This is a genomic window from Hymenobacter terrestris, assembly GCF_013377905.1.
GTDB classification, from domain to species: Bacteria; Bacteroidota; Bacteroidia; order Cytophagales; family Hymenobacteraceae; genus Hymenobacter; species Hymenobacter terrestris.
On sequence record NZ_JABKAV010000012.1, the window covers coordinates 1 to 92,946 of the forward strand.

The 92,946-nt window shown below is 59.8% G+C and carries 83 protein-coding genes and 1 tRNA gene; 42 read left to right on the forward strand and 42 right to left on the reverse strand.

From position 1 onward, the window contains the following. Window positions 1–230: 230 nt before the first annotated feature. Window positions 231–635, reverse strand: coding sequence for an SLOG family protein (locus tag HW556_RS06225; protein ID WP_176899020.1), 405 nt, complete (start codon window positions 633–635; stop codon window positions 231–233). Between the two features lie 180 nt (window positions 636–815). Between HW556_RS06225 and HW556_RS06230 the strand changes: the two genes are divergently transcribed. The 9 genes from HW556_RS06230 to HW556_RS06270 all read left to right on the forward strand — a co-directional run bounded on the left by HW556_RS06230 (window position 816) and on the right by HW556_RS06270 (window position 5,850). After that, window positions 816–1,169, forward strand: a complete 354-nt coding sequence (locus HW556_RS06230; protein WP_176899022.1) for a hypothetical protein — start codon at window positions 816–818, stop codon at window positions 1,167–1,169. Further along, a complete protein-coding gene (locus tag HW556_RS06235) occupies window positions 1,162–1,383 on the forward strand; it encodes a hypothetical protein (protein ID WP_176899024.1) in 222 nt (73 codons plus the stop codon). The genes HW556_RS06230 and HW556_RS06235 overlap by 8 nt, the downstream gene beginning before the upstream one ends. A 4-nt stretch (window positions 1,384–1,387) precedes the next feature. Next, window positions 1,388–1,567, forward strand: a complete 180-nt coding sequence (locus HW556_RS06240; RefSeq protein ID WP_176899026.1) for a SymE family type I addiction module toxin — start codon at window positions 1,388–1,390, stop codon at window positions 1,565–1,567. Between the two features lie 51 nt (window positions 1,568–1,618). After that, window positions 1,619–1,933 (forward strand): DUF3846 domain-containing protein, encoded by a 315-nt coding sequence (locus HW556_RS06245; RefSeq protein WP_176899027.1) that lies wholly within the window; start codon window positions 1,619–1,621, stop codon window positions 1,931–1,933. Between the two features lie 74 nt (window positions 1,934–2,007). Beyond that, window positions 2,008–2,712, forward strand: a complete 705-nt coding sequence (locus tag HW556_RS06250) for a hypothetical protein (protein WP_176899028.1) — start codon at window positions 2,008–2,010, stop codon at window positions 2,710–2,712. Window positions 2,713–2,810: 98 nt separating this feature from the next. Further along, window positions 2,811–3,086, forward strand: a complete 276-nt coding sequence (locus HW556_RS06255) for a hypothetical protein (RefSeq protein WP_246289543.1) — start codon at window positions 2,811–2,813, stop codon at window positions 3,084–3,086. A 19-nt stretch (window positions 3,087–3,105) separates the two neighbouring features. Further along, a complete protein-coding gene (locus HW556_RS06260; protein ID WP_176899029.1) occupies window positions 3,106–3,783 on the forward strand; it encodes a PD-(D/E)XK nuclease-like domain-containing protein in 678 nt (225 codons plus the stop codon). A gap of 32 nt (window positions 3,784–3,815) precedes the next feature. Further along, the gene (locus tag HW556_RS06265; protein WP_176899030.1) at window positions 3,816–4,136 is read left to right on the forward strand and encodes a YegP family protein; all 321 of its coding nucleotides are present in this window, start codon (window positions 3,816–3,818) and stop codon (window positions 4,134–4,136) included. A gap of 454 nt (window positions 4,137–4,590) precedes the next feature. Continuing rightward, on the forward strand, window positions 4,591–5,850 hold the full coding sequence (locus HW556_RS06270) for an amidohydrolase family protein (protein ID WP_176899031.1): 1,260 nt from the start codon (window positions 4,591–4,593) through the stop codon (window positions 5,848–5,850). A 197-nt stretch (window positions 5,851–6,047) separates the two neighbouring features. Here HW556_RS06270 and HW556_RS06275 read toward each other — a convergent pair whose 3' ends face one another. Beyond that, window positions 6,048–6,392 (reverse strand): hypothetical protein, encoded by a 345-nt coding sequence (locus HW556_RS06275; RefSeq protein ID WP_176899033.1) that lies wholly within the window; start codon window positions 6,390–6,392, stop codon window positions 6,048–6,050. Between the two features lie 157 nt (window positions 6,393–6,549). Here HW556_RS06275 and HW556_RS06280 point away from each other — a divergent pair, with 157 nt between their 5' ends. The 3 genes from HW556_RS06280 to HW556_RS06290 are packed head-to-tail and all read left to right on the forward strand — an operon-like array spanning window position 6,550 to window position 8,651. Beyond that, a complete protein-coding gene (locus HW556_RS06280; RefSeq protein WP_176899035.1) occupies window positions 6,550–7,089 on the forward strand; it encodes an SH3 domain-containing protein in 540 nt (179 codons plus the stop codon). Between the two features lie 45 nt (window positions 7,090–7,134). Further along, window positions 7,135–8,157, forward strand: a complete 1,023-nt coding sequence (locus HW556_RS06285; protein ID WP_176899037.1) for a DUF6731 family protein — start codon at window positions 7,135–7,137, stop codon at window positions 8,155–8,157. Continuing rightward, a complete protein-coding gene (locus HW556_RS06290) occupies window positions 8,154–8,651 on the forward strand; it encodes a hypothetical protein (protein WP_176899039.1) in 498 nt (165 codons plus the stop codon). Before HW556_RS06285 ends, HW556_RS06290 begins: the two co-directional genes overlap by 4 nt. A gap of 211 nt (window positions 8,652–8,862) precedes the next feature. Here HW556_RS06290 and HW556_RS06295 read toward each other — a convergent pair whose 3' ends face one another. The 3 genes from HW556_RS06295 to HW556_RS06305 all read right to left on the reverse strand — a co-directional run bounded on the left by HW556_RS06295 (window position 8,863) and on the right by HW556_RS06305 (window position 10,772). After that, on the reverse strand, window positions 8,863–9,309 hold the full coding sequence (locus tag HW556_RS06295) for a hypothetical protein (protein WP_246289544.1): 447 nt from the start codon (window positions 9,307–9,309) through the stop codon (window positions 8,863–8,865). Between the two features lie 124 nt (window positions 9,310–9,433). Then, window positions 9,434–10,174, reverse strand: coding sequence for a hypothetical protein (locus HW556_RS06300; protein WP_176899041.1), 741 nt, complete (start codon window positions 10,172–10,174; stop codon window positions 9,434–9,436). Window positions 10,175–10,232: 58 nt separating this feature from the next. Continuing rightward, entirely contained in the window at window positions 10,233–10,772 is a 540-nt protein-coding gene (locus HW556_RS06305) for a thermonuclease family protein (protein ID WP_176899043.1), read from the reverse strand. Between the two features lie 70 nt (window positions 10,773–10,842). Here HW556_RS06305 and HW556_RS06310 point away from each other — a divergent pair, with 70 nt between their 5' ends. The 6 genes from HW556_RS06310 (at window position 10,843) to HW556_RS06335 (ending at window position 16,961) form a co-directional block, all read left to right on the forward strand. Continuing rightward, window positions 10,843–11,055 (forward strand): hypothetical protein, encoded by a 213-nt coding sequence (locus HW556_RS06310; protein ID WP_176899045.1) that lies wholly within the window; start codon window positions 10,843–10,845, stop codon window positions 11,053–11,055. A 397-nt stretch (window positions 11,056–11,452) separates the two neighbouring features. Further along, window positions 11,453–12,421 carry a helix-turn-helix transcriptional regulator gene (locus HW556_RS06315; protein ID WP_176899047.1) on the forward strand — a complete coding sequence of 323 codons (969 nt, stop codon included), beginning with the start codon at window positions 11,453–11,455 and terminating at the stop codon, window positions 12,419–12,421. Window positions 12,422–12,741: 320 nt separating this feature from the next. Continuing rightward, on the forward strand, window positions 12,742–13,215 hold the full coding sequence (locus HW556_RS06320) for a hypothetical protein (protein WP_176899048.1): 474 nt from the start codon (window positions 12,742–12,744) through the stop codon (window positions 13,213–13,215). A 158-nt stretch (window positions 13,216–13,373) separates the two neighbouring features. Further along, complete coding sequence (locus HW556_RS06325) at window positions 13,374–15,149, forward strand: tetratricopeptide repeat protein (RefSeq protein ID WP_176899049.1); 1,776 nt, start codon at window positions 13,374–13,376, stop codon at window positions 15,147–15,149. 83 nt (window positions 15,150–15,232) lie between these two features. Continuing rightward, a complete protein-coding gene (locus HW556_RS06330) occupies window positions 15,233–15,859 on the forward strand; it encodes a hypothetical protein (protein WP_176899050.1) in 627 nt (208 codons plus the stop codon). A gap of 139 nt (window positions 15,860–15,998) precedes the next feature. Continuing rightward, window positions 15,999–16,961 (forward strand): HNH endonuclease signature motif containing protein, encoded by a 963-nt coding sequence (locus HW556_RS06335; RefSeq protein WP_176899051.1) that lies wholly within the window; start codon window positions 15,999–16,001, stop codon window positions 16,959–16,961. 448 nt (window positions 16,962–17,409) lie between these two features. Here HW556_RS06335 and HW556_RS06340 read toward each other — a convergent pair whose 3' ends face one another. The 4 genes from HW556_RS06340 to HW556_RS06355 form a co-directional block, all read right to left on the reverse strand. Continuing rightward, a complete protein-coding gene (locus HW556_RS06340; protein ID WP_176899052.1) occupies window positions 17,410–18,705 on the reverse strand; it encodes a tyrosine-type recombinase/integrase in 1,296 nt (431 codons plus the stop codon). A 148-nt stretch (window positions 18,706–18,853) separates the two neighbouring features. Further along, window positions 18,854–18,926, reverse strand: a tRNA-Thr gene (locus HW556_RS06345). Window positions 18,927–19,084: 158 nt separating this feature from the next. Then, window positions 19,085–21,409, reverse strand: coding sequence for a DUF349 domain-containing protein (locus HW556_RS06350; RefSeq protein ID WP_176899053.1), 2,325 nt, complete (start codon window positions 21,407–21,409; stop codon window positions 19,085–19,087). A gap of 193 nt (window positions 21,410–21,602) precedes the next feature. Further along, the gene (locus HW556_RS06355) at window positions 21,603–22,169 is read right to left on the reverse strand and encodes a YqgE/AlgH family protein (RefSeq protein ID WP_176899055.1); all 567 of its coding nucleotides are present in this window, start codon (window positions 22,167–22,169) and stop codon (window positions 21,603–21,605) included. Between the two features lie 258 nt (window positions 22,170–22,427). On the opposite strand from HW556_RS06355, the gene pdxH reads away from it, so the two are divergent. The 3 genes from pdxH to HW556_RS06370 all read left to right on the forward strand — a co-directional run bounded on the left by pdxH (window position 22,428) and on the right by HW556_RS06370 (window position 25,193). Then, a complete protein-coding gene (gene pdxH, locus HW556_RS06360; RefSeq protein ID WP_176899057.1) occupies window positions 22,428–23,081 on the forward strand; it encodes a pyridoxamine 5'-phosphate oxidase in 654 nt (217 codons plus the stop codon). A 185-nt stretch (window positions 23,082–23,266) separates the two neighbouring features. Further along, complete coding sequence (locus HW556_RS06365) at window positions 23,267–24,589, forward strand: DUF1015 domain-containing protein (RefSeq protein ID WP_176899059.1); 1,323 nt, start codon at window positions 23,267–23,269, stop codon at window positions 24,587–24,589. Beyond that, the gene (locus HW556_RS06370) at window positions 24,582–25,193 is read left to right on the forward strand and encodes a Maf family nucleotide pyrophosphatase (protein ID WP_317170480.1); all 612 of its coding nucleotides are present in this window, start codon (window positions 24,582–24,584) and stop codon (window positions 25,191–25,193) included. Before HW556_RS06365 ends, HW556_RS06370 begins: the two co-directional genes overlap by 8 nt. A 122-nt stretch (window positions 25,194–25,315) precedes the next feature. On the opposite strand, the gene HW556_RS06375 is transcribed toward HW556_RS06370, so the two are convergent. From HW556_RS06375 to parS, 4 genes are all read right to left on the reverse strand, one after another. Next, window positions 25,316–25,960, reverse strand: a complete 645-nt coding sequence (locus HW556_RS06375) for a flavin reductase family protein (RefSeq protein ID WP_176899063.1) — start codon at window positions 25,958–25,960, stop codon at window positions 25,316–25,318. A gap of 195 nt (window positions 25,961–26,155) precedes the next feature. Continuing rightward, the gene (locus HW556_RS06380; RefSeq protein WP_176899064.1) at window positions 26,156–26,728 is read right to left on the reverse strand and encodes a fasciclin domain-containing protein; all 573 of its coding nucleotides are present in this window, start codon (window positions 26,726–26,728) and stop codon (window positions 26,156–26,158) included. Window positions 26,729–27,126: 398 nt separating this feature from the next. Continuing rightward, a complete protein-coding gene (locus HW556_RS06385; protein ID WP_176899067.1) occupies window positions 27,127–27,579 on the reverse strand; it encodes an RES family NAD+ phosphorylase in 453 nt (150 codons plus the stop codon). A 110-nt stretch (window positions 27,580–27,689) separates the two neighbouring features. Then, window positions 27,690–28,136, reverse strand: a complete 447-nt coding sequence (gene parS, locus HW556_RS06390; protein WP_246289545.1) for a type II RES/Xre toxin-antitoxin system antitoxin — start codon at window positions 28,134–28,136, stop codon at window positions 27,690–27,692. Window positions 28,137–28,278: 142 nt separating this feature from the next. On the opposite strand from parS, the gene HW556_RS06395 reads away from it, so the two are divergent. The 6 genes from HW556_RS06395 (at window position 28,279) to HW556_RS06420 (ending at window position 36,234) form a co-directional block, all read left to right on the forward strand. Further along, the gene (locus HW556_RS06395; protein WP_176899070.1) at window positions 28,279–28,956 is read left to right on the forward strand and encodes an HD domain-containing protein; all 678 of its coding nucleotides are present in this window, start codon (window positions 28,279–28,281) and stop codon (window positions 28,954–28,956) included. An 81-nt stretch (window positions 28,957–29,037) separates the two neighbouring features. Further along, a complete protein-coding gene (locus tag HW556_RS06400; RefSeq protein WP_176899073.1) occupies window positions 29,038–29,757 on the forward strand; it encodes an HAD family hydrolase in 720 nt (239 codons plus the stop codon). A 50-nt stretch (window positions 29,758–29,807) separates the two neighbouring features. Next, window positions 29,808–30,059: a hypothetical protein gene (locus HW556_RS06405; protein ID WP_176899075.1), complete on the forward strand. Its 252-nt coding sequence runs from the start codon at window positions 29,808–29,810 to the stop codon at window positions 30,057–30,059. A 215-nt stretch (window positions 30,060–30,274) separates the two neighbouring features. After that, window positions 30,275–32,872, forward strand: coding sequence for a DNA gyrase subunit A (gyrA, locus tag HW556_RS06410; RefSeq protein ID WP_176899077.1), 2,598 nt, complete (start codon window positions 30,275–30,277; stop codon window positions 32,870–32,872). A 96-nt stretch (window positions 32,873–32,968) separates the two neighbouring features. Further along, entirely contained in the window at window positions 32,969–34,108 is a 1,140-nt protein-coding gene (locus HW556_RS06415) for a tetratricopeptide repeat protein (protein WP_176899079.1), read from the forward strand. Window positions 34,109–35,205: 1,097 nt separating this feature from the next. Next, window positions 35,206–36,234 carry a hypothetical protein gene (locus tag HW556_RS06420; RefSeq protein ID WP_176899081.1) on the forward strand — a complete coding sequence of 343 codons (1,029 nt, stop codon included), beginning with the start codon at window positions 35,206–35,208 and terminating at the stop codon, window positions 36,232–36,234. Between the two features lie 297 nt (window positions 36,235–36,531). Here HW556_RS06420 and HW556_RS06425 read toward each other — a convergent pair whose 3' ends face one another. Continuing rightward, window positions 36,532–38,271, reverse strand: coding sequence for an ArnT family glycosyltransferase (locus HW556_RS06425; protein ID WP_176899083.1), 1,740 nt, complete (start codon window positions 38,269–38,271; stop codon window positions 36,532–36,534). Window positions 38,272–38,504: 233 nt separating this feature from the next. Between HW556_RS06425 and HW556_RS06430 the strand changes: the two genes are divergently transcribed. Beyond that, complete coding sequence (locus tag HW556_RS06430) at window positions 38,505–39,482, forward strand: GDP-mannose 4,6-dehydratase (RefSeq protein WP_176899085.1); 978 nt, start codon at window positions 38,505–38,507, stop codon at window positions 39,480–39,482. A gap of 48 nt (window positions 39,483–39,530) precedes the next feature. Here the strand turns inward: HW556_RS06430 and HW556_RS06435 are convergent, their stop codons facing one another. From HW556_RS06435 to hisG, 10 genes are all read right to left on the reverse strand, one after another. After that, window positions 39,531–40,223: a lipid-A-disaccharide synthase N-terminal domain-containing protein gene (locus HW556_RS06435; protein ID WP_176899087.1), complete on the reverse strand. Its 693-nt coding sequence runs from the start codon at window positions 40,221–40,223 to the stop codon at window positions 39,531–39,533. Window positions 40,224–40,240: 17 nt separating this feature from the next. Then, the gene (locus HW556_RS06440; RefSeq protein ID WP_176899089.1) at window positions 40,241–41,032 is read right to left on the reverse strand and encodes a glycosyltransferase; all 792 of its coding nucleotides are present in this window, start codon (window positions 41,030–41,032) and stop codon (window positions 40,241–40,243) included. Window positions 41,033–41,138: 106 nt separating this feature from the next. Further along, window positions 41,139–41,777: a bifunctional phosphoribosyl-AMP cyclohydrolase/phosphoribosyl-ATP diphosphatase HisIE gene (hisIE, locus tag HW556_RS06445; RefSeq protein WP_176899091.1), complete on the reverse strand. Its 639-nt coding sequence runs from the start codon at window positions 41,775–41,777 to the stop codon at window positions 41,139–41,141. Between the two features lie 340 nt (window positions 41,778–42,117). After that, complete coding sequence (gene hisF, locus HW556_RS06450) at window positions 42,118–42,876, reverse strand: imidazole glycerol phosphate synthase subunit HisF (RefSeq protein WP_176899093.1); 759 nt, start codon at window positions 42,874–42,876, stop codon at window positions 42,118–42,120. 67 nt (window positions 42,877–42,943) lie between these two features. Further along, the gene (gene hisA / locus HW556_RS06455; protein ID WP_176899096.1) at window positions 42,944–43,660 is read right to left on the reverse strand and encodes a 1-(5-phosphoribosyl)-5-[(5-phosphoribosylamino)methylideneamino]imidazole-4-carboxamide isomerase; all 717 of its coding nucleotides are present in this window, start codon (window positions 43,658–43,660) and stop codon (window positions 42,944–42,946) included. A gap of 69 nt (window positions 43,661–43,729) precedes the next feature. After that, complete coding sequence (gene hisH / locus HW556_RS06460) at window positions 43,730–44,323, reverse strand: imidazole glycerol phosphate synthase subunit HisH (protein ID WP_176899098.1); 594 nt, start codon at window positions 44,321–44,323, stop codon at window positions 43,730–43,732. 222 nt (window positions 44,324–44,545) lie between these two features. After that, window positions 44,546–45,664, reverse strand: coding sequence for a bifunctional histidinol-phosphatase/imidazoleglycerol-phosphate dehydratase HisB (gene hisB / locus HW556_RS06465; RefSeq protein ID WP_176899100.1), 1,119 nt, complete (start codon window positions 45,662–45,664; stop codon window positions 44,546–44,548). A gap of 145 nt (window positions 45,665–45,809) precedes the next feature. Further along, window positions 45,810–46,862 carry a histidinol-phosphate transaminase gene (hisC, locus tag HW556_RS06470; protein WP_176899102.1) on the reverse strand — a complete coding sequence of 351 codons (1,053 nt, stop codon included), beginning with the start codon at window positions 46,860–46,862 and terminating at the stop codon, window positions 45,810–45,812. Window positions 46,863–46,967: 105 nt separating this feature from the next. Then, on the reverse strand, window positions 46,968–48,278 hold the full coding sequence (hisD, locus tag HW556_RS06475; protein WP_176899104.1) for a histidinol dehydrogenase: 1,311 nt from the start codon (window positions 48,276–48,278) through the stop codon (window positions 46,968–46,970). Between the two features lie 89 nt (window positions 48,279–48,367). Beyond that, the gene (hisG, locus tag HW556_RS06480) at window positions 48,368–49,219 is read right to left on the reverse strand and encodes an ATP phosphoribosyltransferase (RefSeq protein ID WP_176899106.1); all 852 of its coding nucleotides are present in this window, start codon (window positions 49,217–49,219) and stop codon (window positions 48,368–48,370) included. A gap of 567 nt (window positions 49,220–49,786) precedes the next feature. Here hisG and HW556_RS06485 point away from each other — a divergent pair. From HW556_RS06485 to HW556_RS06500, 4 genes are all read left to right on the forward strand, one after another. Then, the gene (locus tag HW556_RS06485) at window positions 49,787–50,776 is read left to right on the forward strand and encodes a DUF2911 domain-containing protein (protein ID WP_176899108.1); all 990 of its coding nucleotides are present in this window, start codon (window positions 49,787–49,789) and stop codon (window positions 50,774–50,776) included. A gap of 130 nt (window positions 50,777–50,906) precedes the next feature. Further along, entirely contained in the window at window positions 50,907–52,136 is a 1,230-nt protein-coding gene (locus tag HW556_RS06490) for a PQQ-dependent sugar dehydrogenase (protein WP_176899110.1), read from the forward strand. Between the two features lie 130 nt (window positions 52,137–52,266). Then, window positions 52,267–52,836, forward strand: a complete 570-nt coding sequence (locus HW556_RS06495) for a Crp/Fnr family transcriptional regulator (RefSeq protein ID WP_176899112.1) — start codon at window positions 52,267–52,269, stop codon at window positions 52,834–52,836. 83 nt (window positions 52,837–52,919) lie between these two features. After that, window positions 52,920–53,735 (forward strand): sterol desaturase family protein, encoded by an 816-nt coding sequence (locus HW556_RS06500; protein WP_246289546.1) that lies wholly within the window; start codon window positions 52,920–52,922, stop codon window positions 53,733–53,735. Window positions 53,736–53,882: 147 nt separating this feature from the next. Here HW556_RS06500 and HW556_RS06505 read toward each other — a convergent pair whose 3' ends face one another. The 3 genes from HW556_RS06505 to HW556_RS06515 all read right to left on the reverse strand — a co-directional run bounded on the left by HW556_RS06505 (window position 53,883) and on the right by HW556_RS06515 (window position 57,550). Further along, on the reverse strand, window positions 53,883–56,456 hold the full coding sequence (locus tag HW556_RS06505) for a TonB-dependent receptor (protein WP_176899114.1): 2,574 nt from the start codon (window positions 56,454–56,456) through the stop codon (window positions 53,883–53,885). 9 nt (window positions 56,457–56,465) lie between these two features. Further along, on the reverse strand, window positions 56,466–57,164 hold the full coding sequence (gene rpe, locus HW556_RS06510; protein ID WP_176899116.1) for a ribulose-phosphate 3-epimerase: 699 nt from the start codon (window positions 57,162–57,164) through the stop codon (window positions 56,466–56,468). A 74-nt stretch (window positions 57,165–57,238) separates the two neighbouring features. Next, complete coding sequence (locus tag HW556_RS06515; protein ID WP_176899118.1) at window positions 57,239–57,550, reverse strand: hypothetical protein; 312 nt, start codon at window positions 57,548–57,550, stop codon at window positions 57,239–57,241. Between the two features lie 580 nt (window positions 57,551–58,130). Here HW556_RS06515 and HW556_RS06520 point away from each other — a divergent pair. From HW556_RS06520 to HW556_RS06535, 4 genes are all read left to right on the forward strand, one after another. Next, entirely contained in the window at window positions 58,131–62,066 is a 3,936-nt protein-coding gene (locus tag HW556_RS06520) for a T9SS type B sorting domain-containing protein (protein WP_176899120.1), read from the forward strand. A gap of 81 nt (window positions 62,067–62,147) precedes the next feature. After that, entirely contained in the window at window positions 62,148–63,128 is a 981-nt protein-coding gene (locus HW556_RS06525) for a PorP/SprF family type IX secretion system membrane protein (protein ID WP_176899121.1), read from the forward strand. A gap of 446 nt (window positions 63,129–63,574) precedes the next feature. Beyond that, window positions 63,575–64,372, forward strand: a complete 798-nt coding sequence (locus tag HW556_RS06530) for a PIG-L deacetylase family protein (protein WP_246289547.1) — start codon at window positions 63,575–63,577, stop codon at window positions 64,370–64,372. Then, complete coding sequence (locus HW556_RS06535) at window positions 64,369–64,971, forward strand: class I SAM-dependent DNA methyltransferase (protein ID WP_176899123.1); 603 nt, start codon at window positions 64,369–64,371, stop codon at window positions 64,969–64,971. Before HW556_RS06530 ends, HW556_RS06535 begins: the two co-directional genes overlap by 4 nt. 53 nt (window positions 64,972–65,024) lie before the next feature. Here HW556_RS06535 and HW556_RS06540 read toward each other — a convergent pair whose 3' ends face one another. The 8 genes from HW556_RS06540 to HW556_RS06575 form a co-directional block, all read right to left on the reverse strand. Further along, on the reverse strand, window positions 65,025–66,224 hold the full coding sequence (locus HW556_RS06540) for a glycosyltransferase (protein ID WP_176899125.1): 1,200 nt from the start codon (window positions 66,222–66,224) through the stop codon (window positions 65,025–65,027). A 157-nt stretch (window positions 66,225–66,381) separates the two neighbouring features. Beyond that, window positions 66,382–67,656 (reverse strand): BamA/TamA family outer membrane protein, encoded by a 1,275-nt coding sequence (locus tag HW556_RS06545; RefSeq protein ID WP_176899127.1) that lies wholly within the window; start codon window positions 67,654–67,656, stop codon window positions 66,382–66,384. 134 nt (window positions 67,657–67,790) lie between these two features. Continuing rightward, entirely contained in the window at window positions 67,791–68,723 is a 933-nt protein-coding gene (locus tag HW556_RS06550) for a geranylgeranylglycerol-phosphate geranylgeranyltransferase (protein WP_176899129.1), read from the reverse strand. 114 nt (window positions 68,724–68,837) lie between these two features. Further along, window positions 68,838–69,032, reverse strand: coding sequence for a cold-shock protein (locus tag HW556_RS06555; protein WP_176899131.1), 195 nt, complete (start codon window positions 69,030–69,032; stop codon window positions 68,838–68,840). A gap of 272 nt (window positions 69,033–69,304) precedes the next feature. Continuing rightward, window positions 69,305–69,808 carry a KdsC family phosphatase gene (locus HW556_RS06560; protein WP_317170482.1) on the reverse strand — a complete coding sequence of 168 codons (504 nt, stop codon included), beginning with the start codon at window positions 69,806–69,808 and terminating at the stop codon, window positions 69,305–69,307. A gap of 79 nt (window positions 69,809–69,887) precedes the next feature. Continuing rightward, a complete protein-coding gene (iscX, locus tag HW556_RS06565; protein ID WP_176899134.1) occupies window positions 69,888–70,124 on the reverse strand; it encodes a Fe-S cluster assembly protein IscX in 237 nt (78 codons plus the stop codon). Window positions 70,125–70,224: 100 nt separating this feature from the next. Beyond that, window positions 70,225–70,554 (reverse strand): 2Fe-2S iron-sulfur cluster-binding protein, encoded by a 330-nt coding sequence (locus tag HW556_RS06570; protein ID WP_176899136.1) that lies wholly within the window; start codon window positions 70,552–70,554, stop codon window positions 70,225–70,227. Window positions 70,555–70,617: 63 nt separating this feature from the next. Continuing rightward, complete coding sequence (locus HW556_RS06575; RefSeq protein WP_176899138.1) at window positions 70,618–71,460, reverse strand: Rossmann-like and DUF2520 domain-containing protein; 843 nt, start codon at window positions 71,458–71,460, stop codon at window positions 70,618–70,620. Window positions 71,461–71,640: 180 nt separating this feature from the next. Between HW556_RS06575 and HW556_RS06580 the strand changes: the two genes are divergently transcribed. After that, entirely contained in the window at window positions 71,641–74,355 is a 2,715-nt protein-coding gene (locus tag HW556_RS06580) for a T9SS type A sorting domain-containing protein (RefSeq protein ID WP_176899140.1), read from the forward strand. Window positions 74,356–74,723: 368 nt separating this feature from the next. Here the strand turns inward: HW556_RS06580 and ccsA (HW556_RS06585) are convergent, their stop codons facing one another. The 7 genes from ccsA (HW556_RS06585) to HW556_RS06615 all read right to left on the reverse strand — a co-directional run bounded on the left by ccsA (HW556_RS06585) (window position 74,724) and on the right by HW556_RS06615 (window position 84,416). Further along, window positions 74,724–77,330, reverse strand: coding sequence for a cytochrome c biogenesis protein CcsA (gene ccsA, locus HW556_RS06585; RefSeq protein ID WP_176899144.1), 2,607 nt, complete (start codon window positions 77,328–77,330; stop codon window positions 74,724–74,726). Between the two features lie 120 nt (window positions 77,331–77,450). Further along, complete coding sequence (locus tag HW556_RS06590; RefSeq protein ID WP_176899146.1) at window positions 77,451–77,879, reverse strand: cytochrome c maturation protein CcmE domain-containing protein; 429 nt, start codon at window positions 77,877–77,879, stop codon at window positions 77,451–77,453. Window positions 77,880–78,014: 135 nt separating this feature from the next. Continuing rightward, on the reverse strand, window positions 78,015–78,281 hold the full coding sequence (locus HW556_RS06595; protein WP_246289548.1) for a CcmD family protein: 267 nt from the start codon (window positions 78,279–78,281) through the stop codon (window positions 78,015–78,017). After that, a complete protein-coding gene (gene ccsA, locus HW556_RS06600; RefSeq protein ID WP_176899153.1) occupies window positions 78,262–78,933 on the reverse strand; it encodes a cytochrome c biogenesis protein CcsA in 672 nt (223 codons plus the stop codon). Before ccsA (HW556_RS06600) ends, HW556_RS06595 begins: the two co-directional genes overlap by 20 nt. Window positions 78,934–79,047: 114 nt before the next feature. After that, a complete protein-coding gene (locus tag HW556_RS06605) occupies window positions 79,048–79,689 on the reverse strand; it encodes a heme exporter protein CcmB (RefSeq protein ID WP_176899172.1) in 642 nt (213 codons plus the stop codon). Between the two features lie 190 nt (window positions 79,690–79,879). After that, complete coding sequence (locus HW556_RS06610; protein ID WP_176899155.1) at window positions 79,880–83,194, reverse strand: PD40 domain-containing protein; 3,315 nt, start codon at window positions 83,192–83,194, stop codon at window positions 79,880–79,882. Between the two features lie 133 nt (window positions 83,195–83,327). Continuing rightward, complete coding sequence (locus HW556_RS06615) at window positions 83,328–84,416, reverse strand: NAD(P)/FAD-dependent oxidoreductase (protein ID WP_176899156.1); 1,089 nt, start codon at window positions 84,414–84,416, stop codon at window positions 83,328–83,330. A 228-nt stretch (window positions 84,417–84,644) separates the two neighbouring features. Here HW556_RS06615 and HW556_RS06620 point away from each other — a divergent pair, with 228 nt between their 5' ends. The 5 genes from HW556_RS06620 (at window position 84,645) to HW556_RS06640 (ending at window position 92,924) form a co-directional block, all read left to right on the forward strand. Next, on the forward strand, window positions 84,645–85,280 hold the full coding sequence (locus tag HW556_RS06620; RefSeq protein ID WP_176899157.1) for an MBL fold metallo-hydrolase: 636 nt from the start codon (window positions 84,645–84,647) through the stop codon (window positions 85,278–85,280). Between the two features lie 156 nt (window positions 85,281–85,436). Continuing rightward, window positions 85,437–86,141 carry a CDP-diacylglycerol--serine O-phosphatidyltransferase gene (pssA, locus tag HW556_RS06625; protein WP_176899158.1) on the forward strand — a complete coding sequence of 235 codons (705 nt, stop codon included), beginning with the start codon at window positions 85,437–85,439 and terminating at the stop codon, window positions 86,139–86,141. 183 nt (window positions 86,142–86,324) lie between these two features. Next, window positions 86,325–90,251, forward strand: coding sequence for a type IX secretion system sortase PorU (gene porU / locus HW556_RS06630; RefSeq protein WP_176899159.1), 3,927 nt, complete (start codon window positions 86,325–86,327; stop codon window positions 90,249–90,251). A gap of 53 nt (window positions 90,252–90,304) precedes the next feature. After that, complete coding sequence (porV, locus tag HW556_RS06635) at window positions 90,305–91,498, forward strand: type IX secretion system outer membrane channel protein PorV (protein WP_176899160.1); 1,194 nt, start codon at window positions 90,305–90,307, stop codon at window positions 91,496–91,498. Window positions 91,499–91,643: 145 nt separating this feature from the next. Beyond that, the gene (locus tag HW556_RS06640; RefSeq protein WP_176899162.1) at window positions 91,644–92,924 is read left to right on the forward strand and encodes a M16 family metallopeptidase; all 1,281 of its coding nucleotides are present in this window, start codon (window positions 91,644–91,646) and stop codon (window positions 92,922–92,924) included. Window positions 92,925–92,946 lie beyond the last annotated feature (22 nt).

Here is a 92,946-nt window from a genome sequence, read left to right on the forward strand (position 1 = left end):
GTGCCTTCGGCGAGTATCTAAGCGGGGGAGTCCCCCCACACCCCCCGCAGCATGCTCCGCTTCGCTCTGCATCACCTCGGCCTGCGCAGCCCCCAAAAAGCTGCGCCACCCTCATAAGGTGCCCTTCGGGCGTGTTTCATTGGGGGCCTCACGGCCAGCCCCCAAACCCCTGGCCAAGGGTATTCAAGGTTTTGTAGGGTCAGCCCCCAGTAGCCCGTGCCCCTGGCCTGCTACAAGCCCAGCCCGCCGGGTACCGGGGCGGCCGTGGGGGCGGGGCGGGCCAGCCACTCGCAGCGGCGGCCCAGGCGGGCAGCCGCCCGGGCCGCGCCCAGCGTGCCCCGGCTATGGCCGTCCCAGCACACTAGCACCAGGCTTGCCCGGCGCACTATTTCCGCGTTGCGCACGTGGGGCGCGGCCGGGCCGTGGGTGGCGTAGTCGGGGCGCAGCTCCGTGCAGGCTACTCCGTGGGCTTGGCACCAGGTTGCCGCCAGCCGGTCCACCCCGGCCGCGCCCCCGCTCACTACCTCGGCCAGTTGCCCAGCTACCCGCAGGGCGTCCAGGCGGGCCAGCAGGGGGGCGCAGTTTGTTAGGCTCCGGCTACCTACCACGGCCACCGTTATTTGCACATTATCCATACCTAAATATACGCATTATTGTCCTGTTTAAATGTATGTTTTTATCATTTATTTTCCTGTTTCATAGTATCCATTTCAATGTATTTTCGTATATTTAGGTAGTAGTTCGGGAAAGGCCCGGACGCCACGCGCACCCCGGCGGGCCCCCGGCCGCGCACCCCACGGCTTACCCCTACAGCCATGTTCACCGCCCAGCAGTTTTCGCAGTTAGCCGCCGCCGCCTGGTCAGGCCCCGCCGCCGCCCACATTGCCAGTAGCTCCTTCCACCAGCAGCCGTGCGGCTACTCGGTCAGCTCGTTCACCGTCTCCTACCATGTAGGGCCGGCCATGTACTACGCCGCCGCCGTCTGCCCTTTCGAGGCCATAGCCACCGCCATTGCGGCCGCCGCGGCCGCCGGCGTGCCGGTTTCCCGCTACAAGGCCCAGCGCGTCATTGCCCGCACCGCGGCCGCCCTTTGCGGGCTTGCTTCCATCCGCGTCAGCTTCGCCGGCCGGGCCCGCCGCCACCGGGTTGCCCGCCTCTTCCATGGTTAGCCAGTCCACCCGCGTAGCGCCGGCTCCGGTAGGGGCCGGCACCTGGGCGGCCAGCCTGCAGGGCCTAAGCTCCCAGCAGCGCCTCGCCGCCTGCGCTGCCCGCCTCGAAGAGCTAGCCGCCAAGCCCCTGCTGCCGCCCGACCTCATGGAGAAGTTCGGGCCCCTGCTCGCCGCTTGCACCGCCCTGGCCACTCCCCGCACTTTACAGCCCTAGCCCCATGCAGCGCAAAATCAAAGTCGAGTGCCGCCACCGCCGCCGGGTATTCGGCTACGCCGCCACCGCCAAGCTGCTGCTTTCCGGCCACTGGCTGCAGGCCGCCGGCTTCGCCCCCGGCACCGTGGCCGCCATCGAAGTGCAGGCCGGCCGCCTCATCATCACGCCCGCCCCCATCCAGTAATCATCCGGCCCGCGCCCCAGTCCGGCGGCGCGGGCCCAAAGCCCCCGCATTATGCCCGCCACCGCTACCGCTTACCAGCCCCAACTACTCGACCCGCACAGCGCCGAGCCCCAACCCGTCTGCCCAGCCAACGGCCGCAGCTTCCGGCTGGCCGAACTCTACCAGCTGCTCGACTGCCAAACCGTCGAAGTCGTGCGCCTCACGGCGGAACTCATCCTCATTATCGACGAGGAGGGCAAGTTCCGCAGCCCTTGCTACCTGAACCTGCTGGCCACCTACCTCTGGTACCAGCACCAGCCCGCCGCCCGCGGCCAGGACTCCATCGTCGGCCGCGCCCTGCTCTGCCACGACCGCCAATTCCGCTAACCCTAGCTCCTAAATACGGCGACGGGGCCGGCCGCTGACGGGCCCCGCTTTTTCACTCCCTTACCCTTTTCGTTATGGCAACTGCCACCAAAACCCTCAAAGCCCAAGCCGCTACAATCACCGCCGTAGCCGCCCTCACCACCACTACGCCGGCCCCGAGCCGCGCCTACCTCACGGCTTCCGTGGACGAGGAAACCGGCGAGGTAACCGAAACCAGCCGCTTCCGCTACCTGCCCGGCCACCCCCGTCAGATTCGCTTTGATGCGAAGGCCGGCCAGTTCAACAGCAACGGCCTTACCCAATTGGGCGGCTCCATCAGCTTTATTCCGCTGGCCTGGCGCATCTTCTCCGACGACATTCTCAACATGGGCCGCAAGCTCTGGGCCGAACTGTTCTACGCCGACGAGCGGGGCGCCATTTGCGCCGTGCTCTTCCACGGCTACAGTGTCGAGAACCTCTACCGCCTCATCGAGCCGCTGTTTTACGACGAGCTCATGCTGGCCGATGTCGTGGTAACGGTGCAGGCCAGCAAGAAGGAAACGACCAAGGAAGGCAAGAAGGCCACCTACTACATCGCCGAGTTCAGCTACGAGCCCGCCGAGCTGGCCGAGATACAGGCCCGCCGCGACTTTGCCCAGGACTTTCCCATCTGGCGCGAGGAAACCCACACCGGCGCGGCCGATATGCGCACCAGCCATGCCTACAGCCCCCCGCCGGCCACCGCCCCGGCCCGCCTCGAAGCAGCCCTGACCGCTGCCCTTGTCCAAACCGCCGCGTGAGCCCGTCCGGCCCTCTTTCCACCGCCGCCGGCAGGGGAGAGGGCCACCTGGCAGCTCTTTCCACCAGACCAGAAACTCCAGCCCCAAGCCCTACCACTATGCCCCTGACTTCCCGCGCCCCCGACCCTGAACTCTACCCGCCTCAACTCCCGGAGCTGGTTTGCCGCCAGGCCCCCGCTGACGAACCCGAGGCTGCCCGCCTTACCCAGCTGGCCCAACTCGTGGCCACCAGCCCGCCACTGTCCGACGTGCGCGACCTGGCCCCGGCCGTGCGGGCTCTGTTTCCGCCCCCGGCCTACGAAGTGGGTTGCGGCGGGGCCCACATCTGGCTCCACCGCACCGACGAGAAAAGCCAACTAGCCGTCATTTCCTAACAGCTAAAAACCCAACGCTATGTTCACCTACCTCACTGCTCATCCCGCCCTGACCCAGCCCAGCCACCGCGCCCTGCCGCACGTCAGCAACACCGACCTCTCCAACCTTAAAGCCGAACTGCTCGGCCAGCCCCGTCGCCATAACTCCCCGGCCCTGACCTTCGGCACGGCCTTCCACGAAGCCGTATTAGAGCCGGCCCGCTACTGCCCGCCGCCCACGCTGGCCCCGGCCCAGCGGCGCCTGCTCGACACGCTGGCCACCGCCGTGCGCCGCAACCGCTACTGCCGCGACCTGCTCTACCGCGGCACGCCCGAGCTGACGCACACCGCCACCCACGCCGAAACCGGCCTGCCAGTCAAAATCCGCCCCGACCTGCTGCTCACCACCCCGCGCCTTGGCCGCCGGGTGCTGGTCGATTTCAAAACCACCAGCTGCCGCGACTACGCCCAGTTCGCCGCCACCGTCGAGCAGTACGATTACGACCGCCAGGCCGCCTTCTACCTCGATGTGATGCAGGCCGACCGCTTCCTGATAGTAGGCGTGCAGAAGCGGGCGCCCAACGACATCTGGCTCCTGGAGGTATCGGCCGACGCCCACGCCATGGCCCAGGGCCGCAAGAAGTACCAGCGCCTGCTGCGCACCTACACCGAGCATCTGGCTAACCAACAAGCAGTTGAACTACGCTTAGTTGCCTAACTTACTTACTTTCACTTTTCTCCTTATTCTCTATGGCGACTTTCCAAATCTTCCAGAGCAGCGGCCAGTATTGGTATCACCTGCGCGCCGGCAACGGCGAAATCGTCCAGTCGGGCGAAGGCTACACCACCAAGGCCAGCTGCCAGAACGGTATCCGCTCGGTGCAGGCCAACTGCCAGCCTCACCGCTTCGAATCCTATTTCGCCAGCGGCCTGTACGGCTTCAACCACGTGGCTGCCAACGGCGAAATCATCGGCCGCAGCGAGAAATACACCACCGCCCAGTCCCGCGACCATGGCATCCAGGTCGTACTGCAGCAGGCCCCCACCGCTGCCGTCGAAGACCAGAGCTAGTGGCTGTGTGTTTAGCAAGCAAACGCCCCGTCAGCGTCATGCTGACGGGGCGTTTGCTTGCCAGGAGCCATTGACAAGCAGCGCCTTGAATTATGCAACAGCCTGTTGCACAATTTGACCCATCCCTAGTTAAGGGCAATTTTGCAGCAGACTGCTGCAAAAATTACGACTGCCACTTCATTCGGTGCCAGCTCAAAAACTCCTGATCGAGTAGCAAGCAATGGAAGACGTGGCGTAAACACAAGCGCCGACGCCGTTGCACAGGCAGCAGCCGAATAACTTAATATCTTGCCACTGCGAGTCAGGGAGGGGGAATTAGCCGTCAACCATACTGCGGCCTAGAAACTCCGTCTGCAACTCACAAACGCATTTTCAATTAGTCTCAATTCTACTTCCCAAATACGTTCTGATAATGAAGTATTGCTACTTGCTACTACTCTGCCTTTTTCCCCTCGTGGGCAACAGCCAAGCTCTGAAAAAGACGGACAGAAGCTATGTCTTCCGGGGAGTGAACGTGGTGGATGTAGAGTCGGGATCAATCGTATCCAACACCAATGTCCTGGTCAGCAATGGGAAGATCGTGGAAGTTGGGCGCAACCAGAAAACCCCCCCCAAGGGCACGGTGGTGCTTAATGCAAAAGGCAAATTCGTCATGCCCGGCATGTACGACATGCATGCCCATTTTCCCAACGTCGATGGCGAACCCTTTCCCGTTGACGACTACCTGTTGCTCAACCTGTCGCGGGGCATCACCTCCCTGCGGATCATGCGGGGCGCGCCGGTCGTGTTGGATTGGAAACAAAAGATCCGCAACGAAGAAGTAATCGGCCCTTCTCTTTTTGTCGGTTCTCCTGCCCTGGTGGTAGACGAAAAACTGCAGAAGCAAAATCTACGCCCGCTCCTGGCAGGCTACCAGCGAGATGGCTATGATTTCATCAAATACCTCGGCGGCAATAACCAAGGGGTGTATGACTCCATCAACAGCATCGCGAAAGAAATCGGCCTGAAGGTCGCCGGTCATGGGCCACCCATGGGCCTGGAGGCCGCCGTAAACGCCGGTCAGTCGTCGGTGGAGCACATCGAACCCTTCATCGGCCTCTATTTGTACGACAGCACGCGCTATGCAGGCGTGATGACCAAGTTCGTGGAGAAAAAACTATGGTCGTGCCCCGACCTGTACTGGTACCTGATATACGGGTATCAGATTCCGAAGCCGAAGCTGCTGGCCTCCCCCGGTATCGAGTATGTTTCGAAAGAGATGGTAGCCCGCTGGGAAAAAGAGCTGTACGGCATCGATAGCGCCACCTTCAAACGCAAGTACGATGGCTATTCCCTGCGGATAAACACGTACAAAAAGCTGTTACCGCGCAAGGACAAACAAGGCGTCAATCTACTGGTAAGTCCCGGCGACGGTTTATTTATTATCCCTGGGTACAGCTACTTTGAAGAAATGAAACTGTTCGCCCAGTGCGGTATCAGTAACGCCAATATACTGAGGGCATGTACGTATAACGCTGCCCGATATTTTGGTGATGACAACCTGGGCAAGATTGAAGCGAATCAAAATGCCGATATCGTGTTACTTGATGCGAATCCACTGCTGGATATTGCAAATACTACCAAGATCAGTGGGGTAATGGTCCGCGGCCGGTGGTTCTCCAAAAAGGAGCTAGACGAGAAATTGGCGGCTATAAAAAAGAAGTACACTAATTGACCGCGCATCCGAAATCACCCGCACGATTCATTTGCTGAGCGTATTTGTGAATGAAGACCCGGTTGAGCAACATGGTGATGTTGGCCAGTATATAGCCAAGCAACATGGCTGACAGGGGCTTGAATTGTGCAGCAAACTGCTGCACAATTCAAGCCCCTGCCGTTGCAAGCTAAATTTTGCAACAGCCTGTTGCAAAATCATCTATGCCATTTAATGCGGTGCCAGTCCAGAAACTCCGGGTCCGGCAGAAACAGCCGCTGCTCACTCTCCAGCACCCGCCCGGCCCAGTCGGCATAGAACTCTGCCCACACTTGCCGGTCCAGCTTGCTGGCATTGCTCATGCCCGTCCGGTCCAGGCTCGGGTCCAAACTGGCGAAGTTCACCAGCTTGAGGGCAATGGAGCTGGCCGTGCGCCCCAGCAACCCAGCCAGCCGTATAATTTCCGGGTTGCCCTTGTGCAGCTGCCCGAACGGCAGCTTACAGTACAGGTTGATGGCCAGCAGCAGCTCATCCCGGTTCCAGAGGCGTTGCCCTTCTTTCATACCGACGAATATACGGGCACCTGTTTGGCCTTAGTAGTCAGCTTTATTGTGCCGGCAGAAAGAATATCCATGCACGGATAGGACAGAAGCGCTAGAATCAGCAGATTTACGCATTACCCGGTATAAATTGCCGGCTGCTACTTTTTCTCTATCCCCGATGAAATCATTACTACTGCTGGCTCTGGGAGCCAGTTTGTTCACCGCCGGGCCCAAAGATGGCCCCACTACCCGTAAACCCACTACCCGTCCTGCCAAGGCCTTAGCCGCTGCCCTGGGCCGCTGTTCCGGCAATGAGTACTGCCGCTCGTGTCGCAACTGCAGCGCCTGTGGCCACTGCGCCGGTGGGGGCGGCACCTGCGGGGTGTGCGCCAGCTACTCGGTGCCCGTGCGCACGTACCGGCCCCCGGCCCGCACCCGCTCCACCAGCAAGCGCAGCAGCTCCGGTAGTTCCACCACCACGACCCGGCCCAGAACAGTGCTGGTTGAGAACATGCGTTACGTGGTAGCTGCTACCACGCTCAACCTGCGGGAGGAGCCCAGTGCTGAGGCAGCGGTATTAAGAGTGTTGGATGCCGGCGACAGTGTGACTGTACTAGAATTGGTGGACAGCAAGTGGGCGCGGGTATCAGCCGAAAGCGCCACGCTAGGTGACCAAGAGGGCTACGTGGCCCGGGCATACTTGAGCAGTCAGCGGTAAATTTGTATTTCTGATTTAATTAGTCAAGTTTATTCAAAGAACTTTATGGCAACCAAACCAACCAATAGTACTGTTACATCCAAGCCACAGCGTGCTTCTAAGCGCACAATTGCGACGAAAGAAGGCTCTTCACCTATTCCTCCACGAATTGCTCATTCCGACCGCACAATTCACTATTACGATATCACCTTTAGCTTTAAGGATGATTCTCTTCCCTACGAACACTTTGTTGAACTGTTCAAACAAGTAGTTAAAATGTCTGAAGACAGGGCTGATGATCGATATGTAAAAAGCATAGATAAGCGCTTATTCATTCAAGGAATACGCTTTGTAGGCAAAGACAAGCAAATACATGGACAATTAAGGGCTGTCCGTCTAGATATCTCTCCTGAGATATTAAACATGAAGACTGATCAAGCCAGAGACATTGAAATGGCTGAGGAAGAAGGGATAGTAGAAACTACTCACTTTGTACTTGATTACAGAAAAAAGCGGCATAGAATAGGAATTGAGTATAATGTAGCTGGTGCTAAAGCACATGAGCTAGCTCTGTATTTAGAAAAAGTCGGGGCTAAAGCAGGATTATTAAAAGTTCATCTTTCACCAATTTTATCAGATGATTCTCTAAGAGATTTTCAACGCCGTGTGGGAGCTTTGAAAGCATTAGAAATTAGCGTTCCTGCAGATAGCATTGGACGAATTAAAAAATACAGCCCTGGCTTAGCATCCTCGATTCAAGCTTCAAAGGATTTTTTCAATTGTGAAACAGTTATCTTAAAACCTACTTTTGATATATCAAGCCAGTCTCAAACAAACTCGGCATTTGGTGTCGTCATAGATGTAATTAAAGAGTGGACACGCAATCCATTGCGACGTAAAGATTTTGAAAAATTCAGTGTAAAAGGCAAAGATTCGGATAACAGGGACACTTTACAGATTTTTGATTTGTTAAAAGACGATGTAAAAGACCGCATCAATGTTGAGCGAAGAGCGAAGTCACGTGTTCTTAACTCAATCGATATGTTCGGGAAAATGGTCGATTCAATGAAGAAGCGTCGTTTGATATGAATCGTCTATTAGATGGATACTTAAATCATCCTGGTATTTGGGATGTCGTCATTTGTGTCGCCGCTTGCATTGGACTACATTATGGAGCCGATATAATTGCAATTTCATCTAGCGAAGTATCGTCAATTCAGACAAGCTTAGCCAGCACGGCTGTCTCTCTCGCTGGTTTTATTATCGCTGCATTAACGATTATCGTAACATTTAAGGCAAATATCACGGCTAAAAGAATCGATGATTCCGCTAATGGAATGGAGTTATTATTTAATAGTGATAATTACGGAAGAATAGTGAGCGTCTTTCAATTCGCTATATTAGAACTTGTAGCTTGTTTCGGTGTAATGCATGGAGCAATGTTTATTACTAACATGCTGACACCAAGACATAATCTTTTGCTGGCAATTATTGTATTAATAATTATTTTGCTTTCATTAGCTCGATGTCTGTTTGTTTTATTTAATGTTCTTTCTGTTGAATCACAGACAAAACCCGAGTAATAAAAGAAGCCTCTCCATATGTTGGAGAGGCTTCTTTTTCACAGCAGCCCATATATGAGCTAGTTAATTTTGAGGGGCGACCTAACTATCGAGATAACCAGTGCTTCTGCTCCTCAAGCTCACTTGGCTCAATAAGCCCTGATCACGCAAATAGTTGAGCTTTTGCAATTCACTGGTTATGTATGTGGAGGAAGGTGCTTGCTCGGCGGTCTTAAGCATCCACCTCCACTGTCTCCGGAATCTGAGGAGGCGACATACTTTCGTCTCGTAGCACCGGCGGCGGACTCACCACCGGAGGCCCGCTCACGACCTCCCCGAACAGCACGTCCGGCGGCAGCGGCTGCCCGCCGTTACCATCAGGAATGGGGTTGAAGAGCTGCAGCTCCTCGCCCGGCGTGCTCTGCCCGAGTACCGTCGTAAGCTGGTCGGGTTGCACTATATCGAGCAGGTCGTGCACCAGAATGGTCTGGGTGCTCACGTCCACGTTATAGAGCTGGTTGAGGGCGTTCAGCTGCGCGGCCGCGTCCTGGCTGAGCCGTAGCGCGTCGGCCAGCTTTTGGGCGTAGCGCCGGGCCTTGGAATCAGACGAAGCGCGCAGCCGCAGCGCCCGCTTCATGCGGGTGCGGAACTGCCGTTGGTAGGGAGTGGTAGTAGCCATGGTAGTAGAAGTGAGATTGTGATAGAGGAGAAGGGAGACAAAAACGGTGAGTTGTGAGCGGGAGAAAGTCGTCCGGGCTTACACCAGAACGAGGGTTTCACCTCTCACCGTCTCAGGTCTAGCATTAGCCCACCGCCACCACGCTCAGGGCGTTGTAGGCGTTGGAGTTGAGCGGGTAGAACTTGCCGTTCAGTTGCTGGAAGAAGTCCACGCCCACGGCCACAATCAGCGACTCTTCAGCCGTGGCGGCGCGGGCCAGCTGCAGACTTTCGGCCGGGCGCAGGGCATTGTCCAGCGGCAGCTCCGGGGTGCTGGCCTCGGTGCTGTCGTAGGTACCCGTCTCGAAGTTGACGCTGGCCACGGCCGCATTGATGCGGTAGTGGGTCGCGCCCTGGGGGGCGGCTACGTCGCGCGAGGGGTTGAGCTCGCCCAGGTTCACCACGTGGTTGCCCGTGGCCCGGTCGGGAGCCGCTTCCACGCGCCCGAAGTAGGTGCTCGACAAGGCCGAGCCGGCATTGAAGTCGAAGCCCACCAGCGCCGGCAGGTTCTCGGGCAGAATCTGCCGGCCGCCGCGGTCGGAGTCCTCGTCCAGATTCAGAATCTGCTTCATCTTCTGCTGCAGGCGCGAAACCACCAGCCGGTCGGAGGCCAGGGCCACCACGCGGCGCAGCGCATCGCGCACGAGCTTGCCGGCCGAAGCCGCCGTGCCGAACTCGCTGGCATTTTCGCGCACTCGCTGCATGGAGGCGGACGAATTGAACTGGCTCTTATTCGAGCCCTGCTTTTGGCGCACCGTGCCGTCTTTGGCGAAAACCACGCCGCCCACGGTGCCACTGATTTGAATTACGCCGGTCTGACGTGCCATAGTGGTAGGGAAAAAAAGGTGAGAAGAAGTTGACTGCCCGTCTTTATGCGTCTTTGCCCTACCGGGGGCAGTCAATCCGGTAGTGCCGCTTTATTTCCTTGTTGAAGCCCCGCCACAGCCAGGGCGGCACGGCCGCGTCGAGTCCGCATTGCCACAGCCCGAGGCCGCCGGCCTGTGCCCGCTGCTGCTCGGCCACCCAGCGCACCCGCTGTCGGCCCGGCGCGTAGGTCCAGGCCCAGCCGCGCACCACCAGCACCGAATCCAGCGCGAGCAATCGGCCGGTAGGAGTGAGGCCCACCCGTACCGTGCCCAGCGTCCGTCCGTACAGGTCGTGCCCGTAAAGGGTCAGCTCCACCAGCCCGCCGGCGCGCCCCAGCAGCGCCCGCACCGAGTCGCTGGCCACCGCCCCGAAAGGCTGGCTTTGTTCGGGCGCATCCACGCCCAGCAGGCGCACCCGCTCGCGGCGGCTCTGGCTGATTACCTCGTAGGTATCGGCATCCACTACCCGGCTCACCCGCACCAGCTCCTGCGCGGCGACGCCTGGCCCAACTGCCAGCAGCGCACCCAGCAGCAATCCTACAGTTCGGAACAGTATCATGCCCTGAACCTACGCACCTATCTATTTCGTTGTATATTTATCTACTCCAATAGACCCCAAACTACCCCACATGACCCAGGTATGCATCTACCCCAAAGACGCGGCCCGGCTCACCGGCACCCAGTATACGGCCGGTAAGCGCCTGCTCCAGCGCATCCGCCTGGCCCTTGGTAAGCCCACCGGCTCCTATATCTCTGTAGGGGAGTTCTGCGCCTACACCCGCCTGCCCGAGCCCGAGGTCACCGCGGCTATCAATGCTACGGCCGTGCCCACCCGCCGGTAGCTTCGGCCGTAGCTCACCCGCCCCTTAAGCATGGCTTAAGTATGGCTTCCGTATGACCTAGTGCCGGGGTCGGACCAACCTTCCCTATCACGCCGCCGGCTCCACCGAGGATATTACCTCCGCACTGCCGGTTGTCTGTCCCACCTGCCCGATACTTTCCTATAACCGTCGCATAGTCAGGTGCTGGGATTCCTCCACGATTTTGGCGTAAACCAGCGTCGCCTTGATGTTAGCTTGCCCCAGCACCCACACCTACAACGGGGCCAAGCAGCGGCAGCAGGAGGGGGCGTTGGCACTTTGAAGGCCACACGCAGATAGAGGTTGGTTTGGCCGAAAACTTTAGCCTATTTGAGGGGCTGATTACCACCTACACTATACGTCGCCTGTCAGCCACCAGATGCCCGCGCCAATCCAACCATTTCCAGAATCGACATCTGACAACAATGCTATTCCGCAGCAAAAGCTGCTGGCGCTGCTCCGGCTCGTTCGCCTGCTCAAAGAGCCTGGCGGGCGCACAATGGCGCAGCTGCTAAGCGAGCTTGATAAAAAACAGCGGACTATGCAGCGCTACCTCCGGCTGCTGGAAGAAGTGGGCTACCCCGTAGATAAAACAACGACCCAACCCGCCCGCTACTTTCTGTTCGAGCCCGCACCCGAGGGGCGCGGTATCCGCCACGAGCCGCTAAACGACCAGGAAACGGAATTGCTCAGCCTGCGGCTGGCCGACCTGGGCACCCCCAACCCCGTGCTGGCCGGCCTGCGCCAGAAGCTGCAGCTGCCGGCGCTGCTGCTGCCCCAGCCCCACGAGCTGCGCAGCCTGCGCCAGGCCCGTATTCTTGAAACGCTGGCCCTAGGCATCGAGCTGCGCCGCCAAGTGCGGCTACTGGCCTACGAGTCGGGCAACACGGGCACCGTGCGCGACCGGGATGTGGAGCCGCTGGCCCTGGCCAACAATCACACCCAGCTCGCCTCTAACGATGTAGCTACCGGCCAATACCGCACCTACAACCTCAACCGAATGGGCGGGGCCGAGCTGCTGGATGCTACCTGTACGCTTCCTGACTCCGACCGCCGTCCCGACGTATTCGGCATGGCCGAAACCGACGAATGGACCACCGTCGAGTTGCTGCTGACTTCCCGCAGCTATCAGCAACTGCTGCGCGAGTCAGCTACTGCCGCGGCCGAGTGCCAGCCGGCCACGGCCACTGAGCAGGCCGAAGGCTGGGCCCACCGATACCGGGACCGCGTGCACGGCTTTCACGGGGTGGGCCGCTTTGTGCTGGGCCTGCCGCTGGAAGTGCGAGTAGCAGCCCCCGAAAGCCTGCGCCAGTTCGTGCTGGACAAGGTGGCTGGGGCTAAATGGTAGTGCCCGGCTAGGTTGACTGAGGTAGTTTACGCTACTCGAAAACAAGGAAGTTCTCCGGGACCATCAGGACCTCCGATGCGCTCGACAACAGCGCGTCACTTATTGTCGCACGGGTGCCGATACTTTTGTCCAACTCTTCCGACCGGGAAAAGTGCGGTGCCAGTGGGCATCCGTCCTCGTTCTTTGAATAGCAGGCAGTGTCTAACGCTAAAAAGCGCTGCTAACTGATTGCGAAAAGGCCTTTTACGGGCCAGGGCTAGCTTCAATTCTAGCCCGTTTCTTTTTGCTTGCAAAAGCTTCAACCCCGAATCTTTCCTTGTATGGATACACGCATCCCTCCTGTGACGTTGGCCAAATGGTACTGCCTGACCGACGACTCCCATATTCAACTCCTAATCAACCCCACACTACCGCAATGGCGCGTGGTAGGCGCCCCCGAGTATGTAAGCGTCGCCACGCGCTTTGTCGTGACTTCGAGCGACACTACATGGCCTACCCCTCTCGAAGAACCTACTTGCTGCGGGCTATGCTTAGCTCGTCAGGGTGGCCCGGTGGAAGTGCGGGAGGGGGCTCTGCTCAACTTCGATAACCTGGCTTTTGCCCGCCTCACCAACATGGGCCGCCCTTACTGGCGACAGGTTACTTCCCCACCAGATAAGGTAGGGTTCTATTCCGGTCGCCTCAACTATCTGCTGAGTTATTGCCAACTGGAGTTTGTGGCTGCGCAGGACCTCACCACGAATGATATGGCTGCGTCCCTGCTACTCCAGCCCACGGATATTGACTTCGATTGAGCCAAGGTTTGCCACCGTTGCATTGCCAAAAGGCTAGGCTGCCCTATGGAGTGTACACTACCCCCATCTAAGCTTAGCCGCCCATCATTTAATTCCTCTTCTGTTTCGCCAGAGGGTAACTGGGCCTATTGCGCCCCCACCAACCCATTGCTTTGCCTATGCCCAAGTTCTTGGAACCCGTTCAAACACTTTATGAAGCCGCTTTAGCCCACGAAGATGCCTACGACTGGGGCGCAGCTGCGGCCTGTTACGAAGAGGCCGTTACGCTGGTCACCGACTCGCCCGAGCTGTGGGCGCGCTATGCCCGGCTGCTGAATCGGGAAGGGGTGCGCAACAAGGACGGGCATATCGACCTGTCGGCGGCCGCCGAGGCCACCAGATGCGCCGCCACCACGGCCGATGAACTGTACTGGCGAGGCATCGGGGCTTACCTCACCGATGGCGGTGGTGATTCGCAGCGCGACCTAGCCGCATCTTTGGCTCTGAATCCCACCCACGCTGATGCTTGGTACTACTATGCCGAGGCCCTTGAACACCCCGCTGCCTATTTCTCCGGTTCCGATTATGATGAGTTGGCTGAAGGGCAAGCCCACCGGCTGGCCGCTTATGACCAAGCCCTGGCCCTGGACCCTGGCAATAGTGAGTACCTTATTGGCCGGGCCGACTTCCACTTGGCTCACGACCGGCTCGCGGATGCCCTGGTCGACCTGGATACTGTCCTGGAACAACACCCGGCTAATAAGTATGCGATGCAACTTCGGGCAATTATCCGGGTTCTGCAGTATGATTTTCGGGGTGCGCTGCGCGATTTTGCAGCTGGCGGTACCCTGTCCGGCAACTGGCGAAATAGTGGTGTCGGGTTACATATCCGCTACCCTAACGAGCAGCTGCCATCTCCGGCTGCACGCTGGGCCGAGGCTCTGGCGGCATTCGAGCAAACTGGTATTCGGGAGCCGACCACGGCAACATACCTGAGCGAGCGGGCCGCGTATTTCCTGCGCCACGGTGCCCCCAACCGGGCCTTGGATGATGCGCTGGCAATAGTGGGGCGGCAACCCCAAAAGCCGGCGCACCGGGAGCTGTTGGTAAGCTGCCTACTGGCCCAGCCAACTCCCGACCTGGGAGCCCTATTGGCGGAGTACGAATGGCTGGCGGCCCGGCCGATACCGGCTCTGTCCAGGAAGAAGAGTGGATTTTCTGAAAATGCCCCGGAAGTTGCCCGTTGCCTCTGGAATCAGGCATTCTACCGGCACCAAGCGGCCTGGGTAATGTACCGGCTGGGACGCCCGAAGGAGTCACTGGCATATTTCGAAGCCGCCTGTAGTTTTGCCTTCACCCAGGAACCCTACAGTGTTGAGCGGGAGAAGCATTTTACGTGGTATCCAGCCAACCCAGACGAGCCAGACACACTACCCTGCGGGCCGCGCCGGTCGGTAGAGGTAGGGGTGGCCAACGGGACGCAGTTTGTCGCAGATGTAAACGGGCTGCTGCCGGCGTGCAACTTACAGTATTTCAGCCGCAAGTCACCAGATATGGAGTATCTGCGCTGGCAGTTGGCCCAGCAGCTCAAGCAGGAATACGCTACTGATGGGGTCTTGAGTGCCGTCGGCGAGTGGCTCTGCGCGGCGGCGTGGCAACTGGCCGGCCCGCCGCTGGGCGAGGCCTGCGAGGCCTGCCTGAAGCTGCAGTTGCCAACCGGCCATTGGTTCAGGAAGGCTCGGGAAGCCAACGAGTTTGCCGTAGCCCGGGAGCTGTGCCTTACCGGCCTGGCGCAACTTCCAGCCTACGCGCCGGAGTTCCGGCTGCTGCAACAGGCCCTGCTACGGGCTGAGCTACGCAACACCAAAGGCCGACCCGGTGCCACGCCCGCTAATATCGAGGCAGCCCTAGAACGGTACGATGCCGGCCTAGCTGCGCTACGAGACAAAAGCTAGCGTGAAAGCAGATGCCGCTGACCACCCGCTTGATCACAAAACACGACACGTTGCTTCCCCAATGCGGGCAAAAACAGATTCCTATGCTTACCAGACCCCTTTCTGCCAACCCGTACTGGCTGCGAACATTGGTCGGCCTGCTGTTGCTCACGGTAATGTCCGGGGCTAACTCCGCCGAGGAGCCGGCCCGCCACCGCTTCCGTTCCGTACCCCTGAACCAACTCACGCTGCCCTGCGACTTGACCGCCCTCAACGCCGAGTACGTGGCGGCCCTTAACTACCGCCGGGCCCAGCGGAACCCCGGCGCGCGCCCTGCCCACTTCGAGGCCGGCCTGCTGCCTGGTACCTTTCTGCACACCTATGAAATGGAGCGGCGCGACAGCCTCTACCATGACCGCGACGACCGCACCGTTGGCGAAATTTGCGCTTCAGTCAGCAATCTGGCACCCTACCGCGGCCGGCCCCGGGAGTTGGCCCGCTACATCTGGACGCGCTTCCACAACTCGCCGCCCCACGCGGCCATCCAGCGCGATACAAGCCTGCGCTTCGTGAGCGTAAGCTGCCTCAACGACTTCTTCGTGGTCCGTCTCAGCTCTCGGCCCTACCGCGCCAATGCTACCCGGCAGCAGCAATTCCAGCAAACGCTGGCTATCGTTCAGGCAGCCACTGCCCGGCAGGCCCGGCAGGCCCGCCTGGCAATACGCCGGTAGTGCCCAATTGCGTACTCTTGCCCCACATGTCCGCTCGCCGTGCAAAATCTAGTCAGGTGCTACGCCCACAGAATCATCCAGCTGTCGGTAAATTCTCGCTTTTTTTCAATTCTCTTTCACCATTCCCCTTCTTAAACGCATGGCCAATCAAGCAACCCCTGGCGCCGTCGCCAACACCCATGTTCGCTACCTATTAACCAAAGCCGGTTTAGCCGCTGGCGGACTCGCTACCCGAGGGGCCGACAATCAATGGGAGGCTACCCAGGACTTCTTTGGCAATAAGTGCGCCTATACGGGGGAAGACCTAACCGGAAAGCCGATTGATAAAGACCACGCCATTGCCCTCAACCGCGTATCCGGTGGTCTGCACGTCTTCGGTAATGTGGTTCCGTCAACCCCAAAAGCCAACGCCCAAAAGAGCGGCCGGCGTTACGACGACTTTTTGCGCTCGAAAGGGGAGAAGTTTGACAGCATCGCGCACCTCACCGACGAGCAGCGGGAGGCGGCCATTGCGCGCATCGAGGCCTTCATGCAGCAAGCCCGCCCCGACGGCCTGCTCAAACCGCACCCCGAGCTACTGGCGTTTTATGAAACGCAGTACCAAAAAGCCAAAGAGCTATGCGCGACGGGGGCTCAGGAGCTGGAAGAGCTGCTAAACAAGCTAAACCTAGCCGCTGCACCGCTCCTCAATGAAGCAGTAGCAGCAGACGAGGCCACTCTGGATTTGCCCAGCGTGGAGCAGTTTGAGCTGGAGGAAACCGGGGCTGATAATCTACCGGAAGCGTACCGACAGATTCAGGCGCGCAGCTACGAAATGAATGTGGGTGCCTATGCGCAAGCTGTATTCGCCCAGCTTTTTGCCGATGGCACTATCGCCAAGTTTCTGCCCAACCTCACCTACCGCGAAGACCTCTGCACCTTCGCCCTGAAGCTTTCGTTCCCGCCCCTTATTACCCGGCGCCAGGATGCCCCCACCCGTTACTACGCTACCCCATACCGGCACAACGGCACCGAGTATTACCTGTGCAGCCAGTGGTATGAGCGTAACCGCGAACCCCTCAGCAATTGGCTGACGGAAATGGTGTTCGCTCAGCGTGCATAAGTATTAGGGATATGAATCAACCTACCGCGAATCCGCTAAATGCCTACCTCACGTGGTCTCTTGGGATAGATTTGCCCGGATTGTCCGTCGTGTATGCCGAAGACCCGGCCCATGCCATGCGCTTGCTGGAAGATTACTGTCTAGGGGCGCAGCCTAAGCATTCTCTACGCCCTGCCTACATGCCCATGGAAATTCGCAGAAATGCGTCTGACAATGGAGCCGATATCCACCTTTTTCCAGTAGGTGTTGCCTCCCCCGGTGTTTCCGCTGGGATTCTGGTAATTGACCGGGGAGAAGATGTTCGCTTCTACGACTAGAGAGTTACTAAGCTGTATTGAAAAGCCGCCGCAAGTATGCTGAGATTCCAGCGTATCTGCGGCGGCTTTTACTGTAGCTCAATCGGTAAAGTGATTATAATGGGCTTTCATGCCTATTAAGAGGCAATAACCTACGCTGCCGAGGGCTCCACGGCGCATACCTGGCTATCCAAGCTCGCCGAGGTATCCTTCGTTTCCTCACCTTCCCATATCCGCCGCATGGTCAGGTGCTGGAAGTCCTCCACGATTTTGGCGTAAATCAGCGTCGTCTTGATGTTGGCGTGCCCCAGCACCTTCTGCAGGATTTCCACCGGCATGCCCCGCAGCAGGCTCTGCGTGGCGAAAGTGTGGCGGGCCGTGTGCATGGTCACCAACTCAAACTTGCTTCGCTGCTGCTTCACCAGCCGTCCGGCCCGCACTTCCGCTACCTCCACCGAGGCCGTCACGCCGGCCAGCCGGCAAATACGCTTGAGGTAGCGGTTCATCACCTGGTTCTGATACACCGGCAGCAGCATGGCTCGCTCCCCGGCATACTTGTCGATAATTAGCCGCGCCGGTTCGGTCAGGTAGATGCTCACCGGCCGGCGGGTCTTGCTCTGCGTCAGCCGCAGCACTTGCCCCCCGTCCCAGCCGGCCACGTTGCCCTGGTGCAGCTGGCGCACGTCAGAGTAGCGCAAACCCGTATAGCAGCAGAACAAAAACACGTCCCGCACCGGTACTAGCGTCGAGGGCAGTACCGCCGTGCGTAGCTGCTCCAGCTCGCCGGCCGTCAGATACACCTTCTCCACGTCCACGCTCGTTGCCTTCAGGCTGGCCACCTTCAACGCCAACTCGTAGCCGCGCTCCTGCTGCAGGTAGTTGAACAGGGCCTTGAGATTTTTAACCAGCGTGTATACCGAATTGGGGGCCAGTTCCCGCGTCAGCGTCAGGTAGTGCAGCAGCGCGTCGTGCTCCACTAGTGAGTAGGACTCGGCCAGCAGCGGCCGGCGCCGGTGCTGCTCGAAGTCGCGCAGCCAGTTGCCCACCACCAGGTAGTGGCGCAGCGTATCGCGCATGTACCCGCGCCCGCGCAGCACTTCTCGAAAATCGCTCATCAGCATCACCAGGTTGTGCTCGCGCACAATAGGCGCCGCGGCCGGAGCCAGGGCCGCCTTTAGACTGGCCGGGGTAGGCGTGCCGCCTTCCGCCCGCTGTCGGCGGTGGGCCTCGGTCAGCCGGGCTGCTAGGGCGGCCAGCAGCTCATTGGCTTCCTGATAGCCGGGGTAGGAGCGGCGGAACTGCTGGCGCCGGTCGTCCCACTGGGCGGGCAGGCATTTTTCGCCCGTACTCATGCGCAGTCGTTTCTGGTTGAAGTGGGCCACCAGGTAAACGACGGCACTTCCTTCCTCATTGATATTCTCGGTTCGGTGTTGGAATTGAATGGTCATAAGAAGTGAATTTACTGGGGCGTGTACTGGGACGTGCAGCAGGGATTACATCGACTTATTGAGGGATTAGACCAAACGCAAAACGCCCGGAAAACCGCTTCTGTTGCCAGATGAGCGACTTTCCGGGCGTTCCGGGATTAAATACGTGAGCCTCCTGTCGGGATCGAACCAACGACCTACTGATTACAAGTCAGTTGCTCTACCAGCTGAGCTAAGGAGGCGGGGAAGTGGCACAAAAGTAGGCCTTGGATATGAACCCGCCAAGTAATTAGGTAAATTTTCCTCCTCTATAGTACTAACTATCTAACTGCCCGGAAAATAAAAACACCCCGCTGCCTGAGTAGCGGGGTGTTTCGACCAAATTCAGTGCTCCTACAGGTTAGCTGCGCACGGCCTTAAGCTGCCGCTTCAGGTTCTCAATGCGAACTTGCGCTTCATCCACGCGGCCCTGGTACTCTTGGCGGAGCTGGGCGGCGTTTTTAGAGCGGGCGAAGAACTCTAGGTTGGTTTGCAGCGTCGAGATGTCGTTTTCTAGCTCGCTGATTTCCCGGCGTAGGGCCTGCTCTTTCTTGTAGAGCAGCTGCTGAGCATCGGGGGAGGCCTTGAGGCGCTCTACCTGCAGGCTGAACAGCAAATCGGTGCGGTCTTGGTAAGCTAGCTCGGGCACCTGAGTGAGGTACTGGGTCATCAGCTTCTGGAACCGTTCCTCGGCCTGTGGGCGGGTGGCTCCATTGAAGGCGCGCCAGCCGGCTACCTGCTCGCGGAAACCCTCCAGCGTGCCAGGCTGCTCGGCCGAGAGACCGGCCACGGCTTCGGCCACAGCGGCCAAGTGGTTGGTCTGGTCTTCGCTGAGCTGCTGCACCTGCTGCTCACGCTGGCGGCCTTCCTCTTTTTTGCGGTCGAAGAAGGCGTCGCAGGCGGTACGGAACCGCTTCCACACCTTGTCCGACTGCTTCTCGGGAATCCGGCCCACTAGCTTCCACTCTTTCTGCAGCTGGATAACGGTCTGGCGGCTGGCTTCCCAGTCGGAGCTTTGCAGGGCAGCTTCGGCCTGCTCACACATTTCGAGCTTGCGCTTCAGGTTGGTGCTTTTCTCTTCGTCGAGAGCCTTAAAGAACTGGTTTTTCTTCTGGAAGAATCCTTTGTAGGCGCTCCAGAATTGCTTATTAACCTGTTCGGCCTGCTTGCGCGGCACCAAGCCGGCGGCGTCCCATTGCTGCTTGAGCAGCTGTAACTCGTCGGTTTTGCTGCGCCACTCGTTCACGCGCTCCGTTTCAAACTCGCCGAAGGGCGTAAGTTGCTCCAGCAGGGCAGTTTTGCGCTCCAAGTTGGCAGTTTCTTCGGCGTTGCGGGCCGTTGAGGCCTCCTGCCGGCGTCCGTGCACCAGCTCGGAAGCCTGCAGGAAACGCTGCCACAGCGGCTCGCGCTGCTCGTTGGGTACCGGCCCGATGTGCTTCCACTCCTCGTGCAACTGGCGTAGCTCCTGGGTGGCCTTGTTGATGTTAGACTGATCAGCCAGGGCCTCGGCCCGCACAATCAGGGCCTCTTTGGCCTCTTGGTTGCGGCGCCGGTCCAGTTCCTTCATCTCGAAGAACAGGCCCCGGTTGTTGTAATAGATGTCGAGCAGCGCGTGGTAGCTGTTCCAGAGCTCTTGTGAATCGGTTTGAGGTACCGGACCGGTATTCTTCCAGTCGCTTTGCAGGCTTTTGATGCGGGCTGAGCTGTCCTCGGTTTCGGCCGACTCTACCAGCTGGCGCAGCTGCGTGAGCAGCTCCTGCTTGTGGGCCAGGTTCTTACCACGCTGCTCGTCCTCGGCTTTAGCATCGCGTACCTTGCTGGCGCGGAACTCCTGGTAGGACTGCTGCAACTCCTGATGGCCTGCCGGATCGTTCGAGACAAAGTCCTCGGCCGTTCCACCAGCTTCTACAAACTGCCGGCGTTGTTCAGTGCGGTCGGCTTTCAGGCCGGTTTCGTAGCGGCGGTAGAGGTCGGTAATGGTCTGGCGCTTCTTACCGGCGCTGGACTGCCCCAGCAACCCGCGCAGGTGAGCTGCCTGGCCGCCCAAATCAAGGCTGTCGAAATCAACAGAGGAAGCTTCTGGCTGGGGCTTGGCATCGGCCAGAGAAGTGGCCGTGTCGGGCAGGGCCGGAGCGGCGGGCTGGTGGGCCGTGGTGGTGGTGCCGGGGCTGGCCGGCGAGTCAGAAGAAGTGGGCAGTGCGCCAACGCCGGGCGTGGCTTCCAGCGCTTCGGCTATAGTTTCGCCGGCCGGTACATCTACCACGGGGGTGACGTGCGGCGCTTCGGCGCTGGTGGCTTCGGCCGCCTGGGCGGGCGCGTTGTCGGGCTCGGGCATTTCGGCCGGTGGCTCGGTGGCAGTAGGAGCGGAGGGCACCGGCACGCTGGTTGGCAGCTGGGTGTCGGTGGTCGGTGGTGTGTTGGGCTGGTCGGCGGCGGCGTGCGTGGCCTCGGCCGTTTCGGTAGCGGCGGCCGAGGGCTCGGCCGTGCCGGCACCGGCGGGCTGGTTGGCGGGCAGAGGCGTAGTTCCCTGGGCCGGCTGCTCGGTAATATCGTCGGCGGCCATGTCAGTCGCGGCGGTCTTGTCGGTGGCGAGTTCGGCCAGGCGGCGGGCCAGAATCTGCTGGGGCGATTCGGCGTTGGCGTCAGCGCCGGAAGCGCCGGTGGGGGTCGGTTGGTCGGGATGCATAGTGGTCAGCGAAAACTCCCCGCAGTGGGCGGGGCACAGTGGTTGAATTTAGCCGTTAGCCAGTAGCTGACAGCTGTTAGCTCTTGTTAGGGTGGGGCTTTATGGCTGGATGTACAGAAATCTACGGCTGAATCGGCGCTTGTCGTCGGTTACTCAACTAAAAGCTAGCAGCTACCGGCTGTCAGCTAGCAGCTTAGTTTAAACTTGGGTCGGTAGGGTAATTGGACAGCATCCGGTAGCGGCCGCCTTTTTCGCGCAGAATGGCCTGCCAAAAGGCATCGTTAGTCAAAGTAAACACTTTCGCGGCAGCATCGGGCTCCACAATCCATACTTTCTCGCGCACCTCGTCGGCCAGCTGCCCGTTGGCCCAGCCCGAATAGCCGACAAACAGCCGCACTTCGGCCGGGGCCAGCTCGCCTTTGATGAGCAGTTCCAGCAGCCGTCCGAAGTCACCACCCCAGTACACGCCCCCGCCCAGGGATACGGTATCGGGCAGGTCGGCGCGCTGGTGCACAAAGTGCAGCGTATCGGGCTCGACGGGCCCGCCTACGCCCAAGGGCGTGGCCGCCGCGGGCAGCACCTCACCGCCGGGCAGCGTCAGCACGTCGGAGAGCTGCAGGTTGGTTGGGCGGTTGAGCACGAGCCCAAACGAGCCATCGGTTTCGGAGTGCGCGCACAGCAGCACCACGCTGCGCTCGAAGTTGGGGTCACCCAGAAAGGGCTGGGAAATAAGCAGGTTGCCAGGGCGAAGTCGGGCCATTTGGAGGGAGCTATAAGCTTTATGCCGCAAGTCACAAGCAGTGAGCCGCGAACTTTTTATAGGGGATCTGTCGGGAACAAGCAGCGACCAAATGGTTCTTACGGCTCGCAGGGGGCGTAAGGTTCCAGCCCCGGCTCATTGTAGTACCTTTGTTTTGTCTGAGCTACAAGCTGTCAGCCACGAGCTACCAGCATGTTCAAAAGGCTGCCGGCACTTTGCTTGCGGCTTGTAGCTCGCCGCCTGTAGCTTTTTTACTGTATGAACGACCAGCAGCTGGCCGATTTGCGCCAGACCTATTCCCAGCGCACCCTCACTGAGGCCGACGTGCTGCCCGAGCCGGTGGCTCAGTTCCGCGCATGGCTCGACGAGGCCCTGGATGCCCGACTTGACGAACCCACGGCTATGAATCTGGCCACCGTGGATGCCGCCGGCCAGCCCGCCGCCCGCATCGTGCTGCTTAAGGGTCTGCCCGCCGATGAAGGGTTTCTGTTTTTCACCAATTACGACTCGCGTAAGGGGCGGGAGCTGGCTGGTAGTCCGCTGGCCGCGCTTACCTTCTTCTGGCCGGGTCTCGAACGGCAGGTCCGCATCGAAGGCCGAGTGGAAAAGGCTTCCGACGCCGACTCGACCGAGTACTTCCAGAGCCGCCCGCGCAGTAGCCAGATCGGGGCCTGGGCCTCGCCCCAGAGCCAGCCCATTGCCAGCCGTGAAGCCCTGGAACAGCGCGAGCAGGAGGTTGAAGCCCGGTTCGCCGGCCAAGAGCCGCTGCCGCGCCCCGAGCACTGGGGCGGCTACCTGCTGCGGCCTCACCGCGTCGAGTTCTGGCAGGGCCGCCCTTCGCGCCTGCACGACCGTATCGTGTACGAGCGCACCGCCGCCGGCCAGTGGCAGCTCAACCGCCTGGCCCCCTGAACAAGAGAAGAACGATGTCATGCGGAGCGTAGCGAAGTCAAAGCATCTCTACCGCTTCGTTGTATTCAACCAGTAGACAGGGTCAGCATTGCAGTAGAGATGCTTCGACTGTGGATTCGACTACGCTCCGCATGACATACTATTTCACCTCATCTTAGTCTTCATTACCTCATTACCCATCAGGTTTGGCTGAAATTCAACCTATCCGGGGCTGGCGCTACGGGCCCGGATTAAGCTCCCAGATTGACCGGCTCGTGTCGCCGCTCTTCGATGTGGTGTCGCCCCGGCAGCGGGAGGCGCTCTACCAGAACCCGCTCAACAGCATTCACCTTTCGGTGCCCCGCGGAGATGATCCTGCCGGTCAGGCGCTGGCGCGGCTCCGCGAGTGGGAGCAGGCCGGCGTGCTGCAACAGGATGAGCTGCCGGGCATCTACGTGTATTACCAGTATTTCCGGCTGCCGGGCAGCCCCCGCGAGTACTGCCGCAAGGGCTTCATGTGCCACATTAAGGCTACTGATTGGGACGAGAACGTGGTGCTGCGCCACGAAAGCACGCTACCCGCCGCCGTGAACGACCGGGCAGAGTTGCTGGCCCGCACCGACTTTCAGTCCAGCGCCACCCACGGCCTGTACCGCGACGACGATTTCGACCTGGAGCCCTACCTGGACGAGGCCATGCGCAGCCCGCTCTACGAAACCGAGGAGGACTACCAGGGCGCCCGCGACGTACTGGCTGTTATTCAGGATGCCGACGTAATCCGCCATTTCCAGCGCGTGTTGGCGGCCCGCGAGGTAATTCTGGCCGACGGCCACCACCGCTACGAAGGCTCACTGGCTTACCGCCAGGCCCGGCAGGCGGCGGCCGGCGACGCTTACACGGGGCATGAGGCCTGGAATTTCCACCTCATGTACCTGACCAACGCGGCGGCCGACGACCTGCGAATTTTGCCCACCCACCGGTTGCTGCTGGACCTGCCTGGCATTGCCGGCGTGGCTGACCTGCTGGCCCAGCTGGAACCCTACTTCACCGTTCTCACCCTCGACGACCCCTACGATCTGCCCGAGCGTATTGCCGGCAAGCAGTGGGCATTTGGGCTGTATCTGGGCGAAGGCGAGGTGTACAAAATCCGCCTGCGCCCCGAAGTACACGCCCAACTCGACTGGTCCACGACGGAGGAGGTGAAGAACCTCGACCTGACGGTGCTCCACTACTTCGTACTCGAAAAAGTACTGGGCATTGCGGGCTCGGAGGCGCAGCGGCAGTGGCCCGGCGTGGCCTACGTGCGCAACTTCCCCGAGTGCCTCACCCGCGTAAACAAGGGCGAGGCCCGGGCCGCCTTCATCACCAACGAGGTGAGCATGGCCGAAGTGGAGCGCGTCTGTCATTCGGGGGCTGTAATGCCGGCCAAGTCCACATTCTTCTTCCCCAAAACCATTGGCGGTTTCCTGTTCAGCAGTATTGCCGAGCGCGAAACCAGCGCCCCGTTTACCGATGTTTTCCGTGTCTGATTCTGTGCTGAATACTGCTCCGGCTGCCACCCGGCCGCGGCTGGTGCTGGCTTCCGGCTCGCCGCGCCGCCGCCAGCTGCTCTCCGATTTGGGGCTGGACTACGAAATCCGCCTGCGGGAAGTGGACGAAAGCTTCCCCGACCACCTGCGCCGGGCCGAAATTGCCGAGTACCTGGCCGCCCACAAGGCTGCCGCTTACGCCCCTGATCTGGCCCCCGACGAAATCGTGCTCACGGCCGATACCATCGTCTGCCTCGACGATGACGTGCTCAACAAGCCCGCCGACGAAGCTGAGGCCGTAGCCATGCTGCAGCGCCTGCAGGGCTGTGCCCACGAGGTGTACACCGGCGTCTGCCTGCTGGCTGCCGATGGCCGCCAGGTGGTTTTTGCCGACGAAACCCGGGTGCATTTTCGTGCGCTTTCCACTGCCGAAATCGAACACTACGTCCGGTACTACCAACCCTTCGATAAGGCTGGCTCCTACGGCGCCCAGGATTGGATTGGCATGGTGGCCATCACCCGGCTTGAAGGATCTTATTTTAACGTAATGGGCCTGCCGGTGCATCGCGTCTGGGAGGAACTAGCTGGTTTCGGGGTGGTTTGAAGCGACTTTGTGGACCCGTCTGTCATCCTGAGCTTGCGAAGGACCTTATCACGATTAAACGAGTTGTTCAACCGTGATAAGGTCCTTCGCAAGCTCAGGATGACAGACGGGTTTGCCTTGCCCTACATATCCAGCTCTTCCAGGTTCTGGTTGGGGCGGGCGTACCCGTAGCGGGCTACGGGTTGGGCTGTGTAATAGGTGTCGAGGCCGCTGAGGGCCACGGTGCCGGCGGCGGCCAGGTCGAGCGAGCCGTCGGGGCGGAGCACGCCGGGCGTGTCGGGTAGGTACAGGTGCTGCACCTTGCCTATCAGCATCACGGTGCCATTGGCCTCAATGGGTAGTTCCTGCAGTAGCTCCAGCCCGATCTGCAACCGGCTTTCCTGCACGTAGGGCGCCGAAAAATCGTCGTGGTACGCGGGCGTCAGGCCGCAGGCATCAAACTCCGAAACCTCCCGCGGGAAGTTGGCCGAGGTGTAGTGAGCGGCCTTGATTATGCCCTCGTGTACATGGTTGAGCGTGTAGCAGTCCGTTGCCCGGATGTTGTCGTACGAGTGGCGCTCGACGGAGGGCGGGCGCATAATAAGGCCCAGCAGCGCCGGGTTGGAGCCCAGGTGCACCACCGAGCTGATGATGGCCAGGTTGGTGCGCCCGGCAGCATCGGCCGTGCCCAGTAGGTTGGCCGGCTTGAAGCCCGTGATGGCGTTGATGAGATTGAGGCGGTAAACCTTTTCGAGCTGGCCGAGGTCGGCGGCGGTAAAGTGGCGCATGCGGCGGTGAGGTGATGGGCGATAGGAGTGAGGGTAACCACGACGGCTCATAAAAGTCACCGGCAGTATGGGTTGCCGGCTTCGCTCTCTGCAATAAATGAGTTATTCTTCAAGTTAGTTTTAATTAAAATAAATAAACCCGCCCCGATATAAAACATATCGGGGCGGGTTTATTTATTTTAATTATTGTGCCGGTTAGGGCATCAGTACTTTGTCGATTACGTGAATTACGCCGTTGCTCTGCATCACATCGTAGGTAGAGATGCTGGACACGTTACCTTTCTCGTCCTGCAGTACTACGTTCTTGGGGCCGTTCATCATGGCCTTAAGTGTGCCGCCGCTTACGGTTTTAATAGTGGCCGTACCCTTGCCGGCCTTGATGGCGGCCATGATTTTTTCGGCTGTCATGTTGCCGGCTACCACGTGGTAGGTCAGGATTTTGGTGAGTGTAGCCTTGTTCTCGGGCTTTACCAGGTTTTCAACCGTGCCGGCGGGCAGGGCGTTGAAAGCGGCGTTGGTGGGGGCAAAAACTGTGAAGGGGCCTTTGCCCTGCAGGGTTTCTACTAAACCAGCGGCCTTTACGGCGGCTACCAGTGTGGTGTGGTCTTTGGAGTTTACCGCGTTTTCAACGATGTTCTTGTTGGGGTACATGGCCATTCCACCCACCATTACAGTGTTGGGTGTCATCTTGGCCTGGGCCGAAGCGGTGGTAGCAGAAGCGCCGCCCAGTAGGGCCACGAAAGCGAGGGAAAGAAGTTGCTTTTTCATCGGAAATAAAAGGGAGGGTAGAAGAGACGATTGAAACAATCTGCCCCCACTTACGCCCCTTTGCCGCACTCCGGATTTACTGCAACGCAAAATAATATATAAGGCAAGCTGCAGTTGGTTTCTAGAAAAGTATATGCACCTGACTTGGTGTAAATAACAATAATTGACAAGGCTGAAAAAAAGTCGGTTTGATGGTGATAAAAAAAAGACGGATGCCGAAAATACTCTGTAAAAAAAGAATAGCGCCCATTTTATAAGGGTTCATGTAAAAGGACGCTACAAGTCTGTAGTGCGACCCAAGGACAACGAAAAGTACAGTTGAGTTAAGTCAGTGAACGGTTCGCGAAGCAGAAGATTAGTTGGTGTGTGGGCCGCCGCGCTAAAAGCATAAGTTGTAGCTATTTTAGCCGTTCGTCAAACGGGTGTGGCTCCATGCTCAGTACGCGCAGGCTCCGGCTGTGGTCGGGGTGCAGCGGGTTGAGCAGGTAGTTCCACTCGGCCGGGGCGTGGGCCGAGGGTACGCGCAACACCCAGTGCGTACCGGCATCCAGCCAAGCCCGGCCCAGTTCGGTCAGCTCGGCCGGGTAGGGTACCTGCTGCCAGTTGGCAGGCAAGTCTGCCGGGGCGTACTCCAGAAAGGGCGTATCGTCGGGTATTTCCAGCGTGAGGGCGAAATAGCGGCGCGGCAGTACCGGCGAATTAGCCAGCACTTCCAGCTTCGCCAGCGACAAATGCTCGGCCGTGTACAGAATCTGCCGTCCCACCGGATGCCAGCGCCCCCCATAGTATAGCCCGCCCTTCCCCGAGGTATCCGATATATAAGGGGCCTTGCCCAAACGGTAAAGCTTCATTCTTTTGAGCGGCAAGCCTTAAGCTACAAGCTGCAAGTACGTTCGGTCACAATCTGCAAGTCACATCTAAAATCTGAAGGCTTATAGCCTAAAGCTTGCAACTCTTCATATTAAGAAAAGTGGCCGTGCTCGATGCGGCCTAGGATGTCGTGTACCTGGCCGCGGCCGATGACGGAGTAGAGCAAGTCTTTAGGTTTCTGGCCGCCCAGGGCGGGGATGGGGGAGTTGAGCCAGAAATGCAGGTCGGCTTCCTCCTCGAACACCTCCATGCCCTTGGCCAGCACGGCCGAGAGCTGAATGGCCTTCTCGCTTTCGTCGAGGGTGAGGGGCTTGTGGTTCTGCTCGCGCCGGGTGAGGGTGCTTTCCGACACGCCGAGCACGGCGCTCATTTCCTTGTTGGAAAAGCCCAAATGGCGCTGCAACGCCCGCACGGCCTGCACCGACAGGCCCTTGATGGCCACGCCCAATAGGTCCATCTCGTTTCGTACGAGCTGCGGAATAACGGCCGGGCCGCCCATCAGGGCCACCATATCGGCGACGGAAGTGTTGCGAACCATTGTCATTTGCAGAATATTAAAGCGTCATTTGAAGTCAATATACGCTAAACTTTCGCATTTGACTAGTAGTTCCCGAACCTGCGGCTGTGCCATCCCGGTAGGTTCGTTCTACTTTTGCCCGCACCTACCTCTTACATCTGTTATGTCTCTTTCTGCCACCGATTCCCAACTCATCGCCGCTACCGTTGATTTCATCCGCGAAAAATTCCTGCACGAAGGCTCGGGCCACGACTGGGAGCATATCCGCCGGGTGTGGCAGGTAGCCCGCCGACTGGCCGCCCAGACCCCCGAAGCCGACTTGCTGGTAACCGAGTTGGGCGCGTTGCTGCACGACGTGGCCGACTGGAAATTTCACGACGGCGACGAAGAAGCTGGCCCGCGCGCCGCCCGCGCCTGGCTGACCAGCCAGCACGCCGACCCGGCCGTAATGGATAGGGTAGAAGCCATCATCCGCGAAATCAGCTTCAAAGGCCTCGGCGTACCCACGCCCATGAGTTCGGTAGAAGGCGCGCTGGTGCAGGATGCCGACCGGCTCGATGCCATCGGGGCCATTGGGATAGCCCGGGCCTTTGCCTACGGGGGCCACAAAAACCGCCAGTTGCACGACCCCGCTATACCGCCCGTCAGCCACGATACATTCGAGAGCTATAAACAGAACACGGCACCCACCGTCAACCACTTCTACGAAAAGCTGCTGCACCTACGGGAGAGGATGAACACGCCCGCCGCCCGCCGGGTAGCCGACGAGCGCCACGCGTATATGGAGCAGTTCCTGGAGCAGTTTCTGCGCGAGTGGGAAGGGGAGGACGTTTCATCATAGCTGTTAGCTGAGAGCTATTAGCTCTTAGATTCGTTAAACGATAAGCTGCCGGCTAAAAATCTCAGCCAAGAGCTAAAAAACATGCTCCCCATCACCACCATCCTTTTCGACCTCGACGATACGCTCTACGACCACACCGCCACGGCCCGGGCGGCGCTGGCGGCTACGGCTGCTGGTCAGGCTAGTCTGCGCGAGGTGCCGGCCGATGTGTTGTACCAGCGCTACAGCGACTTGCTGGAAGAAATGCACCCGCGGATAATGCGCGGGGAAATCGACTACCTGACGGCGCGGGAGCTGCGTTTCCGGCAGTTGTTGGCACCGTACGAGCCAGCCCCGACGGCCGGCAGCCTCACGCAGCTGGCCGAGGAGCACTATGGCCATTACCGGCAGTTCCGGCAGCCGATGACCGGGGCGCTGGCGCTGCTGCAGCGGCTTAAGCCCGATTTCCGCATAGGTGTAGTGACCAATAACCGCACGAGCGAGCAGGAAGAGAAGCTCGATTTCCTGGGGATGAGTGGGCTAGTGGACGCGCTCATTACCTCGGAGGCCGTGGGCGTACTCAAGCCCGACCCCGCCATCTACCACGTAGCCCTGCAGCGCCTGCAGGCCCGGCCGGCCGAAACCGTGATGGTGGGTGACAACTGGGTGGCCGACGTGGTGGGCGCGCAGGCTGCGGGCATCCGGCCGGTGTGGCTCAACCGTGGGGGGAGTGTGGCGCCGGTGCCGGCCGTGGCCGAGCTGAATAGCCTGGAGCCGCTGAAGCTAGCCTACGCGTTGCTGACAACAGCTGCCTCCTGCTAGGAGCAACCGGGCACCTTCTTCGCTTCGTCATATTTGGTACCTTTACGCCAATGAATACTCCCCGTTCGTTTTCCTCCCGTCTGGGCCTGCTGGCTGTGGGTTGCCTTTTGGCCGTTTCGTCGTGCCGCACCTGCCCCATGCAGTCCTGTCACACCCGTAAGGTGCACATGCACAATGGCACCAAGTTCCGCGGTCAGCCGCTCTGGAAAAAGCAGAACCCGGCCATCGGCGAGAAAATCAAGGTGTACAAGCCCGATGCGGTGAAACGCAAAAACGACCGCAGCCGGACCATCAACGACTAAGCGGATTGGCTGGTGCGCATAGCGCCCCGAACCCGGCCGCGACAGGCATTGCGGCCGGGTTGGTAAGGGGGCTCCCGGCGGTGGTTGGAATAGCCTTTTAGGCTAGATAAAACGCACTTTTTTGCGTATCTTGCAGGCTTCAACGAAGTTCATTTTCACGGGCCTGTAAGCTCCTCCATTACCCCGGAGATTTACCGGCCGACTATAAGCTCCCTATGGCGGAAGGCGAAAAAATCATTCCGATTAACATCGAAGATGAGATGCGCGGGGCCTACATCGATTACTCGATGTCGGTTATCATCTCCCGGGCGCTGCCCGATGTGCGCGACGGCCTCAAGCCCGTGCACCGCCGCGTACTCTACGGCATGTCCGATCTGGGCGTTTCGTACAACAAAGCACACAAGAAAAGCGCCCGTATTGTGGGTGAGGTACTGGGTAAGTACCATCCGCACGGCGACTCCAGTGTGTACGACACCATGGTGCGCATGGCCCAGGAGTGGAGCCTGCGCTACCCGCTGGTAGACGGCCAGGGCAACTTCGGTTCCATCGACGGCGACTCGCCGGCCGCTATGCGTTACACCGAAGCCCGCCTAAAGCGACTCGCTGATGAGCTGCTCGGCGACCTCGACAAGGATACGGTCGATTTCCAGCCTAACTTCGATGACTCCCTGGAGGAGCCGTCGGTGCTGCCGGCCAAGTTTCCTAACCTGCTGGTAAACGGTACGACCGGTATTGCTGTGGGCATGGCCACCAATATGGCCCCGCATAACCTGACGGAAGTAGTGGACGGTATCGTGGCCTACCTGGCCAACCCCGATATCACCATTGCCGAGCTCATGGAGCACGTCACCGCTCCCGACTTCCCGACCGGCGGAACTATCTACGGCTACGAGGGCGTGAAGCAGGCATTCGAAACCGGCCGCGGCCGGGTGGTGATGCGGGCCAAGGCTCACTTCGAAACCACCGCCACCGGCAAGGAACAGGTCGTCATCACCGAGATTCCCTATATGGTGAACAAGGCCTCGATGATCGAGAAGACGGCCGCGCTCATCAACGACAAGAAGATCGAGGGCATTTCCGACCTGCGCGACGAGTCGGACCGCGACGGTATGCGCATCGTGTACGACCTCAAGCGCGACGCCATGCCGACCGTGGTGCTCAACAACCTCTATAAGTATACTCAGCTGCAAAGCTCGTTCGGCGTCAACAACGTGTGCCTGGTAAAGGGCCGCCCGATGACGCTCAACCTGAAGGAGCTGATCCACTACTTTGTGGAGCACCGCGCCGATGTAGTAGTGCGCCGCACTCGCTACGAGCTGGCTGAAGCCCAGAAGCGCGCCCACATCCTCGAAGGCCTGCTGATTGCGCTTGACCATTTGGATGAAGTTATTGCCCTCATCCGCAGCTCGCGTGATGGCGAAGTAGCTCGCGGGCAGCTCATCGAGCGTTTCTCGCTGAGTGAAGTGCAGGCCCGCGCCATCCTCGACCTGCGTCTGCAGCGCCTGACCGGCCTGGAGCGCGACAAGATTGTGGCCGAATACAACGAGTTGATGGCGCTGGTAGACCACCTGAAGGCCGTACTGGCCTCGGAGGACATGCAGCGCGACATCATCCGCACCGAACTGGCCGAAATCAAGGAGCGCTACGGCGACGCCCGCCGCACCATGATTGAGTACGCCGGCGGCGACTTCTCGATGGAGGATATGATTGCCGATGAGGCCATGGTTATCACCGTCTCGCGCGAAGGCTACATCAAGCGCACGGCGTTGGATGAGTACCGGAGCCAGGGTCGGGGTGGGGTAGGAGCCCGCGGGGCTGCTTCCAAGCAGGACGACTTTACGGAGCACTTGTTTGTAGCTACCACCCACGAGTACCTGCTCTTCTTCACCGAAGCCGGCCGGGTGTTCTGGCTGAAAGTGTACGAGGTGCCGGAAGGCGGTAAGAACACCAAGGGCCGTCCGATTCAGAACCTGATTGAGATTCCGCGCGAGGACAATATCCGTTCGGTACTCAACGTGCGCGGCCTGCGCGACCCCGATTACCTCGACAACACCTTCCTCATGTTCTGCACCGAGCAGGGCACGGTGAAGAAAACCCCGCTCGAGGCCTACTCGCGTCCCCGCACGGCCGGCATCAACGCCATTACCATCAATGAGGGCGACCGGCTGCTTGACGTGCAGCTGCTCAACGGCAACGATGAGGTTGTGCTAGCGCTGCGCTCGGGCCGGGCGGTGCGTTTCCCCGAGCACAAAGTGCGCTCGATGGGCCGCACCGCCGCCGGCGTGCGCGGTATTACGCTGGATGAAACGCTGGCCGGTGGTGACCGGGTAGTAGGGATGGTGTGCCTGAATAACGAAAGCGAGCAGGAACTGCTGGTGGTATCAGAGAACGGCTACGGTAAGCGCAGCCCGCTCGACGAGTACCGCATCACCAACCGCGGCGGCAAAGGCGTGCGGGCCATGAAGCTGACCGATAAAACCGGCCAGCTCGTGTCCATCAAGGCTGTAGACGATACCGATGACCTGATGATCATCAACAAGTCGGGCATCACCATTCGCCTGCGGATGAGCGAACTGCGCAGCATTGGCCGGGCCACCCAGGGCGTACGGCTGCTGAAAATCAGCAACGGCGACGAGATTTCGTCGGTGGCTAAAGTGGCGGCCGAAGAGAAAATTGAGGAGCTGGAGGCAGATGCAGCGTTGCTGGAAGGAGCGGAGCCCAATGGTAGCGAGTCGACGGAGCTGCCGATTGCCGCTGCCCCGGACGACGACCTGACGGAGCTGACCGACCCGGACACGCTTAGCGCTAACTAAGCAGTTGTTAACTTGCGACGGCAGAACTTCCCCGGAAGTTCTGCCGTTTGCGCTATAATTCCTTCCACTAAACTGCAGATTCTTCACTCAACTCCCATGAAGAAAGTTCTTTTAACGCTTGTGGCCGCCGCCGCCCTACATACGGCCTCGGCCCAGAACTCGGCCGTTACCAACGCCATTCTCTACCAGCGCCAGGGTACGCTCGACAAAGCCAAAACCGAAATTGACAAGGCGGTTACGAACGAAAAAACGTCGGGCAAAGCCAAGACCTGGTTTACCCGGGGCGAAATCTACGAGGGCATGGTTAGCAGCCCGATTTACAAGAAGAGCCTCGGCACCGAAGATGGCGGTAAAATTGCCTTTGAGGCTTACACGAAGGCTTTGAGCCTGGACGGTAAAGATGGTGAGTACGGGAAGCAGGCCGAGGCCAAGCTCGATGGACTGTATGGTATGGCCCTGAACGCCGGCGTAGAAAGCTACAATAGCAAAGACTTCGCAAAGGCTATGGACTCGTATCGGATGGCCCAGCAAATCAAGCCGCAGGACACGACGGCGTATCTGTACGCTGCTTATGCTGCCGAAGCGAATGAGAATTTCGCCGGTGCTAAGGAGATGTATGGTAAACTACAGGGCATCGGCTACCAGTCGACCCAGATGTATGGCCGGATGCTGCAGATTGCCCGTCAGCAGAAAGACGATGCTGCCGCAATGAAAGTGGTACAGGACGCGCTAAAGGTATATCCCAACAACAAAGGCTTCATGCTGGAAGAGTTGAATATGTACCTGAGCGCCGGCCGTGGCAAAGAGGCCCTCGACAAAATCGACCGGGCCATTGTAGCCGATCCAACTAACTCGAACCTTTATGCGGTGAAGGGCTCGATTCTCGACTCTGATAAGAAGCCGGCTGAAGCACTGGCCGCTTATCGGAAGGCTGTGGAGATAGATCCGAATAACTTCGATGCTAACTTCAACCTTGGCATTTACAACTACAACAAGGCCGCTGATTACTATACCCGGGCCAGCAAAATGAGTCTGGCGGAATACCAGAAGTCGGGAAAGAAGCTGGAAATAGAGGGTAAGAAATACTTCCAGGATTCGTTGCCGTATTTCGAGAAGGCCCTGGAAGTCCAGCCCAATGACCGTAGCACGATGAGCGCCCTTCAGAAAGTGTACCTACGTCTGGACCGTAAAGCGGATTCGCAGCGGATGATGGACAAGCTGGATGCAGCCAAATAACACGCTTTAAGTTTTTTCTCCAGCTCAATTAACGAGCCTCCAAAATACGGCCGGCTATACAGTCGGCCGTATTCTTATTTATGTTACTTAACATAATATAAATTATAAGACAAAAGATGCTGTGTGATTATGCACTCCGAAAGTCATATTTAGATACCCGGTATTGTGGCCATCGCGCCTTCTTATTGTGCAGTAGTTGAATTCGGTAGTTGCTTAACGCAGACTCATCTTAATGAGCCACATCATATTAATAACCACTATTGCTCACGGGCTAATCTGATGCTTTGAAGTGCCGCCTCAGCTGCTTCTGACATACATCTTTCAAGTATAGTCTGCCAACATGATGTGTAGCAGCCGAAACCAATGCGCCACCCGACCTTTTCTGATCCAGGCAGAAATACGCCTCTAGTGTATTTCAAGTCGCGGCTGCACGATCTATAGAAATGAATAGAATCTAATGCGGCTGAAGGTGCGTTCGTAATGAGTTGTGTATTGTTCTTGGGTGTGATGCTTACATTCGAGCTACTCGCAAAGTTATAAGTGACTCAGCTCCGGATTCTGCTATAGCTAGCTGCTCAAGGCGGCTTCAACGCCTGTCGAGTAGCAAGCTACCACCCGGCGCGTTGTTTTCAGGGCCAGACTACTGTGCAAGATTTTTGCGGCCAGCAGGTTGTTGTAAAGGTGACCGAACACCTTCGCAAAGTGCTTCTAACCTTCACGGTGTCAGATAAAGAAAATTCTTCCTCACTCCTAACCAGATAAGCCAGCAGTTTCAGCGCTTCTAATAGGCCTCTATGAATAGCTGTCTATCAATGCAGTTGACTTGGTAATTATTGCTGTAGAGCAGTTGTGGGTATTAAGAGGATAGCTTAGCAGTAAGTAAATCATTGCTCCTGCCCCGTTCGCCCTTACGATAGAAGGTATTTATACTGTATATGTATAGATGGTGTGTATTAATAGCTTATAAAGTAAATAAAAGCACAAAAAGTATAAGAAAGTTTTACTTTTACATACTTTATACTACTTATTATTACTATTGCTTGTATTTTTGACTATTATTGCTACTTAGCCAGTAGTATCACTTGTTAATTCTTCTTATGCCAAAGACCATAGACTATCCCCGCACATCGTATCAAAGTGCCTGGGAAGTAGCTGAAGTTGTTGACGACACTGGTGGCAAGTGCGCTATTGAAACATCTGCTCGTAAGCTTAACCGCAAGGTGAGTGGCTCTTTCAAGGCCATCATAGGCTCGGCTGTTAAATTTGGTCTCTTGACCAGTAAGCGAGAGTTGCTTACTACCACGAACCTGTTTCGCCGTATTAAGAACGCCTACGACAAACAGGAAGAGCGAATCTATGAGCGCGAAGCGTTCCTGCACCCGCCCCTGTTCACCCAGATATGCCGAAAGTTCAGGAACCGTGAGCTACCTGTGCACATGTTCGACGTGATGTTGGTGCGTGAGTTCGGCGTGGAAGAAATCAATGCTCAGGCCGTTACAAAGGCTTTCATCGATGGTGCGCGCATGGTTGGTGTTCTAAATGAGCAAAACATCATTGCCGATATCGACCAGTTAGCCGCTCAGCAACAGCCACGCCGGGAACTAGCCAGTACCGAACTACCATTGAGCCGATTCCAATCGGTGGTGGATGGCTCAAGCCACCCAGCTACCGGAGACACAGCCTACAAAAGCGCTAACACAACAAAGGCAACGGGTATATCGGAGAAACCGATGTTTGTACCTCAGCCCACCCATATACAGCGCCTTACAGATACCGTATCCAGTCTCTTTGGGCTCGACACGGACGATATGGAAGATGAATCTGACATCATAGCTTCTGATAGTACTACCGCTAACTCAGGCATTGTACCAAATCAGGCCTTTGTAGCGGCCCCTCAGAACCAGCCAAAGTATGTAGAGACAATGGCTCCTGCTAGCCCAACCGTGGGCACTATGGGCACTACTGAAGCAGCATCAGTAACACAGGAGCTTGCTGTACCTGCAAATACGTTTGCTATCCATCTGCACGGGCCAGGGCTAAACACACACCTGACTATTGAGCACGTTGATGACCTGGAACTAGTACAGGCCCTTTTGAACAAGATCAAACGTCAGCTAAGCGAATAGTTAATCGGCGACTCCAAGCAGTTCGGGCTTACACAATCACACATAATTTGTGGATAATGTAAGCCCGAACTGCTTGGTATGCTTTAGATGATCCTTTTATAAGCTGTATAGACAGATGTTCCTAACTTGATACTACTGCTACTCGATATTTCTATCTGCTAAAGCTGAAGAATGGGTAATCAATGGCATCAAGTAAATGCTCCACTCCTACAGCATCTGAGCAAAAGATCTTGATTTGTTTAATAATTATGTTAAGTTACCTAACAATGCAACTACCTTGCTGCCAGCCAATTGATTTTAACGAGACATTTGCTCAATAGGCTCTAACTTAGAAACAAACCATACGCCCGAATTCCGGCTTCTATCCAGATAGAACGAATCCTGCCGAGAAATGCGGATAAACTTAGACCATCCTGCCGGTAACCTATCCTCGGCTGGCTGACCCGATACGGCAACTATCGGATGAGACAAATCGGATAGTTGGGCGATAGTAGGATGCCAGATAGGCACAGCCTGACCAGCGGCCCAAACCTGCTTAACGTGGAGTGTATCGAGGCTATACCACTCCCCCACCCCCCGAAACCCCGGCAACTGCCTTACCTCCCGCATATGCTGCCGCCCGAGTACATCACGGCGGGCTTCCCAACGCGGATAAGCCGGCATAGCCAGCCCGATAATACTCAACACCATAGCCAGCGTGCTACTAATAAGGGAACTTACCCGGCCCCGCAAAACCCCTTCCCTGATCAGCCCTAGGCCTAGTACCGCGGCCAACACCACCATTAGCCCAAACCGGAGCGAACCGACCCCGAAGCCGGAAAACCCGACGAACGCCATGGCGACGGGCAGCGCCAGCAGTAGCACTAGTAACAGAGTGGCCCAAACCCGGGGAAGAAAGGCATAGGAGACTCTGGCAGGGCTAGTTGGATATGCGGGCTGGTTTAACCAATAGCGTAGCAGCCCGGCCACCAGTAAGGCTAATGGAGGCATAAGCGGCAACATGTACCGCTCCTTTTTTTCAGGCACGATACTCAGCAGCAGTAAACCGATCAGCACCCACCCAAAGACCACTGCATACGGGATAAAGCCCCGTAGCCTCGGGCGGGCGTACGGCCACACCAGGGCGGCCAGCGCCACCAGGGCCCACAAGCCCGTGAAGGCGAAAAAAGGCCAGTAATACCAATAAGGCTGAACATGCCGATCTGCCCACGATGCCATTTCAATCCGGGCCACGGCACGGGCAGCCGGAGCCACTTTCAACCAAACGTAAAGCGGCCAACTACCCCCGATTATAATGGCCAGCACGGCCCCCAGTAGCGTGGCACCAGCCCGGGCCCGCACTGCCTGCCGATGAACGGGCTGACCAATTAAATAAGCCAACACAAAAGGAAGAACCAACGCGTAGAGAGGTACCGGGCCTTTACTTAGCACGGCCAGCCCCAGCAGAACCCCTGCCCCTACCAGCCATCGATACGCTTGTCGTACCGGCCGCTGCCAGCCGCCAACCAGCAGCCAAAGTCCCCCCATGGCTAGACTGGTGGCAAATATATCCCACTGCCCTTCACGCCCTGTGGTAATAACGAGTAGGCTGGTGGCCAGCACCAAGGCCGCGAGCCAGGCGGTATGGCCCGGGGCAGTATTCTCAAAGCGCTGGCGTCGGGTCAGCTCATAACACAGACCCCAGAAAAAGAATACCAGCAACGTAGCGGCCAGACCCGCAGGTATTCGCAATAGCGCCAGGTTATCGGTAGGCCCGATTAGTTGCTGAAGGGCTGCCACGGCCCAGGTAGGTAATGGGGGCTTGGCCAGCCGCAGTTCCTGATTGATCGTCGGAATCAGCCACGAGCCCCCAGCAACCATCTCGCGGGCGGCCACAAAGTTGCGGCTCTCCATCAGGCTGACTGCCGATGCGCCACTGTGCAGGAAAAAACTCACCCCGCACACCAACCCTAGCAAAAGCGCCCGTCCCCATTGGGAGACCAGAAAACGGGTGATAAAAGAGGCGTTAGGCTGAGTGAGTTCGGTGTGGTCCGACATATGGAGAGTAAGAGAAACAGAGAATGCGGGTACTGGAATACGGGCAGCAACCGGCACAATTTCAGGGTTGATTACGGTACTGCTGAAAGCTACAGGTATTACGCCGCTTACTACTTACAGCACGGGCAGCAGTACCGACAGCAAACAACTACCAATAGGCGGACGCCGAAATCGAACTACATTTGCTCAGTTGCCCTTACGGGCTCCGATTGACCTTTCCTCTGCCTATTTTCATGGCTTCAATTCTGATTACGGGCTGCGCGGGCTTTATCGGCTCACACCTGGCCGAGCGCCTGCTCCACAAAGGCCACCGCGTTATCGGCCTCGACAACTTCGACCCCTTCTATGACCGCGCCCTGAAAGAGCGCAACCTGACGGTCTGCCGAGCTCACCCCCGCTTCAGCTTCCACGAAACCGACCTGCGCCGCGGCACCGACGCGCTGGTAGACGCCCTGCCTGCCGACCCGGTAGACGTTGTGGTGCACCTGGCCGCCAAGGCCGGCGTAGGCCCCTCGGTGCAAGAACCCGCCGCCTACCTCGACAATAACGTACTCGGCACGGCGCACCTGCTGGAGTGGATGCGCCAGCGCGACATTACCAAGCTGTTTTTCTCCTCCTCCTCCTCGGTGTATGGCAACACTCGCGAACAGCCCTTCCGCGAGAACATGAACCTGCTGGCCAGCTGCATTTCACCCTACGCGGCTTCCAAGCTCAGCGGCGAACAGCTTACGGCCACCTACCATCACCTACACGGATTCGATGTACTCAATGCCCGCTTCTTTACCGTGTATGGCCCCCGGCAGCGGCCCGACCTGGCCATCCACAAGTTCGTGCGGCTGCTACGCGCCGGGGAAGCAATTCCGGTATTCGGCGACGGCAGCACGGCCCGCGACTACACCTTTGTGCTTGATACCGTGGATGGCATTGCCCGGGGCGTGGAGTACTTGCTGGAGCACCACGGCGTGTACGAAACCCTGAACCTGGGCAATCATCAGCCCGTGCCACTGCTAGACCTTATTGCCGCCGTGGGCCGGGCCGTAGGCACAGAGCCGCGCCTGGAGTTCCGCCCCATGCAGCCCGGCGACGTAGACACAACCTGCGCCGACATCAGCAAAGCCCGGCAGCTGCTAGGATATGCTCCACAAACCAACCTAAACGAAGGCCTCAAGGCTTTTGTGGACTGGCTGGCAGAACAGCCCCTAGACCTTTAACAATACGACGTAGGGGCAAGCCCCACCCCTACGCCGTTCGGCATGAACCTAGTGGCCTAGTGGCGGTGGAGTCTCGGAAGGGACGCTGAATGGGACCGACTCCTGCCGGCGCAACAGCACAATATTGCGGGCATATACCACCGCGCCGAAGATGTTGCCAATAAACAGCACCAGGTCGCGGCGCAGTACGGCATAGGCCAGAATCAGCAGCGAGCCGACCAGGCTAATAACCCAGAAGCTCAGCGGCAGGCTAGACTCGCCCCGGCGCTCGGAGTAAATCCACTGATACACGAAGCGCAGCAGGAAAATGGCCTGGCCCACGGTGCCCAGCACCAGCAGCCCGCCGGGAATTTCAGTGCCCAACATGGCCCGCAGGCTGAAATGACGGTTACCGGCCACAAACCAGCTCATCAGCGCCACCGGTAGCACATAGGCCGCCGACCGGAACCAGACGTTTAGCTTGTCCCACTCGCCCAGCAGTTGCAGATTCCGCACATAAATGGCGTAGCTGATGAGCTGGGCTCCCAAAATCACCGGGTCGTGGCGCAGCAGGCCGTACACCAGCATCAGAAACGACGAAACCAGGCTGATTTGCCAAAACAGCGTGGGCACCAGCACCCGCTTGGCCCGCTCGCTCTGAATCCATTGCAGCACGATGCGGCTGGAAAACAACAGCTGCGACACCAGCCCGATAACCAGCGCCACGTTGGCCGTCGTCAGCAGCGTCTGGATCTTCAGCATCCCCACCTCCGGCTTGCTTAGTAGTTAGTGCCTGACTGCCCCACTGAGGCCGGGGCAGCCGGAGCGCCGACGTGCTGCTCCCCTATTTCATAGTTCTTCCAGCGCGAGCGAATCCAGCGGAAGCCGAACGTGTCGACCAGTGGTTTCCAGGCCCGGTTCCAGAGGTTGTACTTGGCCGTGCCCGCGAAGCGCGGGAAGTGGCGCACCGGCAGCTGCTTCACGCGGCCACCCTGCAACTGAACCAGCGCCCCCAGAAAGCGGTGCATCCCGTGGAATAGCGGCAGCCGGCGGGCATAGTCGGTCTTGATAATTTTCAGCGGGCAGCCCGTATCCTGAATTCCGTCGTTGATGAGCGTGCGACGCACGCCGTTGGCTACTTTAGAAGAAAGCTTCTTCACGAACGTATCCTGGCGCTTGGCCCGGATGCCGTTCACCATATCAAACTCAGGAAAGAACTCGAAGAAGCCCATAAAGTCAAGCGGCGTGGTCTGGATATCGGAGTCGATGTAGCCGATGAGCGTGGTGCGGGCGTGGTCAACACCGGCCTTGATGGCCGTACTCAGCCCCCGGTTCTGGCTCAGGCTGATAAACTCATAGCCCGACTTGCTACTACACACTTCCCGCAGCAGCGCCAAGGAACCGTCGGTCGAACCGTCGTTCACGAAAAGCACCGTAGTGGGCACCGGCGTCTGGGCCAGAAACTTGTCCATCTCCACCACAAACTGCCCCAGACTCTCCTCCTCATTATACACGGGCACGAGCACCGTCAGGCTTTGCTCGGACAGATAGGCGGAATTGGAAGCGGACATAGAGCGACTGAGAAGAGGAGCCGCAAGGTACGGAAGGTCCCCCGAAAGGTATTTTGGTTACGTAACTGTGACCTATTGGATAAGGCAGTTTACTCAGGTGATGAACTTACTCCCGGCGCACGCCTCCGGAAATGGTGCTGTGCCGCTCGCGTAGCACCTCCACCACGTCTTCCAGCGACAGACCCGAAGCCGTCAGCAGGACCACCAAATGGTACAACAGGTCGGCGGCCTCACCTTTGAGGCCCGCCACATTACCGCCCACCGCGTCGATAACAGTCTCCACGGCCTCCTCTCCTACTTTCTGGGCGATTTTGGGCATTCCCTTGCGGAAAAGCGAGGCGGTGTACGAGTTGGGATCCTCGTCGGGAAACTGATGGCGACGCTGCACCAGCCGTTCCAATTCCGCAATGAAACCCACGGCCGGGGCCGGGTAGACAGTCTGGTTGGGCTGCTCGAAGCAGCTGGTGGTGCCGCGGTGGCAGGTGGGGCCGTCGGGAATGGCGCGGATGAGCAGCGCGTCCTGGTCGCAGTCCTCGTGCTCGCTCACTACGGTGAGGTAGTTGCCGGAGGTTTCGCCTTTGGTCCAGAGGCGCTGCTTGGAACGCGAGAAGAACGTGACACGGCCCGTTTCGCGGGTTACGCGCTGCGCTTCCTCGTTCTGGTAGCCCAGCATCAGCACCTGGCCCGTGGCAGCATCCTGCACAATTACGGGAATCAGCCCATCGGGCATTTTGGCAAAGTCCATTTGGTGTTGGTTAAGTTACCCGAACGCTGTCCGCGTAAATTTTTACAAATTCTCGCGCCTCGCGCAGGTTCTCTGGATACCGCACATAACTCCGAACTTCATCAGAGGGCAAAGGCGATACATGTTGGTAGAAGAATCCATGCTGAACTAAGAATTCAGCCACCTTCCACTTGGCAGAATCTTGTTTTTTAGGCGGGCGAAAACGATGCGCAAGCACTACTATCCCCTTCCCGCAATTAGGGCACACAATAGGTCCAACTAATCCAAATGGAGTGTTGAAAGCTTTTTTGCAAGGAAAACAAACGTGTTTGGCTCCCATATCTGTTTAAGTATTGAATTTCTATAGTCGCATCGGAATACCATCCTGGCGCAGATGTTCTTTCAGCTCGCGGATACCTATTTCGCCGAAGTGAAATATGCTGGCGGCCAAACCGGCGTCGGCCTGGGCCTGCTGAAACACGTTGGTGAAGTCCTGCTTGGAGCCGGCCCCGCCCGAGGCGATAACCGGGATGGTTACGGCCCGGCTTACGGCCCCGGTGATGTCGAGGGCAAAGCCATCCTTGGTGCCGTCGTTGCTCATGGAAGTCAGCAGGATTTCACCTGCCCCCCGGTCGGCGGCCTCGCGGCACCAGTCCACGGCGTTGCGCCCGGTGTTGTTGGTGCCGGCGCGGGTGTACACCTGCCAGCCGTCGGCGGCGTTATAACGGGCATCGGCGGCCACTACAATGCACTGGCTGCCGAAGCGGGCGGCCAATTCGTTGATGAGCTCGGGTCGGGCCAACCCGGCCGAGTTGATGCTCACCTTGTCGGCCCCATTCATCAGCAGCGCCTCCACATCAGCTATTGACCCAATGCCACCGCCCACCGTGAACGGAATGTCCAGCTCGCGGGCCACGTCGCGCACCAGCGCTATCAGCGTGGCCCGCTTTTGGTTGGTGGCCGTGATGTCGAGAAACACCAGTTCGTCGGCGCCTTCGCGGGCGTAGCGGGCGGCCAGCGCCACCGGGTCACCGGCGTCGCGCAGCCCCTCAAATTGCACGCCCTTTACGGTGCGGCCATCCTTAATATCGAGGCAGGGAATGATTCGTTTGGTCAGCATCTGCTTTTACTTTTTTAATGGGTTGTTGTTGGTTTGTGGGTGATAACCACCGACCAACAACCGACACCTACAGCCAGGGCCGCAGTTGCTCCAGCGTAATGGTGCCCTCGTAGATGGCCTTGCCGATAATAGCCCCGTGCATCCCAATGGCAGCCAGCGCCTCCACATCGGCAATGGTCGTGACGCCCCCACTGGCAATAAGTTCGGCGGCGGGAAGCTGCTGGCGAAGTTCCGTGTACGTGGCCAACGAAGGTCCCTGAAGCTTACCGTCCTTGCTCACATCGGTGCAAATAAAGGTGGTGGCACCGGCAGTGAGGTAGTTCTCCACGAACTCGCGTAGGGTCCGCTCGCTTTGCTCGGCCCAGGCATTGATGGAAATGTGGTTGTCGCGGTAGTCGGCCCCGATGATGATGCGGTTGGCTCCGAACGTAGTCAGCCAGCCGCTAACTGTATCAGGTTCGCGCACGGCAATGCTGCCGGCTGTAATCTGCCGGGCACCCGCGTCGAAGGCGGCGCGCACGGCCTCCTCGCTCTGCAGGCCGCCACCGAAGTCAATATGCAGGCTGGTATGGCGGGCAATCCGTTCGAGCACCGGCAGGTTCACTGGCTGCTTGGCGCGGGCCCCATCCAGGTCGACGAGGTGCAGGCGCTTGACGCCGGCGGCTTCGAAACGCTGGGCTACAGCCAGCGGGTCGGAGTCGTAGGTGGTTTGCTGAGAAAAGTCGCCCTCCGTCAGGCGCACGCACTGGCCGTTGATGAGGTCGATGGCGGGAATGATTTCCATTGGTTGGTTATCAGATGCTGGTTGTCAGTTATAGGACGGTCATGCTGCGCTTGGCGAAGCATGACACTCTTACAGCTTCAGGAAGTTTTCCAGAATGCGGGTGCCTACGGGGCCGCTCTTTTCGGTGTGGAACTGCACGGCGTAGAAGTTCTCGTGCTGCACCGCGGCACTGAAGGGCGCGGGATATTCGGCTTCAGCAATCGTGTAGTCGCCTACCGGGGCATAATAGCTATGCACGAAGTACACGAAGTCTGCGGCCTGCAGGCCTTCGAACAACGGGCTGCGCAACTGCTGCAGGTTGTTCCAGCCCATATGCGGGATTTTGTGCTCCGGACCGGCGGCCGTGAAGCGCACCACATCAAAGGGCAGAATACCCAGCATGTCGGTGCCGCCGCCTTCCTCGGTGTGCCGGCCCAGCAATTGCATACCCAGGCAGATGCCGAGGAAGGGTTGTGTCAGCGTCGGCAGCAACTCGTGCAGGCCCTGGGCCCGCAACTCCCGCATGGCCGAAGCAGCTTCACCTTCCCCAGGAAACAGCACCTTGTCAGCCCGGCGCAGCACGTCGTGGTCGGCCGTGAGGGTGGCCTGCACTCCCAGGCGTTCCAGGGCAAACAGGACCGACTGCACGTTGCCTCCTTTGTAATCAACTACGGCTATTTCCATTTGAATACTCTTAATTGAAAACTCAGCTTATTCATTTGTTTAACATTTGTATAAAAAAATATTCGCCTTTGTTTGCCCATTCTGAATTCAGCTATTGAAGCAATTTCGCCAGGATCATCACTCAATGGATTCGAGAGGAGAGGCTCTTTGCTTACGGTGCCATGTAATGGGGTTACACGTGCCGGTCAGTAGCATACCCATTTGTTTATACAAATGGGTATGCTACAAAATACCCTTGGTACTCGGTATTTCCATACGGCCCGCATCACGAACCAGCGCCATTTTGATGGCTTTGGCTACGGCCTTGAATATGGCTTCAATCTTATGGTGCTCGTTCTGCCCCTCGGCTTTAATGTTGAGGTTGCAGCGGGCCGCATCGGCGAAGCTCTTGAAGAAATGGTAGAACATTTCGCAGGGCATATCCCCTATTTTCTCCCGCTTGAACTCGGCATCCCACACCAGCCAGGGCCGGCCCGAGAAGTCGATGGCGGCTTGGGCCAGCACGTCATCCATGGGTAGCAGGAAGCCGTAGCGAGCCAGCCCGCGCTTGTCGCCCAGCGCCTGGTTGAAGGCTTCGCCCAAGGCAATAGCCGCGTCCTCGATGGTATGGTGTTCGTCGATGTGCAGGTCACCCTGCACATCAATTTTCATATCGACGCCCGAGTGCTTGCTGAGCTGATCGAGCATGTGGTCGAAGAAGCCCAGGCCGGTATGCATCTGGGGCCGGCCCTGGCCATCGAGGTTGAGCTCAATGCGGATTTTGGTTTCGTTCGTGTCGCGCTGCACCACGGCGGTGCGGGCGGGGAGACGCAGGAACTGGTAGATTTTCTCCCAGCTCATCGTCGTGAGGGCGGCGCGCTCGTCGCCCCCCTCCCCTTCCTCCGGCTGCAGCAGGATAGACTGGCAGCCCAGGTTCTGGGCCAACTCCACGTCGGTCAGCCGGTCGCCGATAACGAAAGAGCCCGGCAGGTCGTAGCCGCTGGCTTCGCCCAGATACTGCTGCAACATGCCGGTGCCCGGCTTGCGGGTGGGCAGGTTGTCGTGGGGGAAGCTCCGGTCGATGTGCTCGCGCACAAACTCCACGCCTTCCGAGCGCAGCACGTCGAGCATCATCGTGTGGGCTGGCCAGAAGGTATCTTCCGGATAGCTGGCGGTGCCTAGGCCATCCTGGTTGCTCACCAGCACCAGCTCGTAATCCAGCTCGCGGGCAATGCGCGCGAGGCCGCTAATAGCGCCGGGCACAAACTGGAATTTCTCCCGCGTCAGCGCATCTACCTGAAAATCCGTCGGCGGCTCGATAAGGATGGTCCCGTCGCGGTCGATAAAGAGTACTTTTTTCATGGGTGGTTTGAGATTGTCATGCTGAGCAAAGGCGCAGGCGCAGCATCTCTACTGTAATACGAATCCTACTGACTGCAACGAAGCGGTAGAGATGCTTCGACTACGGCTGCGCCTTCGCTCAGCATGACGTGCTTATTATACGTTGTTACTCCGCAAACTCCCCCAGCGCCCACAGCAACTGCTCGTTCTCGGCGGGCGTGCCCACGGTGAGGCGGAGCGTGCCGGCACAGCCGGGCTGGGTGGTGCGGTTGCGCACGATGATGCCCCGGGCTACCAGGAAATTGTAGAGAGCCGTGGCGTCGGGCCTGAAACGCACCAGCAGGAAGTTGGCATCCGACGGAAACACCTCGGCCACGATGTCCAGCGCAGGCAGCCGCTCGGCCAGCCAGTCGCGGCCCACCAGCAACTGCCGGCGCAGCTGCTCGGCGCGGGGCGCGTCGTGCAGGGCAGCCAGCGCGTGCTGCTGCGTGGCTTCCGACACGTTGTAAGGGGGCTTGATTTTGTTGAGGTACCCGATGACTTCCGGCGAGGCGAAGGCCATACCCAGCCGCAGACCAGCCAAACCCCAGGCCTTGGAGAAGGTCTGCAGCACCACCAGGTTCGGAAACTCGGCGAGGCGGGTCGTCCAGCTCGGCGCTTCGGCGAAGTCAGCGTAAGCCTCATCCACCACTACCAGTCCACCGAAACCCCGCAGAATCTGCTCGATGCACTCGGTGTGCAGCAGGTTGCCGGTGGGGTTGTTGGGCGAGCACAGCCACACCAGCTTCGCCTTCGAAGCCAACACCCCAGCCACGATTTCGGGCGAGAGCTGAAAATCGGCCGTGAGTTGCAGGCGCTCCACAGTCACGTCGTTCAGGTTGGCGGCCACCTCGTACATGCCGTAAGTGGGCGGCAGGATAAGCAAGCTGTCCTGGCCGGGCACGCAGGTCAGGCGCACCAGCAGGTCGATGGCCTCATCGGAACCGTTGCCGAGGAAAATCTGCGCTGGGCTCACTCCTTTTAGCTTCGCCAACTCGGCTTTAACGGCCCGCTGCTGCGGGTCGGGGTAACGGTTGAACCGCTCGGGGCCGGCGCTGCCGAGGCTGTTCTCGTTGGCGTCGAGCATCACCTGGGCCTCGCCCTGAAATTCGTCGCGGGCCGAGGAGTAAGGTTTCATGTCCCGCAGGTTGGGCCGCACGAGGCTATCAAGGTTGAACATAAATCTCAGATTTTGCGAATTTTTCAGCTGATTACGCTGATTCATTATACGGTTGAACGTCATGCTTCATCTGGCGGCGTCCGCTTACCGAAGCACGATTGTCTATTACTCCTGCTCCCCGCCGGCCAACGCCTCCAGCCGGAGCGTGACGGCGCGGGCGTGGGCACGCAGACCCTCGGCTTCGGCCATCGTTTCCACCACGGGCCCCACGTTGCGCAAGCCTTCGGGAGTCAGGCGCTGGAAGGTAATTTTCTTGAAGAACGAGTCGAGCGAAACACCGCTGTAGTTGCGGGCGTAGCCGTTGGTGGGCAGCGTGTGGTTGGTACCCGAGGCGTAGTCGCCTACGGCTTCGGGCGTGAGGTGGCCCAGAAACACCGAACCGGCGTTGGTGACGCCCGCGGCCAGCGGCTCGGGGTTTTCCACAGCCAGAATCAAGTGTTCCGGGGCGTACTCGTTCGAGAAATCCAGCATTTCCTGGGCATCGCGCAGCAGAATGGCCCGGCTTTCCGTCAGGGCCTGAGCGGCCACTTCGGCCCGGGGCAGTTCGCGCAGCTGGCGTTCCACTTCGGCTTTGGTTTGCTCCAGTATATATAAGGAGTCGGAGAGCAGAATAACCTGCGAATCGGGTCCGTGCTCGGCCTGGCTGAGCAGGTCGGCCGCCACGAAGGCGGGATTAGCTGAGGCGTCGGCCATCACCAGCACTTCCGAGGGACCAGCCGGCATATCAATGGCCACGCCGTAGCGGGTGGACAGTTGCTTGGCGGCCGTTACGTAACGGTTGCCGGGACCGAAAATCTTGTCTACGGCCGGCACCGATTCGGTACCACCGCTGAGCGCAGCCACGGCTTGGGCTCCGCCGGCTTTTACTATCGTATCAATACCGAGCAGCTGGGCCGTGAACAGGATAACCGGGTTCACCGCGCCATCCTTCTGGGGCGGCGTGCAAAGCACAATGTTCGGGCAGCCCGCCAGCTTAGCCGGCACGCCCAGCATCAGCAGCGTACTAAACAGCGGCGCCGTGCCGCCCGGAATGTAGAGGCCTACCCGCTGCACAGGCACCGCCCGCCGCCAGCAGAGTACGCCCGGCATGGTTTCTACCCGCTCCTCAGCTGGCACCTGGGCTTCGTGGAAGCGCAGAATATTGGCGTGAGCCTGCCGGATGGCCGCCTGGAGCGCGGCCGGAACCTGGGCTTCGGCGGCGGCCAGCTCCTGGGCCGAAACGCGCAGACCGCCCGCGGCAGGCAAATCGGCCCCATCGAACTGTTGGGCATAATCGAGCAGGGCCGCGTCGCCGCGTTGGCGCACGTCCTCAAAAATCTGCTGCACGCGCTGGGCTACATCGGCGCCCTGCTGCTGGGCTGCCCGCTGCTGCAACCCGGCCCACTCTGCCCGCAAAGGATATTGAATGAGATTCATTTGGGATAGTGCTTGGTGCTTAGTTGGTAGTGCTTAGTGTAATCCTAGCTCCTATTGCCAAGCACTAGGCACTACCAACTAAGCACTAATCAGGAAATCATTTTCTCAATCGGGAGAACCAGGATGCCTTCGGCGCCGACGGCCTTGAGCTGGCTGGTAATATGCCAGAAATCGTCCTCGTTTACCACCGACTGCACCGACACCCAGCCTTCTTCGGCCAGCGGGGTAATGGTGGGCGACTTAATACCGGGCAGCAATTGCTTCACTGCATCCAGGGCCGCGACGGGCGCGTTCAGTATGATGTACTTGTTGCGGCGGGCGCGGCGCACGGCCTGCATCCGAAACATCAGCTGCTCGAGCAACTCCTTCTTCTCGGCGTTCAGGTTTTGGTTGGCGATGAGCACGGCTTCGGAGCGGAACACGGTTTCCACTTCCCGCAGACCGTTGCCAAGCAGCGTCGAGCCACTGCTCACGATGTCGCAGATGGCCTCGGCCAGCCCGATGCTGGGGGCAATTTCCACCGAGCCGCTGATGGTGTGCAGGTGGGCCTGCACGCCCTGCCCGGCCAGATAATCGCCCAGGATTTTAGGGTACGAGGTGGCAATGCTCACGCCCTGCAGACTATGGATGGAGTCGTAAGCAGCGGCGCGGGGCACGGCCAGGCTCAGGCGGCACTTGCTGAAACCCAGGCCTTCCACTTCCAGCTCCGGAAAGCCGGCCTCTACCAGCACGTTCTGGCCCACAATACCCAGATCGGCCACGCCGTCCTGCACATAACCGGGAATGTCGTCGTCGCGCAGGTACAGGATTTCGAGCGGGAAGTTGGTGGCTTCGGTTTTGAGCTTGTTGGAAGCCGCGAGGAAGCTGATACCGCACTCCCGAATCAGGTTCAGGGAGTCTTCGCTTAAGCGGCCGGATTTCTGGATAGCCAGACGGAGCATTCTTTTTGTATTAAGTAGTAAGAATCAGGAACTGGCCATTCGGGCTCAATTGACGATTCGAGAAGATTTGACGGCTGGCCCGATTGGCCGAAACGGCGGTGGGCATGTTCTGAAGAAAGAGGCAGGGCGACCCATAACGGTTGGCGATGGTCAGAAGCCGGCCGGACCCCCGTTTTTCCGGGGGCCGGGGAGCCTGATACGGCTCGCCCAACGGGTCAATATGATGCGTTCATTCCTCTAGAAAGAGGAATGGTACCCGTGATGATGCCAAGTGGCAGACTCAGACGCGCCGGCCCCGGCCGGGCGGCCCGCTACGGGGGCAGCCGGGTGGCTTAGGGCAGTAAAACGAGGCGCGGAGAAAATCATAAGGGCTAAGTAGCGGGGCAAATGTACGAGCAGACCAATAGGATGAAAACTTTTCCCCAAAAAAATTATCAAAAAACCGGGAACTTCACGTTTCCTGTAACAGGTCGACCTACTTTTGGCACCATTGTTACTGCATAACCGGCGGTGCGGTCGTCGTGCCGGCTATGTTACAGTTTCCTGCCCCGCTTTGTTTTCTGGCTTATGTCTATTGCCTGCTCTTTCACTCTTCGTTTCGGACTCCTGCTTGCCCTGAGCACCGGTAGCTCGCTGGCGGCCCACGCCCAGACAATACCGGCTCCTGCGCCCGCATCAGCAGCTACCCCGCCCCCCCTGACTGGCAAACCGGCACCTGCTGCGCTGCCGCCGCCCAGTACGGGCGTGCCGACGGGCATCGAGCTGTTGCTGCCCCAGGCCAGCCCTCGGGCCCTGGTAGCCCAGGCCGTGGGCCTTACCGACGTGACGGTGGAATACCATTCGCCCTCGGTACGTAGCCGCACTGTGTGGGGCGGGCTGGTGCCTTACGAGCAGGTGTGGCGCGCCGGAGCCAACGAAAACACGCTTATCCGTTTCTCAACCCCAGTGCTGCTGAATGGGCAGAGCGTGCCCGCCGGCCAGTACTCCTACTACGTAATTCCGCACCAGGACCGCGACTGGGAAGTGGCGCTCAACCGCGTAACCACCCACTGGGGAACCGATGGCTACGACCCGCAGCAGGACGTCATCCGGGTACCGGTCCAGACCGAGCAGGCCCAATTTCAGGAAAGCCTGCTGTATTGGTTTTCCAATGTGCGGCCCAACGGTGCCCACCTTAACCTAACCTGGGAGAAGCGTACTGTGGTGCTGCTGTTCGAGGTAGAAGTACACAAACAGGTGCTGGCTGGCGTCGAGCGGGCGCTGCTGCAACAGCCCAACAACTGGGAGCTGCTGGCCCAGGCCGCCGACTACCTCGTGCAGAACAACCTGCAGCCCGAGCGGGCCCTAACCTGGATCAACGAGTCAATTCGGCTGCAGAGCGAGGTGAGCAACAACTGGATCAAGGCCCGTTTACTGGCCCAGCAGCAGGACTACGGCACGGCCATCGTGTACGCCCGCAAGGCCATCAAAATGGGCGACAAAGACGATGAGGCGTTCAAATCTCGCCTGCCCAACATGCGTCTTTCCCTCACTGAGTGGCAGGCCCGCGCATACTAAATTTTGGCAAGGGTAAGCGCATTGGGGGCAAGCCCGATCCAGGACAAGCGGGCCGGAGAATGCGCATGGGGCCACAACCCGGCCAGCCGAAAATGAGTTGTAAAGAGGCAACTACCTTATTTCGGCTCCCATGACCAAATTCGCTTTTTTACTGACCACGGCGCTGGCCACTAGCCTGACGGCCGCCGCCCAGAACGATTACCAGAAGTCGGTGGAGGCTTCCTATGAAGGCCATATCTTCAAGCCCAAGCAGGTGGATGCCACCGACGACCGCGTGGCCCAACTGAAGGTGCCGGCCGGCTTCGCTATCACCAAGTTTGCCGAGAAACTCGACAAGCCCCGGATGCTGGCCGTAGCCCCCAACGGCGACGTGTATGTGTCGAACCGCGACAAAGGCACCATCACGCTGCTGCGCGACACCAACCAGGACGGCCGCGCCGACCAGACCCGCCAGGTAGCCCAGGCCGAGCACCTGCACGGGCTGGCCATTCGCGACGGCAAGCTCTACGCCTCGGCCATCCGGGAGCTGTACGTGGCTGATATCCGGCCCGATGGGACGCTCAGTCCGCTCAAGCGCCTTTACAACGACCTGCCCGACGCCGGCCAGCATCCCAATCGCACCCTCAATTTTGCTCCCGACGGCACGCTCTACCTCTCGGTAGGCAGCACCTGCAACGCCTGCGACGAGGGCAACAAGGAAAACGCCACCCTGCTGCAAGTGAAGCCCGACGGTTCGGGCCGCTCCGTGTACGCCCAGGGCCTGCGCAACACCATTGGCTTCGGCTGGCACCCGCGCACCGGGCAGCTGTTCGGCTTCGACCACGGCATCGACTGGCTGGGCGATGAGCAGCAGCAAGAGGAGTTGAATGAAATCAAGCCGGGCGGCAACTACGGCTGGCCCTTCGTGTTCGAGAATGGCAAGGCCAACCTGGCCGACGAGCCGCCCGGGGGCCAGACCCACGCGGAGTACGCGGCCAAAACAACCAATCCCAAACTGCTTTACAAGGCCCACTCGGCTCCGCTGGGCATGGTGTTTTACAACGGTCAGCAGTTCCCGAAAGAGTACCAGAACGACGCCATCGTAACCATGCACGGCTCCTGGAACCGCGCCGAGCCTTCGGGCTACAAGCTGGTACGGGTGCATTTCAACGAACAGGGCCAGCCCGAGAAGTTCGAGGATTTCGTGACCGGCTGGTTGGTGAACGACAACCAGGAGCAGTTCGGCCGCGTGTGCGGCATTGCCCAGCACGCCGACGGCTCGCTGCTGGTGTCGGACGACGCCAACGGCGTCGTGTACCGGGTAGCGTATACCGGCAGCGGCAAACCCGCACCCGCTGGCAAAGCCCGGAAACGCGGCTAACCACGCCTTTCAATGGGTTACAGCCTCAAAATAAAGCAGCCGGTGCTATATGCAGCGGCTGCATTTTATTTTACCTACCCTATGACTGGCGCTACACGCGCATTGCGCCAGTCCTGCTACCTTGGGCCACATGGACGCTTTGCTGGCGGTTTGCCGCGCTATTCATCCGCTTTCCCCGGGCCTGGAGGCCGAGTTGCGCCGGCTGGCGCGACCCGAAACCGTGGCGGCCCGCACCATGCTGCTCGAACCCGGCAGTGTGGCGCAGCGGCTGTATTTCCTGGAATCGGGCCTGGTAAGAGGGTTTTATCTGAAAGAAGGCAAGGAGGTTACGTCGTGGTTTATGCCGGCGGGCCACTTTGTTATTTCGATTCTGAGCTTCTTTTCGCGCCGGCCTTCCCACGAGTACCTGCAGGCGCTGGCCGAGTGCCGGGGTTGGTCGCTCACCCACGAGCAGGTGCAGGCGTTGTACCGGCAGTTTCCTGAGTTCAATTTAATTGGCCGGGTGCTCACCGAGCGCTACTACGTGCTCAGCGAGCAGCGCGCCCTCGACCTGCGCATGCTGCCCGCCGCCGAACGCTACGCTCGGATGCTACACGACTTTCCCGACCTCGCCCAACAGGTACCGCTACACATGCTGGCCTCTCACCTCGGCATTACCCCCGAAACCCTGAGCCGCCTACGCGCCCGCCGTTCCGGCTAATTACGATCTTGACAAATGTCAAGGGTTAAGGGTGGCGCGGACCGCACCTTTGGAGCATGGTTTTACCCCTTAACCCTGCTCCTATGAATCCGTTGTTTTCACCGCCGCTGCTGCTAAGCTGCGACTTTGTCCTTAGTCTATCCAACCTGCTCCAATGGGGTGCCCCACCCATGCTGGTCGTTATTTTCGCGGCCTTTGCGTTCTGCTTTGTGCTGGAGCGCGTGGTGCCGGGCTGGAAGCTGCCGCGGGTAGCCACCTGGCCTTTCCGAGTGCTGGTCATTAACGGCGCTCAGCTGCTGGTTGTAGTGGTGGCGGGCCTTACCTGGGAGAAGTGGTTTTCGGCCTACTCGCTGCTGCACGTTTCGCGCCATCTGGGGCCAGTGGCCGGCGGGCTGCTGGCCTACGTGGTAGCCACGTTCATTTTCTACTGGTGGCACCGCTGGCGCCACACCCAGGACTTTCTGTGGCTGCACTTTCACCAGATTCATCACAGCCCCCGCCGCCTTGAAGTCATCACGTCCTTCTACAAGCACCCACTCGAAATGACCGTCAATTCGCTGCTGGGCGGGCTGCTGGTGTTCACCGTGCTAGGCCTGAGCCCGGCGGCCGGGGCCGTGTACACGCTTTGCACAGCGCTGGGCGAATTCTTCTACCACACCAATGTGCGCACGCCCCGCTGGGTAGGCTACATCTTACAGCGCCCCGAAATGCACCGCGTCCATCATCAGTACCAGCAGCACAGCCACAACTACGGCGACCTAGTGGTCTGGGACTACCTCTTCGGCACCTACCGCAACCCCGTCACCTTTGAGGCCACCTGCGGCTTCGACCCCGAAATGGAGGAACGCCTCACCGATATGCTACGCTTCAAAGATGTGCATGCCGAAAATCAGAAGTGAGATAGTGAGTTGTGTTTAAGAGCTTGATAGCACGTCATGCTGAGCGAAGCCGAAGCATCTCTACCGCAATAGCAACCATATACCATTGCGGTAGAGATGCTTCGGCTTCGCTCAGCATGACGTGCTATTGACTACTGGCACCTACCGCTAAAAACGGGCAATTACCCGCAGGTTTACCAAGCGGTTCGAGAGGAAGTTAGGTACGCTGTAGGTGAGGCCGTTGAGGTCCTGCACGTAATTATAGCCGGCCAGATTACTGGCTCCCAGCACGTTGAGCACTTCCAGGCTCAGCCACAGCGTTTGCAGCTGTACGCTGCGGCCACGGGCAGCCAACTCGGCCTCGGTGCGCAGGCTTACTACTTTGGTGAAGCCCAGATCGGCCCGCCGGTAGGCCCGGGTGAGCTTACTGGTGCCCCGCAAATCGGGCGCGTCGGGGGGACTGAAGGGCAGGCCGGTGCCAAACACGAAGTTCACGTAGCCCTTCACCGAGGGGTCGTTGGGCAGGTTGTCCTGCAGGAAAATTCCCAGGTTCAGGCGCTGATCAGAAGGCCGGCGGATATAGCCCTTGGACTGGCGGCCGATAACCTGACCCTCGGAATCGAAGACATTGAGCGAGTCGCCGACCAGGTTTTCGCGGGTCGAGAGCACGCCCAGGCTAAACCACGATTCGGTGCCGGGGATGAACTCGCCGCTCACCCGCGCATCGAAGCCGGCGGCGTAAGCCTTGGCGTTGTTGTTGGCCTGATAGCGCAGGCGCACGTTGTCGATGTCGTAGGGCACCACATCGGTGAGGTACTTGTAGTAGGCCTCGCCGGTGAACCGAAACGGCCGGCCCCAGCTCTGAAAACGCAGCTCGTTGCCCACAATAAAGTGTAACGAGCGTTGGGCCCGCAGGTCGAGGTTGAGCGCGCCCTCCTGGTTTTGCGGGGCCCCGGACTGAAAGCGCAGCTCGCGGTAGAAGGGCGGCTGCACGTACACGCCGGCCGCCGCTTTCCAGGCCAGCCGCGGGTTACGGGCACTTCGGAAGGCGTACTGTACCCGCGGGCTGAGCGTGGTCTGCCCATTCACGGTCCAGTAGTTGAGGCGGGCGCCGTAGGTGAGCGTGCGCAGCGAATCGAAGCGAATGGTGTGCTGGGCGTAGCCTTGGGTGCGGGTACTGTTCAGGCTAAGGTCGGAGCGCAGGCGGGTACGGCGGAAGTCGGGTACGAAGTCAGCCGAATCGACGAAGCTGTACTCGTTTAACTCGTCGTTTATTTGCTCGCGGCCGGCCTTCAGGCCCCAGCGCACGGTGTGGCGCAGGCCCGGCGTCCAGGTGCCGCGGGTTTCGAGTGAGGCAACCCGGGCTTCGAGCGAGTTGCGCGAGTTCTTGAAAAGCGAGCCTATGCCCCGCCGGTTGCGGTCGGCCCCAAAGTCGGGCGAGTTTGGGTCGCGGTTGATTTCGGCAATAAAATAAGCTGCTTCCACGTCGCGGTACTCAAACTCGCGCGAGTAAAGCAGCCCTCCCAGCAGCTCCAGGCGCAGGTTGGTCCGCAACTGGTGGCTCAGGCTCAGCCCGCCCTGGTAGGTATCATACTGCATCCGCTCCCGCCCCGAGTAGTCGATGATAAGGCGCGAAAACTGGTTGACGCCGGTACTGAACGTGCTTTCGCCACTTTCGGGGTTGAAGCGAAAATCGTTGTGAGCAAAGGTATTCAGGACGCTTACCGTAGTGCGGTCGAGGTTGTCTTTGGGGCCCAGGGCCAGCGTAATCAGGCTCTGGCCGTCGTAAAAGGTGGGGTTGTAGCCGCCCTGCTGCTGCTGGAGCGAGTTGAAAACGTAGGTGGCGTTTTTGTAGCGCACCCCGGCCAGGTAACTAACGCGGCGGTTGGGCGAGGCGGCCTCTACGTGGGCCGTGCCACCTACCAAACTAGCCGTAGCAGAAGCCCCGAACTTGAGGGGGCGCTTGTACTCAATGTTGAGCACCGACGAGAGCTTGTCGCCGAACTTGGGCTGCCAGCCCCCGCTCGAAAACTCAATCGTGTTCACCAGATCGGGGTTTACGAAGCTCAAACCCTCCTGCTGGGCCGTGGTTACCAGAAACGGCCGGTACACCTCGAAGCCGTTGACGTAAATCAGGTTTTCCTCGTAGTTGCCGCCCCGCACCGAATACGTGCTGGTCAGCTCGTTGGTGCTGGTTACGCCGGGCAGCGTTTTGAGGATGGCCGAAAAGTCGCCGAAGGGCGAAGGAATTTCCTTGGCCGCCCGCGGCTCCAGCTGCATAATGCTTACCTGCTCGCGGGTATCGGTGCCATCCTGGCGGCCGCGCACGGTTACGTTGTCGAGGGCCCGGCCATCATCGGCCAGCACCAGCCGGAGCTCCGGGTTCTGGGCCAGGTCGAGTTTCAGGCGTTCGAGGCGGTAGCCAAGGCGGCGCAGTACCAGCACCGGAGCCGCGCCACCGGCCGCCGGCCGCGCTACGCTCAGCGAAAAGCGGCCTTGGGCATTGGTGCTGGTGCTGCCCGTCTGGCCCTCCACGCCTACTGTCACGTCTTCCAGGGGCCGGCCGCTGCCGTCGCGCACTACGCCGGTTACCGGCACGCGGCTGGTTTGAGCCAGCGCCGGCGTGGCCAGGCCGGCCAGCAGCAACAGCGCGGCAGTGCCCGGGCGGGCGGCGGGCGCCGTTAGCAGCCGAAGCCACAAACGAGTCGGAACGCAGAAGGAAGCGCGGAAATCAGGCAGCATCCGCAGGGCTTAGTCGTTGGTTTCGAGAGCTTCGGGGGCCAGCTCGGCCCGCATCCGGGCCAGGGTGCCCACTGGGTCGCCATCCTTGAACACGAACGAGCCGGCTACCAGCACATCGGCCCCGGCCGCTACCAGGGCGGGCGCGTTGTCAAGCGTTACGCCGCCGTCCACCTCAATCAGGGCCGACGAGCCACTATCCACCAGCAGCTCTTTCAGCTGGGCCACCTTGCGCAGCGTGTTCGGAATAAAGGCCTGCCCCCCGAAACCGGGGTTCACCGACATAATCAGAACTACGTCGAGGTCGGCGGCAATGTCTTCGAGCAAACTTACGGGCGAATGCGGGTTGAGGGCCACGCCGGCCCGGCAACCCAGCTGCTTGATTTGCTGCACCACCCGGTGCAAGTGAATGCAGGCCTCGTAATGCACCGTTATCACCGCGGCCCCGGCGTCGCGGAAGGCGCTCAGGTAGTGCTGGGGCTCTTCGATCATCAGGTGTACATCGATGGGCTGCTTGGCGTAGCGATGCACGGCCTCCAGCACCGGAATGCCGAACGAGATGTTGGGCACAAATCGGCCGTCCATCACATCGAAATGCAGCCAGTCGGCGGCCGAGGCGGCCAGCATTTCGGTTTCGGCCTGCAGGTTGCCGAAGTCGGCGGAAAGAAGCGAGGGGGCCAGCAGCGGGGCCTGGCGACGAGTCGGGTTCATGCCACGAAAGTAGTCATTACTCAACTCAAGTTGCTAAGCCCCGCCCCTGTAGCGCTCTTCGCGACCTAGATTACTTAAGCCGGCTTTTCGAAGGCGCGCCAGTCGAGCTTGCCGTCTTCGGTTTTGCGCAGGAATACGGTCTGGTCATCGTCCTGGCGCTTGCCAAAGGTTACGTCGCCGCGGCAATCGAGGCAGCGCAGGCTGGTGTATTTGAACTTGCCCTGGGCCTCGCGGGCCGTCAGGTCGAGGTTGTCGGAGCCGCAGAGGCCGCACTTGGCCACATCGGGGAAGCTGAGCCGGTCGTACTCGGCCACCGTTTCGTGGAACGTGGCTCCCTGAACGGTGAAGTGAAACTGGCGGCGCCCGAGGCGCTTGGAAACCATCATCTGTAGCATGGCAAAAAAGAGGAAAGGGGTTTAAAATAGAGTTAAAAAAAGCCGCCGGGTTGAACGGGTGATGAAGATGCAGCAACCTACTTCAACCGTAATACAATGCCAAATTACTAACTATTTTCGCATCATCAAAACTAAATAAATTGGCAATCATGATTCGTGGCACACCTCCCCAATTACAGCCACTGTGGCCAAAGCGTACGATTTTGACAACCATTAACTTAGCCCTTATATAGCGTGATTAGAGCCTTTATTTCTGCTTCAGCAGCTATTGGGGCGAACCTAACCGACAATCTGCAGCTTTACCAAGTACTGCTGGTAGATTCTTTAGAAGAACTGTATTATCTAGCAGACTATGTTCGTTTGAAATAGCGGGTAAGCCTCTGTCTGAGAGCTATCCGCCCGCCTGTTGATAAGTGCCCGCCCACTTGCCTGCCCCTGTATGCCCGCAACGCTTATTCTCCTGCCCGTTTCTCATCCTTTTTCACCTACCAAGGCTACTCGCCCGTTACCCGCTCGCCGGTACCTGAACCGACGGCGGCGGGCGGCAGTTGGGTGGCTGTTTACGCTGTTGATGCTGCTTGCAAGCGGGGCAGCCCGCGCACAAACCCCCACGGGCCCGCCGGAATGCAGCGAGGATGAGAAGTTCGCCAACACCTGGTATTTCGGCTTCAAAGCGGGGCTCGATTTCAACATGGCCACCGATTCCATCAAGCCCACGGTGCTCACCAATGGTGCCATGGACGCGCCGGCCGGGGCCGGGGTAATGTCGGATGGCAGCGGCGAGATTCTCTTTTACAGCAACGGCGAAACCGTTTGGAACGGCGACGGCACCGTTATGACCAACGGCACCGGCTTACTGGGCAGCCGACTCGTTACCGATGGCCCCCTACCCATCCGGATGCCCGGCAGTCCCCCTCCGGGTTCAACGGGTGTGGCAACGCGCTACCTGCTGTTCACGCAGGACGCGGCGGGCGGGCCTAATGGCCTCCGTTATTCCGAAATCGTTATTCCGGCCGGCGGAGGCCCCGGTACAGTCGTTCTAGCCACCAAAAACACACCGCTTGCCCAGGGCACCGCCGAGAAAATGACGGCCGTGTTCCATAAAAACGGCTGCGACATCTGGCTTATCGTGCATGGCTGGGGCGGCGCAACATCGGGCAACAACAACCGCGGCGACGCCTTTATGGCCTACCGCGTGAAGCCGTCTACCGGCGGCATGGGCACGGGTCCGGTGAACATTGATCCGCCCATTGCCTCCGCCGTAGGCTCGTTGCACGCGCCAAGCGTGTCGCCGGTTGGCTACCGCGGGCAGATGAAGGTGACGCCCGACGGCCAGCAGCTGGCCCTGGCCCGCTATAGCGAAATCACCACCGATAGGAGCAGCACCGTGGAGCTATTCAGCTTCGATACCGGGACGGGTGCGGTCGGCACCCCCCGCATTATCGATGCCGATCAGGGCGGCTACTATGGCGTGGCGTTTTCGCCGGGCCGCAGCCGGCTGTATGCCACCGTGCTGGGCGCGGCACCCCGGCTGCCGCAGCTGCTGCAGTTCGATATCAGCACTATTGGTACCGGCGCCGGCAATGGCCCGGTAGGCCGCGAGGTTATTCCGCTTGGGCAAACTACGCCGGTAAACCTAGGCTCGATGCAGACCGCTCCCGACGGCAAGATTTACGTGGCCCGCGAAAACCAGCCGGCCCTGGGCTTTATTCCCTATCCCGATTCGCTGGGTGCTGCCATTGCCTACGCCGACGACAGCCTGCAACTGGGCGGGCGGCTGAGCGGGCTGGGCCTGGTTAATTTCAACCAGAGCTCCTTGCTGCGCTTTGGCTTCAGTGGAGAAGCTACGGGCTGCCTGCAATATACTTTCGAGGCTCCACCGGTTGAGTTCGACAACCCCCAATACGCCTGGGATTTTGGCGACGGCACCACCTCAACGGCGCAAAATCCGCCCCCGCACACCTACCCCCGCCCCGGCGACTATGAGGTGACGCTGCGTATTACAACCGAGTGCTTTTGCCGGGAGAGTAAGAGCCTGGTCCGGATTTTTGGCCCGCCTACCCCGGGCACGATTGCGGCCGCGCAGGCCGTGTGCGCCGGCGACACCCCCGCTTTGCTGACCAGCACGGCTCCGGCGGCAGAGGGCACCGGTCAGTTTGACTACCAGTGGCAGAGCTCGGCCGACGGTAATACCTGGGCCAACATTTCGGGTGCAACCAGCGAAACCTACCAGCCAGCGGCCGCCAACGCCGACATTTTCTACCGGCGGCTGGTTACTTCGGGCTTCTGCGCGCCGGGTACGCCTACTCCTTCCATTAAGATTACCGTGACGCCGGCCATAGTGCCCGGTACCATTGCCGCCGACCAGACCGTGTGCGTGGGTACCGCGCCGGCCCCGCTTACCAGCACGGCGGCCCCAACCGGGGGTACCGGCTCGTTTGCTTTCCAGTGGGAATCATCACTCGACAACGCCACCTGGACCGCCGTAGCCAACGGCACGGGCGAAACGTATGCGCCGGGCCCGCTCACGGTTACCACCTCGTTCCGCCGTCAGCTAAGCTCCGGCCCCTGCGACAGTATTGCTTCCAACGTCGTCACCGTTACGGTAACGCCGGCCCTGACAGCCGGGACCATTGCGGCCAGCCAGGACTTATGCGCCGGAGCAGTGCCGGCTTTGCTCACCAGCCCAACGGCCGCCACGGGCGGCAATGGCCCCATTACTTACCAGTGGGAGTCGTCGGGCGATAACGTCACCTGGGTTCCCATCACCGGCGCGACCAACGCCACGTACCAGCCGGTTGCCCTCACGGTTACCACCTCCTTCCGCCGCCGGGCCAGCTCGGGCGCGGGCTGCGCTCCGGCCGTGTCCAATGCGGTAACGATTACGGTGGCCCCGGCGGTGGTGGCCGGTACCATTGCCGCCGACCAGACGCTGTGCCAGGGAGCCACTCCCGCCCGTCTGACCAGCACCGGCGACGCCACTGGTGGCCTTGGCACTTTGACGTACCAGTGGGAATTTTCGACTGACAACACCACCTGGACGCCGGTAAACGGGGCCACCAGCGCCGACTATGCGCCGGGCCCGCTCACGGTTACCACTTTCTTCCGCCGCCAGGCCCTGACGGCGGCCTGCGCACCGGTGCTATCGAATGTGGTAACGCTGACGGTGCTGCCCGAACTGCTGGCCGGTAGCATTGCCGCCGACCAGGACATTTGCGCGGGTACGGCCCCCGCGCCGCTGAGCAGCGCCGGTCCGGCCAGCGGTGGAACCGGCACGTTCGCCTACCAGTGGGAGTCTTCGTTGAATAACAGCACCTGGACGGCCGTTGGCGGGGCCACCGGCCCTACTTATCAGCCGGCTACCCTAAGCGCCACCACCTATTTCCGCCGCCGCGTCACGTCGGGCACCGGTACTTGCTCCACCCAGGTTTCGAACGTGGTAACTATTCGGGTGCTACCCTCGGTAACGCCCACCGTAACCGTGGCCACGCTGCCCGCTTCATGCCCCGGCACGCCGCTTACTTTCACGGCTGTGGCCACCGATGCGGGCACCACGCCGGCTTACCAGTGGTTCGTGAATGACATTCCTGTAGCCAGCGGGCCAACCTTTACCAGCAGCACGCTGGCAACCGGCGACCGGGTGCGGGTAGATGTAACCGCCAGCACGGGCCTGTGTAGCACCGGGCCGGCTACGGCCACCGTTACTGTTACGCGCACGCCTACCCCCACTCCTACCCTGGTTATTGCCCAGGAAGCCGGGCCGGCCGCCTGCACGGGCGAGCCCCAGACCTTCCGGGCCACCAGTGTAACGAATGGCGGCACGAACCCCGCCTACCAGTGGCGGGTGGATGGCAACGATGTACCCGGGGCCACAAATCCGGTGTTCACCAGCAGCACGCTGCGCGACGGCCAGACCGTGACGCTGCGCCTGAGCACGGCCAACAGCTGCGGGCCGGTATCGACCACTTCCAATGGAGTAGTTGTGCGCGTTCAGCCAACGGTTAACATAAGCGCCGGCCCCGATAAGGAAGTTATCCTAGGCAACTCGGTGGTGTTGGAAGGCACTGCCGATGGCACTTATCCCGTTACGTGGACCCCGGCGGCGGGCCTGGATTTCTCGGGCAACGACCCGCTGCGGCCCCGGGCCTCACCTACAACCACCACCACCTACACCCTTTCGGCCGGGGCCGGCGGCTGCGCTGCCACCGACCAGGTAACGGTAACCGTGCGCGAGGCCATCCGGATTCCGAACGCCTTCACGCCCAACGGCGACGGCCGCAACGATACCTGGCAGATTGAGTTCATCGAGCAATTCCCCGACAACACCGTCACCGTGTTCAACCGCTGGGGAACCCAGGTTTTCTCGGCCCAGAACTACAGCCGGGCCAACGAATGGAACGGCAACATCAACGGCAAGCCCGCGCCGGTCGGCACCTACTACTACGTGGTGGTAACCAAAGGCCCCCTGGGTAAGTCCTTCAGCGGGTCTCTGACGGTACTTTATTGAGTTGGCAGCAGTGCCCGGCCGCCACCAGCTGGCAGCCGGGCACTGGCCGCCGGCACCTGACAATTAACACTCCATGCTGTTATGAAGACATCTTTTCCCCTCCTGTCGCTGCTACTGCTGCTAACCGCCGCGCCGGCCCTGGCCCAGCAGGAGGCCCAGTACAGCCAGTACATGAACAACAACTACCTCATCAACCCCGGCGCGACGGGTGCGGAGGACTATATTGATGTGAAGTTCAGCTACCGGACCCAGTGGGTGGGGCTGGAGGGCGGCCCCCGAACCTACTACGCCAGCGTCAACTCGTCGCTGGGCAAGTGGCTTACCACTGATAAGCGCACCCGGCGCGACCTGCGCCGGCCGTTTCACGCCATCGGCGGCATGGTGTACCGCGACGCCACGGGCCCCATCAGCCGCACCAGCGCCTACGTTTCGTACGCCTACAACGTGGTGCTCCGGCCCAACCTGCGGGCGGCGCTGGGCATGTCGGCGGGCCTGCAGCAGTTTGCCGTCGATGGCAGCAAGCTGCGGTTCTTCGACCCCGGCCCCGATCCGCTGGTGCTGGCCCCCAACGAATCCTCGCGGGTGTTCGACGGCTCGGTGGGCCTGTGGGTGTACAGCTCGAATTTTTTCGTGGGCGTATCCAGCACTCAGCTACTGGCCAATAGGCTTGATTTCTCCTACGGTCCCAACCAATTGGCGTCCGGCTCGGGCAACTCACTCCGGCGGCACTACTTTTTCACGGGTGGAGTGATGCTGCCGCTGACCGACGACTGGTCCCTGGTACCCTCCGTGCTGGTCAAAGCCGTCAGTCCGGCCCCGCTGTCCGTCGATGTGAATGCCAAGCTCAAGTACCAGGACTTGCTGTGGGCCGGTATATCGTGGCGCACTTCCGATGCAGCCGTGGCAATGGCCGGCGTTAACTACGAGCAGTTTGCGCTGGGCTACTCCTACGACATAGGCCATTCGCGGCTGTCGCCCTACCACAACGGCACCCACGAAATACTACTGGGCCTGCGGCTGAAGAAAAAGGCGCAGGTCGTCTGCACCAACCGTTTCTGGTAGCCGCGCAGCCCGTGAAGCTGTTCACAAAGCCGGCAATGGTCACGAAACGGTCATGCTGAGCTGGCCGAAGCACCTCTATCGCTTCGTCGCAGTCGTCCAACGAAGCGGTCATGCTGAGCTGGCCGCCTTTTAACTTTGTAAAACGCAAAAGCAGGCCCACAAGGCCTGCTTTTATTGTGTCTATCCAATTGGCGGCTACTTACGATGCTACTGCATCACAAAGCGTACGGCCTGCTGCTGCGGGCCTTGCCCGATCAGGCAAGTGAAGATGCCCGGGCGCAACGTCGCCGTTTCGAGGCGCACCGTACCGGTAACGGCGGGTGCCCCCCGCCGGCGTGTGGCCCGCCCCCCCCCGGGATCAAAAATACAGGTTTTTAACTTTTTTGTGGCCCCTCCCACGGGGAGGGTCCGAGACAACGGGGCCCCCCCCCCCCACCGCCTCTGGCATGACTGAGCTGTCCGTTTTCGAACCGGCCACCCTGCCCCTGCAACCGGCCGCTTACGCCGCCATGCTAGGGCCCACTGTGGTAATCGCCCCTCATCCTGACGATGAAAGCCTGGGCTGCGGCGGGCTGCTGGCGCTGCTGGCTCGCGCCCGTGTGCCCGTGTGGTGCGCGCTGATGAGTGACGGCACGATGTCGCACCCTCACTCTACTAAGTTTCCTGCCCCGGCCCGCCAGGCCCTGCGCGAAACCGAGCTGCGGCTGGCTTTGTGCGAGCTGGGCCTGCGCGCCGATTGCCTCTTGCCCCTGAACCTACCTGACGGCCGCGTGCCCGGCCCCGAAACGCCGGCCGGCCAAACGGCCGTGGCCCGGCTGGTTGAGTTTTTCCAGGAAAAGCAGCCGGCCACCGTGCTGTGCCCCTGGCGGCGCGACCCGCACCCCGACCATCGCGCCACCAGCCAATTGGTACAAGCGGCTTTACAGCAACTCCCCCATCCGCCGCGCCTGCTCGAATACCTTGTCTGGGCCTGGGAGCGGGCCGCCCCCGCCGACCTCCCTCGGCCTGGCGAGGTAAGCGGCTGGCAGCTCGACATCAGCTCGGTGCTGGCCGAGAAGCAGCGGGCCATTGCCGCGCACGCCTCGCAGCTGCCCGGCTCCTGCATCAACGACGACCCCACCGGCTTCACGCTGGCCCCCACCATGCTGGCCCACTTCGCCAGCCCCACCGAAGTGTTCCTAGAGACCACCGTTGCAAATGCCGCGTCGTTAATCCAATCTTCATCCGACCTCCTTTCAGCATGAAGCCGAACCCCAACCAGCCGCACACGCTGCCGCCCGACTATTTCGATAAGGTGTACGAAGCCAACCAGGACCCATGGGACTTTGCCACCAGCGCCTACGAGCAGGAAAAGTACGCCGCCACGCTGGCCTCCCTACCGCGCGAGCACTATGCACGGGTTTTCGAAATTGGCTGCTCGCTGGGCATCCTTACGGCCCGGCTGGCCCCGCGCTGTGGCTATTTGCTGGCCGTTGATGTAGCCGAGGCCGCCCTGCAGCAGGCCCGCCAACGCTGCGCCAGCCTGCCGCAGATAGAACTACAGCACCTGCGCGTACCCGATGAGTTTCCTAAAGGCCAGTTCGACCTGATTCTGGTATCGGAAGTAGGCTATTACTGGAGCCCGCCCGACCTGGCCCGCGCCGCCGACCAGATTATAACCGCACTGCCAGCCGGCGGCCAACTGGTGCTGGTGCACTGGACGCCCCCCGTACACGATTACCCGCTTACTGGCGACGCCGTACACGAGTTCTTTCTCGAAAAAACAGCTTCCAACGGCCCCCTTCGGCACTTACACGGTCAGCGCCACGAGAACTACCGCCTCGACGTGCTGGAGCGGCGGTAGTTAGTGAAAAGAACGTCATGCAGAACGCAGCGTACAGCCGTTTGAAGCCGACATCAGCATGCGAGGTTCTTCGCTACGCTCTGCATGATGACGTTGTTTAGCCGTGCCAGCTCGGTGCGCAGGGTACTGATGGCCAGCGCCAACGGCACTTGAGGCATCGGGTCGGGTATCAGCTGGGGCCGCGCCCACTCCCAGTAAGTGCCGAAAGCAGTGTAGTTAGGCAACGAGGCCAGCAACTCGGCCGGCACTTCTTCCAACCCGGAAACCACCTGTTCGAGTGGTTCGCCATTCTGGTCAAGGTACCACTGCTGACGAAGCTGGCGGCGCAGGTTCAACTCCTGAACCAGGGCGGCAGGGTCGGGTACTACCTGCTGCTGCTGGCCCAGCCGGGCCCACTCGCGCAGCTGCCACGAAAGGCCCACCGCTACCCTTCCTTGCTGCCGGCCCGAGGTGAACACGCGCACAGCCGGACTGTGGCGCACCCGCAAATCGTGGCGCAACAGGGCTTGATATAGCGCCTCATCTTCCAGAAATGGTACTACTGGTAGCCCGCCTACTAGCCGGTAGGCGGCTACTGTAACGGCTAGGCTGGCCCCAAAGTGCTGGTGGTGGCGGGGCCAAGGGTCGTGGGGTTGGGGGTCGAGCTGGGTTTCGAGCTGGACCCGCAGTAGTTGGTAAGCAGCATCCTGCAGCTGGCAGCGGCGCACGGGGCAGGCGCGGTCGGTTTCTTCCATCAGAATCCGGCCAGCCACGGCATCGACTCCCAGTGCCAACTCCCGGAAGGTAGTGGCCAGCCAATCGGGGGCTACGCGGGTGTCAGCGTCGGTGCTGATGATGGCGGCGCGGGGCTGGCCGGCCAGTTCCAGACGGTGGGCGGCCTCATCCATGAGCAGGCGGCGCGCCCGGCCGACGTGGGCTTCGGCGGGGGGCAGCGTTAACTCGGCCACATGCAAAACCAGCGCCGGGTGAGTGGCGGCAAAGGCCTGTACTACTGCAGCCGTATCATCAGTGCAATTGTTGGCCAGCACGAGCACCTCGAAGCAGCCGGCAGGCAATGGCTGGCCCCGCTCATCGGTTTGGGCAGCCAGCGCGGCCAGCGTGGCGGGCAGCGCATCCGCCTCATTCTTGGCCGGAACAATGACAGTGGCCTGTAAGGCCGGGGAAGGGGGCGGCAGATGGCTCCAGGGTGCAACGGGCAACGCCGCGTTGTTGGGGTGGGCCGAGTGAAACCGATGCGGAGTGGCGTATTCCATGCGCTGCTTTCTACGCGGCGCACGGTGTACAGTTGACTCCAAAATCAGCAAAAAACTCTACTGATGAGCTTAAAAGGCCGAAAAAGCAAAAGCTGCACGGCGCAAGCCTCCCGAAGGTGCTTGCAACGTGCAGCTTACAGCTGGCAGCCGGGAAGGGTTAAAACGCCTCGCCCACTGCGAAGATGATACCCGAGTTACCACCCGAACCCACGCCGTAGTCGAGGCGGATGTTGAGCCGGTCGCGACGATTGAAGCGGAAGCGTATTCCTGCTCCGCCGGCGTAACGCAGGCCGTCGAAGGTGTAGTCGTCGAGGTTGGGGGCCACCTGGCCCACGGCCCCGAACACAGCACCATCAATACGCCAGAATAACTTCTGCCGGATTTCGGCTTGGGCTGTAGTGAATTGCCGGTCGCGGTAGCGGCCCTCGTAAATGCCGCGCATCAGGTAAGCGTTGTTGTAGAGCGAACCGCCAAGGGTGGCGCCCATGCCACCCCATTCGCGGAACGGCACGTCGCCGGTATGGTACTGGCCCAGAAACTGCATGGCCAGAATGGTATTGTTGGAGCCGAATAGGGGGTTGAAGTGGCGGGCATCCACCATGTAACGGGTGAAATTGTAGTCGCTGCCCAGGCCTTTGCCGGCAAACAGCACGTGCGCATCCACGAAATTGCCGGTGTACGTAGCCAGCAGGTTGTCGCGGCTGTCGTACAGCAGCGCCGGACCCACGCCCGAAGTGGTGTAACCGCCGCGCTGCTCGGCCGGGATGGTGAAGTAAGAACCGGGAGTCGCTTCATCGTCGCCATCCTCCTTGAGCTTGACAGTGCCCAAATCGGTGAGGCGGTAGCGCAGGCCCACAAACAGGTTTGGCTTCACTTTTACGAGAGCCTTCTCATCAAATACCCACAGCGGGTACTGGATGTTGGAATACACGTCCTCATCGGTGTTGTTGCCGCGCCCGTAGTACTTAAAGGCCAGGTCGAAGTAGCTCAATTCGCCCGAGAAGAAGAACTTTTCTTCCTTGGTGAAAATGGTGTGCGTGAGCTGCACGGTGGTCTGCTTCTTCTGCGAAATCCAGGCAATCAGGCGGGCGTTCGACTTGCGCACCGTGGTATCGGTACCAAAGCGCCAGACCGGCAGAATGGCCACGCCGCCGGCAAAACCGGTTTCCTGCTGATAGAAGGCAATGGGCACCGGCAGAAAGCTCGGTTTATCGGGGTCGGAGGGCGTGAGGCGAATTTTGGTGGTAGCAGCCGGAGCCAGGGCCCGGTTGAGGCCTACCGGCGCGCCCAGGGGCTCAGCGGCTGCCTCGGTCGAAGCGACGGGCGCAGCCGAGGCCAGCAGAGGAGCGGCCGAATCGGAAGGCGCCGACTGCGCCAGGGCAGCTGGAGTAGCCAGCGCGCTTAGCGCCAGCAACGGGTAGAGGAAGCGCATACAGGGATGGCCGGGGTAAGAAGGGAAGTGAGAGGAAGCAAGCCCTGCTGGCAGCGCAGCCACAACGGGCGGCCACACGAATCGGGCAGTGGCCTTTGCTAACGCAACAGTAACCGCCGCGGTTGCCCGCATTTTCAGGCCAGCCCCACCATCGAGAGCACCCCGGCCAGCATAATGAGTTTGCACCAGCTGCTGAGTCGGGCAAAGTGCTGGCGCTGGTCGGCACGGCGCAGGGCGGCGGCCAGCACCAACAGTGGGGCCAGCACCAGCAGTAACAGCCACAGGCCCAGGCCGTAGCGGTGGCTCATAAACAGGGCATTGAATGCAGCTCCAGCCACCAGCAGCAGTAGACAGGCCAGAAAAAAGCCGGCCACCCATTTGGTGCGCGGCACGCCCCACACCAAGGGCAATGTGCGGCACTCGTGCTGGGCGTCGCCGCGCATATCCTCCACATCCTTTACAATTTCGCGCACCAGCGTAAGCAGAAATGCCGCCAGCGCATAGCCCCACACTGCCGAGCGGCCAGTATTAAGTTGCAGTTCGGGCAGCAGCACCAGCGCCGCTGTAAGCGTGGCAATGCTCACGTTGCCTACCAGCGCCACCCGCTTAAACCGGGCCGAATAGCCCCATAGCAGCAGCGCCGAGCCCAGGTTAACAAGCCCCAGCAGCGGCGAAAGCAGCCCCCCGATTATGACGCCCAGGCCCGAAAGCACCAGATGGGCCAGCATGGCGTGGCGCCGGTTGATGCCACGCCCCACCACCAGCCGCCCGGGCCGGTTAATGGCGTCAATCTTGACGTCGTAATAGTCGTTGATGATGTAGCCGGCGGCCCCGATGCACAGCGCCGCCAGCAGCAGCAGCGCAAATGGGGGGGCAAACACCTGGCGCCAGAGGGCATCAGGCAACAGCAGGCAGGCGCGTACCAATAGCAGGCACAGGGCCATAATCAGCAGGTTGGGCAGGCGCACCAGCCGAGCCAGCTGCTGCCGACTACTGCCGCTGCCACCGCCGGGGCCGGCTGCACGCACAGGAACATCGGCGGCAAACGAAGGCGAGCGAAAGAGCATAGCAGGAGCCGGAAAGGCGAAAGGAAATACAAAGATGGGCGGCCGTAGCGAAAAGGCCTAAAAAAAGCCTCTTCCGAAATCGGAAGAGGCTTTGTGCTATCAGCTGAAGTGCAGCTACAACCGCTTTATGTTTACGGCATTGATGCCCTTACGCCCCTCCTGGGTATCAAACTCCACCCGGTCGTCTTGTTGCACCTGCCCGCCATTCAGACCAGTTACATGGACGAAAAAATCTTCTTTCGTTTCGTCTTCAGTGATAAAGCCGTAGCCTTTTTCTTCGTTGTAAAATTTAACGGTACCTGTTTTCATAGGAGAGAAGGAAGTGGTTTGAGGTTGAACAGACTGGGTTAGCTTTTCGGTATTGAAGTTGATAAGCTGAGCAGTACCCGCGGGTATCTGCTCCTGTCAAGCCGGTTATTTCTCCCCACCATTCCTTCTGCCCGGCACGTAGCCGCCGGGTTTAAATCGGCGGCCTGGCAATAGTACGCTTTGTGCGGCAATTGCTGTGCACTTACTCCAATCTGGCCGGCGGCCGTGCCTACTTCTAAATCAGGTAGCCAGCAGGCCTAACCCAGAGGTTGTTACCAAGTACCCTGAGCCTTCATAACGGCTTCCATCAGCTCGCGCACGGCCCCGCGGCCACCGGGCAGCTGGGCCACGTAGTTGCTAATGGCCCGCACATCGGCGGCGGCATCGGCGGGACAGGCGGCCACGGCGCAGCGGCGCATCACCTCCAGGTCAGGCATGTCGTCGCCCATGTAGGCAATGCTGGCCGTTTCAAGGTGGAAGGTATTGAGGTAGTTGTTGAAGATTTTCATCTTGTCATCAACTCCCAGATAAATATCGCGCACATCGAGCGACTCCAGCCGCTTCCGCACGCCCTCCTCCTCGCGGCCCGAAATAACGGCCACCCGGTATCCCTGTCGCAGGGCGTGGCGAATGGCATAGCCATCACGGATGTGAAAGGTGCGGGCCTGTTCGCCCGAGTTGAAAGCGAGCAGCGTGCCATCGGTCAGCACCCCGTCCACATCCAGGATAAACACCTTAATCGTGGTTAAATCTACCATTGAAGACATAGTACGCATAACACAGAAGCAGTACGCCAGCCGGGCTGCCGGGCACTAAATCATCGGAAAATCTGTAGAGCCGACGCGGTGAAGCAGTCTATTGGTTGTCACGCCACTCGTACACCCACTTGGCCTGAATCTGCTCCAGATGGCCTTCGTTGGCCTGCTCGCGGGTGCCTTCAAAATTGGGTAGGCTCAACACCCAATCCAGCAGCTCGGTAAACCGGATACGGTAGATTTTGGCCTCACCGAATTCGTTGCCGAATTTCTCGTACAGCGCAATGGCGACGTCTTCGTGGTCGCTCCACTGTATTGGGGGCTCGAAATGGTTCATAAACGGGGATGTGCTAAATGTGAAAACGGCGGGGCAAACAAGCAGCCAGACGAGCCCGGCAGAGCCGCGTGCACTACCGCTTACTTATCTGCTTAAGAACCTAGTGCCCCAGAAAGTGTTGGGGCGGAATGCGCACTACTAGGTCGGAGCTGCCCTGCACCACGCACTGGCAGGCCAGGCGCGAGTTAATCCGGGGGTTTTCGGCCCGGTCGATGAAGTCTTCTTCAGCGTCGGAAATTTCGGGCAGGTCGTTCTCGCCCTGCTCAATGTACACGTGGCAGGTGCTGCACCCGCACACGCCGCCGCAGTTGTGCTGCAGCTGAATGTCGTTGTTGAGGGCCACATCCAGCACCGATTCGCCTTCGGCGGCCACGTGCGTCTGGTCGGGCTGGCCGTCCTGGAAGGTAAACGTAATATTAATGGCTTTCACGGCGAAAGGCTAGGTACACAAGGCAAAAACGAAGGGGCAAAGGTACGCCCCCCCCCCTCCGAATCAAAGCCGCAACCCCGACGCATTGTTTGCCGCAGCCGGCAGCGGCCCCGCCGTGGCCTGAATGCTGGCTGTAAGCTGCTGGTAGAGCTCCTGCCAGCGTGGCCGGGCAGCCAACGCGGCCGCGTGGCGGGCCAGCGTGGCAGCATCGTGGCGCACGGCCGGGCCGGTCTGGGCCGTGAAGGGCGGCTGGGCTAGGGCTTTGTCCAGCGTTTCGCGGATGAGCGGGTGCAGCAGCTCCCAGGGCAGCCCCGCATCCTCCAGCAGCTCGCGCCCAATGCCCAGCAGGTGGTTGGGAAAGTTGCTGACCCACACGGCCGCTACATGCAGTTGCAGCCGCCGGACCGAGTCAAGCTCCCGTACGTCGCGGCTCAGCGAAGCAGCCAGCTGATGCAAAGTGGCCAGCGCAGACGCGTCGGCAGCTTCCAGGCACAGCGGCACGCTTGGCCAGGCAATTGCGCGACCCGGCCCAAAGGTTTGGAGCGGATAGAACACGCCGCCCCGCAGCTGCTCTTTATAGGGAGCAAACACGGAGAGCGGCAGTGCCCCGGCCGTGTGCGCCACCAGTGCCCCCACCGGGAAGCGGGCTGCTGCCAACACTTCGGGCACCACTGCATCGGGCAGCGTGAGCAGGTACACGTCGGCGTCGGGCAGGTGGTGCAGGCTACTGGCTACGGTGGTCGGCCCCGGCAGCCGGGAGGCCAGCGCCGCCCCCGATTCGGGGCTGCGGCTCCAGAGGCCCACTACCGCGTGGCCGGCTGCTACCAGCGCCGGGGCCAGATGGGCAGCCACTCGGCCGGCCCCAAGCAGCACAATCCGTAGGAGGGTGAGGTCGGTTGTCATCATGAATGTAAAACTGAGTGTTTAGCAACTTCGGTCGCTATTTTTTGGAATAGTTGTAGCGAAATGTTGCAAAAAATGGTGTTTAATTCGGCATATTGCCGGTACAAATGCCATGCGCTCTGTAAACAGGGCAATTGTCTACGTTCTTTTTGCTTCATTCCTTTACAATTTCTTCCCCTACTCATGACAAAAATCTACACTACGGGCCGTACCACCAAAGTCTGGCGCAAGCTGGCCCTGCTGGGTCTGCTGGGCTTAGCTACCGGTGCCGCCCACGCCCAGAGCCTGAACTATAACGTTGCCAACACCACCAATGTGGCCGGTACTTACACCGACCTGCTCGCAACTGGTAGCGTCATCACCACAGCCAACACCGACGATGCCAACTCGGCGGCTACGCCCATTGGCTTCACCTTTAGCTTTAATGGTCAGAGCTTCACGAACTTCGTGCTCAATACCAACGGCGCTATCCGGCTGGGCGATGTAGCTCCTTCGGCGGCCGACCTGTTTATTACGCAGGACCAGAACAGCACGTCTACCGATCCGCTGACGAGCACCAATCCGGCCAACACCAACATCCTGATGCCCTTCAACATCGACCTGATTGCGGGTACGGCGGCTGGGGGCGCAGAGTATCGGGTAGCCACAACGGGCACGGCACCTAACCGCGTCTGCACAATTCAGTGGAAGAACGTGAGCGACAAGGCCGGCACCGGCACCGATGCCGCCGCCACGCAGTACGCCAGCTTCAACTTCCAGATTCAACTCTACGAAACAGTTAACCGGGTAGAGTTTGTGTACGGTGCCGCCGTGGCGGGCACCGGTACGCCTGGTGCCCGGTTTCCCAACGTGGGCATCAAGGGTTCGGGCTCGGCCACTGGACAGACGGTACTGGGAGCGAGAAACAGCTCTGTCGCTGCCTGGAGCACTACCACGTTCATTACTGGCACGTACGGAAACTTCACCCATAACTTCCGGTCCACTACGACTCCCGACTTGGGGCGCACTTACCGCTTCAACCCATTTGTACCGCTCGCCAACGACGTAGCCGTACGCTCTATATTCACGCTGGGCCAGCTGACCCGCGAATTCAACTCGCCCCATACGGTACAGGCGGTAGTTACCAACAACAGCGGCGGCACACTCACTAACATTCCGGTTACACTTGCCGTGAGTGGTGCCAACACGTTTACCAACGTACAGACGGTGGCCTCGCTGGCCGCGGATCAGTCGGTAACGGTAAACTTCACGGCTTATCCGCTGACCGCTAACGGCACTAATACAGTAACTGTAACCGTTCCCGCCGACGACCTCAACACGAACAACTCGGCTGTGGCCTCGCAGAACGTGAGCGACAACCGCCTGTCTTACATCGACCCAGCTGCGCCGCTCTTCGCTACCGGTGTGGGCGTGGGCAGTGCCGACGGTATCCTGGCCACCAAGTTCAGCGTTACCAAGCCCACCACGGTGTCTGCCGTGAAGCCAACTTTCGCAGCTAGTGCAGGCAACGTATCGACTTACCAGATTGTGTTGCTCGACGCCACCGGCGCCAACGGTACGCCCGGTGCTACCCTCTATACCTCGCCTACTCAGACGCGAACCGCAGAGGCTGGCACAGTTACGATAGCCATTCCAGATGTTGCCGTGAGCAGCGACTTCTTCGTTGGAATAAAGGAATTGGCTACCAATCCGGCTCTTGCTTATCAGGTGGAGGACCCGTTACGGCCCGGCACTTTTTACTTCAAGACTGCCACTGGTGCCTGGACATTGATTAACACCACTCCGCTTAGAACCCGCTTGGCCCTGGAAGCCACCATTGGAACTGTGGCCTGCGCTACGCCAACGGCACTGGCAGCTACCAGTACGCCTACTACGGCTACCATTACGTTCACCCCCGCCGCCGGCGCCACGGGCTACAGCATCATCTACGGCCCGGCTGGCTTCAACCCTGCTTCGGCTGGTACTACCGTAACTACCACGGCATCACCCTACACCATCACTGGTCTGATGGGCACTACGGCCTACGACGTGTACATCCGCACGAATTGCAGCGCCACCCTCCAGAGCGAATTGGTAGGCCCGATACGGGTAACGACCACCTGTCAACCACCGATTGTCAACACGTTCCCCTACACCGAGAAATTCGACGGTGTAGCCGCCGGGTCGCTGCCCTGCGGTATTACAACGGCCAACATCAATGCCGATGCCAGTACCTGGGGTATTGTAACGACCGGCACGCCGGCTTCGGCTCCGAACCACATGCGCTACACCTTCAGCGCCACTAATGCGGCCGACGACTGGTTCTTTACGCCGGCGCTGTTCCTGCGGGCAGGCACTACTTACCAGCTCACGTTCAAATACAAGGCCGGGCTGGCTGCTTTCCCCGAGGCCCTGGAAGTGAAGTACGGCAGCGCCACTACGCCCGCCGGCCAATCCGAACTGCTCTGGCGCAACATCAATATCAATAATGCTGCTTACGCTACGACGGTGGCCGGCAACGACGACGGGCAGGTAAAGGCCATTACGCCTACTACCACCGGCAACTACTACATCGGCTTCCACGCTATCAGCGTCGCCGACCGGTTCAACCTCTACGTGGATGATATCAGCGTAACGGCTACGGCCATCACGGGTACTTCGCAGGCGTTGCAGCAGGCCATCAACATCTACCCCAACCCTACGGCCGGCAACCTCACGTTTGACGTACGTGGTGCCAAAGCCAAAAACGGCCTGCAGGTAGAAATCACCAACATGCTGGGTCAGCGCGTGCACACTACCACCGTGCGCGACAATGCCGTGCAGGTTATCGACCTTCCGAACCTGTCCAACGGCATGTACACTGTTAAAGTGATTAACGGTAACGAATTCATGATTCGTAACATCTCGGTGCAGAAGTAATTCGGTTCCGCTATTGTACCCTAAAGGGGGCAGCCACTTGGCTGCCCCCTTTTTTTATGTTCCGCTGCTAGTGTTGCTTGCGGCCAGCCCAGGAACAGTGGCACTTACCCACTCATTGCGAGCAAGTGTCAGCCACATCAGTTGTGTAAAAATCGTATCCGCTGTGTTGTAAGAACGGCTACATTTGGGAACACTCAGTTGGGTAATACCTCTCCGGGTAGAAGCACCTTGCGCGCTGTCGGTCGGTACCAGTAGTTGCCGGGACGATATGTGCAAGGTCTGAAGTAACGGGTGGCGTGTACCCCCCAATAGCAAGCGCCCCCGACGCAGGAGCATCAGGGGCGCTTTTGAGTGAGCCAGAGACTTGCCTAGGCTACCTGCTTCGGCTTGGGGCGCGGTATTACCGGGCGGGGCCGGGCACCTGCTTCGGGAGCGGGCACTACCGGAGCCTCGGTTTCGCGGCGGCGCTTGTAGATGGCCATACCAAAGCCCACGGCCATGAGCAGCGTGCCGCTCCAGAGCAGGTTGATGAAGGGTTTCTCAACGGCTTTCAGAATGATGTAGTCTTTCTGGGTGGTGCTCACGCCAAAGGTGAACTTGCCCTTCTCGGGGTCCACGTTGAGGAAGGACAGGCGCAGGCCCAGATCCTCTACTTCGTCGGGCATGCGGCCGATGAGGCGGTTGCGCACCGCAAACACCGGATGCACGTGGTACTGCTTCTTCTCACCCGACACCAGAAAGTCGCCTTGAATGGCCAAATCGCCTTTCTCCAGGTTCAGGCCAGCCGTTTGCTTGGCCGGCTCCACGCCCCGGAATACGGCGAAGTAGTCGTTGAGGAAAATGGTGTCGCCGATGCTGAGCACGTGCTCCTTCACCTCACTCCAGTCTTTCTCCTGGTCGATGGGCGGCACGGCGCTGATGTGCGAGTAGATGTCGTGGTCGAGGAACACCTTCACGTCGGGCGAGGCCAGCAGGCCGCCCATCTGCTCGTTTACCTGCGCCCGGGGATACAGCGTAAACTTCTCCTTGCTCTCCCGGTCCTGGTACTCGACGCGGTAGTAGGTGTTTTCGGGCAGAATTTCGAGCGTGTCGCCGGCCTTGTAGTACACCTTGTCGCCGCGCTTCACATCGGCGCGGGCCAGGGCCTTGTACTCGTCGTCGGTGCGGTAGAGCTGCTGCTTGTCGACGTAGCCGGGCACGCCGGGCACATCGAAATACTGGCCGGTGTAGCGCACGTCGTAAGCGCCCATGCGGGTCACGTCGTTGCGCCACAGCAGCACGTTGTCCTGGTTGGTGGTCTGGTCGAACTCGCGCGAGTACAGCAGGCCCGACGTGTTCTGGCTGATGATGTTGGAGTAGCCCGACGAAGCCAATATGCCCAGCAGCATCAGGGCAATACCGATATGGGCAATGCCACCACCCGACAGACTGACTTTACGCCGCAGCAGCGTGAGCACCATGCTTACGTTGGCCAGCACCCCAAACAGGGCCACGGTCAGAAGCGCGATGTACGACAGCTCCATTTTCTTGCCGTTGTACTGTACCAGCAGGATAACAAGGGCCGAGCCGAGCAGCGCAAGCATGGCAGGCACCGTGAGGGTGTTGGTCAGAGAAGCGCGGTCGTTTTTCTGCCACCACATCAGCTGGGCCAGGCCCGAGCACAGTGCCACGCCCACGCCCAGCCACAGCTGAAATTTGGTGTAGTGAGCAATCTGGTCGGCGGGCAGGGCTAGGTTGGACTTGATGCCGATAAAACCCAGGAAGGCATTGTACACCGGAATGCTGGTGGTGAACAGTACCTGGAACGCGCCCAGACACAGCACCGTCGCGCCCACAAACACCCATAGCTCGGGGTTGTAAGTGGTCAGTTCCTTTTCAGAAATCGGTATTTTCTTCCAGCGCGAAACCAGCAGCACCACGCTTAGCACTACGAAGGCCGCCAAGTAAATCATCAACTGGCCCGACAAACCCAGGTCGGTGAATGAGTGGACCGAGGCGTTGCCCAGCACGCCCGAACGGGTGAGGAAGGTAGCGTAGAGGATGAGCAGAAAAGTGGCTATTACGAGCACAAACGAGGTGCGCAATGCCAGCTTGCTGCGCTGCCATAATATCAGGCCGTGGATGGAAGCCACCAGCACCAACCACGGAATGTACACCGCGTTTTCTACGGGGTCCCAATTCCAGTAGCCCCCGAAGTTGAGCGTTTCGTAGGCCCAGTAGGCACCCATCATGATGCCGACGCCCAGAATCAGGCCGCCCCACAGGCTCCAGCGCAGCGCCGGACGCGTCCAGGTGCCAAACTCGTTTTTCCAGAGGCCGGCAACGGCGTAGGCGAAAGGAACCAGCGTGAGGGCAAAGCCCAGAAACAGCGTGGGCGGATGAATTACCATCCAGTAGTTCTGCAGCAGGGCATTCAGGCCGGTGCCGTCGGTGGGTACAAAGTTGGGGTTGGTCTGCCACACGGGCAGCTCGGGCATAAAGTCGCGCAGCAGGATAAACGGCGACGAACCGATTTTGAGGTCGCCCAGCACGATACCCAGAATCATGGACGTGAGGAACAGCTGCACGCCGGCAAAAACAGTCATTACCGGGGCTTCCCAGCGTTTGGCCGAGCGCATCAGAATCAGGCCCAAGCATACGTGCCAGAAGATCCAGAGCAGAAAACTACCCTCCTGCCCTTCCCAGAAGCAGGAAATCATGTAGTAGATAGGCAGGTGGTTGCTACTGTGGCTCCAGGCGTAGTAGTACTCGTAGCGGTGGCCGTGGATGATGCCGAACAGGCACACGATTACGGACAGCACGGCCACTGAGTGCACGATGAAGGCCCCGCGGCCCAGCTTCATCCAGCCGGCGTCGGTGTCGCCCAGGGCGCGGCCCTTGGCAGCCATGTAATAGGAATACGCCGCCACCGTGGCCGCCACAAACGCCAGAATAACACTTAAGTGCCCGACGTCGCCGATGAGTGTGTTCAGCATGCTGATTTTTTTAGAGCCTGGGTAGTAGAGCTTAGCTGTTAGTGTCCGGGGGTTAGTGCTCAGCGGGTGTATTTCCCCTCAAGCACTAACAGCCAAACATTAAGCACGGATAACCAAGCGCTAGTTGATAGATGCGGTTGTGCCCTTCACTTCGTTCTCCACATACTTGGAGGGGCACTTAAGCAGGATTTTGTCGGCCACGAAAATGTCGTTGCGCATGGCACCGGTAATTACTACCTGCTCCGACTTCTCGAAATCCTGGGGCTGGGGGTTGAAGTACACCACGCGCTGGGCAATACGATTGGTATCAACCAGCGTGAAGGCGAAGTAGTTAGGATCAAGCGTCGGATTGTACTCAAGGCCCATGATGTTTTTCTGACCGTCGCGGGGCAGGCGGCCTACTACGTGCACTTTGGTCAGGTTGCCATCGGCGGCCCGCTCGCGGGCTTCCTTGAACGAAACGTAAACGCTGGCGTCGCCGGCGGTGCTGGTGATAATGGCAATGGCAACCGCAATGATGGCCATGATGAAAATGTGGGCTTTTTTCATGTCGAGTAAAACGGGCGGCGGCTCCGGTTGGAGTCAGAAGTCAGCTCAGAACAATAATTCGGACCACAAAGGTCCGCAAAAACAGATGAATGACTGGGTTAACCAATCATTGGCGAGGCCAGACAAAAGGCGGGTTTACCGCTCTTCGCGCACTTCCTTTTCCAGGCGGCTCAGCTTGCGGTCCAGGGAAATTAGAAACAGCAGCAGCCCGGCCAGCACCACTACAATGACGGCCACCACCACGTAAATTTTCCCATTCTGGCGTAATACCTCGGCCATTTCGGGCTGGGCCGTGGGTGCCTGGGCCAGGGCCTGCCATACCGGCAGCACCAGGGCCAGCAGCAACAGCAGCCCATTTCGCATTAACGCTCCGGGGGCCGGGCTACGCAAGTTGCTTTTCATATACTTTCAGTTTGAGCACGGAAATGCGGGTGGCCAGCTGAGCCACCCAAAACGCCAGCAGCGTCCAGCCAATTACGGCCGGATAGAACACCAGACGCATGTCGCTGTCGAGGTCGTACCTAGCGAAGGCCGGGTTGCCGCCCGCCCCGGGGTGCAACGAGTCGGTCAGGCGCGGCAGGATGTAGAACAGCGGCATGGCCACGGCAAAGGCAAAGATGTTGTAGATGGACGAAACCCGGGCCCGCTGCTGCTCATCGGTGAAGGAGGAGCGCAACACCAGATAAGCGCCGTAAATGAGCATGGCCACGGCCGCCCCGTTCAGCTTGGGGTCGTTGGTCCACCAGGCGCCCCAGGTATAGCGCGCCCAGATGCTGCCCGTTGCCAGACCTACGCACCCCATCAGAATGCCGGTACGAGCCGCCTCATGGGCCTTTATGTCAAACTCGGCCGTCGGCGTGCGCAGGTAGCGCACCGAGTAGTACACCGAGGCAATGAGAATGGCCGTCATGCCGAACCACATGGGCACATGGAAGTACAGGTTGCGGATACTCTCGTTGAGAATGGCCAGCCGCGGCACCGGCACCAACAGGCCCGCCACCGCCACATACAGCAGCAGTATCACAGTCAGGGCTTTCCACCAGTTTCTTTTCATAAGCTGTTAGCTAGTAGCGGTTGGCCGTTAGCTTTTTGGGGTCTTGACTTTATAACAGAAGAGCGCCTGGGAAGGACTGCTATCAGCTAACAACTGACAGCTAAAAGCTTCTTGTCAGCTTCTCCACAAAAATGGAAACAGCAGGTACGACACGGCCCCGACGATGAGGTTAAGGGCCACCAGGGTAAGCAGGGAGCTGCGGCTGGCTTCGAATTCGAGGCCGTCGAGGGCGTTTTTAGATATTTTGATGAGCAGCAGCAGCATGGGCACCATCAGCGGAAAACCCAGCACGGCCATGAGGGTGCTACTATTGGTGGCCTTGGCGGCAATGCCGGCCACCAGCGTGAGCGTACCCGCAAATCCCACCGCGCCCAGCAGCACGTTGCCCACAAACAGCGGCACGTTTTGTACCGGGTTGCCCAGCACCACCGCATAGAGGGCAAAGGCCACCAACGCCAGCCCCAGCAGCAACAGCGCGTTGTAAGCTATTTTGGCCAGAATCACGGCCTGGGGCCGCACTACGGTATAGTAGTACAGCATCCGGCCCCGGCTTTCCTGCAAAAAACCCTTGGCCACGGCATTAACGGCCGAAAACAGCAGCACAATCCAGAAAAGCGCGTTCCAGGCCGGGGCCGGCAGCTGGCCGCCGCGCAACGAAAAGCTGAGATAACACACGAACACCGTACTGCTCACGTACAGCAGCATACCGTTCAGCGCTGCCCGCTGCCGCCATTCCAGGCGGAAGTCCTTCTGCATCAATACCCAGATTTCACTTAGCAGCGCCACGGCAACTCGGCTGGTTCAACGGACCACAAAGATACAACCCAACCCCCGGACTACCTGCCTTGTATTTCCAATTGCGTCCCGATTGCCCGCCCGGACGCACAAGGGTCGGTTTTCCAAGTAGGAAAACCGACCCTTGTGCGTCTCTTTCACTCTGCCGCCGCTAGAAGTCGTAGCCCAGCGTAGCGTAAATTTTCGGGCCTTTGGTCGTATACTGCTCGCGGCCCCAGGCTACGTCGCCTTTCACATAAAAGCCCAGCATGGTGGTACGGATACCAGCGCCGTAGCCGTAAAGCAGCGGGTTGGTGAAGTTGATAACCGTGGCCGAAAAGCCCCCCTGACTTTCCACCTGGGTATTATTGGAGTTATTGACACTGAACGGGTTGGAGCCCGAATACGTCGTGCCCATGTCGCCGAAAGCCGTGAGCTGCAGGTTCCGGAAGAAGCCCGATTCGATGGGCCGCCGCGAGAAATACTGCACGATGGGCAGGCGCAGCTCGGAGTTGAAGAGCACGTATTTGCTTCCTACCCGCTTGCTGTAGTCGTAGCCCCGCAGGTTGGTAACAAACTGCTGGTAAAACATCTGGGCAGGATCTAGCTGACTGGGGCCAGCAGCCACCTCGCCCTTTTCGTTGATGTAGCGCGCATCGGTGTACTCGTAGTTCAGCCAGTTATCCATGCCGCCCAGGCGGAAGAAGGGCGGCGTTGATCCGCCCCCGATGTACTGCCCGAAGCTAGCCCGGTTGGCCCAGATGAGCTGGCGGTGCAGTTTCTGGTAGTGGCGTAAATCAACGGTGAGCTTGGTGAAGCCCGAGTTGTTGCCGTTCAAGTCGCGCAACTGGTTGATGCCGGCCTTCATGCGCGTACCCTGCAACATGTTGATGCCGGTAATCACCGAGTTGTCGAACACCAGCTCGGCCTCACCGCCCAGGTAGCTGGTATTCACATCATTGGAATTCGCCAGGTCGCCATAAGTGCGGCGGCTCACATTCACGAAGCGCGGACCCAGGCGCACGCTCAGGTTGTGGGTAAGCGGATAGGCAATGGTGGGCGCAATTTCGTGGCGGCCATAACGCACCCGGCTGTTAGGGTCGAGGTCGGGGAAATAGGCCTGTTTCTGATAGCGAATACTCCAGTCGTATCGTTTCCGAAGGTTGGTGTATTCGGCAAATATGTTGCTCGTACTCAAGTCAGTGAGGGCGAAAATGCCTGCCTGAATCCGATGATCCTCCATCAGGTCCGACATGTTCACCTGGGCCGAGAAACCCAGCCCCAGCAATGGGTCCGACGTCAGCGTCGATACCACATTATCGATGCTGAAGGGAGTGCCATAGCGGAAGGGGCCGGCCAGCGTAGCCGCCTCAGTAGGAGCCGCCTTGGGCAGGGCTACCACGGTAGCCGCCCGGCGGCGGGTGGGGGCCGTGGCCCGCGAGGCCGGAATATCCTCGTCGAATTCGTAATTATTAGGGTTCACGCGGTTCGCCGCAGCTTTATCCTCGGGTTTCTGGGCCGGAGCCGCGGGCAGGGGCGCCTCCTCGGCGGGTGGTACTATACCCTGGGCGCGGGCCACGGTAGGTCCGGGGCGGTTAGGAATCGTGGCCTTGGCTGGCCGCGAGCGGTCTTCCAGAATTTCCTGGCGGGCCGTTTTATACAGCCTCAGGCCAGTGGGCAGGGCATAGCTGGGGTAGAGGTAGGCGTTACTGCGGCCGTCGGACGTGGCTGTGAGGGCCAGCGCACCGGTAGTGGCGTTATAGTCGAAATCGTGCACACCGGCCACAAAGCTGGTTACGGGCTGGTAGTCGCGGGCACTGAACGAGTAGCGGTAAATGCTGCGCACGCCGCTTTCCTCGCTCACAAACAGTATCTCGTCGTTGCTCAGGGGCCGGGGCCGGGTTTCGTTGGAAATCGTGCTGACTATTACTTCCACCGGCTGCGAGCGGCCGTCGAGGTGGTAACGGTACAGGTCGTAGTTGTTCACCACCGAAGCAAACGAGCCGCGGGCCGTACCTGCCGAATCGAGCCAGCGGTTGGAGCTGAATATCAGGCTTTGGCCATCGGGCATGAACACCGGCTCCACATCGTCGAACACATCGTTGGTGAGCTTTTCGGGCGTCCGGCTACCAGCCCGTAGCAGGTACAGGTCGCTCTGGCCCTGGCGCACGCCACTAAATACCACCGACTTGCCATCGGCCGAATAGTTGAGAGCCGTTACCTGCGAGAAGGGCGAAAACAGCGAAGTGCGGCGCCCGAAGCGGGGCAACAGGCTGCTGAGGCGGGCCGTCAGGTTGCTCAGGCCACCGTTGGCTTCGCGCAGTTGCAACACCAGCTGACCACGCTGCTCCTCCACTATGGCCACCTGCTCGTTGCCGCGCCAGGCCAGCAGCGGCAGCCGCGTTTCCACCCGCTGGTCGGGCGTTTTGTAGCCGCCGCGGTGCAGCACGTCGCGGCCGCGGCCGTCCTGGTCCACTACCAGCACCCGGTAGCGGCCCCGGTCGTTCTGCACGTAGGCCATGCGCTTGCCATCGGGGCTAAGCACGGGTTGGCTGTACAGCACGTTGCGGCGGTTGCGGCCGGCCAAGCTGTTCTTCTCGTCGAGTTCCTGAAAGGGCGTGAGCGGCTGGGAATTTAGCTGGCGGTAATACGCCAGCCAGTCCTTCAGAAACACCTTATAAGGCACATTCAGCGAAGAGCTGATGCCCACTTCTACGTCGCGGGTAATGCGCGTGAGGTTGAGGATATTTTGGACGCTGGTGTAGCCGTAGCGCTCGGCAATGTAGTTCCACACGCTCTGGCCAGCCAGCTCGGGGTTGCGCAGAAAGAACGGAGCCGTGCGGCTGCCTTCGTTCTCCTGCAACATGGTACGCATGTAGTCGTCCATCTCCACGCTCCAGCCTTGGGCCGCGTAGGCCGAAGCCCCCCCGATAAACCAATCGGGCAGCTGCAGCAGGTAGCTACTCTGGATAACTTCACGGAGCGAGCCGCCATACATCATATCGTTGAGCAGCACCTCAGTAATGCGCTTGCTCATTTCCTGCTTGAACTGAGTCTGGGTGCCTTCGAAGGCAATCTGGACTTTGGTAGAGCGGGCCAGCGAGGTTTCGCCGCCGCTGGTATATTTCTCGGGAGCCAGCCCCACGTTGCTCTGCCGCAGGTCGCCCACCGAGTTGAAAAGCATAATGGTAGTTTTCGAGTAGGGATAGTACCCAATCAGCCCGGTAATGCGCTGGAGCTCCTTTTCGGCGTACTCGGCCGCGTGGCGGGCGTTGGCTTCACCGCCGGCATAATAGTACACGGTAAAGTTCTGGGTGCTGAACTGCAGCCAATCGAAGCTTTTATACTGGATCCGGACCCGCCCGAAGGGTTCCTGGGCGGTTTGGGCCCGGGCGGCGGGGGCAGCGGCCAGCAGCCCGGCCAGTAGCAGCACCGAACCGGCAGGCCGCGCCAGCGTCGGCCGGAAAAGAAAGGATACGTGCTTCATATCAAAAACCGGGAGCGGGAGACGGATGGATAAGGGCAATACAAATAACAGAGACAGATCGTTATGCTGGGCGGCGCTTCGAATGACGTTTGTCCATTTCTTTCTTCACAAAAACCAAAGTAACCAAATCCGACTACTTCGCCGCCGGGCCGGCTGGGTACAACGAAATATATCGCCGGATATTGACTTCGGGCCAGGGCTCTACGTCATTTTCCAGCCAGTCGGCCATTACCTGGGCCAGCCGGGGCGCAAACATTACGCCCTTCGAGCCCATGCCGTTGAACACGTGCAGCCCCGGCGTTTCGGGGTGCGTACCCAGGAGCGGCTTCCGGTCGCGCACGGCCGGCCGCACCCCGGCCCGCTGGTCGAGCACCCGGAATGGCTGGGGCGTGAGCTCGGAAAGGCGCTGGCCGAGCTCCTCGCGGGCCTCGGCCGTAATGCCCGCCGCAAAGGGCGGCCAGCGGTAGGTGGCCCCCACCCGCAACCGGTTGCCCCCCAGCGGCACTACGTAAGCACTTTTATTGAGCACCGTGTCGGCGGGCAGGCCGGCACACTCCACCGTCAGTACCTCGCCCTGGTTGGGGGTGAGGGGCAGCCAGCTGAAATACGGATTCTGGATGGTGGCCGCGCCTTCGCAGCTGATAACGTGCCGGGCCTGCACCCGACCCGCGTAGCGGAAGCCGCCAGCCGGCTCGGCAACAAGGGAGGCCCAGTCAAAAGTTTCGTGCTGCAGCCAGCCGGCGGCCAGCCCTTCGGTGGTTAGGGCCGTGAGCAGTTCCTCTACCAGCACAAATCCCCCACGTCGCACCAGCAAACCCCCAAATTGCGGGCTCACACCTGGTAACGGCGGCAGCGCACCGGCCGAGAATTCATCCACAAAATCAAGCCAGGGGCGGTCGGCGCTGCGGGCCAGCAACGCGTTCTGCTCCTGCACCGACGAGAAGAACTTGGCAATGGGCAGAGCCTGAAAAAACGGCCGGCCCAACCGCTGCTCCTGGGCCTGGTAAAAAGCTGTGGCGGCCGTCAGCAGCTCGTCGGCGCGCCAGGCCAGCGCGAAGCGCTTGCCGGCCACCGGGTTCATGAGGCCCGCCGCCACCCGCGAGGCCGAGTCGGGCTGGGCGGTATCGAGCACGAGCACCGTGCGGCCCCGCCCGCGTAATTCGGCCGCCAGCGTGGCCCCGGCAATGCCGTAACCGATAATCAGGTAGTCAACGTGTAGCATTGGGGGGCAAGGTAGGTTAGGGGAAGTTGAGTTGGCAGAACGACGTGGGTGCGGGGCTTGCCCCCGCCCAACACTGAACGGTAACCGTTGTATGGTTCCGGGTACAGCCGTTTGTTGGCCCCGTGCAGGCGGCATACGGGGGCAAGCCCTGCGCCCACGTCGCGTTCTGTAAACTCCACCAACCTAAAATCCACTTATCTTGCCCTTTCAAAACATTTCTCCCCTGCCATGACCGTTGCCGGCTTCACTTTCAATCCGTTTGCCGAAAACACGTATTTGCTCTCCGACGAAACCGGCGAGGCTGTTATTGTTGACCCTGGCTGCTACGAGCCGGCCGAGCAGCAGGCGCTGCGCCAGTACATCGAAGACCAGAAATTGCGCGTGGTGCTGCTGGTAAACACTCACGCCCACATCGACCATGTGCTGGGCAACCAGTTTGTACTCGACACCTATAAGGTGCCTTACCTGCTGCACGAGGCCGACTTTGCTACGCTGCGGGCTGTGCCGAGCTATGCCTCCAACTACGGGTTTCCGCGCTACCAGCCTGCCGAGCCCACCGGCCAGCTGCGGGCCGGCGAAGCCGTACGCTTCGGCACGACCGAGTTGGAAGTGCGCTTTGTACCCGGCCACGCCCCCGGCCATGTGGTATTCTACCACGCGCCCACCAGCACCGTTATCGGCGGCGACGTGCTGTTTCAGAACAGCATCGGCCGCACCGACTTGCCTGGCGGCGACCATGCCACGCTCATTGCCAGCATAAAGAGCCAGCTGCTGCCTCTGCCCGACGACACGGTGGTGTATCCTGGCCACGGCCCCGCCACTACTATTGGCCAGGAGCGTCGTACCAATCCGTTTCTGACGTAGCCGTTTGCTACACACCTGTCATCCTAAGCATGTTGCGCTTTAAGCAAGGATGAAGGACCTATTGAGAAGCTACTGTCTGACGTTAGCCTCTGTATGGGTCCTTCGCAAGCTCAGGATAACAACCCATTATCTTAATTCTTTCCACTAAGTCCGTACGTGAAAAAACATATTCCCAACGCCGTTACCTGCCTGAATCTGTTTTCGGGTTGTCTGGCGCTACGTTTCATTTTTGCCGATGAGCTCGTGCTGGCAGCCTATTTTGTGGCGCTGGCAGCGTTGTTCGACTTCTTCGACGGGCTGCTGGCCCGGGCCCTGCACGTGTCGTCGCCGATTGGCAAAGATCTGGATTCGCTGGCCGACGTAGTATCGTTCGGGGTGGTACCGGGCGCCTTCCTGTACGCGCTGCTACACCAGGCCGGGGCCGGCCTGCCCGACTGGCTGCCTTACGCGGGCTTTATTATAACGGTGTTTTCGGCCCTGCGTCTGGCTAAATTCAACAACGACACCCGCCAGTCCGAATCGTTTATCGGGCTGCCAACACCGGCCTGCACGCTGGTAGTAGCCTCGCTGCCGCTCATTCTGGCCAACGACCAATTCGCCCTCACTCCCTACCTGCTCAGCCCCTGGCTGCTGCTGGGCCTTACGGTTCTGCTGTCGGGGCTGCTGGTGGCTGAAATTCCGCTTTTTGCCCTCAAGTTTAAAACCCTGAACTGGCAGGCAAACAAGCAGCGGTTCGTGTTTCTGCTGCTGAGCCTGGGTTTGCTCATTGGCCTTGGAGCAGTAGCCGTACCACTCATCGTGCTGCTTTACGTACTGCTTTCGGTGCTGAGTCCGGCCAATATGCCCGCACCAGCGGCCTGAGCCGGGGCAGGCAATCCGGGTCGGGGGCCAGCTTCGTTTACCTAAGCAGACCATTTGCTCGCTACTTCCTGCTTCGGGCGCAATAATTTGCGGCCGGCGCTGTTATCATTTGGGCTGAACTGTATTGCCGGCCAACCTGTTGGCATTTCTGGTTCATCTCCTGGCTTTACTTGTGTTGTGCGTATGCGTTATTCTACGGTCTGGCTGCTGATTTCGCTCCTCATGCTAGGTGCTATGGGCCCACGGGCGCAGGCCCAGTCCGGCGAGCAGACTTACCGCGGGCGCATTACCTGGACCGGCACCGTGCCGGTAGGCATCAAGGGCCAGAAACGGCTGGTGCCCGCCTTCCGCGGGGCTGCTTTCGATACCGAGGAGCAGGTCGGCACGCTGCTGGTGCGGCTGGCTGGCACCGTAACTGCGGGCCAGCTCATCGAAACGCAGTACGAGCCGCTGCTGCCCGCCCAGGCCGGCCAGCTCGATTTAACGGTTCTGCCTCCTTCGCCGCTGGTGCAATTGGTAGCGGGCACCGAGGCCCGCCAGCCGGTTACGCTCCTGCGCCTACAGCCACTGCGCCGTAACCCGCAAACTGGCCAGGCCGAGCGCCTTGTTAGCTTTGGCTACACGTATAGCACCACTGCCAGCCGCCCCGGGGCCACCCGCACGTATGCCCGCACTTCGGTTCTGAGCCAGGGCGAATGGTTTAAAATAGGGGTTCCCACCAATGGTGTTTTCAAGCTCGATAAGGCTACGCTCCGGAGCTTCGGGCTGGAGAACTTCGACCCGGCCCGGCTGCGGCTGTTCGGCAATGCTATGGGCACGCTGCCCCAGCCCAATAGCGCCTACCGCCCCGACGATCTGGTGGAAAACGCCATCCAGTTCGTGGGCAACAACAACGCCACCTTCGACAACGACGAGTACTTCCTGTTTTATGCCCGCGGCCCGCACACCTGGAGCCGCGAGGGCCTGAGCACCCGCTTCCGCCACCAGCTCAACCCCTACACCGACACCGCCTACTACTTCCTGACGGTGGGCACGCCGGCTGGCCGCCGCGTGGCACCGGCACCGGCCGTAAGCGGTACGCCCGGTGCCCGCATCAGCATGTTTACCGACCGGCAGTTTTATGAGCGTGACCTGCTCAATCTCAAAAAAACGGGCCGCACCTGGGTAGGTGAGGCTTTTTCAGGCCGGCCCGAGCAAACCTTCACGCTCCCCGTCGCCGACCTAGTGCCGGGCTCCACGACCCAGATTACCTCGGCCGTAGTGGCTGCCTCGGCGGCGGCTACCGTGTTTCAGCCCAGCGTGAACGGGCAAGCCCTACCTGCCCAGGTGGTACCGGGTTTCAGCTGCACCGGCGGTGGCTACTGCTACCCCGAGGCTGCCAATACCAACCGTAGCATTCTAGCCTACCAGGTACCGGCCACCTCCCCCACCGAGCTCAAAATAACGCTCAGCTTCAACAGCGGATCCGACCCCGGCGCGCAGGGCTACCTCGATTACCTCGAAGTGAATGCCCGCCGCCAGTTGCGCCTGAACGGTGGCCTGCTGCAGTTCCGTAGCCTGGAAAACCTGCAGCCCAACGCTATCAGCCAGTTCGAACTGGGTAATGCAGCCGGCGCCACCATCTGGGACGTAAGTAACCCGCGTCGGCCGGCTGCTGTGGCTGCCGCCAACGGCACGTTTCTGGCCCGCACCGATACTATCCGCGAGTTTGTAGCCTTCACCGGCACCGAGTTTCCGGCGCCCCGCGGCTTTGGCAAAGTGGCCAACCAGAACCTGCACGCGCTCAACCTCGATGGCCGTTTGGACCTGGTGATTGTAGCCCACCCCCGTTTTCTGCAGGAAGCCAACAAGCTGGCCGCCCACCGCAGCAGCCACGACGGCCTGAATGCGCAGGTGGTGAACGTGCTGCAGATTTACAACGAGTTCGGCTCGGGTGGCCAGGATGTAACAGCCATCCGCGACCTGATGAAGATGGTGTACGACCGCAACACCAGTGGCCGCCGCCAGTACCTGCTGCTGTTCGGCGACGCCTCCTACGATTACAAGGCTGACCCGACCAATAAAGTGGATGAGTTGCCAACCTGGTGGCCCAGCCGCCAGCCGGCTAATGCCAATCAAACCAATCAGAATTTCGTGCCGGTCTACGAGTCAGAGGAAAGCTTCGACTTAGTAATGGGCAACCGCCCCAACGGCCAGGGCCTCACGTACTCATCCGACGATTACTACGGCCTGCTCGACGATTCGGAAGGGGCCTGGCTGCCGGGCTCCAGCAACGAGTTGCTCGACGTAGCCGTGGGTCGCCTACCAGTAAGCACCGCTGAGCAGGCTGCCCGCGTAACCCAGAAGCTGATTGACTACGACAGCCCCGCCGGCTACGGCAAGTGGCGCAACCGCCTCACCTTTCTGTCCGACGACGGCGACAACAACCTATTTGTGTACTACAGCGAGGAGCTGACCAACCCGCTCGATACACTGGCCGCCGCTCGCAGCTACAATGTGTACAAGCTTTACCTCGATCTGTTTCCGCAGGTGCAGCTGGCGGCGGGCGAACGGTCGCCGGCGGCCGAAAAGGCGGTTGATGAAGCCTTCGAGCAAGGCTCGCTGCTGATCAACTACATCGGCCACGGCGGCCCCATAAGCCTGGCTCAGGAGCAGATTATAACTAAAACCTCCATCGGAAACCTGAAGAACGCAACCCGGCCCACGTTCATGTTCACTGGTACCTGCGACTTCAGTACCTACGACGACCCCAATCTTACTTCGGCCGGTGAGCAGTCGCTGATTGATGTGAAAGGGGGAGCCATTGGCCTGCTGACTACCACCCGCGTAGTGTACGCCGACCGCAACCAAGCCCTGGCAGTCGCCTTCTTCAACGACCTGTTTCAGCCCCGTTCCGACGGCATGATGCCGCGCATCGGTGACGTCTGCCTCACAGCCAAGAACATTGCCGTCATCGGCGACAACAACCGCAACTACGCCCTGCTCGGCGACCCTTCTATGCGCCTGGCCTACCCCGAACAAACGGTAGCCCTGACTGAAATTGATGGCAAGCCGGTGACGCAGGCAATGCCCGACACGTTGAAGGCTTTGCAACAGGTCACGCTGAAAGGGGAAGTCCGGCGCGGCGGGCAGTTGAACCCGGCCTTTGCGGGTACGGCCAACGTGCAGGTATTCGAGAAGCAGGCCACCGTGAAAACGCTCGGCAACGAAGATGTTCCTCAGGCCGTTCAGCTGCGCGAAAACATCCTCTACGATGGCCCCGCTAGTGTGCAGGGCGGCAAGTTCAGCCTGCAGTTCGTAGTGCCAAAAGACATCAACTACAGTGTAGGCCTCGGCAAAATCAGCCTGTACGCCGCCGACCCCACCAACCGCACCGATGCCCAGGGCCAGCGCCTAGTGCCCATCGGCGACGTGGCCCCCCTAACGGCCCGCGACACTATTGCGCCCCGCATCAGCCTGTTCATGGATAACGAGCAGTTTGTATCGGGGGGCCTGACGGGCCTTAACCCTACGCTGCTGGCCGTGCTGCGCGACGCCAGTGGCATCAACACGGCCGGTACCGGCATCGGCCACGACCTCACGCTCACGCTCGACGGCGACGCCAGCAAGGTTTTGGTGCTCAACTCGTCTTACACGGCCAAAACCGATAGTTTCCAGGTGGGCCGGGTGCGCTACGAGCTCAAGGACCTCACGCCCGGCCCCCACGAGCTACGCCTCAAGGCCTGGGATACCTGGAACAACTCGGCCGAGCAGCGTCTCGAATTCATTGCCGCCCCCACCGACAAGCTGGCGTTGCAGCACGTGCTCAACTATCCCAACCCGTTCGCCCGGAATACCACCTTCCACTTCGACCACAACCGCAGCGGTCAGGACCTCGACATTCAGGTGCAGATTTTTTCGGTGGCCGGCCGGCTTGTACGCACCCTGCAGGGCACGGCCCTGGGCAGCGGCTCGCACGTGTCCGCCCTCAGCTGGGACGGGCGCGATGAGTACCAAGACCAGTTGGCGCGCGGTGTGTACGTGTACCGCGTAACGGTGCGCACCCGCGCGGCCAACGGCACCGATATTTCCACAGCCTCCAAATATGAGAAGCTAGTGCTCCTTAATTAACCTGCTTTCTGGCTTTTCGCTACTTTTCGAATCTGCATCTTTCTCCCTCCCTTATGATTCTGCCCTACTTGTCCCTGCGTTCGGTATTGCTCCCCGGCCTGCTGTGTCTGGCTGCCACTGCCGCGCATGCCCAAGATCTGCGTACCATCACCACGGCTGTGCCCATCCTCACCATCAGCCCCGATTCGCGCTCTTCGGCGCTGGGCGAGGCGGGTGTGGCCATCAGCCCCGATGCCAACGCCGGCTTTTACAATCCTGGCAAGCTGGGCTTTGTGCGCTATCAGCACAGCGCCTCCCTTTCCTACACCCCTTGGCTGGCTGGCATCACAAACGATATGGGACTGGGCTATTTAAGCGGCACCACCAAACTCAGCGACCGAAGTACGCTGTCGGCCAACCTGATGTATTTTGATTTGGGTCAGATCAACTACCGCACCTCTACTGGGGCACCTAATGGTGACTTTAACCCCAAAGAATACGCCCTGACGGTAGGTTACGGCCAGAAGTTGAGCGACAAGTTCGGAGTGGGTCTCAATGTGCGCTATGTCCGCTCCAACCTCACCGGCGGCAATAGCGGAGTCGATTCCAACCCCGCCAATGCCGTTGCCGTCGACCTCGGCGCGTACTACACCACTGACCTCACCATCGGAGCCGGCGACTATAACCTGGCTTTTGGCGGCGCTGTTTCCAACATCGGCAACAAAATCACCTACACCGACCCTACAAACGCGGATTTTCTGCCGACCAACCTGAAGCTGGGCACGGCCATTACCAAGGAGCTCGACCCCTATAACAAGCTTACGTTTAGCTTCGACGCCAACAAGCTCCTGGTGCCCTCTCCTTATTATGAAGAGGGTGTGGCCTCCAGCAATCCTGCAGTACAGGCTGAAAACGACAAGCGCCGTGCCTACGGAATCGTGAAGGGCATCACCAGTTCATTCAGCGACGCACCGGGCGGATTCAGCGAGGAGCTTCAGGAAATCAACCTCTCGGCCGGCCTCGAATACACCTACAACGACCTGCTGATGGTGCGGGCCGGTTACTTCTACGAGAACCCTACCAAGGGCGACCGGCAGTACCTGAGCTTCGGTGCCGGTGTGCGTTACCAGGTGTTTGGGGTTGATGGCACTTACTTGGTGCCCAATTCTAAGGCCAATCCTTTGTCGCAAACATTACGGGTGTCGCTACACTTTAACTTCAACGAACTAAGCGAAGCTTTCGGCCCATCCGGCAGCCCGGTTAACTAGTTCTTCCCCTTCTTTGCAAAGTTGTCATTCCGAGCGAGGCGAGGAATCCGGCCGAACGCCATCGAACGATTCCGTTCGGCGTTTCATCCCGGATTTCCTGCTTCGCTCGGAATGACAGTTTTTCAGCCTTCCTAACTCAACTGATTTGATACTCGATCGAACCGTCGCTCCCCCTGTTCAGCCGCTGGCCCGCGTAACGCTGCCCGCGGCTGATGTGCTTTCGCTCCCCAACGGTGCCCGCCTGCACGTGCTGCGCAACGATGCCCAGCCCGTAGTGCGCCTGCAGGTAGTCTTCCCGGCCGGTAAGTGGTATGATCCCTCGGCAGGTGTGTCGCTGCTGGCAGCCCGGCTGCTACTCGAAGGCACCACCACCCGCACGGCCCGCCAGATTGCCGACGAAGTGGCCTTCTTTGGGGCCTCGCTGGATTGCGAACAAGGCTTCGACCGGGCCACGCTCACACTATATTGCCTCAGCCGCCACCTGCCACAATTACTGCCTCTAGTACAAGACGTCCTCACGGCGCCCATTTTCCCCGAAACAGAATTGGCCCTAGTGAAGACCCGTACCATCCAAAACGTGCGCGTAGAGCGGCAGAAAACCAGCTACCTAGCCTCCGAGAGCTTCTCGCGTCACCTCTTCGGCCCCGGCTACCCCTACGGCGTCACCTTTGATGAAGCTATATTCCAGGATATCACCTCCGACCAGGTCCGCAGCTTCTACCAGCAGCACTATAATTTTGCACAAGCCGAAATATTCCTGTGTGGCGACGTTACCAATGAGCACGTAACTCTGCTGACAGAGCAGTTAGGTGCCGCGACCGGCACCTTGGTTAAGGCCACCACTGCCGTGCCCCCACCTGCTATTTTGGCTCCGCAAGACTACGTAACGGTAGATGGAAGCCTGCAAGCTTCCTTACGTATCGGCCGCCTCTGGCCTGCCATAAGCCATCCGCAAACCCACGCTCTCCAGGTGCTGGTGAAGGTTCTGGGAGGCTATTTCGGCTCGCGCCTGATGAAGAATATCCGCGAAGACAAAGGATTCACGTACGGTATCTACGCCAGCGTACATCCGCGCGAGCATGCCACTAGCTTTGTTATTGGGTCCGATGTAAATGCCGCCAATGCACCTGCCGCTATCGAGGAGATACAAAAGGAATTACGCCACCTCCAAGAAGAGCTGATCCCGTTAACCGAATTGCAAACTGTGAAGAACTACATGAGCGGTAAGTTCGCTAACGAACTCAGCACGGTTTTCGAACAGTGCGACAAGTATAAGAATCTAGTTTTTTATAATTTACCAACCAGCTACTACTCTGACTTCGTAGCTCAGGTACAAGCCACCGATGCAGTAACCCTGCAGGAGTTGGCTCAAGAGTACCTCTCGCCAGATAAGATGATAGAAGTTGTTTCGGGCCCGAAGCAGTAGTTGTCCTGACCCGTGTAACGGC

Coding starts and splice junctions, on each gene's coding strand:
- HW556_RS06225 (WP_176899020.1), bottom strand. CDS start 635: ATGGATAATGTGCAAATAACGGTGGCCGTGGTAGGTAGCCGGAGCCTA.
- HW556_RS06230 (WP_176899022.1), top strand. CDS start 816: ATGTTCACCGCCCAGCAGTTTTCGCAGTTAGCCGCCGCCGCCTGGTCA.
- HW556_RS06235 (WP_176899024.1), top strand. CDS start 1,162: ATGGTTAGCCAGTCCACCCGCGTAGCGCCGGCTCCGGTAGGGGCCGGC.
- HW556_RS06240 (WP_176899026.1), top strand. CDS start 1,388: ATGCAGCGCAAAATCAAAGTCGAGTGCCGCCACCGCCGCCGGGTATTC.
- HW556_RS06245 (WP_176899027.1), top strand. CDS start 1,619: ATGCCCGCCACCGCTACCGCTTACCAGCCCCAACTACTCGACCCGCAC.
- HW556_RS06250 (WP_176899028.1), top strand. CDS start 2,008: ATGGCAACTGCCACCAAAACCCTCAAAGCCCAAGCCGCTACAATCACC.
- HW556_RS06255 (WP_246289543.1), top strand. CDS start 2,811: ATGCCCCTGACTTCCCGCGCCCCCGACCCTGAACTCTACCCGCCTCAA.
- HW556_RS06260 (WP_176899029.1), top strand. CDS start 3,106: ATGTTCACCTACCTCACTGCTCATCCCGCCCTGACCCAGCCCAGCCAC.
- HW556_RS06265 (WP_176899030.1), top strand. CDS start 3,816: ATGGCGACTTTCCAAATCTTCCAGAGCAGCGGCCAGTATTGGTATCAC.
- HW556_RS06275 (WP_176899033.1), bottom strand. CDS start 6,392: ATGAAAGAAGGGCAACGCCTCTGGAACCGGGATGAGCTGCTGCTGGCC.
- HW556_RS06280 (WP_176899035.1), top strand. CDS start 6,550: ATGAAATCATTACTACTGCTGGCTCTGGGAGCCAGTTTGTTCACCGCC.
- HW556_RS06285 (WP_176899037.1), top strand. CDS start 7,135: ATGGCAACCAAACCAACCAATAGTACTGTTACATCCAAGCCACAGCGT.
- HW556_RS06290 (WP_176899039.1), top strand. CDS start 8,154: ATGAATCGTCTATTAGATGGATACTTAAATCATCCTGGTATTTGGGAT.
- HW556_RS06295 (WP_246289544.1), bottom strand. CDS start 9,309: ATGGCTACTACCACTCCCTACCAACGGCAGTTCCGCACCCGCATGAAG.
- HW556_RS06300 (WP_176899041.1), bottom strand. CDS start 10,174: ATGGCACGTCAGACCGGCGTAATTCAAATCAGTGGCACCGTGGGCGGC.
- HW556_RS06305 (WP_176899043.1), bottom strand. CDS start 10,772: ATGATACTGTTCCGAACTGTAGGATTGCTGCTGGGTGCGCTGCTGGCA.
- HW556_RS06310 (WP_176899045.1), top strand. CDS start 10,843: ATGACCCAGGTATGCATCTACCCCAAAGACGCGGCCCGGCTCACCGGC.
- HW556_RS06315 (WP_176899047.1), top strand. CDS start 11,453: ATGCCCGCGCCAATCCAACCATTTCCAGAATCGACATCTGACAACAAT.
- HW556_RS06320 (WP_176899048.1), top strand. CDS start 12,742: ATGGATACACGCATCCCTCCTGTGACGTTGGCCAAATGGTACTGCCTG.
- HW556_RS06325 (WP_176899049.1), top strand. CDS start 13,374: ATGCCCAAGTTCTTGGAACCCGTTCAAACACTTTATGAAGCCGCTTTA.
- HW556_RS06330 (WP_176899050.1), top strand. CDS start 15,233: ATGCTTACCAGACCCCTTTCTGCCAACCCGTACTGGCTGCGAACATTG.
- HW556_RS06335 (WP_176899051.1), top strand. CDS start 15,999: ATGGCCAATCAAGCAACCCCTGGCGCCGTCGCCAACACCCATGTTCGC.
- HW556_RS06340 (WP_176899052.1), bottom strand. CDS start 18,705: ATGACCATTCAATTCCAACACCGAACCGAGAATATCAATGAGGAAGGA.
- HW556_RS06350 (WP_176899053.1), bottom strand. CDS start 21,409: ATGCATCCCGACCAACCGACCCCCACCGGCGCTTCCGGCGCTGACGCC.
- HW556_RS06355 (WP_176899055.1), bottom strand. CDS start 22,169: ATGGCCCGACTTCGCCCTGGCAACCTGCTTATTTCCCAGCCCTTTCTG.
- pdxH (WP_176899057.1), top strand. CDS start 22,428: ATGAACGACCAGCAGCTGGCCGATTTGCGCCAGACCTATTCCCAGCGC.
- HW556_RS06375 (WP_176899063.1), bottom strand. CDS start 25,960: ATGCGCCACTTTACCGCCGCCGACCTCGGCCAGCTCGAAAAGGTTTAC.
- HW556_RS06380 (WP_176899064.1), bottom strand. CDS start 26,728: ATGAAAAAGCAACTTCTTTCCCTCGCTTTCGTGGCCCTACTGGGCGGC.
- HW556_RS06385 (WP_176899067.1), bottom strand. CDS start 27,579: ATGAAGCTTTACCGTTTGGGCAAGGCCCCTTATATATCGGATACCTCG.
- parS (WP_246289545.1), bottom strand. CDS start 28,136: ATGGTTCGCAACACTTCCGTCGCCGATATGGTGGCCCTGATGGGCGGC.
- HW556_RS06395 (WP_176899070.1), top strand. CDS start 28,279: ATGTCTCTTTCTGCCACCGATTCCCAACTCATCGCCGCTACCGTTGAT.
- HW556_RS06400 (WP_176899073.1), top strand. CDS start 29,038: ATGCTCCCCATCACCACCATCCTTTTCGACCTCGACGATACGCTCTAC.
- HW556_RS06405 (WP_176899075.1), top strand. CDS start 29,808: ATGAATACTCCCCGTTCGTTTTCCTCCCGTCTGGGCCTGCTGGCTGTG.
- gyrA (WP_176899077.1), top strand. CDS start 30,275: ATGGCGGAAGGCGAAAAAATCATTCCGATTAACATCGAAGATGAGATG.
- HW556_RS06415 (WP_176899079.1), top strand. CDS start 32,969: ATGAAGAAAGTTCTTTTAACGCTTGTGGCCGCCGCCGCCCTACATACG.
- HW556_RS06420 (WP_176899081.1), top strand. CDS start 35,206: ATGCCAAAGACCATAGACTATCCCCGCACATCGTATCAAAGTGCCTGG.
- HW556_RS06425 (WP_176899083.1), bottom strand. CDS start 38,271: ATGTCGGACCACACCGAACTCACTCAGCCTAACGCCTCTTTTATCACC.
- HW556_RS06430 (WP_176899085.1), top strand. CDS start 38,505: ATGGCTTCAATTCTGATTACGGGCTGCGCGGGCTTTATCGGCTCACAC.
- HW556_RS06435 (WP_176899087.1), bottom strand. CDS start 40,223: ATGCTGAAGATCCAGACGCTGCTGACGACGGCCAACGTGGCGCTGGTT.
- HW556_RS06440 (WP_176899089.1), bottom strand. CDS start 41,032: ATGTCCGCTTCCAATTCCGCCTATCTGTCCGAGCAAAGCCTGACGGTG.
- hisIE (WP_176899091.1), bottom strand. CDS start 41,777: ATGGACTTTGCCAAAATGCCCGATGGGCTGATTCCCGTAATTGTGCAG.
- hisF (WP_176899093.1), bottom strand. CDS start 42,876: ATGCTGACCAAACGAATCATTCCCTGCCTCGATATTAAGGATGGCCGC.
- hisA (WP_176899096.1), bottom strand. CDS start 43,660: ATGGAAATCATTCCCGCCATCGACCTCATCAACGGCCAGTGCGTGCGC.
- hisH (WP_176899098.1), bottom strand. CDS start 44,323: ATGGAAATAGCCGTAGTTGATTACAAAGGAGGCAACGTGCAGTCGGTC.
- hisB (WP_176899100.1), bottom strand. CDS start 45,664: ATGAAAAAAGTACTCTTTATCGACCGCGACGGGACCATCCTTATCGAG.
- hisC (WP_176899102.1), bottom strand. CDS start 46,862: ATGTTCAACCTTGATAGCCTCGTGCGGCCCAACCTGCGGGACATGAAA.
- hisD (WP_176899104.1), bottom strand. CDS start 48,278: ATGAATCTCATTCAATATCCTTTGCGGGCAGAGTGGGCCGGGTTGCAG.
- hisG (WP_176899106.1), bottom strand. CDS start 49,219: ATGCTCCGTCTGGCTATCCAGAAATCCGGCCGCTTAAGCGAAGACTCC.
- HW556_RS06485 (WP_176899108.1), top strand. CDS start 49,787: ATGTCTATTGCCTGCTCTTTCACTCTTCGTTTCGGACTCCTGCTTGCC.
- HW556_RS06490 (WP_176899110.1), top strand. CDS start 50,907: ATGACCAAATTCGCTTTTTTACTGACCACGGCGCTGGCCACTAGCCTG.
- HW556_RS06495 (WP_176899112.1), top strand. CDS start 52,267: ATGGACGCTTTGCTGGCGGTTTGCCGCGCTATTCATCCGCTTTCCCCG.
- HW556_RS06500 (WP_246289546.1), top strand. CDS start 52,920: ATGAATCCGTTGTTTTCACCGCCGCTGCTGCTAAGCTGCGACTTTGTC.
- HW556_RS06505 (WP_176899114.1), bottom strand. CDS start 56,456: ATGCTGCCTGATTTCCGCGCTTCCTTCTGCGTTCCGACTCGTTTGTGG.
- rpe (WP_176899116.1), bottom strand. CDS start 57,164: ATGAACCCGACTCGTCGCCAGGCCCCGCTGCTGGCCCCCTCGCTTCTT.
- HW556_RS06515 (WP_176899118.1), bottom strand. CDS start 57,550: ATGATGGTTTCCAAGCGCCTCGGGCGCCGCCAGTTTCACTTCACCGTT.
- HW556_RS06520 (WP_176899120.1), top strand. CDS start 58,131: ATGCTGCTTGCAAGCGGGGCAGCCCGCGCACAAACCCCCACGGGCCCG.
- HW556_RS06525 (WP_176899121.1), top strand. CDS start 62,148: ATGAAGACATCTTTTCCCCTCCTGTCGCTGCTACTGCTGCTAACCGCC.
- HW556_RS06530 (WP_246289547.1), top strand. CDS start 63,575: ATGACTGAGCTGTCCGTTTTCGAACCGGCCACCCTGCCCCTGCAACCG.
- HW556_RS06535 (WP_176899123.1), top strand. CDS start 64,369: ATGAAGCCGAACCCCAACCAGCCGCACACGCTGCCGCCCGACTATTTC.
- HW556_RS06540 (WP_176899125.1), bottom strand. CDS start 66,224: ATGGAATACGCCACTCCGCATCGGTTTCACTCGGCCCACCCCAACAAC.
- HW556_RS06545 (WP_176899127.1), bottom strand. CDS start 67,656: ATGCGCTTCCTCTACCCGTTGCTGGCGCTAAGCGCGCTGGCTACTCCA.
- HW556_RS06550 (WP_176899129.1), bottom strand. CDS start 68,723: ATGCTCTTTCGCTCGCCTTCGTTTGCCGCCGATGTTCCTGTGCGTGCA.
- HW556_RS06555 (WP_176899131.1), bottom strand. CDS start 69,032: ATGAAAACAGGTACCGTTAAATTTTACAACGAAGAAAAAGGCTACGGC.
- HW556_RS06560 (WP_317170482.1), bottom strand. CDS start 69,808: ATGCGTACTATGTCTTCAATGGTAGATTTAACCACGATTAAGGTGTTT.
- iscX (WP_176899134.1), bottom strand. CDS start 70,124: ATGAACCATTTCGAGCCCCCAATACAGTGGAGCGACCACGAAGACGTC.
- HW556_RS06575 (WP_176899138.1), bottom strand. CDS start 71,460: ATGATGACAACCGACCTCACCCTCCTACGGATTGTGCTGCTTGGGGCC.
- HW556_RS06580 (WP_176899140.1), top strand. CDS start 71,641: ATGACAAAAATCTACACTACGGGCCGTACCACCAAAGTCTGGCGCAAG.
- ccsA (WP_176899144.1), bottom strand. CDS start 77,330: ATGCTGAACACACTCATCGGCGACGTCGGGCACTTAAGTGTTATTCTG.
- HW556_RS06590 (WP_176899146.1), bottom strand. CDS start 77,879: ATGAAAAAAGCCCACATTTTCATCATGGCCATCATTGCGGTTGCCATT.
- HW556_RS06595 (WP_246289548.1), bottom strand. CDS start 78,281: ATGAAAAGCAACTTGCGTAGCCCGGCCCCCGGAGCGTTAATGCGAAAT.
- ccsA (WP_176899153.1), bottom strand. CDS start 78,933: ATGAAAAGAAACTGGTGGAAAGCCCTGACTGTGATACTGCTGCTGTAT.
- HW556_RS06605 (WP_176899172.1), bottom strand. CDS start 79,689: ATGCAGAAGGACTTCCGCCTGGAATGGCGGCAGCGGGCAGCGCTGAAC.
- HW556_RS06610 (WP_176899155.1), bottom strand. CDS start 83,194: ATGAAGCACGTATCCTTTCTTTTCCGGCCGACGCTGGCGCGGCCTGCC.
- HW556_RS06615 (WP_176899156.1), bottom strand. CDS start 84,416: ATGCTACACGTTGACTACCTGATTATCGGTTACGGCATTGCCGGGGCC.
- HW556_RS06620 (WP_176899157.1), top strand. CDS start 84,645: ATGACCGTTGCCGGCTTCACTTTCAATCCGTTTGCCGAAAACACGTAT.
- porU (WP_176899159.1), top strand. CDS start 86,325: ATGCGTTATTCTACGGTCTGGCTGCTGATTTCGCTCCTCATGCTAGGT.
- porV (WP_176899160.1), top strand. CDS start 90,305: ATGATTCTGCCCTACTTGTCCCTGCGTTCGGTATTGCTCCCCGGCCTG.